General features: G+C 62.2%; 71 protein-coding genes and 1 riboswitch (1 of these 72 only partly in view). Of the genes, 44 read left to right on the top strand and 27 right to left on the bottom strand.

Annotated elements, in window-relative coordinates; genetic code table 11:
• Window positions 1–6 precede the first annotated feature (6 nt).
• From CHB97_RS25815 to CHB97_RS07320, 3 genes are all read left to right on the top strand, one after another.
• The gene (locus CHB97_RS25815) at window positions 7–99 is read left to right on the top strand and encodes a hypothetical protein (protein WP_371332968.1); all 93 of its coding nucleotides are present in this window, start codon (window positions 7–9) and stop codon (window positions 97–99) included.
• Window positions 100–386: 287 nt separating this feature from the next.
• The gene (locus CHB97_RS07325) at window positions 387–3,185 is read left to right on the top strand and encodes a TonB-dependent receptor (RefSeq protein WP_200819851.1); all 2,799 of its coding nucleotides are present in this window, start codon (window positions 387–389) and stop codon (window positions 3,183–3,185) included.
• 91 nt (window positions 3,186–3,276) lie between these two features.
• Window positions 3,277–4,629 carry a pectate lyase gene (locus tag CHB97_RS07320; RefSeq protein ID WP_089287288.1) on the top strand — a complete coding sequence of 451 codons (1,353 nt, stop codon included), beginning with the start codon at window positions 3,277–3,279 and terminating at the stop codon, window positions 4,627–4,629.
• A 42-nt stretch (window positions 4,630–4,671) separates the two neighbouring features.
• Here CHB97_RS07320 and CHB97_RS07315 read toward each other — a convergent pair whose 3' ends face one another.
• The gene (locus CHB97_RS07315) at window positions 4,672–6,075 is read right to left on the bottom strand and encodes a polysaccharide lyase family 1 protein (RefSeq protein ID WP_089287287.1); all 1,404 of its coding nucleotides are present in this window, start codon (window positions 6,073–6,075) and stop codon (window positions 4,672–4,674) included.
• 142 nt (window positions 6,076–6,217) lie between these two features.
• Between CHB97_RS07315 and CHB97_RS07310 the strand changes: the two genes are divergently transcribed.
• Together CHB97_RS07310 and CHB97_RS07305 are read left to right on the top strand one after the other, a co-directional pair.
• On the top strand, window positions 6,218–7,042 hold the full coding sequence (locus CHB97_RS07310; RefSeq protein WP_089287286.1) for a 2-keto-4-pentenoate hydratase: 825 nt from the start codon (window positions 6,218–6,220) through the stop codon (window positions 7,040–7,042).
• Window positions 7,043–7,171: 129 nt separating this feature from the next.
• The gene (locus tag CHB97_RS07305) at window positions 7,172–8,467 is read left to right on the top strand and encodes an MFS transporter (RefSeq protein ID WP_089287285.1); all 1,296 of its coding nucleotides are present in this window, start codon (window positions 7,172–7,174) and stop codon (window positions 8,465–8,467) included.
• A 59-nt stretch (window positions 8,468–8,526) separates the two neighbouring features.
• Here CHB97_RS07305 and CHB97_RS07300 read toward each other — a convergent pair whose 3' ends face one another.
• A complete protein-coding gene (locus CHB97_RS07300; RefSeq protein ID WP_089287284.1) occupies window positions 8,527–9,771 on the bottom strand; it encodes an MFS transporter in 1,245 nt (414 codons plus the stop codon).
• Window positions 9,772–9,886: 115 nt separating this feature from the next.
• Window positions 9,887–10,963 carry an NAD(P)-dependent alcohol dehydrogenase gene (locus CHB97_RS07295; RefSeq protein WP_089287283.1) on the bottom strand — a complete coding sequence of 359 codons (1,077 nt, stop codon included), beginning with the start codon at window positions 10,961–10,963 and terminating at the stop codon, window positions 9,887–9,889.
• Between the two features lie 181 nt (window positions 10,964–11,144).
• Between CHB97_RS07295 and CHB97_RS07290 the strand changes: the two genes are divergently transcribed.
• Window positions 11,145–11,582 carry a universal stress protein gene (locus CHB97_RS07290; RefSeq protein ID WP_089287282.1) on the top strand — a complete coding sequence of 146 codons (438 nt, stop codon included), beginning with the start codon at window positions 11,145–11,147 and terminating at the stop codon, window positions 11,580–11,582.
• A gap of 199 nt (window positions 11,583–11,781) precedes the next feature.
• Here CHB97_RS07290 and CHB97_RS07285 read toward each other — a convergent pair whose 3' ends face one another.
• The gene (locus CHB97_RS07285; RefSeq protein ID WP_089287281.1) at window positions 11,782–12,465 is read right to left on the bottom strand and encodes a DUF1826 domain-containing protein; all 684 of its coding nucleotides are present in this window, start codon (window positions 12,463–12,465) and stop codon (window positions 11,782–11,784) included.
• Window positions 12,462–13,673, bottom strand: a complete 1,212-nt coding sequence (gene zigA, locus CHB97_RS07280) for a zinc metallochaperone GTPase ZigA (RefSeq protein ID WP_089287280.1) — start codon at window positions 13,671–13,673, stop codon at window positions 12,462–12,464. Before zigA ends, CHB97_RS07285 begins: the two co-directional genes overlap by 4 nt.
• 88 nt (window positions 13,674–13,761) lie before the next feature.
• Here zigA and CHB97_RS07275 point away from each other — a divergent pair, with 88 nt between their 5' ends.
• Window positions 13,762–14,085 carry a hypothetical protein gene (locus CHB97_RS07275; RefSeq protein ID WP_089287279.1) on the top strand — a complete coding sequence of 108 codons (324 nt, stop codon included), beginning with the start codon at window positions 13,762–13,764 and terminating at the stop codon, window positions 14,083–14,085.
• A 6-nt stretch (window positions 14,086–14,091) separates the two neighbouring features.
• Here the strand turns inward: CHB97_RS07275 and CHB97_RS07270 are convergent, their stop codons facing one another.
• The 5 genes from CHB97_RS07270 to CHB97_RS07250 form a co-directional block, all read right to left on the bottom strand.
• On the bottom strand, window positions 14,092–14,574 hold the full coding sequence (locus tag CHB97_RS07270; protein ID WP_089287278.1) for a MarR family winged helix-turn-helix transcriptional regulator: 483 nt from the start codon (window positions 14,572–14,574) through the stop codon (window positions 14,092–14,094).
• 75 nt (window positions 14,575–14,649) lie between these two features.
• A complete protein-coding gene (locus tag CHB97_RS07265; protein WP_089287277.1) occupies window positions 14,650–16,191 on the bottom strand; it encodes an AMP-binding protein in 1,542 nt (513 codons plus the stop codon).
• Window positions 16,192–16,370: 179 nt separating this feature from the next.
• Window positions 16,371–17,240, bottom strand: coding sequence for a hypothetical protein (locus tag CHB97_RS25810; RefSeq protein WP_143270759.1), 870 nt, complete (start codon window positions 17,238–17,240; stop codon window positions 16,371–16,373).
• A 334-nt stretch (window positions 17,241–17,574) separates the two neighbouring features.
• Window positions 17,575–18,381, bottom strand: coding sequence for a p-hydroxycinnamoyl CoA hydratase/lyase (locus tag CHB97_RS07255; RefSeq protein ID WP_089287276.1), 807 nt, complete (start codon window positions 18,379–18,381; stop codon window positions 17,575–17,577).
• A gap of 27 nt (window positions 18,382–18,408) precedes the next feature.
• The gene (locus CHB97_RS07250) at window positions 18,409–19,869 is read right to left on the bottom strand and encodes an aldehyde dehydrogenase (RefSeq protein ID WP_089287275.1); all 1,461 of its coding nucleotides are present in this window, start codon (window positions 19,867–19,869) and stop codon (window positions 18,409–18,411) included.
• A 317-nt stretch (window positions 19,870–20,186) separates the two neighbouring features.
• On the opposite strand from CHB97_RS07250, the gene CHB97_RS07245 reads away from it, so the two are divergent.
• Complete coding sequence (locus tag CHB97_RS07245; protein WP_089287274.1) at window positions 20,187–21,383, top strand: MFS transporter; 1,197 nt, start codon at window positions 20,187–20,189, stop codon at window positions 21,381–21,383.
• 11 nt (window positions 21,384–21,394) lie between these two features.
• Here CHB97_RS07245 and CHB97_RS07240 read toward each other — a convergent pair whose 3' ends face one another.
• Window positions 21,395–22,435 carry a LacI family DNA-binding transcriptional regulator gene (locus tag CHB97_RS07240; RefSeq protein ID WP_089287273.1) on the bottom strand — a complete coding sequence of 347 codons (1,041 nt, stop codon included), beginning with the start codon at window positions 22,433–22,435 and terminating at the stop codon, window positions 21,395–21,397.
• A gap of 462 nt (window positions 22,436–22,897) precedes the next feature.
• Here CHB97_RS07240 and CHB97_RS07235 point away from each other — a divergent pair, with 462 nt between their 5' ends.
• The 5 genes from CHB97_RS07235 (at window position 22,898) to CHB97_RS07215 (ending at window position 32,505) form a co-directional block, all read left to right on the top strand.
• Window positions 22,898–25,078 carry a TonB-dependent receptor gene (locus CHB97_RS07235; RefSeq protein ID WP_089287272.1) on the top strand — a complete coding sequence of 727 codons (2,181 nt, stop codon included), beginning with the start codon at window positions 22,898–22,900 and terminating at the stop codon, window positions 25,076–25,078.
• Window positions 25,079–25,176: 98 nt separating this feature from the next.
• Window positions 25,177–27,384 (top strand): beta-glucosidase, encoded by a 2,208-nt coding sequence (locus CHB97_RS07230; protein WP_089287271.1) that lies wholly within the window; start codon window positions 25,177–25,179, stop codon window positions 27,382–27,384.
• 73 nt (window positions 27,385–27,457) lie between these two features.
• Window positions 27,458–28,966, top strand: coding sequence for a glycoside hydrolase family 30 beta sandwich domain-containing protein (locus CHB97_RS07225; RefSeq protein WP_200819850.1), 1,509 nt, complete (start codon window positions 27,458–27,460; stop codon window positions 28,964–28,966).
• Between the two features lie 21 nt (window positions 28,967–28,987).
• Complete coding sequence (locus CHB97_RS07220) at window positions 28,988–30,949, top strand: glycoside hydrolase family 3 N-terminal domain-containing protein (RefSeq protein WP_089287270.1); 1,962 nt, start codon at window positions 28,988–28,990, stop codon at window positions 30,947–30,949.
• Between the two features lie 17 nt (window positions 30,950–30,966).
• A complete protein-coding gene (locus CHB97_RS07215; protein WP_200819849.1) occupies window positions 30,967–32,505 on the top strand; it encodes a carboxylesterase/lipase family protein in 1,539 nt (512 codons plus the stop codon).
• Between the two features lie 211 nt (window positions 32,506–32,716).
• Here CHB97_RS07215 and CHB97_RS07210 read toward each other — a convergent pair whose 3' ends face one another.
• Together CHB97_RS07210 and CHB97_RS07205 are read right to left on the bottom strand one after the other, a co-directional pair.
• Window positions 32,717–35,971: a S41 family peptidase gene (locus CHB97_RS07210; protein ID WP_160105645.1), complete on the bottom strand. Its 3,255-nt coding sequence runs from the start codon at window positions 35,969–35,971 to the stop codon at window positions 32,717–32,719.
• Window positions 35,972–36,069: 98 nt separating this feature from the next.
• On the bottom strand, window positions 36,070–39,081 hold the full coding sequence (locus CHB97_RS07205) for a TonB-dependent siderophore receptor (protein ID WP_089287267.1): 3,012 nt from the start codon (window positions 39,079–39,081) through the stop codon (window positions 36,070–36,072).
• A 303-nt stretch (window positions 39,082–39,384) separates the two neighbouring features.
• Window positions 39,385–39,472: riboswitch (glycine riboswitch) on the bottom strand.
• A 557-nt stretch (window positions 39,473–40,029) separates the two neighbouring features.
• Between CHB97_RS07205 and CHB97_RS25805 the strand changes: the two genes are divergently transcribed.
• Complete coding sequence (locus CHB97_RS25805) at window positions 40,030–41,124, top strand: hypothetical protein (RefSeq protein ID WP_143270754.1); 1,095 nt, start codon at window positions 40,030–40,032, stop codon at window positions 41,122–41,124.
• A 57-nt stretch (window positions 41,125–41,181) separates the two neighbouring features.
• Here CHB97_RS25805 and CHB97_RS07195 read toward each other — a convergent pair whose 3' ends face one another.
• Together CHB97_RS07195 and CHB97_RS07190 are read right to left on the bottom strand one after the other, a co-directional pair.
• Window positions 41,182–43,260 carry a S46 family peptidase gene (locus CHB97_RS07195; RefSeq protein WP_200819848.1) on the bottom strand — a complete coding sequence of 693 codons (2,079 nt, stop codon included), beginning with the start codon at window positions 43,258–43,260 and terminating at the stop codon, window positions 41,182–41,184.
• Window positions 43,261–43,386: 126 nt separating this feature from the next.
• Complete coding sequence (locus CHB97_RS07190; protein ID WP_160105643.1) at window positions 43,387–44,046, bottom strand: glutathione S-transferase family protein; 660 nt, start codon at window positions 44,044–44,046, stop codon at window positions 43,387–43,389.
• A 200-nt stretch (window positions 44,047–44,246) separates the two neighbouring features.
• Between CHB97_RS07190 and CHB97_RS07185 the strand changes: the two genes are divergently transcribed.
• The 5 genes from CHB97_RS07185 to CHB97_RS07165 all read left to right on the top strand — a co-directional run bounded on the left by CHB97_RS07185 (window position 44,247) and on the right by CHB97_RS07165 (window position 49,968).
• On the top strand, window positions 44,247–45,155 hold the full coding sequence (locus CHB97_RS07185) for a transglutaminase family protein (protein WP_089287264.1): 909 nt from the start codon (window positions 44,247–44,249) through the stop codon (window positions 45,153–45,155).
• Between the two features lie 74 nt (window positions 45,156–45,229).
• A complete protein-coding gene (locus tag CHB97_RS07180) occupies window positions 45,230–45,829 on the top strand; it encodes a HupE/UreJ family protein (RefSeq protein WP_160105641.1) in 600 nt (199 codons plus the stop codon).
• Window positions 45,830–45,971: 142 nt separating this feature from the next.
• Window positions 45,972–47,117 carry a TAXI family TRAP transporter solute-binding subunit gene (locus CHB97_RS07175; RefSeq protein ID WP_244559443.1) on the top strand — a complete coding sequence of 382 codons (1,146 nt, stop codon included), beginning with the start codon at window positions 45,972–45,974 and terminating at the stop codon, window positions 47,115–47,117.
• Window positions 47,118–47,220: 103 nt separating this feature from the next.
• Window positions 47,221–47,685 carry a flagellar basal body-associated protein FliL gene (gene fliL, locus CHB97_RS07170; RefSeq protein WP_089287262.1) on the top strand — a complete coding sequence of 155 codons (465 nt, stop codon included), beginning with the start codon at window positions 47,221–47,223 and terminating at the stop codon, window positions 47,683–47,685.
• A gap of 156 nt (window positions 47,686–47,841) precedes the next feature.
• Window positions 47,842–49,968 (top strand): sodium-translocating pyrophosphatase, encoded by a 2,127-nt coding sequence (locus CHB97_RS07165; RefSeq protein ID WP_089287261.1) that lies wholly within the window; start codon window positions 47,842–47,844, stop codon window positions 49,966–49,968.
• A gap of 224 nt (window positions 49,969–50,192) precedes the next feature.
• On the opposite strand, the gene CHB97_RS07160 is transcribed toward CHB97_RS07165, so the two are convergent.
• Complete coding sequence (locus tag CHB97_RS07160; protein WP_089287260.1) at window positions 50,193–50,660, bottom strand: outer membrane protein assembly factor BamE; 468 nt, start codon at window positions 50,658–50,660, stop codon at window positions 50,193–50,195.
• 237 nt (window positions 50,661–50,897) lie between these two features.
• Here CHB97_RS07160 and CHB97_RS07155 point away from each other — a divergent pair, with 237 nt between their 5' ends.
• The 7 genes from CHB97_RS07155 (at window position 50,898) to CHB97_RS07125 (ending at window position 55,419) form a co-directional block, all read left to right on the top strand.
• On the top strand, window positions 50,898–51,425 hold the full coding sequence (locus tag CHB97_RS07155; protein ID WP_089287259.1) for a ubiquinol-cytochrome C chaperone family protein: 528 nt from the start codon (window positions 50,898–50,900) through the stop codon (window positions 51,423–51,425).
• A gap of 72 nt (window positions 51,426–51,497) precedes the next feature.
• Complete coding sequence (locus CHB97_RS07150; RefSeq protein WP_089287258.1) at window positions 51,498–52,088, top strand: DUF177 domain-containing protein; 591 nt, start codon at window positions 51,498–51,500, stop codon at window positions 52,086–52,088.
• 100 nt (window positions 52,089–52,188) lie between these two features.
• Window positions 52,189–52,377: a 50S ribosomal protein L32 gene (gene rpmF, locus CHB97_RS07145; RefSeq protein ID WP_089287257.1), complete on the top strand. Its 189-nt coding sequence runs from the start codon at window positions 52,189–52,191 to the stop codon at window positions 52,375–52,377.
• A gap of 45 nt (window positions 52,378–52,422) precedes the next feature.
• Window positions 52,423–53,505 (top strand): phosphate acyltransferase PlsX, encoded by a 1,083-nt coding sequence (gene plsX / locus CHB97_RS07140; RefSeq protein WP_089287256.1) that lies wholly within the window; start codon window positions 52,423–52,425, stop codon window positions 53,503–53,505.
• Complete coding sequence (locus CHB97_RS07135; RefSeq protein ID WP_089287255.1) at window positions 53,505–54,479, top strand: beta-ketoacyl-ACP synthase III; 975 nt, start codon at window positions 53,505–53,507, stop codon at window positions 54,477–54,479. Before plsX ends, CHB97_RS07135 begins: the two co-directional genes overlap by 1 nt.
• Before the next feature lie 105 nt (window positions 54,480–54,584).
• The gene (locus CHB97_RS07130) at window positions 54,585–54,890 is read left to right on the top strand and encodes an integration host factor subunit alpha (protein WP_089287254.1); all 306 of its coding nucleotides are present in this window, start codon (window positions 54,585–54,587) and stop codon (window positions 54,888–54,890) included.
• Window positions 54,891–54,897: 7 nt separating this feature from the next.
• The gene (locus CHB97_RS07125) at window positions 54,898–55,419 is read left to right on the top strand and encodes a MerR family transcriptional regulator (RefSeq protein ID WP_089287253.1); all 522 of its coding nucleotides are present in this window, start codon (window positions 54,898–54,900) and stop codon (window positions 55,417–55,419) included.
• A 17-nt stretch (window positions 55,420–55,436) separates the two neighbouring features.
• Here CHB97_RS07125 and CHB97_RS07120 read toward each other — a convergent pair whose 3' ends face one another.
• Together CHB97_RS07120 and CHB97_RS07115 are read right to left on the bottom strand one after the other, a co-directional pair.
• On the bottom strand, window positions 55,437–55,955 hold the full coding sequence (locus tag CHB97_RS07120) for a transglycosylase SLT domain-containing protein (RefSeq protein ID WP_160105639.1): 519 nt from the start codon (window positions 55,953–55,955) through the stop codon (window positions 55,437–55,439).
• 102 nt (window positions 55,956–56,057) lie between these two features.
• On the bottom strand, window positions 56,058–56,819 hold the full coding sequence (locus tag CHB97_RS07115) for a LuxR family transcriptional regulator (protein WP_256387118.1): 762 nt from the start codon (window positions 56,817–56,819) through the stop codon (window positions 56,058–56,060).
• A 120-nt stretch (window positions 56,820–56,939) separates the two neighbouring features.
• Here CHB97_RS07115 and CHB97_RS07110 point away from each other — a divergent pair, with 120 nt between their 5' ends.
• From CHB97_RS07110 to CHB97_RS07095, 4 genes are all read left to right on the top strand, one after another.
• Window positions 56,940–57,539, top strand: coding sequence for an acyl-homoserine-lactone synthase (locus tag CHB97_RS07110; protein ID WP_160105635.1), 600 nt, complete (start codon window positions 56,940–56,942; stop codon window positions 57,537–57,539).
• Window positions 57,540–57,548: 9 nt separating this feature from the next.
• Window positions 57,549–58,865, top strand: a complete 1,317-nt coding sequence (locus CHB97_RS07105) for a cytochrome P450 (protein WP_089287249.1) — start codon at window positions 57,549–57,551, stop codon at window positions 58,863–58,865.
• Window positions 58,865–59,203, top strand: coding sequence for a ribbon-helix-helix domain-containing protein (locus tag CHB97_RS07100; RefSeq protein WP_089287248.1), 339 nt, complete (start codon window positions 58,865–58,867; stop codon window positions 59,201–59,203). The genes CHB97_RS07105 and CHB97_RS07100 overlap by 1 nt, the downstream gene beginning before the upstream one ends.
• Before the next feature lie 143 nt (window positions 59,204–59,346).
• Window positions 59,347–60,474 (top strand): FAD-binding oxidoreductase, encoded by a 1,128-nt coding sequence (locus CHB97_RS07095; RefSeq protein ID WP_089287247.1) that lies wholly within the window; start codon window positions 59,347–59,349, stop codon window positions 60,472–60,474.
• A 211-nt stretch (window positions 60,475–60,685) separates the two neighbouring features.
• Here the strand turns inward: CHB97_RS07095 and CHB97_RS07090 are convergent, their stop codons facing one another.
• Window positions 60,686–64,249, bottom strand: coding sequence for a response regulator (locus CHB97_RS07090; RefSeq protein WP_089287246.1), 3,564 nt, complete (start codon window positions 64,247–64,249; stop codon window positions 60,686–60,688).
• 298 nt (window positions 64,250–64,547) lie between these two features.
• Between CHB97_RS07090 and CHB97_RS07085 the strand changes: the two genes are divergently transcribed.
• From CHB97_RS07085 to CHB97_RS07075, 3 genes are read left to right on the top strand one after another with little or no spacing between them, the layout of a single operon-like run.
• Window positions 64,548–65,912: an efflux RND transporter periplasmic adaptor subunit gene (locus CHB97_RS07085; RefSeq protein ID WP_089287245.1), complete on the top strand. Its 1,365-nt coding sequence runs from the start codon at window positions 64,548–64,550 to the stop codon at window positions 65,910–65,912.
• The gene (locus CHB97_RS07080) at window positions 65,909–67,888 is read left to right on the top strand and encodes a MacB family efflux pump subunit (protein ID WP_089287244.1); all 1,980 of its coding nucleotides are present in this window, start codon (window positions 65,909–65,911) and stop codon (window positions 67,886–67,888) included. Before CHB97_RS07085 ends, CHB97_RS07080 begins: the two co-directional genes overlap by 4 nt.
• 25 nt (window positions 67,889–67,913) lie before the next feature.
• A complete protein-coding gene (locus CHB97_RS07075) occupies window positions 67,914–69,356 on the top strand; it encodes an efflux transporter outer membrane subunit (RefSeq protein ID WP_089287243.1) in 1,443 nt (480 codons plus the stop codon).
• On the opposite strand, the gene CHB97_RS07070 is transcribed toward CHB97_RS07075, so the two are convergent.
• The 5 genes from CHB97_RS07070 to CHB97_RS07050 all read right to left on the bottom strand — a co-directional run bounded on the left by CHB97_RS07070 (window position 69,337) and on the right by CHB97_RS07050 (window position 77,320).
• A complete protein-coding gene (locus tag CHB97_RS07070; protein WP_089287242.1) occupies window positions 69,337–70,983 on the bottom strand; it encodes a YjbH domain-containing protein in 1,647 nt (548 codons plus the stop codon). The genes CHB97_RS07075 and CHB97_RS07070 overlap by 20 nt on opposite strands.
• A 147-nt stretch (window positions 70,984–71,130) precedes the next feature.
• A complete protein-coding gene (locus CHB97_RS07065; RefSeq protein ID WP_089287241.1) occupies window positions 71,131–72,522 on the bottom strand; it encodes a glutamine synthetase family protein in 1,392 nt (463 codons plus the stop codon).
• Complete coding sequence (locus tag CHB97_RS07060; protein ID WP_089287240.1) at window positions 72,519–73,898, bottom strand: aspartate aminotransferase family protein; 1,380 nt, start codon at window positions 73,896–73,898, stop codon at window positions 72,519–72,521. The genes CHB97_RS07065 and CHB97_RS07060 overlap by 4 nt, the downstream gene beginning before the upstream one ends.
• Window positions 73,899–74,141: 243 nt before the next feature.
• Entirely contained in the window at window positions 74,142–74,747 is a 606-nt protein-coding gene (locus tag CHB97_RS07055) for a helix-turn-helix domain-containing protein (RefSeq protein WP_160105633.1), read from the bottom strand.
• Between the two features lie 164 nt (window positions 74,748–74,911).
• Window positions 74,912–77,320, bottom strand: a complete 2,409-nt coding sequence (locus tag CHB97_RS07050; protein WP_089287238.1) for a hypothetical protein — start codon at window positions 77,318–77,320, stop codon at window positions 74,912–74,914.
• 204 nt (window positions 77,321–77,524) lie between these two features.
• Here CHB97_RS07050 and CHB97_RS07045 point away from each other — a divergent pair, with 204 nt between their 5' ends.
• From CHB97_RS07045 to CHB97_RS07015, 7 genes are all read left to right on the top strand, one after another.
• Window positions 77,525–79,024, top strand: a complete 1,500-nt coding sequence (locus tag CHB97_RS07045) for a CoA-acylating methylmalonate-semialdehyde dehydrogenase (protein WP_089287237.1) — start codon at window positions 77,525–77,527, stop codon at window positions 79,022–79,024.
• Between the two features lie 148 nt (window positions 79,025–79,172).
• Window positions 79,173–80,312 carry an isobutyryl-CoA dehydrogenase gene (locus CHB97_RS07040; RefSeq protein WP_089287236.1) on the top strand — a complete coding sequence of 380 codons (1,140 nt, stop codon included), beginning with the start codon at window positions 79,173–79,175 and terminating at the stop codon, window positions 80,310–80,312.
• A 29-nt stretch (window positions 80,313–80,341) separates the two neighbouring features.
• Complete coding sequence (locus tag CHB97_RS07035) at window positions 80,342–81,118, top strand: enoyl-CoA hydratase (protein WP_089287327.1); 777 nt, start codon at window positions 80,342–80,344, stop codon at window positions 81,116–81,118.
• A gap of 120 nt (window positions 81,119–81,238) precedes the next feature.
• A complete protein-coding gene (locus tag CHB97_RS07030; protein WP_200819847.1) occupies window positions 81,239–82,426 on the top strand; it encodes an acetyl-CoA C-acyltransferase family protein in 1,188 nt (395 codons plus the stop codon).
• A 466-nt stretch (window positions 82,427–82,892) separates the two neighbouring features.
• Window positions 82,893–84,530 (top strand): tannase/feruloyl esterase family alpha/beta hydrolase, encoded by a 1,638-nt coding sequence (locus tag CHB97_RS07025; protein WP_089367401.1) that lies wholly within the window; start codon window positions 82,893–82,895, stop codon window positions 84,528–84,530.
• Window positions 84,527–85,771 carry an SGNH/GDSL hydrolase family protein gene (locus tag CHB97_RS07020; protein WP_160105631.1) on the top strand — a complete coding sequence of 415 codons (1,245 nt, stop codon included), beginning with the start codon at window positions 84,527–84,529 and terminating at the stop codon, window positions 85,769–85,771. Before CHB97_RS07025 ends, CHB97_RS07020 begins: the two co-directional genes overlap by 4 nt.
• 127 nt (window positions 85,772–85,898) lie before the next feature.
• On the top strand, window positions 85,899–88,244 hold the full coding sequence (locus CHB97_RS07015; RefSeq protein ID WP_089287233.1) for a TonB-dependent receptor: 2,346 nt from the start codon (window positions 85,899–85,901) through the stop codon (window positions 88,242–88,244).
• A gap of 72 nt (window positions 88,245–88,316) precedes the next feature.
• Here the strand turns inward: CHB97_RS07015 and CHB97_RS07010 are convergent, their stop codons facing one another.
• Window positions 88,317–89,468: an iron-containing alcohol dehydrogenase gene (locus CHB97_RS07010; RefSeq protein ID WP_089287232.1), complete on the bottom strand. Its 1,152-nt coding sequence runs from the start codon at window positions 89,466–89,468 to the stop codon at window positions 88,317–88,319.
• A 127-nt stretch (window positions 89,469–89,595) separates the two neighbouring features.
• Entirely contained in the window at window positions 89,596–90,267 is a 672-nt protein-coding gene (locus tag CHB97_RS07005; protein WP_089287231.1) for a glutathione S-transferase family protein, read from the bottom strand.
• A 105-nt stretch (window positions 90,268–90,372) separates the two neighbouring features.
• On the opposite strand from CHB97_RS07005, the gene CHB97_RS07000 reads away from it, so the two are divergent.
• The 4 genes from CHB97_RS07000 to CHB97_RS06985 all read left to right on the top strand — a co-directional run bounded on the left by CHB97_RS07000 (window position 90,373) and on the right by CHB97_RS06985 (window position 94,475).
• Window positions 90,373–91,758, top strand: a complete 1,386-nt coding sequence (locus tag CHB97_RS07000; RefSeq protein WP_089287230.1) for a M17 family metallopeptidase — start codon at window positions 90,373–90,375, stop codon at window positions 91,756–91,758.
• A 117-nt stretch (window positions 91,759–91,875) separates the two neighbouring features.
• On the top strand, window positions 91,876–92,322 hold the full coding sequence (locus tag CHB97_RS06995; protein ID WP_089287229.1) for a MarR family transcriptional regulator: 447 nt from the start codon (window positions 91,876–91,878) through the stop codon (window positions 92,320–92,322).
• A complete protein-coding gene (locus CHB97_RS06990; protein WP_089287228.1) occupies window positions 92,319–93,170 on the top strand; it encodes an NlpC/P60 family protein in 852 nt (283 codons plus the stop codon). Before CHB97_RS06995 ends, CHB97_RS06990 begins: the two co-directional genes overlap by 4 nt.
• Window positions 93,171–93,482: 312 nt before the next feature.
• Window positions 93,483–94,475 (top strand): asparaginase, encoded by a 993-nt coding sequence (locus tag CHB97_RS06985; protein WP_089287227.1) that lies wholly within the window; start codon window positions 93,483–93,485, stop codon window positions 94,473–94,475.
• A gap of 19 nt (window positions 94,476–94,494) precedes the next feature.
• Here the strand turns inward: CHB97_RS06985 and CHB97_RS06980 are convergent, their stop codons facing one another.
• A protein-coding gene (locus tag CHB97_RS06980; RefSeq protein WP_160105629.1) for an ATP-binding protein crosses the window boundary here: on the bottom strand, window positions 94,495–95,661 show its 3' portion. It continues 855 nt past the right edge of the window; only the last 1,167 of its 2,022 coding nucleotides appear in the window; its start codon lies beyond the right edge, outside the window; its stop codon occupies window positions 94,495–94,497.

Raw genomic sequence — 95,661 nt, 5'->3', positions numbered from 1 at the left:
GACGATCTGGGCGGGGCCGCCGTGTTCCTGGCCAGCCGTGCCGCCGACTATGTCCAGGGCCATATCCTGGCTGTCGATGGCGGCTGGCTGGCGCGGTAACGGTTGCACAAAAACGACACTTGCACCGGATCAAGTTCCGGTGCGGTTTGACTGACTTCTACGCATTGACATCACTGTGTATCCGGATCATGATCCGTTTATGACACCGGTTACTTAAGACAAGCCGGAACATAAGAACAAGGTCATCCGGTTGGGTTGGATGACCGGCGGTGCTGGGGAGCGCGCCTTTTACCTCATAAAACGCGATCTTTGCATCTCTCATGCTCTTTTGCTCGCGGCAAATAAATCGGGCCGGCGTCAAAGCGGCCGAATTGGGAGGAATGGAAATGAAAAAGAACCAGGTGGGACGACAGGCTGTCTGGACGTGTGGCCGGCAGGTGCCGATGTGGCTAATGGCGGCATCCTGTGCCGCCGCCCTGGCCGCCCCCGCTTCGGCACAGGATGCCGGTGGCGACACGACGTTGGATGAAATCGTTGTTACCGGTTTCCGGGGTAGCCTTGCCAGCGCCATTGAAACCAAGAAGAACTCCAGCAATTTCGTCGATGCGGTGAATGCGGAGGATATTGCCAAGTTCCCCGATCTCAATCTGGCGGAATCGCTGCAGCGTATTCCTGGCATCGCCATTGATCGTGACGGCGGCGAAGGCCGTACCATTACGGTGCGTGGCCTTTCCTCTGATTTCACGCGCGTGCGCCTGAATGGGTTGGAAGCGCTGGCGACCACCGGCGGCACCGATGGTTCTGGCGGTGCCAACCGCGGCCGCGGCTTCGATTTCAACATCTTCGCTTCTGAATTGTTCAACAATATCAAAGTGAACAAGTCGCAATCGGCGGAGATTGAAGAAGGATCGCTGGGTGCCACGGTCGATTTGCAGACGGGGCAGCCCTTTGACTATAAGGATTTCACCTTCGCCGCTTCGGCCAAGGGGACCTATAACGACCTGTCAAAGAAATATAATCCGCGCGCAACCCTTTTGGTTGCTGATAAGTTCTTGGACGACAAGATTGGGGTGCTGGCGTCGGCTGCCTATTCCACACGCAATGTGTTTGAAGAGGGGGCGTCGACCACCCGCTGGGAGGTGCCGGTTCCCAGCCCGACCACGGCGCCCAATCCCAACACGAAATTCCGCAGTGTGCCGGCCAATCTGGCGGCACAACAGGCTTGGCATCCGCGTATTCCGCGCTATGGCCGACTGGATTATGACCAGGACCGCCTGGGCCTGACCGGGGCGATCCAGCTGCAGCCCTTCGATAACACCCGCATCGATTTGAATGTTCTTTACGCCAAGCTGAAGCAGAATCGCACGGAACAATATCTGGAGGCCATTTCCTTCAGCCGTACCGGTGCGGCCGGCATGGGCGGCACCGACGTGGTGAGCGGCGTCATTGATGATAAGAATGCCCTGGTCCAGGGGCGCTTCAACGGTGTCGATATGCGCACCGAATATCGCCGGGATGAGCTGAATGCCGACTTCCTGCAATATTCGGTAGGGCTGGATCAGGGAATTGGCGAGAGCGTTACTTTGAAGCTGTTGGCCGGTTGGTCCAGCAACACGCAGGATAACCCCGAACAGACCACCGTCTCGCTGGAGCGCTATAACTCCAACGGATACAGCTATGATTTCACCGGCGATAAGAAGCTGCCGGGTTTTGATTATGGCTTTGACGTCACCAACCCGGCCAATTGGGCCTGGAGCAGCTCTTCCGCCCAGGGTGATGCGTCCCTGATCCGGATGCGTCCTAACAAGACGAAGAACGAGTTTGTCAATTATCGCGCTGACCTGCTGTGGGATGCGACTGATAATGTGACCCTGAAGACCGGCTTTGCCTGGAAGAAGTATGATTTCAAGACGGAGGAATGGCGGCGCATCAATGAAAATGCCGTCGCTCTGCCGGCTGGCACCAGTGTGGCGCAGATTTCCAAGCTGTTCTCCGGCTTTGGCCGCCATATGGACATGCCGGCAGGTACACCCAGTAGCTGGATTGTGCCTGATCTGGATAAAATCGGCGAAATTCTGGGCATTTACTGCAACTGCACCAACCAGTTCGGTAATTTCACGCTGTCCAAGGATAATCAGCTTGGCCAGAACCGCGACGTGACGGAAAAGGATTTGGCCTTCTATGGTCAGGCCGATTTCAACTTTGAGGTGATGGGCAAGGCTGTTCGCGGCAATATCGGTCTGCGCCGGGTAAAAACCGAACAGAACGCCTTTGGTTATGTCGGCACCCGTCCGACGACCACGGATCGCAGCTACTGGGACACCTTGCCGTCGATGAACGTGTCCGTGGAAGCCACGGAAGACGTCTTTGTCCGCTTCGCCGCCGGCAAGGTGATGGCGCGGCCGCGCCTGCCGGATCTGACGCCGGGCGGCTCCATCAATTCCCAGTCTAAGACCCTGACCATCGGCAATCCGGATCTGGAACCCTACCGCGCCAATACGGTGGATATCGGCCTGGAATGGTATCCGGACCGCGAGACCCTGGTTTCCGTCGGTTACTTCTACAAGGATATCAAGACTTATATCCAGAACGTGGCCAGTACCCAGGTACTCCGCACGGTGGAATTGCCCCTGGAATCGCTGCCAGCCGCAGAGTTGGATAATCTTTATACCGTGACACGGGCACAAAATACCGAAGGTGGGCCGCTGAAAGGCTTTGAAATCAGCGTGCAGAAGCCCTTCACCTTCCTACCGGCACCGTTTGACAATCTGGGTGGTATCCTCAACTACACCCATGTGAAGTCAAACATTGTCTATAATCTGCCCAGCGGGGCCACCAATGTCCAACGGACGGAACCGCTGGTAAACCTGTCCCCGAACTCCCTGAACGCGACGCTTTATTACGAGACGGAGAAGTTCAGCGTCCGTGTGTCCGGTTCATTCCGCGATGCTTATTTGACCAATGTGGCGCCGGGTAACAATATCGATGTCCGTGGCAAGAATTCCACGTTCAACCTCGATCTGAATGCTTCATACAATATCAATGAGCACCTCACCGTCTCCTTCGAGGCGATCAACCTGACCGACCAGTATGATGATAAGTGGGTTGGTCGTGACCTGCAGGCCATGGACACCTATGTCCATAGCGGTCGGCAGTTCTTCCTGGGTGCCAGCTACAAGTACTGATTTCCGCCTTCCCGTTTCCTTTGCCTTCGGCCATCACTGCCTGTCAGTGATGGCCGTTTTTCTATGCCATCAATCGGCCTGGAGAGAGCCCATGCGGCGGATTTTGCTCAGCGCGCTTTTCTGGGGAATGGCCGGCGGTGTGGCCCCGGCAGCCGCGCCTTTCCCGCAGGTTCCGCCCGGTCCCATTCCGGCCTTTCCCGGTGCGGAAGGGGCGGGTGCCTATGCTGTAGGCGGCCGGGCAGGGGCCGTACATATCGTAAGCAACTTGGAGGATGCTGGCCCCGGCAGCCTGCGGGCAGCGGTGGAGGCAACCGGGCCCCGTATGGTGGTCTTTGCCATTTCCGGGACCATCCATCTGAAAAAGCCGCTGAAAATACATAATGATTTCATCACCATCGCTGGACAGAGCGCGCCGGGCGTTGGCATTACCCTTGCGGACCAGCCGCTGAACATTGAGGCCAACCATGTGGTGGTGCGTTATTTACGCGTCCGCCTGGGCGATCTCAGCCGGACAGAGGATGATGCTGTGTCCGTCACCGACGGCCAGCACATTATTCTGGACCATGTTTCCGCCAGCTGGTCGGTGGATGAAACCCTGTCGGTCTCCCAGAAATGGAAGCCGGGCATGAAGGGGTTGGACCATGTCACAGTACAATGGTGCCTGATCAGCGAAAGCTTGAACAAATCCGTTCATAGCAAGGGGGAGCATGGCTATGGCAGCCTAGTTCGTGGCTCCTATGGTGCGCGCTACAGCTTTCACCATAATTTGTGGGCCCATCACAAGTCACGGATGCCCCGCCCCGGCAACTTCATTGAGGCAGATGCCGACCCTGAGGGCGCCATCATGGATTTCCGCAACAATGTCTTTTATGACTGGCACGGAGACGCCGGCGGATACAATGTCGATAAGAACGCGATAACGACGTATAATTTCATCAATAACGCCTATCTTCCCGGTCCCGGCAGCCAGGGGCAGATGGCCTTCCGGGAATCGGCCCCGCTGGCCCGGGCCTTCTTTCAGGGCAATGCCATGGCGGGGGTGGTGCCGGCTGACCCCTGGTCCCTGGTGATGGGGAGTGAGCGCGATGGCTATCGTCTCAGCCAACCGGTGGAGGTGTCACCGGTTACCACACAGGATGCATTGACCGCCCAGGGCAAAGTATTGGCCTATGCAGGCGCGTCCCTGCGGCGTGACCCGGTGGATCAGCGGGTGCTGGCACAGGTGCGGGACGGCAAGGGGGAGGTGATCAACAGCCAGCAGGATGTCGGCGGCTGGCCGTCGCTGCCGGAAATACGCGGTCCCCTGGATAGTGATGGCGACGGCATTCCCGACGCTGTTGAACAGGAGCGCGGCCTTGATCCCCATGACGCGGCTGACAGCCGACGGCCGGGCCCGGACGGCTATACGGCGCTGGAGACATATCTGGCAGATATTGTTCGTTGAGACGGAAAGGGGAGGCACCATTCGGCGCCTCCCCAGTCACAATCACGTTCCCTTCGCCTTGGTGGCGCTGTCCAGTACGTCCGGCCGCTTCGGCGTCATATCATCCAGATTCCAATCATCGGGATTGAAGCTTTTGGCGCTGGGCACCTGTTGCGGATAGCCATGCAGGTCATTTTCGCTATCGATAATGTTGCCGCGCCCCTCGGCCACATCGGAAATCAACTGCACATCTTCCTTGTCGCGGTCCCAAGGGCGGGCCCCGACCTGCGACAGTACATGCTGCTGCACCGCCGTGGCCGGCATGGCGGTCAGCCCCTCCGGCCAAATCTCGGCCCGCTTCAGCTCAATCACCTTGGCCGGGGCTGTTGTATAGCGGCCGATTTGCTGAATCGGGTTGCCTGTCTGATCGACGGCAATATTATCCTTGCCGTAATATTCCAGATCGCCGTAACCGCCGATCATCAGGAAAGCCATATGCGCCGGCGTATCCGGACCTGCGCGGAACACGTTGCCCACGGCGGTCATCTTACCGACCTGATAAGGCATATTGCCCCATTCCTCGGCCATCAGATTGTAATGAATAGCCCGCTGTCCGGAATTATAGATCAGATTATTGACAATGGCGCCGTGAACACCGCCCTTGAAGAAGGGGTTGCGTTCGACATTATGGGCGTAGAGATTGCCATAGATCAGAATATCCGTGACATTGTCATGGATCAGCGACCCTTTGGAATGTTCAATCTTGGCGTGGGTTGAGTAACGCAAGCCATTGGCAATGATATTGTTGGAAAAGGTAATACGGTGGGAGGTGTTGCGCCGCCATTCTTCCGGCGTATTTCCCTTGAAGCGCGGGCCGGAGGCGGAAAGATTTTCATCCGTGGCCCAGGTCAGGCTGCAATGATCGACAATGACATTATAGGCACCGCCAATGGTGCTGATACTGTCATGATCATTACCGCTGCGCTTGGGCTGGCCCGCCTCACCCACGCGGATGCGGATATGCTGGATGATCACGTCATGGGCGGCGATATCCATGCCGCCCTTGATCAAGGTGATGCCAGGGGAGGGGGCGGTCTGGCCGGCAATGGTGACAAAGGGCTCCGTCAGCTTGACGGTCTTATTGCCCAGATCAATGACGCCCCCCACCTCGAAAACAATGGTGCGCGGGCCCTTGTGATTCAACGCTTCCAGCAGGGAGCCAGGGCCATCGGCGGCCAATGTCGTCACCTTGATGATTTCACCGCCCCGGCCGCCAGCCGTATCGGCAGCCCAGCCCAGCGCGCCGGGGAAGGCCAGCTTGCCGGTGGCGGTGGCCGCAACCTGGGTGGCGGGCTGCGCCGCCATGGCGGTGGAGAAAGGCAGCGCCACCAGGGCCAGCGCCGTCGCCAGCATCAGCCGCGCTGGTAAGGAGCGGGCAGCCGGTCGGCGGGTCTTTACAATGTTCATCTGAACGATCCTCCCTCTCGCCAGGTTCGGCGATAAATTCAATTTGGTGTCTTGTAAATGACACCGGTTTCCTATAGTCCTTTTTGGAACGAATGACAATCTCTTCAGCCCGGGCTGAAGACAATAAGCGGGGAGGGCGTGAATGCCTGACGATGGCGATGATCTGACAGCCGGCATCCGGCGCGCCTTTCGTGAAGCGCGCCGGGCAGGGCGTTCGTTGCCGGATTATCCGGGGCCGATTCCGGCAACGCTGGAAGCGGCCTATCTGATTCAGAATGCGGCCATCCAGGAGTGGCCGGATGCGGTTGCGGGTTGGAAGGTCGGCTTTATCGCTCCCGGCGTCCGGGACCTTTATCCGCAGGAGCGGTTGGCGGGCCCGATCTTCGCCCGTACCATCCGCACGGCAGAGCCGGGCGAGATTGTCGATATCCGCGCCATCGAGGGCGGCTTCACGGCGGTGGAGGCGGAACTTCTGTTGCACATCGCCTGTGACATTGCCCCTGGCAGTATTGCGGAAGATGCCCCTTTGGCCCCCCTGGTTACCGCTGCCCATCTGGGCATTGAACCGGCGGGCAGCCCGCTGTCGGCCATCAATGATCTGGGGCCGGCGGTGGTGGTGAGCGATTTTGGCAATAATGCCGGGGTGGTTATCGGGCAGCGGCTGGCGGGCGACCTGGAAACACTGCTGGGCCCGGAACCGCCGGGTTTGCAGGTGGAAACACTGGTGAATGGCGAACGGATCGGCGAGAAGCCGCTGACCGCCATTCCCGGCGGGCCGGGCCGCGCCCTGCGCTTCCTGCTGCGCAATCTGGGACAGCGCGGGATCATTTTGCAGCAGGGCGCCTGGGTTTCCACCGGCGCCATCACCGGTGTCCATCGGGTGGAACCGGGTGACGAGGCAATGGTGACAATGGAAGGGGTGGGGGAACTGAAGGTTCGCTTTGTCCCCGCCCAGCCACTGGAATAAGAAAAATTATCGCCGCTCAAAGATGGAGCGGCGTTGGAAGAGAATAAAGGGGGAGATCAACCCCCCTTTTGTGTCAGCCTGGGGCGGACATGCTTTCGCCCGTGACCATGTCATTCAGGGAGGAAACCCATGTCGGGCGTGAATGATGTCCCGCAACCGGCGGTGCCAATCGGCCGCTATCGTTGGGTTGTTGTAGCGCTGCTGTTCGCGGCGATGACCATCAACTATGTTGATCGTCAAATGATCGGGGTGTTGAAACCCACCCTGTCCAAAGAAATGGGCTGGTCGGAAACCGACTATGCTAACATCATCTTCTGGTTTCAGGCCAGCTATGCCATTGCCTATATCGTCTTTGGCAATATTGTGGATCGCCTGGGCGCGCGGTTGGGCTTCGCCTTGGCTTTCGTCATCTGGACCATTGGCCATTTCGCCCATGCGGCGGCCCGCGATTTGATGGGCTTTATCCTGGCCCGCGTCGTGTTGGGTGTGGGTGAAGGGGGTGGTTTTCCGGGTGGCATCAAGGCGGTGGCCGAATGGTTCCCCAAAAAGGAGCGGGCCTTCGCCACCGGCATTTTCAATGCCGGCACCAATATCGGTGCCATCGCCACTCCGCTGATCGTGCCGGCTGTCACCCTGGCCTGGGGCTGGGAGATGGCCTTCATTGTCACCGGCTTGTTCAGCCTGATCTGGTTGCCCCTTTGGCTGATCCTCTATCGCCACCCGTCCAAACATCCCAAGGTCACACAGTCAGAGTTGGCCTATATCAGCAGCGATCCGCCCGATCCGGGGCACCGGATTGGCTGGTTCCGGCTGTTGCGCGTCCGGGAAACCTGGGCCTATGCGCTGGGCAAGTTCCTGATTGACCCGATCTGGTGGATGTTTCTGTTCTGGCTGCCGGACTTCCTGGCCAAGCGGCATGGGCTGGACCTGAAGACTTTCGGCATTCCGCTGGTCGCCATCTATCTGCTGTCTGACGTGGGCAGCGTGGCGGGCGGCTGGCTGTCCTCGCGCCTGATGCATCGCGGCTACAGCCTTAACCGCGCCCGTAAGCTGGCCATGTTGATCTGCGCCCTGTTCGCCCTGCCGGTGGCCTTTGCCGCCAATGCCGATACGCTGTGGGTGGCAGTTTTGATCATCGGGCTGGCCACGGCGGCGCATCAGGGCTTTTCCGCCAATCTCTACACGCTGCCCAGCGATGTGTTCCCCCGCGCGGCGGTGGGATCGGTGGTTGGCATCGGCGGGATGCTGGGGGCCATCGGCGGCATGGCCATGGCCAAATATGCCGGCTGGGTGCTGGACAAGGTTGGTACTTACACGCCGATTTTCATCGTCGCCTCTACGGCCTATCTGCTGGCGTTGCTGGTGGTGCATCTGCTCACCCCCCGCATGGCACCGGTGGAAATCAGCGAGGAACCGAAGCACTGATCCTTCTTTTCGGTTCGTAAACGCAGCGCCGCCGGCTCGCCCCGGCGGCGCTTTGCTTTTCAGGCCGGCTGCGTGGCGATGGGGCCCGGTCGGTCCTTGATGGGGAAATGCAGGGCCGCAGCCATGGCGCCGGACAAGGCCGTTGCCGCCCAGATCAGGTCATAGGAACCGGTCAGGTCGAAGACGACACCCCCGGCCCAGGCCCCGATGAAGGAGCCGACCTGATGGCTCATGAAACAGATGCCGAACAGGGTGCCCAGATGGCGGACACCGAAGAAGCGGGCGATCAACCCGCTGGTCAGCGGCACCGTACCCAGCCAAGCCATGCCCATGACGGCAGCAAACAGCATCACCGACCATTCTGTCTTGGGTGCCAGCACGAACAGGGCGATGGCAGCCCCCCGCAGCAGGTACAGCCAGCCCAGCACATGATGCTGGCGGAAATGCCCGCCCAGCCAGCCACAGATCCAGCTTCCCGCCATATTGAACAGGCCGATCAGCGCCAGGGCCGTGGCGCTGAGGCCGGCCGGCATATGGCAGAGCTGCAGATAGCCGGGCAGGTGGGTGCCGATGAAGGCCAGTTGAAAGCCACAGGTGAAGAAACCCAGCGTCAACAGCCGGTATCCTGGATGGTTCCAGGCTGACAGCAGGGCCTGGCGCATCGGCAGCGCCGGCGGTTGCGTCGTCTGTGTGCTCTCCTCGGCCGGTTTTACCGCCCGGTGGCGACCATCCAGCAACAGGCCCAGCGGTGCCACCGCCAGCACCACAGCAACCAGGGCCAGCAACCCGGCCTGCATCCCCCAGCCGGCCTGGACCATCTGCGCCAGCGGCACCATCAAGACCTGCCCCACCGAACCGCCAGCGCTGACGATCCCCATGGCCATGCTGCGCTGTTCCGGCAGGGCACGCTTGCCCACCGCCGTCATCACCACACCAAAGCTGGTACAACTGATCCCCAGCCCGACCAGCAGCCCCATGCCCAGGATCAGGGGCAGGGCGCCGGAGAACAGGGCGGTCATGGCCAACCCCAGTCCCAAGGCCAGCGCGCCCACCGCAATCACCGGTGCGGCACCGAACCGGTCAGCCAAGGCGCCGGCAAAGGGCTGCGCAAAGCCCCATGTCAGATTATGCAATGCCACCGCAAGGGCGACCAGGGTGAGGGGGACCGCATGTTCCTGGGAGATCGGGGCCAAGAACAGGCCAAAGGTCTGGCGCGCGCCCAGGGCGGCGCTGATAACCAAGGCCCCCGCCAGGATAACCAGAAACAGTACCCTGTCCCGTTTCGCTTCTGTCTGCACCGCCACCCCTCCCTTTTCCGGAAGGGTTCAGCATAGGGCGGTGAGGGCAAGCCGACAAAGGCGAAGACCGGCCAACAAGGCTGAGGAAAACTCATCCTTGCTGGCTGGCCAGTTTGAAATATCAGGGCGTAATGGCGACCTTCAGCACCCCGTCGCGCTGGTGTGAGAACAGATCATAGGCCTTCTCGATATCATCCAGCTTGAAGCGATGGGTTACCAGGGCCGAAAGATCGGCCCGGCCCGAGGCGATCACCCCCATCAAGCGGCGCATCCGCTCCTTGCCGCCGGGGCAGAGGCTGGTGACAATGCGATTGTCGCCCAGACCGGCGGAAAAGGCGCTGAGCGGAATGCGCAGGTCGGTGGAATAGACGCCCAGGCTGGACAAGGTGCCGCCGGGGCGGATGACCCGCAAGCCCGCCTCAAAGGTACCCTGGGTGCCCAGCGCCTCGATGGCGGCATCCACCCCGCGCCTGTCTGTCAGGGCCATGATCTGTTCCACCGGGTCGCCCGTCCGGAAATCCACCACATCATCGGCACCCAGCTTGCGGGCAATGGCCAGTCGTTCCGGCACCGTATCCACCCCGATGATCCGGGTGGCACCCATCAGTTTGGCGCCGGCAACGGCACATAGCCCGATGGGGCCGAGGGCGAAAACGGCCACCGTATCGCCGATGCGGATACCGGCACTTTCAGCGCCGGAAAAGCCGGTCGACATGATGTCCGGGCACATCAGCACCTGTTCATCGCTGAGATGATCGGGAACAGGGCTGAGATTGACCATGGCATCGGGCACCAGCACATATTCCGCCTGGGTGCCATCAATCGTATTGCCAAAGCGCCAGCCGCCCATCGGCTTGAAGCCATGGCGTGTACCGGCGCCATCCTGGGAGGAGCACCCGCACAGGCAGGCATGGGAATGGCCGCTGGGCGTGATGGCGCCGGCCACGACGCGCTGCCCTTCCTGATATCCGGTAACGGCGGAACCCAGCTTCTCAATAATGCCCACCGGTTCATGCCCGATCGTCAAACCGCGCGCGACCGGATATTCGCCCTTCAGAATATGGACGTCGGTGCCGCAGATGGTGGTGGTGGTGATGCGGATCAAGGCATCCAACGGCCCCACATCGGGGATCGGCTTGTCCTCCAGCACGATGCGGCCGGGTTCAACAAAGATGGCTGCCTTCATTTTGGCTGGCATGGCACGCTTCCTCTCCGGTTGTGAGGTCTGGAGCTTCCCACGTCGGGAGGGGAAGGGCCTTGACCTTGATCAAGCGGGACGCCGAAATGGAAACCTGCATCAACTGACCTGGATCAAGGCATCTCTGACCGATAGGTCGTATCCTGAAGCCGTAATCAATAATCAGGGTTGGAGGAAGCCGATGTACAAGCGCATTCTCATTCCAGTGGACGGGTCGGAGCTTTCCTTGACCGCCTTGCATAAGGGTGTGGCCTTTGCCAAGGAAATCGGTGCCCAGGTCCATGTCCTGACCGTGATCGAACCGTTCCACGTTTTCTCGGTGGAGACCGAACAGCTGGCCCAGACGCGCGCCGAATATGAGGGCCACGCCGTGGGCCATGCGGAAAAGCTGCTCTCGGCAGCGGCTGAAGCGGCCAGCAAGGCTGGTGTCGTTGCCGAAACCTCGCTGGTGCAGGCCGATCATCCCTATGAAGCCATCATTGAAACGGCGGCAAAGGCAGGATGCGACCTGATCGCCATGGCCTCCCACGGGCGGCGCGGCTTGGCGGCCGTGGTGCTGGGCAGCCAAACGGTGAAGGTGCTGACCCATTCGACAACGCCGGTGCTGGTTTACCGCTGAGTAAATCGCCAGTCTACACGGCTGACTCACCCAGCCGTGTAGACTGGCATCATTCACGCAAGCCGCACTGACATTTTAATTTTGCGGGCATTGAAACGCGGCGATACCCATCTGAATGAATGTTTCCGATGAGAGGTCGTCATCCTGGTTGTCTGCCCGCAGACAACACAGGGCGTTCACCAGATGACCAGCAATATTATCAGCCGCCATGTTCCCACGGCACCGGTGATGCCGCTGACGGCAGGTTCAGGCAAAGCAGCAGCCGGGTGATCCCCATGCCGGCGATGGGGGGAGAGCGGTGGACGATGCCGCAATCATCCGCCGCACAAGCCCCCTTGAACAGGGCCACCGTGCCCGGTGCCAGCTCCTCCAGCGGCCCCCGATAGGCGCGCTGCGCCGTCATCGCCCAGGCGCTGTGGCACGGCGGTACGATCTGGGTCTGCGGGCCCCGATATGTCGCCAACAGGCGCAGCCGCACATGGTCGCGGTGGAATTTCCAGCAGGCGTTATGCGCCAGTTTGTCCAGCCGGATATCCACCCGGTCGGTTTGGGCGATGGCGGCAAATTGCTGCGTCAGGTCCAGCATGTCGGCCAGCAGGGCCTGGGCCAGCGGCGCATCACCCAACGGGCTTTCGCCCAGCAGTTGGGCCAGGGCGGCGGGCGCATCGTCCAGCCGCACCAGCACCCGCCCGCTGGGCAGGCGGCTGGCCGGCAGGGCGGCAAGGCAGCGCATCAGGTCCGGCATCTGCCGTTCCCACAGGGCCAGCGCCGTATCGGCATGGCCCACGCTGGCCAGCACGGAGGGATCGGTACCGCGCACCACGCCGCCGCCGTGGCTTGCCGCGCTGGCGGACAGGGGCAGGGGAAGCGACAATGCCATCATGCCTCCCCCGTCCGCTTCCAGCGCGGGAACGGGTCTGGCAGCTTGCGCCAGTTGGCCAGATCCAGTTCCGTTGCCCCTTCATCCCCGATCAGGCAGGCATCCAACTGGCGGCGGATATCCGCTTCATCCATGCCGGTGCCGATGAAGACAATCTCCTGCCGCCGGTCACCATAGACCGGGTGCCAGTTGCGGGTGATGGAACGGCGATAGTCCGGATCGTCCGGCCAGCGTTCCTTCGGCACGGCGGCCCACCAGAACCCCATCGCCTCATGCTGGACCAGGGCGCCGGCCTGGCCCAGTTCCCCCACCCAGTCCGGCCTTGTTGCCAACCAGAAATGACCCTTGGAGCGCAGCACGTTTGGCCATTCCCGCTGGATAAAGCGAAAGAATTTTTCCGGGTGGAAGGGGCGGCGGGCGCGATAGACGAAGCTGGAAATGCCATATTCCAGCGTTTCCGGCTGATGCTCCTTGAAGCCGTACAGTTCCTTGAACCAGAGCGGATGTTCCTGGGCCTTTTCGTAATCGAAACGACCGGTATTGAGGATATGGGGCAGGGGCACCCGCCCGCGGGAGGTTTCCAGCAAGGCCGCATCCGGGTTCAGGGCACGGATGATCTTGCGGGCAAGGTCCAATTGGTCGGTGGTGGCCGTGTCGATCTTGTTCAGCACGATCACGTCGGCAAACTCAATCTGATCAACCAGCAGGTTGACCAGGGCGCGGCCATCATCCTCCCCCAGCGATTGGCCCCGATCGCGCAGGAAGTCGGTGGAGGCGTAATCGCGCAGCAGGTTCACCGCATCGACCACCGTGACCATCGTATCCAGCCGCGCCACGTCGGCCAAGCTATCGCCAGCCTCATCACGGAAATCGAAGGTGGCGGCCACGGGCAGCGGTTCAGAAATGCCGGTGCTTTCAATCAGCAGATAATCGAACCGCCGTTCCGCCGCCAGCCGCCGCACCTCCAGCAACAGATCGTCGCGCAGGGTGCAGCAGATGCAGCCATTGCTCATCTCCACCAGCTTTTCCTGGGTGTGGGAGAGGTTGCCACCATCGCGCACCAGATCGGCGTCGATATTCACCTCGCCCATATCATTGACGATGACGGCGACGCGCAAACCCTCCCGGTTATTGAGAACATGGTTCAGCAGACTGGTTTTACCGGCGCCGAGAAAGCCGGAAAGCACGGTGACGGGCAGGCGCGTGTCCATAGGGGCATCCAGACCAAAGGAAAAAATCTTGCTTATGTTATAACGTAACGTATCTTGTCTATGCAATATCCCTCCAGCGGATCGACCGATGGCACCCAACGACAATATTCATGGCGCGCGCAGCTGGCGGGTGGCCCGCGTGGTGGCGGCCCACCGCGCCTTTCATGAGGGTTTTACTGAAGCGATGCGCGGTCTGCCGCTGGATTATCGCCGGCTGGATGCAATGACGGAGATGGACCAGCACCGCTATGAGAATGGGCGGGAGGTGGCGCTGGAATGGCTAAGCAGCCGCCGCACAGCGCTGCGCTGGTCCAGCCGCGACCGCATCCCCCGCGCCTTGCGGGATTTCATCGCCGGCCGCGCATTGCAGCGGGCCGCACAGCTGCCCCGGACGGACCCTTACAGGGGATAAGGGCTTTTACTCTTCCCCATCGCCATTGCTGTTGGCCACCAGCTGAATACCATCCAGCAGCGACAGCAAAGCACCCCGTCCGGCGGGGCCGAGCTGGGAGGAGAGTTCCGCCTCATAGGCATCATGGCAGGCCTGGAATTCCTTCATCCGCTCCTGCCCATCGGGCGTCAGATGCAGGCAATAGGAACGGCGGTCGGCCGGGGAGGGGGAGCGGACCAGCAGGCCGCGACCTTCCAGCGCATCCAGCAGCGGCACCAGATTGGCCCGTTTCAGCCCCAAAGCGTCGCTGATCTGCGACTGGCTGAGGCCGGGATTGTCACGCACCACGGTCAGAATGGCGAACTGGGTGGGGCGGATATCCACCTCCGCCATGAACTGGATGAACAGGTTGAACGCGGCAATCTGGGCCCGGCGCAACCGATACCCGACGGAAGAGTGCAGCGCCGACATATCGACCCCGTTCGAACGCCCCTGATCATCCATAACCATGCTTCTCTTTCCCGCACTCTTCACTGTCCTGCCGCCCAAGTTATAGGTATGGCGCGCGGATTTCGAGCGGTCACTTCACGCAGGCGGTAAAACCTGCTGTCGCAGCAGATGTTTTTGCACCTTGCCGGACCCGGTACGGGGCAGGGTTTCGCACAGTACCACCTTATGCGGTCGTTTATAACGGGCCAGACGGCCATCCAGATGGCCGGTTACCATGTCAGCCGTCAGGCTGTGACCGCTGCGGGGGACGATAAAGGCCCAGCCAACCTCCCCCCATTTTTCATCCGGAATGCCGACCACGGCGACTTCTGCCACGGCGTCCAGTTCCAGGATGGCGCCTTCAACTTCTGCCGGATAGACATTTTCGCCGCCGGAAATGTACATGTCCTTCTTGCGGTCGACGAGATAATAGAAGCCATCGGCATCCCGCCGCGCCGCATCACCGGTGCGCAGCCAGCCGCCCTGATCGGCCAGCGTCGGCAGTTCCGGGCGGTTCCAGTAACCGGGCGACAGGTTGGGGCCGTTGATCCACAGCTCCCCAACGGCCCCTTCGGGCACATCCTGCCCCGCATCATCCACCAGCCGCACCCGCAGGACCGGGGCCGGCAGGCCGGCGGAACCGGCCTTGGCGGCGATGCGGGCGCGGTCCCCCACTGGCATTCCCAGCACGGTTCCCGCCTCGCTCATCCCATACCCGTCGGCGACCGTAATGCCCTCATCGACAAAGCGCTGAATCAGGGAGGTTGGCATCGGCGCGCCACCGGTGCAGAAGGCGGTCAGCCGCGCCAGCACATCGGCCCGGTAATCCGGGTGCTGGCGCAGGGTCTGCGCCATCTGCGGTACGCACATGTAATGGGTGACCCCCAAGCCCGGATCGGCCAGCCGCGCCAGCGTCACCGCCGGTTCGAACCCGCGCGACATCAGTAGCGTGCCACCCTGGGTCAAAGGGGTGCGCGTCATGGTCAGCAGGCCAACGACGTGGAACAAAGGCATGTCGCACAGCACCACGGAATCGGCGGTGATCTTGTTCATCATGCCGAAATTGACGGCGGTGAAGAAGGCATTCGCCTCCGTTAGCAGCGCGCCCTTGGGCCGGCCGGAGGTGCCGGAGGTGTATAGAAGGGTGGAGGGCTGATCGGCCTGCGGAAAGCAGCTCGGTCGGACGGCCGGCTGGCTTTCCCATTCGGTCGCGACCTCGGCCAGACTTAACACACGCGTCTGCGGCTGGCCGGCGGCGGCCTGATCGGCCGCTGTGCGGAATTCGGCATCAGCCAGCACCAGCGACGGGGTGCAGTCGCCAATCTGATAGGCCAGTTCCGGTACGGTCAGCCGCCAGTTCAGGGGCACGAAAATGGCCCCCACCCGCGCGGCGGCCAGATGCAGGATAGGCATGGCCACATCATTGCGGCCCAGCACGGCGACGCGCTGCCCGTTGGCATCCCCCAACGTCGCCAACAGCCACTGGGCGCAGCGGTTGATGGCGCCATCAAGATCGGCATAGGTGAAACGCCGTCCGCTGACTAGATCGACCAGCGCCAAAGCTGCAGGCCGCATGGCGGCCTGAAAAGCAACCGGATCGGGGGCGGGCCAGCCGGCGGTGGGGGCGGGGGGAATCATGAGGTGTTTCTCCCTGGGGTATTTGCCATGACTGCTCTTAGTCGGGAGCAGGAAAATAATCGGCGGATTGTTTTTGGAAATTTCGAAGGGTGAACTGTAGAAAAATCAACCGTACGAGCTCAATTTTTGATGAATAATGACTAATGTAAATTTTATGAATTTATATTCATAAAGTATTTTCACCTTATGGGTGGGTAAAGATCTTCTGGAGAGATGAATTTCATCAAACCTCCGCACCCAGCAAAGTGCAAAAAGTACGAAATTGCGAACTCTTTACGCAGCATCGGCAGCATCTCGAGATATTTTTCTTTTGTAAATGGAGTGGACCAAAATTCTGGAAAATAAAGCAACATCATCAACATTGGCATCCAATTGAATCGTGTTGAAAATTCAGTTACTTTTCCAGATTTGCATATTTCATAGGAAAGCGCAGGCTGCTCGTAAAGCCTGCTTTCTGAATTGTAATTGTTATATGATCTTAGGAATATTTCCCTATGATATTTGGGGCTCACGACAAGCACTCCGGTACAAAACATGCAGAAACTGTCATCAAGATCTACGTTGATTGTATCTCTAAATATACTTCCATTTATTGCCCGGTGTGTGCCCGGCCATTCTTCAGGTAATATTTTAACATTGTATAATCTTTCATTCACTGCGTGCAGGATTGGCGACTCATGATCTCTACTTCCAACAGGAACACCCACATGCGTGTGGTCCGGTACAGAGCCAAGAATGTTCGGTGCTGTCGGATTGATCAAGATGTCGCTATCTAACCAGATGATCCGCTCATATTTTGCCGCCCAAGGTTGGTCCAGGATCAATAGCTTTTGCCATGCCGGTGAACGGCTTGCCGCATAGCCCGACTCATCCAATGGGCGGTTGATCATGATGATGTCGAAGCCATGTCTTTTGGCGTAATTGACCCACTCACCTTGGCATAACCCAACCCATTGCTTTATAAAATTATCGCCGATAACCATGCTGACGATGGCATTTCGGTTTGTTGGAACGTGAGAATCACCAATCTGGGAGGAAATAAACAACATGGCCCAAAATCTCCTGATTGAAGAATCTTTCTTTTGTAATTATACAAAAGAAAGAGCTTCTTTGTTTAATTAATTTTAATTTTAATTTTAACACAAGAAATTTTGTTACGCAATGGATTCGTGCCCTTCTCTCACCGGCGCCAACAAGCCAACCGCTTTAGTTTCATGCTGAAAGAGCCACACTGCGGCAGTCGCCGAAGTACCAAGTTACGATCAATTCCATTCATCGTAACTTGGTATCAATCATTGTTCGGGCGCGGGCAGTGACCTCATTCCAAAGTCGCGTCCTTCTCTCAGGAGAAAGGGGGGCAGCGCCCCGCTGCCCCGGTCCCTTTCAACGCTTGTAGGCACCCAGGCCCGGCTTGTAGCTCTTCTCGTCAATGAACTGGCGGATGCCTTCCTTGCGCCCGTCATTGTCGTAGGAATTGGCCGCTTCCTGCGCGCGGACCAGATAATCCTCGGCATTGTCGTAGGTCATTTCCTTGACCCGGCGGACGGCATCCTTGGTGGCCTTCAGGGCAACAGGGTTCTTTTCCAGCAGCACCTTGGCCAGGGCCGTCACCCGGTCCTTCAACTGGTCGGCCGGCACCGCTTCATTCACCAGACGCCATTCGGCGGCCTTGCGGCCATCGATCGCTTCCCCGGTCAGGGCATGGTACATGGCATCGCGCAGGGGGATGAGGTCGACCACCACCTTGGTCGCACCACCGCCCGGCAAGATGCCCCAGTTGATTTCCGACAGGCCGAACTTTGCCTCTTCCGAAGCAATGGCCAGATCGCAGGCGTAAAGCGGGCCGTAACCACCGCCAAAGCACCAGCCATTGACCATGGCGATGGTCGGCTTCTGGTACCAGCGCAGGCGTCGCCACCAGCCATAGGCCTCCCGCTGGGCCTGACGGGTGGCGCCCAGCCCCTTGGCTTCCGTCTCGCGGAAATATTCCTTCAGGTCCATGCCGGCAGACCAGGCAGTACCCTCACCCGACAGCACCAGAACACCGACATCCTGGCGGTATTCCAGCTCGTCCAGAACCTCCATCATGCGGCGGTTCAGGGTCGGGCTCATGCAATTGCGCTTGTCCGGGCGGTTGAAACGGACCCAGGCGATGCCGTCCACAACGTCGAAAGCAACCGTGTCGCTCATTTTTTTGTCCTTATCAGAATTGTGGTGTCAGATCGGGAAGTGGCCCGGCTTGGTTTCCAGGGTGATCCAACGCAGCTCAGTGAAACTGTCGATGCCGGCCTTGCCGCCGAACCGGCCATAGCCGCTATCCTTGACGCCGCCGAAGGGCATCTGCGCCTCATCATGCACGGTGGCGCCATTGACATGGCACATGCCGGACTGGATGCGGCGGGCCAGTCGCAGGCCGCGCGCCGCATCGCGGGTGAAAATGGCAGCCGACAGGCCATATTCAGTATCGTTGGCGGTGTTTACCGCCGCATCTTCCCCATCCACCCGCACGATGGTGGTGACAGGGCCGAAACTTTCCTCCCCGTAAATCCGCATTTCTGGGGTGACATGGTCCAGAATGGTGGCCGACATCAGCGTGCCCTGGGTGGCGTGCGGCTGATAGAGCTTGGCGCCCTTCGACACGGCATCATCGATCAGCGACTGAATGCTGGTCACCGCGTGTGGATCGACAACGGAACCCAGCGGCGTATTGCCCTGGCGCGGGTCGCCCGCCACCAGGGTGGCAGCCTTGGCGGCGAACTTGGCGACGAAATCATCCGCCACCTTGTTATCCACCACGATGCGCTCGGTGGACATGCAGATCTGACCGGAATTGAAGAAGGCGCCAAAGGCGGCGGCCTTCACCGCCTCGTCCAGATCGGCATCATCCAGCACCAGGAAGGGGGCCTTGCCGCCCAGCTCCAGTAGGGCCGGCTTCAGATTGCGGCCCGCCCGCTCGGCGATGATGCGGCCCACGCGGGTGGAGCCGGTGAAATTGATCCGCCGCACAGCCGGATGATCGATCAGTGCGCCAACGATGGCCCCGGCATCTTCCGGTGCGTTGGTCAGCACATTGACCACGCCGGCCGGGAAACCGGCATCGGCCAGGGAAGCCCCGATCAGCGCATGGGTGCGGGGGCAGAGTTCGGATGCCTTCAGGATCACCGTATTGCCGCAGGCCAGCGCGGTGGCGATGGCCCGCACGCCCAGGATCACCGGCGCATTCCACGGCGCGATGCCCAGGATGACGCCGACCGGTTGGCGCACCGCCATGGCGATGCAGCCGGGCTTGTCGGACGGGATCACCTCCCCGTTGATCTGGGTGGTCAGGGAGGCGGCCTCGCGCAGCATTGAGGCGGCCAGCGTGACGTTGAAGCCAGCCCAGCCGGCGGTGGCGCCGGTTTCATTGGCCATGGCAGCAACAAAATCCGGCATCCGGGCCGTCAGCGCATCCGCCGCCTTCAACAGCAGGGCGCGGCGCGCATTGGGGCCGGTTTCCGACCAGGCGGGGAAGGCGGCTGCTGCCGCTTCCGCTGCTGCCGCTGCATCGCTGAGACTAGCGGCGGCGGCCGTGCTGGCCACCTCCCCCGTCAGCGGGTTGCGGCGGGTAAAGCTGCGGCCATCGGCGGCCTGCAAGGATTGCCCGCCAATCAGCAGGGCGGCATCAAGATTGGGTGCCATTGCTCACATCCTCCCGTCCATGGGCCATTCGGCCTCAAGTGAATTATGTTATGAACTATAACTATTAACGCCGCAAGGGGATTGTTTGCCAGCCGCAGCTTATTTCGCCCGTAGCTGATCATGGTGCTCTGCGGCCTTGCGTACCTCGCCGAAGCGGCAGGTTTCCGCCATTCTAGACGTGATCCATCTTAAGAATGGCGTTGTTGGGTAAGGATGCAACAAATTAATGATTATAACCTGTAACGAAGTCTGTTAGGCTGCGTCTTAATGATCAAGCAACCCGTCGGCACAGACGGGACGGACCCGGGAGGTTCCCCATGCACGTGAAAGACACGGCGCCGCGTTTCAGCGCCGTCACCGTTTTCCTGTGTTTCCTGATCGCGCTGCTGGAAGGGTTCGATATCCAGGCCATTGGCGTGGCCGCCCCCTATCTGATTCCCGACCTGGGGCTGACACCCGGCCAGGCCGGTCTGGTGTTCGGCGCAGGCATGGTCGGGCTGGTGGCCGGGGCGCTGACGGGCGGCTGGCTGGCCGACCGCATGGGGCGCAAGCCGCTGCTGCTGGCCTGTGTCGCCATTTTCGGCCTGTTCACCCTGGCCACGCTGGTGGCCAACGGGCCGGTTGCCCTCAGCCTCTATCGGCTGTTCGCCGGGGCCGGCATGGGGGCGGCGATGCCCAGCCTGATCGCGGTGGCCATTGAAATGGCCCCGCCGGAGCGGCGCACCCGCACCATCACTATGATGTTCAGTGGGATGCCGGTGGGCGGCGCGCTGGCCGCCCTGTTTGCCGCCAGCCTGTTGAAGCAATATGGCTGGCACAGCATCTTTCTGGCCGGCGGCATTGCGCCCCTGCTGCTGATCCCGGCCATGATCTGGCTGATGCCGGCCAGCAATCCGGCGCCGAAGGCCGCGCAGAGTGCTGCCGGCCCGGTGGATTTGTTCCGCGAGGGTCGCGGGCTGATCACGGCGCTGGCCTGGTTCACCTTTGGTATGACGCTGCTGGTGCTGTATCTGCTGCTGAACTGGCTGCCCTCCTTGGTTTCCGCCAAGGGGCTGGGGGCAGGGGCCGGGGCGCAGGCGGCCTTTGCCTTCAATGTCGGTTCTGTTGCCGGATCGCTAATCATCGGCGCGCTTGTTGACCGCTATGGCGCCCGCATTCCGATCATCCTGGCCTATCCCTGTGTTGCGCTCTCCCTGTTCGGGCTGGCCCAGGCCAACGACATTGTGCCGGTGCTGGCCTATGCAGGACTGGCCGGTTTCTTCCTGCTGGGGGCGCAATATTCGCTCTATGGCATCATTCCGCTCTATTACCCGGCGGCGATCCGGGGACTGGCGACAGGGGCGGCCATTGCGGTGGGGCGGCTGGGTTCCATTGCCGGCCCGCTGGTCGCCGGCCACCTGCTGGGCCAGGGTTGGGGCCCTGCCGGGGTGGCGCTGTGCATGGTGCCGGTGGTGCTCTCGGCCGGCGGGGCGGCTGCCATCATGACCCTGCGCGGGCGGATGGCGACAGCCTGATCCCCTTCTGATTACCCTTGCGGTGGTGCGGTTGATTCCCGCACCACCAGTTCATGCTGGAAGGTGGCCGGCGGCGGCGTGTCATGCCGGCCCTGGGAACGGGCAATAATATACTGTGCCGCCGCCGCCCCCATGGCCATCAGCGGCTGCCGCACCGTGGTGAGCGAGGGCCAGACGGCCGCTGCCATGGGGATATCATCGATTCCCGCAACAGAAAGCTGATCCGGCACCCGGATACCCCGGCGATGCGCCACCGCCATCACGCCCATGGCCATGGCATCATTGGCGGCAAAGATGGCGGTCGGCGGTGTCGCCAGCGACAATAGCGATTCCCCCGCCTCCCGCCCGCTTTGCAGACTGTAGGCACCGGGGCGCAGCAAAGCTGGATCATGTCCGCCAACCTGCGCCATCGCATCGCGGAAAGCCTCGAACCGTAATTCCGCCGAGCCATAGCCGGGCAGGCCCTGCACAAAGGCGATGCGCCGGTGCCCCAGATCCAGCAGATGCCGGGTCATATCGAAGGCGGCCTGATAATCATTGATGCGCACGGTGGCCGGCAGGGATGGCACGTCCCGGCCCGGGCTGACCCGGACATAGGTGCCGGGCCGCTGGATCAGCAGTTCCAGCATATCCGGATTATCCGCCAGACCCGGCATGAAGATGAAGCCATCCACCGCCGGCATGGCGATCAGCCGCCGCGCCCGTTCCTTGAACCCCTCCACCGCCATGCCCAGCGGTTCCACCAGCAGGTGATAACCGGCCTCCCTGGCGGCTGTCACCGCCCCCACCTGCAAGGCAGCGATATATTCATTCTGCAAGGACAGGGACGGTTTCTGCGCCTCCCCGCCCAGCACGAAGGCCATCATGTAATTCCGCAAGCCAGAAAGGCTGCGCGCCGAAAGGTTTGGTGAGTAATTCAAGGCGCTGACCGCCTCCATCACCTTTTCCCGCGTGGCGGCGCTGGCCTTTGGTTCCCCGTTCAGCACACGGGAGACGGTTTTGATGGAGACGCCGGCAGCCCGCGCCACATCATGGATTGTTGGCTTGGTCACAGCCGCTCCCGTTGCGGATTGGTGGGGATTTTTATCATCATATTGCTCTGATAAATATGTTTAGGTAATTTAAGAACGGAAAATGGGGACAACGATGGACATTTTCGGTTGCTCCGTTTACTAAACAGTGCTAGGTAACAATTCCGGTCACCAGCCGGCAAACATATAGTGCGGGACAACGTTGTCATCAACCTGTCCCGGCGATGCATGAGACCCCGATAACGGGGCCAGGCAGGGGAGTTGAAACGTGTGTGAGAGCATTTTCGCCGTCCGAAGGGGCTGACCCTTCGCGGGCCGTCCCCCTATGCGCTGAGATAGAGATAAACCGGAAACCATCGCTTTTCCGGAAGGACTTGTCTGTCTCTGTTCAACCGTATGACCAGCAGGTGGTCAGCGAATGCGAGCGTGCGTCCACAACTCCCCCCGAACAAGGGTAAACAAATGAAAGGGAGTGAGACAGTGATGCGGAAGTCCCGTCTGATGGCCGGTGCGGCCATGGCCATTCTGGTGCCGGCCCTGCCGGCTCTGGCACAGCAGGCCGATGGCCTGCAACTTGAGGAGATTGTTGTGACCGCGCAGCGCCGGGCTGAAAATCTGCAGGAAACGCCGCTGGCGGTTTCCGCGATTACCGGCGAGGGGCTGGAAAGCCAGGGTATCAAAAGCGTTGTCGATCTTTCCGCCCAGGTGCCCAGCCTGCAGATCACCAACAGTGGCGGCGGCGCCTCGCAGATTTTCATGCGCGGCATCGGCAGTTCCAACGTGACGGAGGTGGGCGACCCGGCCGTTGCCTATCATATTGACGGTATTTATATTGCCCGCGCCACGGCCACTGGCGCCCTGTTCTATGATATCGACCGGGTGGAAGTGCTGCGCGGTCCGCAGGGGACGCTCTATGGCCGTAACGCCACGGCGGGCGCCATCAATGTCATTTCCAAACGGCCGACGCAGAAGCTGGAAGGGTCGGCTTCGGTGGAGTTCGGCAACTATAATGCGCTGACCACCTCTGGCGTGCTGAATGTGCCGCTGGATGAAACACTGGCCATACGCGGGGCCTTCCAGACCATCCGCCATGATGGCTATCAGAAGGTAATCAATACCGGCCCCACCGCCGGCAATGACAAATATGACAAGGATGACAAGTCCGCCCGCCTGCAGGCCCTGTGGACGCCGACAGACCGGCTGACCATCAATCTGCGGGGCGACTATCTCAGCAGCGGTGGGGCCGGCGGCGGCGATGTGGCCTATCCGGCCCGCACCAGCGACCCGTGGAAGACCATTTCCACCGTCAATACCTATCGCAACAACACCTACTGGAGCACGGGGGCAGAGGTTAATCTGGACCTGGACTGGGCCCAGTTGACCTATCTGTTCGGCTATAACTACGCCAATGATGATCGGGGTGGGGAGAATGTGGCCACCAATGCCCCGAATTATTTCTACGGCGTGGATAAAACCTGGTCCAATGAACTGCGCCTGGGTGGTGAGACCGGGCCGGTGAAATGGGTAGTCGGCGCTTATCGTTTCAAGGAAGATAATGACGTCGATTTCCGTATCTTCCTGGCCAACAATAATTACCTGTCCTTCATCCAGCCAGAGGTGACGGCGGAAACCACGGCCTTCTTTGGTCAGGCCACATGGTCGGTGACCGAGGCGCTGCGCCTGACCGGTGGTGTCCGCTATACCGAAGACAAGAAGGGCCGCAATGGCGGCACCTATTTCACCAACAATGTCGGTGCGATTACCGGTGTGGTGACACTGAACGTGTCTGACAATAAGTGGAACAAGGTGAACTGGCGCGCTGGCATCGACTATGATCTGGCCGAAGGCAGCATGGTCTATGCAAATTTTGCCACTGGCTATAAGGCGGGTGGTTATTATGACGGTCTGCCGCCAAATGATTACAAGCCGGAAAGCATCACCTCCTATGAAGTCGGGATGAAAAACCGCTTCATGGATAACCGGCTGCAATTGAACCTGTCCGGCTTCTATTATGACTATCGGGATTTCCAGATTTCTGCCGTCGGCACCATTGCCGGGCAGGATGCAACGGTGACGCTGAATGCAGAAAAGGCGGAAATCTATGGCGTGGAACTGGAAACCGACTTCCTGTTGACCGAGCAGGACCGCATCGATGCCAGCGTTTCCTGGCTCCATGCGCGCTATAAGGATTTCCTGCTGCCCAAGGGGGATGCCTTCTCCAACAATGTTGCCAATGCCAATATCGCGCGCTGCTATCGCGCCGATTACAGCAAGCCGGCACCGCGCGCCGCCGATTTCTCCGGCTGTGAAATGGCGCGCACACCGGAATGGTCGATCAATCTGGGCTATCAGCATCAGTTCGATCTGGCCAATGGTGCCAGCCTGACGGCGCGGGTGCAGACACATTTTGAAAGCGCCAAGTACCTGGAATATCATGGATTCTCTGAGAACAAACAAAAGTCCTTCACCAAGACGGACTTGACCATGACCTATGCCCCGGCAGAGGGAAGCTGGAACGTGATGGCCTATGTCCGCAATCTTGAGGACAAGGACGTGCTCACCAACTCCGGCCCCAATGCGACGACCGGTCTGGCCAGCAATGGCAGTGGCGACTTCTATGCGCCGCCCCGCACCTATGGCGTGCGGTTCGGTATCGAATTCTAACAGTCCCCTCTGGGCGCGGGGAGTAGGGCGGCCGGGGCTGTCCTTCCGACCGCTTTCCCCCGCGCCTCTTTTTTAAAGAATCACAGGAGAGATCAGCGATGAAGGTTCATCAAGCGTTCAAGGCGGCACTGGCGACCAGCCTGTGCCTGACGGCATTTGCCGGCGGGACGATGGCGCAGGTGAAGGGGGCCTGGCAGAATAATAAACTGTCACCCGATGAACGCGCCCGGCTGCTGGATGCCGAACTGACGCTGGATGAACGGATCGGCCTGCTGCATGGCCCGATGGCGCTGACCTTCCCCGGTGCGCCACCGATCCCGGAAGGGGCCGTCGCCGGTGCCGGCTATATCCCCGGCGTGCCGCGCCTGGGCATTCCCGCCCTGAAGGAAACCGACGCCAGCCTGGGTGTCACCAACCCTGGCAATGCCCGCCCCGGCGATACAGCCACGGCCCTGCCGTCCGGTCTGGCCCTGGCCTCCACCTTCAATCCCAAGCTTGCCTATGATGGCGGGGCGGCGATCGCCAAGGAAGCGGCGTCCAAGGGCTTCAACGTGCTGCTGGCTGGCGGCGTCAATCTGGCACGTGACCCGCGCAATGGCCGTAATTTCGAATATCTGGGGGAAGACCCGCTGCTGGCCGGCACGCTGGCCGGTGAAAGCATCCGGGGTATCGAAGCCCAGAATATCATCTCCACCGTCAAGCATTTCAGCCTGAATGGCCAGGAAACCAACCGCCATTGGGCCAATTCCATCATTGGCGAGGCGGCCCACCGCGAAAGCGACCTGCTGGCCTTCCAGATTGCCATCGAACGCGGCCAGCCCGGCTCCGTGATGTGCGCCTACAATCTGGTGAATGGTGATTATTCCTGTGGCAATGATCACTTGCTGAACAAGGTGCTGAAGGGTGATTGGGGCTATAAGGGCTGGGTGATGTCGGATTGGGGTGCTGTGCACGCCACCGATTTCGCCCTGAAGGGCCTGGACCAGCAGTCCGGCCAGCAGTTGGACCAGCAAATCTGGTTTGGCGAACCGCTGAAGCAGGCGGTCGCCGCCGGCACGGTACCGGCTGAACGCCTGTCCGACATGTCGCGCCGTATCCTGCGTTCCATGTTTGCCGCCGGCCTGTTCGACGGCAAGCCGGGCACCCCTTCGGTGGACCTGAATGCCCACGCGGCGATTGCCAAGCAGGTGTCCGATGAAGGCATCGTGCTGCTGACCAATCAGAAGGGGCTGCTGCCGCTGGCTGGCGGGGCCAAGAAGATCGCTGTCATCGGCGGCCATGCCGATGCCGGCGTGCTGTCGGGTGCCGGTTCGTCGCAGGTGACCAGCATTGGCGGCAATCCGGCGTCCATCCCCGTGGGTGGGGAAGGCATGATGGCCATGTGGATGCGCCAGGTGTTCCACAATTCCTCGCCCTTGAAGGCATTGAAGGAGCGGCTGCCGGACGCCACCGTCACCTTCAATGACGGGCGTTATCCGGCCGCCGCCGCCGCGCTGGCCAAGCAGTCTGACATCGTCATCGTCTTCGCCAACCAGTGGATGGCGGAAGGTGCCGATGCCTTCGATATCTCCCTGCCGCAGGGCCAGAATGAACTGATCGAGGCGGTGACCACCGCCAATCCCAACAATATTGTCGTGCTGCAAACCGGTGGCCCGGTTGCCATGCCCTGGCTGGACAAGACGGGCGCGGTGCTGGCGGCTTGGTACAGCGGCCAGAAGGGTGGTGAGTCCATTGCCGATGTCATCACCGGCAAGGTCAACCCCTCCGGCCGTCTGCCGGTGACCTTCCCCACTGGCCTGGACCAGTATCCGCGCCAGGATTTGCCCGGTTGGGGCTTGCCCAGCAAGCAGCAGTTCGACGTCGTTTACGAGGAGGGTTCCGACGTGGGCTATCGTCGTTTCGCGGCGAAGGGGATGAAGCCGCTGTTCCCGTTTGGCCACGGCCTGTCCTACACCACCTTTGCCTATGACAAGCTGAAGGTGAAGGGCGGGGAGACGCTGGAGGTCAGCTTCCAGGTCACCAATACCGGCAAGCTGCAGGGCAAGGACGCCCCGCAGATTTATTTGGCCGGCGCCAATGGTCAGAAGCTGCAGCGCCTGATCGGGTTCGAGAAGATCGACCTGAAGCCGGGTGAGCGCCGCACCGTCACCATCAAGGCCGATCCGCGCCTGCTGGCCCGTTTTGATGAAAAGGGCCGTCAGTGGCACATTGCCGGCGGTGACTATGATGTGGTGGTCGGCCCCTCGGCCAGCACCACGGTTCTGTCCGGCAAGGCCAAGGTGGCAGAACGCACGCTGAAGCCCTGATTTTTGCCTCGGTCCGGGCGGGCAATGTCCCGCCCGGATGACGGCCAAGAAGAATAATGCGGGAGGATGCGCCGTGACAGAAGAGAACAGCGACGGTGTTGACCGCCGCGCCATCCTGTGTGGCCTGGGGTTTGCCGCTTTAGCGGCGGCGACCACCACACCCAGCATGGCACAAGAACAGGCGCGCGCTGCGGATCACGGTCCCCCAGCCACAGGGCAAGTACCGGTGACCTGGGTTTCCACCACCAGGGATAAGCCCTGGCAGGCGATGCCGGGCCAGTTGCCGTTGATCAATCTCACCTCGGTTACCGATCTGCATGTCATGGTACAGGCGGATCAGATGTTCCAGACCATTGAGGGCTTTGGCGGCTGCATCCATGAACGTGGCTGGCAGGCCCTGTCGCTGCTATCGGCGACGGCGCGCGCTGAGGTGCTGGAGGAACTGTTCACCCCCGGCAAAGGGGCCAATCTGCGCATCTGCCGCATCCCCATCGGCGCCAATGATTATGCGCTGGACTGGTACTCCCATAACGAGACCGCCGGCGATTTCGGCATGGAGAAATTCTCCATCGCCCGCAATCATCGCCTGATCATTCCTTTCATCCGCGCGGCCCGTCAGCGCTGTCCCGACCTTTCATTGTGGGCGTCGCCCTGGTCGCCACCGACCTGGATGAAGACCAACGGCCATTACGCCACCGCCAAACCGCGCATGGGCCTGCCGGACAATGGCATCCGCGATGATCAGGTGCGGGAGGAGGGGCAGGATACCTTCATCCAGGAGGAGCGTTATTTCCGCGCCTATGGCCTGTATTTCCGCCGTTTCGTCGATGAATACCGCAAGCTGGGCCTGCCCATCGGCATGGTGATGCCGCAGAACGAGTTCAATTCTGCCCAGGTCTTCCCCAGTTGCACCTGGACGCCAGCCGGGCTGGCCCGTTTCATCCCGTATCTGGCAGAAGCCCTGCAGGGCAGCGGCACCGATATTTTCTTTGGTACGCTGGAACGCGCCGATGCCAGCATGTTTGAGAAGGTCTATGCCGATCCCAAGGTGCAGCCGCACATCAAGGGGGTGGGCGCGCAATGGGCGGGGCGGGGGGCTATCCCCTTCATCCACCACGCCCATCCGGAACTGAAGATTTACCAGTCCGAACAGGAATGCGGCAACGGCCTGAATGATTGGCGCTTCGCCCGCTTCACCTGGCAGATGATGAAGGATTTCCTGCGCGCCGGTGCCTCTGTCTATGATTACTGGAACATCGCCGCTGACCGGAATGGTCTCAGCAGCTGGGGCTGGGCGCAGAATTCCATGATCAGCGTGGATGATGCGGGCAACCACCGCTTCAACCCGGATTACCATGTTTTCAAACATCTGAGCCATTTCGTGCAGCCCGGGGCGAAGCGGATCGCTACCGTCTCCTATGCCGGTTATGAAAACCTGCTGGCCTTCCGCAACCCGGATGACCGGATTGTCATCGTTGCCCAGAACGATATGGCGGAACCGATGCCCTTGCACCTGACGCTGGGGGCGAAGACACTGCGTGCGCTGCTGCCGGCGGACAGTTTCAACAGTTTCGTGATTTAACCGGCAGCAGGGAGGAAACAAATGCATAAGCAATTCAAGCGCCTGCTGCTTCTGGGCGTTTTACCGTTCGCGGCCCTGACTGCCTTTGCCGCCCCGCAGCAGCCGGTTTTGCCGGCCGAAGGGGCGCAGGTGAACGTCGATGGTCTGCGTTTCCGCGACCTGGACCGTGACGGCAAACTCTCGCCTTTTGAAGATTGGCGCTTGTCAGCGCAGGCCCGCGCCGCCGATCTGGTGGCGCGGATGACGCTGGAGGAAAAGGCCGGGGCTGCTGTGCATGGTACGGCCCCGGTGCAGGGCGGGCCGCTGTCGCCCGGCCCGGCTTATGATACGCCCGCAGCGGAAGCGATCATCCGCGACCAGCATGTCAACAGCCTGATCACCCGCATGGCCATCGCACCCGCCGATTTCGCGGCGGAAAATAATCGCCTGCAGATGATCGCCGCCGGCACCCGCCTGGGCATCCCGCTGACCATCAGCACCGATCCGCGCAACCATTTCCAGGTGGTGGGTGGGGCGAGTGTAAAGGCCAGCGGTTTTTCCCAATGGCCGGAAACCTTGGGCTTTGGCGCGCTGGATGATCCAGCACTGACCCGGCATTTCGCTGATCGCATCCGGGCGGAATATCGCGCCGTCGGAATCCATATGGCGCTGTCGCCGCAGGCTGATCTGGCCACCGAACCGCGCTGGTCGCGCATCAACGGTACGTTCGGCGAAGACCCGGCCCGCGTGGCGGCACAGGTGAAAGCCTATGTGCAGGGGATGCAGGGGGGTGATAAGGGCCTGGCCCCCGGTGGTGTCACTACCGTGGTGAAACATTGGGTGGGCTATGGCGCCCAGATCGATGGGTTTGACGGGCATAATTATTATGGCCGCTTCACCGATTTCACCAGGGGCGGCTTTGACCGCCATGTCGCCGCCTTCCTGGGTGCGTTTGAGGCGGGTGTGACCGGCGTGATGCCGACTTACACCATCCAGAAGGGCCTGAGCCTGGATGGCAAGCCGGTGGAAGCCGTCAGCGGCGGTTATAACAAGCAGATGCTGACCGATCTGCTGCGCGGCACGCACAAATTCAAGGGCCTGATCCTGTCGGACTGGGCCATCACCAATGACTGTAATGAAAGTTGCCGCACCGGCAACCCGCCGCAGCAGCCCAAGGATATCGCCACCCCCTGGGGTGTGGAGGATCTGACCCAGCCGCAGCGCTATGCCAAGGGCATGTTGGCGGGGATTGACCAGTTCGGCGGTGTCAATGATGGCCTGCCGCTGCTGGCGGCGGTGAAACAGGGGCTGCTGCCGGAAAGCCGGCTGAATGCGGCGGTCGCCACCATCATGGAACTGAAGTTCGAACAGGGCCTGTTCGAAAACCCGTTCGTCGATCCGGCTGCGGCCCCTGGGATCATCGGCCGTGCCGATGTGCTGGCAGAGGGGCGGCAGGTGCAGGCCAAGGCGCTGGTGATGCTGGAAAACCGCCTGGGCCCGGCCCCTTTGCCGGCGGGCGGGGGCAAGCGCCTGTTCATCCATGGCGTGGATGAGGCTGCGGCCAAGGCCGCCGGTTTCACCATCGTGGCCAGCCCGGATCAGGCGGATATCGCCCTGATCCGTCTGAAAACCCCGTTCCAGACCCTGCATCCCAACCATTTCTTCGGGCGGATGCAGCATGAGGGCGACATTGATTTCAAGGAAGGTGATGCCGGGTTGGCCCTGGTGCGCCAGGCGGCGGCCAAGGTGCCGGTGATCGTCACAGTTTACATGGACCGTCCCGCCATCCTGACCAATATCAAGCCGCACGCAGCCACCTTGATTGCCGAGTTCGGGGCCACCGATGCGGCCCTGTTCGATGCGCTGACCGGCAAGGTGGCACCACAAGGCCGGTTGCCGTTCGAATTGCCGTCCAACATGCAGTCGGTGGCCAAACAGTCGCCGGCCCTGCCGGCTGACAGCGGCGATCCGCTTTACAAAATCGGTTTCCGTCACGGTTCCTGAAGCTTGGAGTTCTGCTGATGCTACGTCGATTGATTGCCGCCGCCATTGCCCTGCCCTTGCTGGCCAGCACGGCGCTGGCAGCGGCCCCGCAAGTGAAGGTGTCTTCCGGTACGCTGGAAGGGGTGGAGCAGGGCAAGGTGCTGGCCTTCAAGGGCGTCCCCTTCGCGGCCCCGCCGGTCGGCGATCTGCGTTGGCGGGCCCCGGCCCCGGTCGCCCCCTGGCAGGGGGTGCGACCGGCCAAGGATTACGGCAATGATTGCCAGCAGGTGCCGTTCCCCGGCGATGCCGCCCCGCTGGGCGGCCCGGTGGGGGAGGATTGCCTTTATCTGAATGTCTGGGCACCGGCCAATGCCAAGCCAGGGGCCAAGCTGCCTGTGATGTTCTGGATTTATGGCGGTGGCTTCGTCAATGGCGGCACCTCGCCCGGTGTCTATGATGGCAGCGCCTTTGCCGAAAGCGGCGTCATTCTGGTCAGCGCCAATTACCGGATCGGCCGTCTGGGCTTCTTCGCCCATCCGGCCCTGACGGCGGAGGCGGGGGGCAAGCCGACGGGAAATTTCGGCTATATGGATCAGGTGGCAGCCCTGGAATGGGTGAAGCGTAATATCGCCGCCTTTGGGGGCGATCCGGCCAATGTCACCATTTTCGGGGAATCGGCCGGCGGCCGGTCGGTGAATGTGCTGCAGGCGCTGGAGCCGGCCAAGGGCTTGTTCGCCAAGACCATCGCCATGTCCGGCGGCGGCCGCCCCGGCGGCCTGATGAGCATGTTGGATTTGGGTGCCGCGGAAAAGGTCGGGCTTGCCTTCGCCCAATCCGTCGGGGTGACGGATGAGGGACCGGCCGGCCTGAAGGCCCTGCGCGCCCTGCCGGCGGACAAGGTGGCCGATGCCAGCATGGCATCCCTCTTCACCGCCGGCCCGCGCACCATGACCGGCCCCATTGTTGATGGCAAGCTGGTGACGCGCGACCCGGCCCTGATCCTGGCCGAAGGTGGCGGGTCCACCAAGGTGCCGGTGATGGTGGGCGCCACCGGCATGGATGGCTTCCCGATGGGCAAGGATGTAGCACCGGTGCTGGCCAGCTTTGGCCCCCTGGCGGAGCAGGCCAAGAACCTGTATGCCGCCCCCAATGACACGATGGTGATCTGGAAGATCATGGGCGATCGCGGCTTTATTGAGCCGGCCCGCTATGTTGCCCGCGCCGCCGTGGCGCGGGGTGTGCCGACCTTTGCCTATCGCTTCTCCTATGTCGCGGATTCCATCCGGGCGAAGACGCCGGGTGCCATGCACGCCAGCGAAATCCCCTATTTCTTCCGCACCATCAATGTGCGCTATCCGGGGCAGGTGACGCCGGCGGACGAGGCGACGTCCAAGGCGGCGCATGAATATTTCGTTTCCTTCGCGCGCGATGGCGTGCCGTCGGCCAAGGGCGGCCCGGCCTGGGGGCCCTATGATCCCAAGGCTGACAAGATCCTGGACTTCACCCAGGAAGGCCCGCGCTTTGTCGATGATCCCTATCGTGCCCGTCTGGATCTGGTGGAAAAGACGGCACAATAAACACAGTGTGAAACTGCTGCGGCCGGCGCTTATACCAAGTTGCGATGATGTGAACTCATCGCAACTTGGTACGGCGGCGACCGCCGCCGCGCGGCACGTGCCGCGTGAAGCCAAGCCAACGGATGTTGGCGCCGGCGATTGAGGGCCTTGATCAGAACCTATAGGTTCTGATCAAGGCAACTGAGTATTACAACGCCGGCCGCAGTTCCGGTTACGGCTTCACCGGATAGGGCTGGGGGCCGCCCAGATCGCCGGGATGGCCCTTGATGCGCGACAGCACATTCTGCACGGCGGTAACCAGTTGCGCATCCGGTTCGCCCCGCATCGCCGGCTGGTCGAAATCCACCTCGATATCCGGGGTGACGCCTTCGCCTTCCACGATCCATTCGCCCTTGGGGCCTGCCAGGGCATATTGCGGCACCGTCACGCTGCCGCCATCCAGCAGCGGCCCCAGATCGCCGATGCCGATCACCCCGCCCCAGGTGCGCTTGCCGATTAGCGGCCCGCGTCCGGTCTGTTTGAAGGTCCAGGCCATGGTGTCGCCGTCGGACATGGTGGTCTCGCTGACCAGCATGGCCATTTCCCCGGTAAAGACCTGCGTATAACCGCCCCAGGGATAGGTTTGCGGCTGTTGCACGCCGCGCACGAAGCCGCGTGTGAAGGCTGGCCGCAACAGCCGCTCCAGAATCATGCGGGAGACATTGCCGCCGGTATTGCCCCGGATATCGATGATGATCCCATCCTTGCGCAACTGGCCATACCAGTCTTTGACGAATTCCGTCAGGCCGTTGCTGGTCATGTCGCTGATATGCACATAGCCGACGCGGCCGCCGGACAGTTTCTCCACCAGCCGCTGGGCCGCCAGCCGCTCCTCATGGCGCAGCAGGGGTGCTTCGCTGCGCAGGGTGCGGACCAGCAGGCGGCGTTCCACATTGCGTGACTGGCCCAGCGCCAGTTCAACCACCTGTCCCGCCTTGCCGGCCAGGGCCTGATAGGGATGGGTGCTGGCATCCAGGGGCACGCCATCAATGGCCAGCAGGAATTCCCCCAGCCGGACCTTGCTGCCCAGCGCGTTCAACGGCGAGCGGTAGAGCGGATCGGCCCTGTCCCCTTCAAAAACCTTGGTGATCCGCCACAGCCCAGCCGCCTTGTCGAAGGTGAAACGGGCGCCCAGCAGGCCGGTATCGGGTCGCTTGGGCAGTTCCTGGTCACCGCCATTGGCATAGGCGTGGCTGACATTCAGGTCGCCGATCATCTGGCCCAGGATGTAATTCAGGTCAGCCCGGTTGCCCAGGGCCGGCAGCATGGCCCGGTAATGATCGCCGATGGTCTTCCAGTCATGGCCATGCATTCCGGGATCATAGAAATAATCCCGATAGAGCCGCCAGGCCTCGTTAAACACGGCGGCCCATTCCTGCGGCGGGTCGATGCGCAGGTTGATGCGCTCCAGCTCCAGGCGCTTGGGCTCGCCTGCCAGCCCACCGGGGCTGATGCCGGCGACGCGCAGATCGGCCTTGCCCTGCCGCAGCAGGATGGTCTGCTGCCGGCGATCCAGCTCATAGCCCATCAGGTCGCCGGTGATCTTGTTGGGCTTCTCCTTGCCCAGCGACAGGGTGAACAGCGTGCTCTGGCCCGGCCCGTCCTGCCCGAAGCTGGCGGCATCGCTGATGCGGTACAACAGGCTGTTGCCGGGGCCGAAATTCAGATCGCTGTAATTATCCTTGCCGATCGGTACCGGGATCAGCCGGTCGGCCAGCCCGTCCATATCCACCGGCGGCGGGCTCTCCGGCGCCTTGTCCTTGCCCTTGTCCGGTTCGGTGCCAGCGGGGCTGCCATTGGGGAAGGGGTTGGGTGTGTCCTTTTGCAGGGCCAGCAGATAAAGCCGTGTCTGCCGGGTGGCGGCAAAGTTCCACTCGGTCTCACTGATCTGCAGGTTCACATCGCGCACGGACAGGAAGGCCAGATAGCGCCCATCCGGCGACCAGACCGGTTCCCCACTGTCATAGGCGGGATCGGTGGCGGTGACGGTCTGGCCATTGCGCGAATCCCAGATGCGCAGGGTGCGCATATCGTTGGGCTGTAACTCGGCATAGGCGAGATAGCGCCCATCAGGCGACCATTCATATTGGCGCAGATCCCAGGATTTGGTGCTGCCCACCTTCCGGCGTTCGCCATTGGTCATGTCTATGCTGAACAGGGTACCTTCGCGGTCCAGCACGGCCAGATGCGCGCCATCGGGCGACCAGACCGGGCGGTAATAGCGGGTCTGGCTGTTCTTCGTCACCTGCCGGGGGGTGCCGCCGCCGGCGGGCACCACCCAGATTTCCTCATCCCCGCTGGCATCGGAGAAATAGGCGATGCGCCCGCCATCGGGCGACCAAGCGGCATCACGGTCATGCGCGCCGGGGCTGTGGGTCAGGTTGACCACGGCCCCCTGCTGGTCGGACTGCATGATGAAAATATCGCCACGGCTGATGATCGCCACATGCTGCCCGTCAGGGGCCAGGGCGCTCCATTCCAGCGTTTCTGTCCCCCCGACCAGACGCGGCATCCGGTCGACATCGGTGGCCGGAACGTCAATATCCAGCGGCCGGACCTTGCCGGTTTTTGCTTCGTAAAGCCTGAGGCCGGCGCCGAACTGCATCACCACATCACCCGCCGCGTCGGCACTGGCGAAGTCGGCCCCATCCTCGGTGAAATCGGTCAGCTTACGGGGATTGGCCCCGTCTGCGCCGGCCTGATACAGGTTCATGTGCCCGTCCTGGTCGGACAGGTAATAGATGCCCTTGTCGGTCCACATCGGGTCACGCTCGGTACGCGGCGTGTTGGTGATGTTGGTCAGCGTCAGGTTCTGAAGATCGGCGATATAGAGATCAGGTGCCCAACCGCCCTGATAACGCTTCCAGGTGCGAAAATCGCGGAACAGCGGGGAGAAGAGCAGCTTCTTCCCATCAGGGGAGAAGGTACCGCTGCCGCTGCGGGCCATGGGCAGGGTTTCCACCGTGCCATTATCCACTGAAACGGTATAGAGCCGGGAATCGGTGGCCTGCGGTACATCCTGGAAGGACCGGAACAGCACGGCCGACCCGTCCGGCTTCCAGCCCGTCACCTGATTATCGCTGCCTGAGCGCGGGGCCATTGGCCCGCGCGCGGGGTACCAGGTCAGCTGGCGCGGCGCGCCGCCGCTGGCCGGGATGATGAAGACCTGTTCATCCCCGCCATATTGGCCGGTAAAGGCAATCCATTTGCCGTCAGGGGAGAATTTCGGGAACAGCTCCAGCCCCGGCCCATTGGTCAACTGGCGGGCCGCCCCGCCATCGGTTGCGGCGATCCATAAATCCCCAGCATAGGAGAAGACCACCTGATTGCCGTGGATATCCGGGTAGCGCAGCAGCCGGGGCTGCCCCGCCTGGACGATGCTGGCCAAGCCCAGCACAGCGCATCCGGCCAGCAACCAACCCTTCATGCGAATGTTCAACAGGCGCAAAACCCTCTCCCTGATCTTCTTTATCGCGCGAAACATACCGGCGGCCAAGGCGGTGGCCGCCGGCTTTATAGCCGACCTCAGAAGGTCTTGCCCAAGCGGAAGGTGATGGTACGGCCCCGCAGATCATACAGGTTGCTGGGGACCGACCCGGTGCGATAGGTGAAACTGTCGGACCCCATCACCGGCGGCTTCTTGTCGAACATGTTGGTGACGCCGAGCTGAGCGAACATATCTTCGACCAGTTGATATTTCACACTGACATAATGGGTCATATAGCTGCCGACTTTCAGCTTCTCCGTCACCTTCAGACAGTCATTGCGGTTGCCGGGCTGGGTCCGCCCGGCATAGGCACCACAATAGGTGAACAGATTGCCATTGTCGTAATATTTGGCATCGTTGGTGGGGCCGATGAAGTTGAAGCCGTAAAAGCCCGTCCATTTCCCAATGTTCAGGCTGGCTTCCACCCAACCTGTGGTCTTGGGGTTGCCGGACAGGCCGTTGCGATCCTCGTAAGAGGTTTCATCCCGGCGCAGCGTATTTTCCAGCACCCAGTTCCATTGCACATCAATGCCAAAGCTGCCGAAATCGGTGGGCTGGCGGAAGTTCAGGGAGAGATCGATGCCACGCTGAGTCTGCCGGGCCAGATTAACCAGCCGGTCATCGACCACTGTAATGGCGCGGGTGGTCGGGTCGCGGATGATCTTGGCGCAAAAGCTGTTACCGGGGAAGGTGGGGTTATTGTAACAGCGGTTGATGATGCTGCCGACACCATAGGACGCCACCTCATTATTCACGGCGATGCTGTAATAATCCACCGCGACATTCAGGTTGGCAAAGGCGGGCGTCAGCACAATGCCGACACTCTTGTTGCGGGAGGTCTCCGCCTCCAACTGTCCCTTGCCACCGCCGGTAACGGCGGTGATGCCGCTATTGGCCGGATCGAAATCGGGCGCGAAACCTTGAGCGGTGCAGTTCGCGGTGACGGTGGCGGTGGCACTGTCGCCATAACGCCGGCAGGGATCAATATAGGAATAGAAGCTGAGCTGGTTGGCCAGATAAAGTTCATAGAGCGAGGGTGCGCGAAAGGACGTGCCGGTGCTGGCGCGCAGGGCGATCCAGGGGGCGACCGTCCAGCCCAGCCCGGCCTTATAGGTCTCATCCGACCCGAAGCTGCGATATTTCGTGTAACGGCCGGAACCGGTGAAACTCAGTTTCTCCACCAGCGGCAGATCGGCCAGCAGCGGCACACCGATTTCCCCGAACAATTCCTGCACCGTATCGGAACCCTTGGTGATCCCGGCGGTGGAGGAGGCGAAGTAATTGCCGTTGCGGGCATTGTACCCCGGCGTGTCGTTCAGGTGCTGATAGCGGATGGCAAAGCCCGTGGCCACATCCAGCGGCCCCGCCGGCAGATCGAACAGTGAACCGGAAATGGAACCGTCAATGCCGGCCTGATCAAATTTGGTCCGCCCCGTCTCCCGCCCCATCAGGAAGTCGCGTTCTTCCTGGGTCCAGTTCTGATCTACCAGGAAGCGCTTGGACAGCCAGGGGATGGAAACGCAAGTGGCGGGGCCGGAAATGGTGATGCGGGATGGGTCGCAGGCCACGCCCGGCGCCGTGGCGGCGTCCAGCCGGTCATTATAGAAAAAATCGCTGCTGTAGCGGCCATCGGACCGGCCGGCATGGCCGGAGACATCCCAGGACCATTTGCGGTTCAGCAGCGGCATGTCCAGCGTGCCGCGCAGGCCGCCGGTGGCCTGACCATAATTCACCGTCTGGCGCTGATACTGCCCCATATTCATCTGCGGCTGCACCAGCCCGGTCGATGACCCGTTGCTCGCCTGGATCAGCCCCTTTGCCACCGTATTATTGGGGTTGGTCGGGGACAGCAGCGGATAGAGGAACTGCCAAGTGTCGGAGGAGGAGACGCGCCGGTTCAGCAGCAGATTGCCATAGGCCTCCACTTCATTGCTGATATCATAGGCACCGGAGACATAGAGGCTGCCGGTTTCCAGGGGGGCGATACTGTCGGCATTCTGATAGGCGGGGCTGTCGCTGGTGCCGTAGGTATAGGTCTCTGGATAGCCACCACGGGCCGCCCGCACCCAATCCGGCAGGCTGGCCCGCAGACCCAGTGCTGTGGCCGGATAGGCGGGGTTGCCCGGTGTCGGGTCATACTGGAACCAGCCGCCATAGAAGCTGTAATCAAAAAAGATGCCGGTCGGGTTCAGGTTGCGGCACTTGATATTGCCACTGGCATCCAGCAAATCGGCACGCTGGCCGGTGGCGGCATCAAAAACATAATCCTGCGCGCAGGATGTGCGGGACCGCTGACGGTTCTTCAGGGATTCCTGGCGGCGATATTCCGCACCGATATTGATGTAACCGTCGCCATAATTCTGACCCCAGAACATGGAGCCTTGAAAGTAATTGCCCCCGCCATGTTGGGAGACATTGCCGTCCAGATTCATTTCCAGCCCGGCCGAGGTGCGGCGGGGGATGATATTGACCACGCCGGCAATGGCGTCCGACCCGTAGATGGAGGAGGCGCCGCCCGTCAGCACCTCCACCCGGTCGATAATGGAAGAAGGGATAGTGTTCAGGTCCACCTGACCCACCCGGCTGCCCGTACCCGCGGGCGTCAAGCGGTGACCGTTCAGCATCACCAGGGTGCGCCCGGCTCCCAGGTTGCGCAGGCCGATGGTCTGGGCATTATTGCCGCCATCCACCACCATGCCGCCGGCCCCCGTGGCGGACAGGCGGTTATTGACCTGCTGCGTGCCCATGGCCGCCACGGCGCGGTTGATGATGCTGGCCGTATCGAAGGCGCCGGCATTGCGGGCCATCTCCGCCTTGATCACCTGCACCTGATTGGGGCTGTTATATTCCGAACTGAGCCGCGATCCGGTGACGACGATTTCGTCCAGCTCATCCGTGTCGGTGAGGGCTGGGGCGGCCGCGGCGGTGGCCGCGGTGGCCGGGGATGCCAGCAGGTTGGGATCGGCCGGCTGTGCCAGGCTGCTGGTGTACCATAGAAGAGTAATCGCGGAACCGCTGCCCAGCAGCGCCGCCTTGAGGATTCTGTTCATTTTGCTTCCCTGCTCGGGCAAGCCCGCCGATCATTATGCAGAGGGCACAGCTCTTCCTTGGCCGCCCGCTGTTGGGCGACATGGAAATAGCGGTCCCCGCCGTCGGCAGGTCATGCTGATATGATGGTCGATGCGGAGAGTGCGCCCGCAATCCGGGCGTCAGGGATCAACTGGTGATGGACATGGCTGCGCCCCCAAAGCGGTTTCCGTGCTTTTCGGCGCCCCATCTGTTTTTGTGCCTGAGAGTATTACCCCGTCGGCGGACGGCCAGCCGCAGCTTCCGTCACTTTCCAGATTGTAATCCCGAGCCGCATGGTCCGTTTGCCTGAGAGTTTCCGGGGCGGTTGCTCCTTCGGCGCCGGCCAAGGCCGGTCTCTCCCATGTGCTCCTGCTAACGGGTGTTAGGGTGGCTTACCGAAGAATGCGCTGTCAAGCTGTGCTGTGTAATGAAGCAAGGTAAATTGCTACCAACTCGTAATAAGAAGAAATTCGCATTATGTGCGCCGCAACATAGGCGGGCTGCGGGTTTTGCCAGCCATACCGTTGTCTGTTAGTACCGCCGGAAGGGAAGGTGCGGCGTATTGTCGCATTTAAATTGGAATAAGAAGTCAGAATTGATCGCATCTTTCTCAAAAAACTACAGTAAGATGTAGTAAAATTTCAACATCCAAAGGGGCAACCCTGAGCGCAGGAACAAGTTTACCCTGATCGTTGGCGCTTCCGTCAGCGCCTCATGTGCGGACATGGAAAGTGAGGGCGTCGCCTCTCCCAGGTGGATGGGGGGGCGGGGTGCTCACTTAACCTCCAGTTACCTGACCAGTCTGTCAGCGTTATAGATGTTGCGTATGATTTCTGGCATATGGCTTCCATATATTTTTATTTCTTGATTGTTTTTTTAAATGTATGAAATAATATATTATTATTTTGGTAAATTTTGCAGAGTGGAAAATGAAAAAGATAAATTTTTCTATAATTTTTTTATTGATTATTTTATTTTTTCCTTCTATTTCATACGCTTTTATATGGTCCCCAGACCTTGCTTGTGATGGCAATTCTGATCCGAATGATAACTCATCTGGGTACGAATTCCGTGGTGGGTACTACGACTTAAATCATTATGAAAAGGTGATAAAGTGGCTTAGTCGTGATAGATCACGCGACAGGCCTGAACCTTGGTTGAATGATCCAAGAAAACTTGAAAACCTGGGAGAGTTGTCACTTTTCTACAAAAATACAATCCATCATGATCTATCAAATAAAGATGATGTGAAAGATATTGAATATATTTTTTTTAAAAATATATTCAATGACGCAATAATAAACAGCAAAAAAGAGTATTGGACGATCAGAGATGAAGGAATGTTTAGGTACTTATTCGGATATTCATCTACCAAATACGGCATCCAAATCAATGACATTAACATCGTTAAGGAGGGGGTGAGCGAGTTGCGAGCCGCTGCTACGCTTGTGGATCAAATCCCGGAGGATATTTTCTCCAGTGATGCTTTCTGGCAGCGGATCGAATATCGCCTTTCTCTTCTGAATGCCCTGTCCTGGCTGTCGTATCGGGGGGCGGCAAAGCCGGAGGAAATCGAAGAGTTGATCGCGGACATCCGGAAAACCGAAAACCGACAGACAAGAGCGATTGACGGCCCGAATGCCGAAAAAATACCCCGTGATGAATTTTACCGGCGACAGGTTCTGCGGTTCAATACCAACTATCTGTTGGAGGTTTTCATCATCCATTCCCTGCCGGAAAGGGCCAATGCCGGTTCCATCCAAAAATTGGATAGTATGATGCAGACAATGTACAGCCAGAACGAAACGCTGAATATCTGCCGCAGAGCCTATCTGTATTGGGGATATGTTGCCAAGGCGGCCTTCTATAATCGGATGAAGGACCAGAAATCCCGGAAAATGATGCTGGATTTCTTGATCCAGTCGCGGGATTTGGCAGATGTCAACCAGCAACCCGGCCCCCGGCAACGGGTTGAGCGCTTCATCGCGGAAAAACGGATGCCCGATGACAGGGTTTTCCGCTGATAATGATGCCCCGCTGGCATCCCGATACGGGGACGCCAGCGGGTTGATGGGGAGCGATTACTTCACCCCCAGTTCCTTGATCAACTGGTCGGCGCCATAGACGTTGCGCAAGGCCTCCGTCATGCCGCGCACATCCACCATCACCGTGCGGTTGCGCTTGGGCTCATAGCCATAGTCGCCCGACAGGCTGTGAATATTGCCGTCGAACACCAGACCGATCACCTCAGCCTTGCTGTTCAGCGCCGGGGAGCCGGAATTGCCGCCAATGATGTCATTGGTGGTCACGGCATTGAACGGCGTGGACATGTTGACCTTGCCCTTGGCTTGATCCCAGCGGGTCGGCAGGTCGAACGGGGCGGCACCAGTATCGCGCTCAAACGCACCGGCGAAGGTGGTGTAGGGTTCCACCTGATGGCCGTCCAGCTCTTCCCAGCCCTGCACCTTGCCGTAGGACAGGCGCAGCGAGAAGGTGGCGTCGGGATAGACGCTGTCGCCATAGATGGCGAAGCGGGCCTTGGCGATGCGGGCCTGGGCCTGCTCCACCGGGGCTTCCACTTCCTCTTCCACGGCCTTGCGGGCAGCGCGGGCGGCCGGATCGATGGCCTTCATCAGCTTGATCAGCGGATCGTCGGACGCATCGATGGCGGCCTTGCCGCCTTCGAACAGGCGCAGACGTTCCGCCGGGTCAGACAGCTTGCTGGCAGTGATGGCGGCATTGGCTACCTGATCGGGCGACTGCTTGCCCAGCACCGCCTTGACGATGGCATCGTCCGGGCCGAACGCCTCCCGCAGCTTGGTCAGGGAGAAGGACAGCATGGCGATTTCCAGGTCCTTATGGACCGGGGCCGGGTTGGACAGGCGCTGCTTCAAGGCCGGCAGGCGGGCATCGCTGAATTCCCGCAGACGGTCATTATTGGCCAGCTTGCTTTCATCGGCGGCACGCAGCAGCGAACGGGCAAAGCCCGCCAGATCGCTGTCAAAGGCGCGCATCCGTTCCAGCATAATGTAACGTGGGAACAGCTGGGCATAGCGGTCCTGGGCCTTGGCGATCACCTCGAACGCATCGCCCACCTCGGCCGACAGCTTGGGATCGGCGGCGATCTTGGCCCGCAGTTCCTGTTCGGCCTTCACCTTGGCGCCGAAGAACTCCTTGTCGGCCAGGGCCTGCTGGCGACCATGCCAGACCTTGATGCCATTTTCGGTATGGGCCAGCGGCTCAAACGCCTCACGGCGGCGATCGGCATTCTCCCGGCCGAATTCGATCAGGCGGCCACGCCGCTCCTGCGCATGGAACAGGTAGGAGGTGGCCACCTCATCCCGCACGAATTCCAGCTCTGCGATGGTGCGCTGGCGGGAGGTGGAGCCGGGATGGCCGGACACGAAGGTGGCTTCACCCGGCTTGGTGCCCTGCTTGGACCATTTGAAATGGTTGGGGCTCTTCAGCGGCTTGCCGTCGGCGCCATAGACGCGCAGCAGCGACATGTCCAGGCAATAGCGCGGGAAGTTGAAATTGTCCGGGTCGCCGCCAAAGGCGGCGATGCCGGCTTCCGGCGCGAAGGCCAGCCGCACATCCTGATAGCGCTGATACTTATAGAGATTATAGCGGCCGCCCTGATAGAGGGTCACCACGTCGCAACGCAGCGACGCATCGTTGCCGGCGCATTCCTTTTCGATCTGGGTCAGCGCGGCGCGGCGGGCATTGGCGAAATCCTGCCCATTCTTGCCGGCGGTCGCCTTGTTCACCTTGTCGGTTACATCGATGATGTCGGTCAACTGGTTGACCTCGATCCCGGCGCACTTGCGCTCATCGGCGCGGTCCTTGGCCAGGAAGCCGTTGGCCTGCACGTCATCATTGGCGCTGGACAGTTCGGCCACACAGTCGGCGACGCAGTGATGATTGGTCATCACCAGCCCTTCGCCGGACACGAAGCTGCCGGAGCAGCCGCCGGCCAGACGCACCGAGGAAAGCTGCACCTTCTTCAGCCAGGCCGGGTCCGGCGTGAAGCCGGTCGCCTTGGCGATTGCCGCTGTCGGCACATTGTCCAGCGTCCACATGCCTTCATCGGCATGGGCGACACCCACCATCAAGGCGATCGTCGCGGCGGTCGTTGCCGCGAGGCGCATCGGCTTCACCATGGATTTGGTTCCTGTTCTTTTTCGCGTTGGATTGCACTGCCCGCACCCGTGCCGGCGCGTGACGGGCGCAACCATGCGCCCGCCTGTTGCGGCGGTCAACCGGCTGTGCCAAATGGTCCTATCGGGTTAACTGTTTGCGGCCCGACGGCGCATGAAATCATCCAGGGCGCCGGTCATCTCGGCGATCAGCTTGGCCCCCATCGGGTCACCATTGGCATGGTCCCAGACCGCGCCCAGCTTGGGATGGTTTTCGAACACATCCATCGCTCCAAAGGCCGGCAGGAACTTCTGCAAAAAGAAACAGGCGGGCACGACAGCGCAATCAGCCAGGGTGAAAGCGTCGCCGATGCACCAGGGGGCAGCTTCGATGAAGGTTTCCAGCCCATCCATGCCGCGCCGCAGCTCCGCCCGCTTTTCCGCCACCAGGGCGGCGTCACGGTTGATCGGGTTCATCTGGCCCAGCAGCCCCAGCAAGGCCGGCAGCACATAAAGATCAATGGCGCGGCTGATGATGCGGGCGCGGGCACGCGCCACATCATTGCCGGGCAGAATTTTCTTTTCCGGGAATCGTTCATCCAGGAATTCGCAGATGACTTCCGATTCGATGATGCTCGCGTCGCCAGCCACCAGGGCCGGCATCTTGCCATAGGGGTTGATGGCCAGATATTCGGGCGATTTCAACCCCGCACCCGGCGGTGGCACCAGGGGAATGTCCAGTCCCTTGAAGCGGATGGCCAACACCACGCGGGTGACATAGGGGCTGAGCAACACGCCATAGAGCTTCATCACACCAAATCTCCGGGCTGGGCCCGGCAGATGAGCGGGCGGCCGAATTGTATTCCTGACGCCTACATAGCGCGGTCCTGGCTTTGACGGTAGCGCCCAACTGCGCCCCTGCCAATGCTGCATCCGCGTCATCAGCCGAAAGGGGAACCAAGGGGATGCCGACACTGTTATCAAGGGTGGGAAAAAGGGGGCAGAACACCATGGGCATTCTCACCGTCACGCACAAAACCACCTATGATTATGCCAATCCGGTGGTGCTGGGGCCGCATCGGATGATGTTCCGTCCGCGCGACAGCCACGATCTGCGCCTGCTGGAAACCGGGCTGGTGATCGATCCGCGGCCCAGCGACCTGCGCTGGATGCATGATGTGTTCGGCAACTCAGTGGCGCTGGCCCGGTTCGATGGCATCAGCACCCGCCGGCTGAGCATCGAAAGCCGGATTGTGCTGGAACAATTCCCGACCGGGCCGGGTGATTTCTCGCTTGAGGATCATGCAAGCCATTACCCGTTCAGTTATGACGCGGCGGAGGTCCCGGATCTGGGCCGCACCATGGAACGCCATTATCCTGACCCGGAGCATCAGGTTGATGAATGGGCGCGCCGGTTTGTCCGGTCGGGGGCGGGCGGGCTGGTGGAAACCCTGCCCATGTTGCTGGCCATGACGGCCGCCATCCGCAACGGCTTCACCTATCAGCCGCGTGATGCGGAAGGTACGCAAAGCCCGGTGGAGACGCTGGCGCGCGGCAGCGGTTCCTGCCGGGATTTCGCCTTGTTGATGATGGAGGCGGTACGGAGCCTGGGGCTGGCTGCCCGGTTCGTCAGCGGCTATCTCTATGACCCGACAGTGGATGGCGGACCGGGCGGCACCATCGGCGCCGGTGCCACCCATGCCTGGATGCAGACCTATCTGCCCGGTGCCGGCTGGGTGGAGTTTGATCCCACCAATGGGATTGCCGGCGGGCGCAACCTGATCCGCGTGGCGGTGACACGCGATGCCAGCCAGGCCGTGCCGCTGACCGGACAATGGACGGGCGCGCCGGCCGACTATCTGGGCATGAGGGTGGCCGTCAGCGTGACGGCGGGGCAGTCGGCCGATGCCGATGGCTGACAGTGGCCTTGACCTCTGCTTATCCGGTGGGCGATCAAGGGGGGCATTCCCACCGTCACGCGGAGTTTTTTCTGATGCGATGCGGCACTGGTGCTGCCTCCCGCCGCCTGATCATTTCCGCCCTGTCGTTGGCCGTGCTGGCGGGCGATGTGGCCGCCGCCACAGCGCTGCCGCCCAGCTTTTCCGCCGGTCTGGCGGGGCCGGTGCTGACCTATCTGCATCTGCTGGGCCTGCTGGGGCTGGGCCTGTGGCTGGATATGCAGGGCCAGGGCAGCCCTGGCACCGGTGCCGCCCTGGCTCTGGTGGCGGGGCTGTTGTTCGGCGTGCTGACACGCTCGGGCATTCACATCCCCTATGCCGCTTATGCGCTGGAGGCGTCACTGGTGCTGTTCGGCGGTTTGCTGGCCTTCACCGTCTCCCTGCCCAGGGTGCTTGGCTTGGTGCTGGCGGCCATTGCCGGGGCGCTGCACGGTATCGCCCTGTCACAATGGGATGGCGCGCCCAGCAGCCAGTGGCTGTTCTGGCCGGGGCTGGTGGCCGGATGCCTGCTGGCGTTGAGTGCTGGAGTCGGCCTGTCGGCGACGCTTTACCAGTTTGGCGGTGCAATGGCTTCCCGGCTTGCGGGGGCCGCCATTGCGTTGGTCGGTGTGCTGTTGCTGCTCGACGTCATGTGATGGTCTCGGCTTGGCGATATTTTCGCCACAGCCGGGTGAAATCCTTTGCTCACTTCTTCAATGCACCGCTTTCTGCCGGTTGTTGCGCAGGCGTTCCAGTTGCGCCAGTGGCTGGCGGGGCGCACCATAGGGCAATTGAACCATGAGCGATCGGATGCACCGCGCCATGCAGTTCCGCGCCGGACCCGCAGACACCCTTTCCGACCCGTTGCACCCCGCTGCCCCGTCAAGAAGACGGCTGCTGCTGCTGGCAGGGGGCGGCCTTCTGGGGCTGGGTCTGGTGCCTGGGGCCCAGGGCCAGCAGCCAGGCGATCAGGTGCGCTTTTTCCAGATTGGTACGGCGACCACCGGCGGTACCTATTTCCTGATCGGCGGGTTGCTGGCCAATGCAGTCTCCAACCCGCCGGGTACGCGCCCTTGTGACCGGGGGGGCAGCTGCGGCGTGCCGGGCCTGATTGTGGTGGCGCAATCCACGTCGGGTGCGGTGGAGAATGTCAATCTGCTGCGCCAGCGTCGGTTGGAATCGGCCCTGGTCCAGGCCGACATTGCCCATGCGGCGATTGAGGGCAAGGCGCCCTTTGAAAAGACGGCCTATGCCGATCTGCGCGCCATCGCCAATCTTTATACCGAAACCATCCATCTGGTTGTGCGCGCTGACAGTGGCCTGAAAAGACCGGGTGATTTGAAGGGCAAGCGGGTGGCGCTGGGGGAACAGGGCTCCGGCACGCTGGTGACGTCGCGCGCTATCCTGGCCAGCTATGGCCTGTCGGAAAAGGCGGTCAATCCCTTCTATCTCAGCCCGGCGGCGGCCGGTGACCGGCTGGTGGCGGGCGAACTGGATGCCTTTGTCATTGTCGGCGGCTATCCGTTGCCGGCGGTGTCGGAACTGGCGCGGCGCCTGCCGATCAACCTGTTGCCCTTTGATGATCCCAAAGGGGAACAGTTGAAGAAGCGGTTGCCCTTCTTCACCGAAAGCCGCATTGAGGCTGGTACTTATGAGAATGTGCCGGCCACCAGCAGCCTGGGGGTGGGCGCGCAATGGCTGGTGCGTGGTGATATCAAACCCCAATTGGTGCATGACATCACCGCCGCCCTGTGGAACGACCAGACCCGGCTGTTGCTGGATGCCGGGCATCCCCGCGGCAAATCCATCCAACTGCGCACGGCACTGGATGGTTTGGCCGTACCCCTGCATCCGGGGGCCGAGCAATATTACCGGGAGGTGGGGTTGACGGCGGAAACGGCAGCCGCCCCGCAAGCAGGCGAGGGCGGCAAGAGCCCGCATTGAGCGTCGGCCAAAAAGGGGTTGTGATATTTTAGGGCGATTGGCCCTCGTGCCCGGCGCGGTGGCGGCCTATACTGGCCGCAACCCTGCTGATGGCTGACCGTACATGAAGAAAATCATCATCCTTGTTCTGGCCCTGCTGGTGCTGATCGGCGCCGGTGCCGGTGCCTATTTCATGTTCCTGGCCAAACCGGCCGACGCTGAACATGCCGAAGCCAAGGAACCGGTGAAGAAGGTCCGCACTGGCCCGCCCTCCTATGCCACCATCGGACCGATGATCGTGCCGGTAATGGGCCAGACCAAGGCGACGCAGAACATCATCATCACGGTCAGCCTGGAAGTGGATGATGATACGGTCCGCGATGAGGTGAGGGCGAAGGGACCGCGCCTGATCGATGCCTATGTGCAGGCGCTTTATGGCTCCCTGGATAAGGGGCAGGTGATTGATGGCCAGATCCTGAATATCCCTGCCATCAAGGATGAATTGAAGCAGGTAACCGACAAGGTGGTCGGTCCCGATATCGTGCGCGATGTGCTGATCCAGTCGGTCAGCCAGCGTCCGGCCTATTGATCAAGGCTGGGAAATATCGGATCAAGCTATATCAAATCGATAGCATCGGATTGATGTCGTTTCCTGTGCGTGTCATGCTGACCCTTGCCAGAGTGCCGCCGGCCGTCCGGCCCGTTCGCTCAAGAAGCGGCACCATCCATAGGGTAAGGAAACGACATGATCACGCACGTACTCTATTTCGTGCTGGCCTGCGGCGTGCTTGCCATTCTGTACGGATTGGCGACGGCGCGTTCGGTTCTGGCGGCCAGCCCCGGCAATGCCCGGATGCAGGAAATTGCGCAGGCAATCCAGATCGGGGCCGGCGCCTATCTCAACCGGCAATATACGACCATCGCTTTGGTGGGCGTGGTGATTGCCATTCTGGTGGGTGTGCTGCTGGGTGTGCATGTCGCCATCGGCTTTGTGCTGGGGGCGGTGCTGTCGGCGGCGGCTGGCTATATCGGCATGAATATTTCCGTCCGTGCCAATGTGCGCACGGCAGAGGCCGCGCGCCACGGGCTGGCGCAGGGGTTGTCGTTGGCCTTTCGCGCCGGCGCGGTGACCGGGATGCTGGTGGCCGGCCTCGCCCTGCTGGGGGTGGCCGGCTATTTTCTGGTGCTGACCAGCATGGGCTATACCGGCCGACCGCTGGTGGATGCGCTGGTGGCCCTTGGCTTCGGTGCCTCCCTGATCTCCATCTTCGCCCGGCTGGGCGGCGGCATCTTCACCAAGGGCGCCGATGTCGGCGCCGATCTGGTGGGCAAGGTGGAAGCCGGCATTCCGGAGGATGATCCGCGCAATCCCGCCGTCATTGCCGATAATGTGGGCGATAATGTCGGCGATTGCGCCGGCATGGCGGCCGACCTGTTTGAAACCTATGCCGTCACCGTGGTGGCAACCATGGTGCTGGCCGGCATCTTCTTTGCCGGCCAGGGGGCCTATCTGGACGCGATGCTGATCTATCCGCTGGCCATCGGCGGGGCCTGTATCATCACCTCCATCATCGGCACCTTCTTCGTTCGGCTGGGCAGTTCCGGCAACATCATGGGGGCGCTTTACAAGGGTCTCATCGCCTGCGGGGTGCTGTCGCTGGGGGCGATTGCCGCTGTGACGGCGTGGGTGCTGCCCGAAGGGTTCGCCACCATACTGGCCACCGGGGCCGGTGTTCGTTTCACCGGGACAGACCTTTATTATTGCGCTGTCATCGGGCAATTGGTGACGGCGCTGATTGTCTGGATCACCGAATATTACACCGGTACCGGCTATCGCCCGGTGAGGTCGGTGGCGCAGAGCAGCACCACCGGCCATGGCACCAATGTCATCCAGGGCTTGGCCATTTCCATGGAATCCACAGCTCTGCCAGCGCTGGTGATCTGTGCCGCCATCATTGGCTGTTATCTGCTGGCGGGCCTGTTCGGCATCGCCATTGCGGTCACCAGCATGTTGGCGGTGGCGGGTATGGTGGTGGCGCTGGATGCCTATGGCCCCGTCACCGATAATGGCGGCGGCATCGCCGAGATGGCCGACCTGCCCAAGGAGGTGCGCGTCACCACCGATGCGCTGGATGCCGTGGGCAATACAACCAAGGCCGTGACCAAGGGCTATGCCATCGGTTCGGCCGGACTGGGCGCGCTGGTGCTGTTCGCGGCCTATCATGAGGATCTGAAATATTTCATGGCCGATCCTGCGACCTATCCCTATTTCGCGGGGGTGGCGATCGATTTCAGCCTTTCCAACCCCTATGTCGTGGTCGGGCTGATTCTGGGTGGGCTGCTGCCCTATCTGTTCGGGGCCATGGGCATGACGGCGGTGGGCCGTGCCGCCGGCTCGGTGGTGGAGGAGGTGCGCCGTCAGTTCCGGGAGAATCCGGGCATCATGGCCGGCACCTCAAAACCCGATTATGGCCGCGCCGTTGACATGCTGACCCGTTCCGCCATCCGGGAAATGATCGTGCCTTCCCTGTTGCCGGTGCTGGCCCCCTTGGTGCTTTACGCCCTGGTGGCGGCGATTGCCGGCAAGGGGGCGGCTTTTTCCGCCGTGGGCGCCATGTTGCTGGGCGTTATCGTCACCGGCCTGTTCGTCGCCATCTCCATGACCTCGGGCGGCGGGGCCTGGGACAATGCCAAGAAATATATCGAGGAAGGCCACCATGGCGGCAAAGGTTCGGACGCGCATAAGGCGGCAGTGACCGGCGATACGGTGGGCGATCCCTATAAGGACACGGCCGGCCCGGCCGTGAACCCGATGATCAAGATCACCAATATCGTGGCCCTGTTGTTGCTGGCCATTCTGGCCCATCAATAGGAACTGCGGCCAAAAACAAAACAGGCGGCCCGTGATGGCCGCCTGTTTTCGTTTCAGACCGCGCGCCGCGCGAACTTATACCAGTGGCATGAAATCTTGACCGTTGGTCAATCTTTCCTGCCCCTCAGTTGCCGGCGCCAGCATCCGCTGGCTTGGCTACGCCGCACGAGCGGCGCGGCGGCGGTCGCCGCCGTACCAACGGTCATGAATTATGACCGTTGGTATTACTTCTTCTTCTTGCCGTCATCCTTCTTCTTGCGCGACGGCTTGGACAGGTTGCTCAGCATCTGTTCGAAGAAGCCCATATCATGGCCTTCGGTCGGGGTGACGCGGGCAACCGGCGCCACATAGGCGGCCTCGCTGCCATCAATCTCCTTGATCTCCTGCACCGTGCCCTGATCATTAAAGCGGATGCGCACGATGCGCTGGGCCGTCACTTCCGGATCGAAGAAGGCCTCCTGCGCGGTGTGGCGGCCGATATAATACCAGGTGGCGCCATCCACCGTGCCGGTGGATGTGGGCGAGCCCAGCACATATTGCACCTGATCGCGGGTGGTGGTGCCCTGCTGGATCTGGGCCAGGCGGCTATCTTCGACAAGATTGCCCCTGACCGCAGTGATCGGGCTGCACCCTGCCAGGGCCAGGCCGGCGAAGCCGGCGGTCAACAGCAGCGAAGCGTGGGTCTTGCGCATGAACGGAGCATCTCTTGTCAAAATCATCACCAGGAACCGGTGCACCGGCTGCCTATGCACGAACCAGACAGCACGACACAAGCGGTCGTACAATCGGCCATGCTTGACGCCGGGGGCACCGCCCCCTATCTGGCCGGTGACATTGGCACCGGCTTTGGCGCAATGTCAATCACTGCCCCTGCCATATTATGGCGGCGGCCATTCCGTTGCCCTCAACCGCCGCTTTGGAAGCTTTCCATGTTGAACCGCCTGTTCAGGAAAAAGATCTCGGAACGCACCGTGGCAGAACTCTATGGCGCGATTGTGGAGCAGGCGCGCCAGCCGGTATTTTTTCGCGATCTGGGCGTGCCAGACACGCTGGAGGGGCGGTTTGAGACGATTTCCCTTCATGCTTGGCTGGTGATGCGCCGGCTGGCCATGGGCGGCCCCGCGGTGGCTGATTTTAATCAGGCCCTGTTTGATTTCATGTTCGCCGATCTGGATTTCAATCTGCGCGAACTGGGGGCCAGCGACATGAAGGTGGGCGAGCGGGTGAAGGAACTGGCCAGTCATTATTATGGGCGTGTTCAGGCCTATGATACCGGATTGGCCGGTACCGATGGTGCCACGCTGGAAGCCGCACTCGATCGCAATCTTTATGGCTCCACCCTGCCAGAGCCGGAGCATGTGGCCGCCATGGCGGCCTATGCCCGCCGCCAGCTCGCCCATCTGGAAGCCTTCCCTGTCGAGCGGCTGCTGGCCGGGGACATCACCTTTATATCCTGAGCGGTCGGTTACCGTCCGCTATCCGCCCGCTTTCGCGGGCCGCATCCTTGTCGTTTCAGTGGAGTTGCCATCATGAACAGCCCATCCCAGGCCCCCGAACTGTCCCGCATCGTCATCGCCGACAAGGTGACCACGGCCGGTGGGCACGAGGTGGTGACGGCGACCGAGGCGGAATGCGCCGCACTGGCGCAGCGATTCGATCTGATCTCCCTATCCGGTCTCACGGCCAGAATGCGCCTGCGCCGGGTGCGGGGGGAGTTCATCAAGGTCACCGGTGAGTTGACGGCCGATGTGGTGCAGCGCTGTGTGGTGACCCTGGAACCGGTGCCTGCCCATGTGCAGGAGGATTTCTCCGCCCTGTTCGCCCCCGATCATCTGATCCCCAAGGAGGAGGATGAGGCGGAGAGCGATCATTTTCAATATCTGGGCGGGGATGAGGATTTCCCCGAGCCGATGCCGGGCGGGCGGATCGATATTGGCGAACTGGTGGCCCAGAATCTTTCGCTGTCGCTGGAACCTTATCCGCGCGTGCCAGGGGTGGAATTTACCCCGATTCTGGAGGATTATGATCCGACAACCCAGGATAATGGGGGTGATCTGCCGCCCGAGCCACCCCGTCAGAACCCTTTTGCGGCCCTGTCCCGCTTAAAGAAGTCGTCATAATCGGGTTTCTCGCTTGCCCTGACACACCATATCCAGTATTCAAGCGCCTCTGTCCAAGGCGGCCCCTTGTTGGCCGCCTAAAACATTGTGAGTTACGATCATGGCCGTTCCGAAGAAAAAGACCTCCAAGTCCAAGCGTAACATGCGCCGTTCGCATGACGGGCTGACCGCTTCCGCGTACAATGAATGCAGCAACTGCGGCGAGCTGAAGCGCCCGCACCATGTCTGCGGCTCCTGCGGCCAGTATGACGGCCGTGAAGTGACGCAGACCGCTGCTGCCGCCGCGTAATCATTGCCGTTCCGGCTTCTCGCGGTATAGGGACCACGTACGCTCGTGACTGCGCGCTTGCGGATCGCCTTGGACGCCATGGGTGGCGACCATGCACCTGACATGGTCGTCGCCGGCGCCGACTTGGCGCGTGAGCGCTGTTCGAATGTCGAGTTCCTGTTTGTCGGCGATGAAGCGCGTATCAACGCGCTTCTCGACCGCCATCCGGCACTGAAATCCATTTCCACCGTCCGGCATACGCCTGATTTTGTGGCCATGGATGCCAAACCCTCTGTTGCTTTGCGTGCTGGACGCAATTCCAGTATGCGGCTGGCCATCGATGCGGTGGCGGCGGGGGAGGCGGCTTGCGTTGTCTCCGCCGGGAATACCGGCGCGTTGATGGCGATTGCCAAATTCGTGCTGAAAACGCTGCCCGGTATCGACCGTCCGGCCATCGCCTCCATCTTCCCGACCTTGCGGGGGGAGAGCGTGATGCTGGATATGGGGGCCAATCTGGAATGCGACGCGGATAATCTTGTCCAGTTCGCTGTGATGGGCACCGTATTCAGCCGGACCGTGCTGGGATTGCTGGAACCTTCCATCGGCCTGCTGAATGTCGGGTCGGAGGAGCAGAAGGGCCACGAGTCGATCCGTGAGGCTGCTGCGGCCCTGCGTGACACGCCACTGGCCCGGAACTTCCACGGTTTTGTGGAAGGCAACGATATTGCTGCCGGTACTGTCGATGTCATCGTTACCGACGGTTTCACCGGCAATGTCGCGCTTAAGGCGGCGGAAGGCACGGCCAAGCTTTACAGCGAGTTCCTGAAGCGCACCTTTGCTTCTTCTCTGCTGGCCAAGCTGGGCTATCTGCTGGCCCGTGGCGCCTTTGGCAAGCTGCGCCTGCGCATGGACCCGCGCCGTTATAATGGCGCGATGTTCCTGGGGCTGCGTGGCATCTGTGTGAAAAGCCATGGCGGCACCGATGCCATCGGCTTCAGCAACGCCATCGCCGTGGCGGCCGACATGGCCAATCACGGTTTCAACGATAAGATCCGTGACCAATTGGCGGTATTGCAGGCGGCCCTGGCCGCCAGTGCCGCCGCCAAGGCCGAGGCGGATGGTCAGGGTAGCGAGGCGGCGGTTCAATAATGGCGATCCGATCGATCATCCTGGGCTGCGGCTCCTATCTGCCCGCGCGCGTCATGACCAATGACGATCTCACCAAGATCGTCGATACGTCGGATGAATGGATCAGCGAACGTACCGGCATCAAATCCCGCCATATTGCTGCTGATGGTGAGACCACCAGCGATCTGGCTTATCACGCTGCCATCGCCGCCCTGGATCATGCCGGCGTGACGGTGGATGAGCTGGATTTGATCGTGCTGGCCACGGCCACGCCCGATAATACCTTTCCCGCCACCGCCACCAAGGTGCAGGCGCGCCTGGGCATGAAGCGCGGTGCTGCCTTTGATGTGCAGGCGGTCTGTTCCGGCTTCATCTATGCCCTGTCGGTGGCGGATAATTTCATCAAGGCCGGGCAGGCGCGCACGGTGCTGGTGATCGGGGCGGAAACCTTCTCCCGCATCCTTGACTGGACCGACCGCACCACCTGTGTGCTGTTCGGGGACGGTGCCGGGGCGGTGGTGCTGCGGGCACAGGAAGGGCAGGGCACGGCGGCCGACCAGGGTATCCTCTCCACCCATCTGCATTCCGATGGCTGCCACCACGATCTGCTTTATGTCGATGGTGGCCCTTCCAGCACGCAGACCGTGGGCCATCTGCGGATGCGCGGGCAGGAAGTATTCAAGCACGCCGTGGTCAATCTGGCCGATGTGGTGCGCGAAGCCCTGGCCGCCAATGACATGCAGCCGTCGGATATCGACTGGCTGGTGCCGCATCAGGCTAACCGGCGCATTATTGAAGGGACTGGCCGTAAGTTGAAGCTGGACCCGGCACGCGTTGTGGTGACGGTCGATCACCATGGCAATACCTCTGCCGCCTCCATTCCGCTGGCGTTGGTGGAGGCGGTGCATGATGGCCGCATCAAGCGGGGTGATGTGCTGTTGCTGGAGGCGATGGGCGGCGGCTTCACCTGGGGCGGCGCCCTGGTTCGCTACTGATTTCCGCCTTTTGGCGATGCATCAAGAACCGCGCCCAACTATCTGGAATTGACGCGCTTTCATCATGCAAGTACCGTCTAGGCTTTACTGCCTGGGGGAAACGTCATGAGCAATACCGTTACCCGTGCCCAGTTGAGCGAGGCCGTCTATCAGCATGTCGGCCTGTCGCGCAATGAATCCGCCGATCTGGTGGAAAGCGTGCTGGATGAGATTGTGGACGCGTTGGCCGGCGGCGACATGGTCAAAATCTCCTCTTTCGGCAGTTTTGCCGTGCGGTCCAAGGGCCAGCGCGTCGGCCGCAACCCCAAGACCGGGGAAGAGGTGCCGATTCTGCCGCGCCGGGTGCTGGTCTTCCGCGCCTCCCATGTGCTGAAGTCACGCATCAACGACCGTTTCGCCGGCCAGGGCTGAACGCGCGATGCGGGATGCGGCGACGACTGATACCGATGCGGAAGAGGCACGGACCAAGCCTGTGGCAAAATCCGCCACAGCTTTCCGTACTATCAGCGAGGTATCGGCCGACCTTGAAGTGCCACAGCATGTTCTGCGCTTCTGGGAAACCAAGTTCCCGCAGATCAAACCGCTGAAACGCGGTGGCGGCCGGCGCTATTATCGCCCGGACGATGTGGAACTGTTGCGCCGTATCCAGGCCCTGCTGTACCGCGAGGGCTATACGATCCGGGGTGTCCAGCGCCTGCTGAAGGAAACCCGCGGCAGCGGTGGTCTGCCACCGGTCGGGCAAGCGCCCGCCGCCAGCCTGTTCAATCTGGATGAGGGGGAGGTGGCAGGCGGGGCGGACCAGACAGCCGACGATTCCCCTGCTTTGCCAGAATTGGGCGAGGGGGAGGCCGTCGAATCGGACCCGCTTTCCCCCCGCATCCGGGAGCGGTTGTCTGACATCCTGATCGATATGCTGGCGGCCCGCCGGTTGCTGGACTGAAGAGCGCTCTCCGTGGATCAGGCTTGGCGCAGCTGGGCACGCAGGGCCAGAACCCGCCGACCATATTCCCGCGCACGCGGTTCATCCATCCAGGTGTGATAGCGACCGACCGCCAGTTCCAGGTCACGCGGCAGGCTGTCAATGGCCTCCCGCAGGATGCCGGCCCCTATCCGCATATTGATATCCGGGTTCAGCAGGTGGCTGACATCCGGCACCCTGTGTCCGTGCCAGCGCACATTCACCTGCATCCAACCCAGATCGGCATCAGCTAGCTCTGCTGCCGGCATGGTCATGACCAGCTGCATGGCGCTGGACTGGTCTGGCGGATAATAGGATTCCTTGGCAGTTCGCACCGCATAAGGCCAGGGGCCGTTACTGCCCTTCCGGTTCAGCCGGCTTTCCACAAAGCTGACAGCATAAAGCAGATAAGGGTCCAGCCGGGCAAGCTGGCCGGTTACGGCAAAGGGGGTGTTCCGCAGGTCCAGCGCCTTGGCAGGCGCTGCCAGCCCGGCTGCCATGATGGCAGCCCCCGCCATGAAACCGCGTCTTGAAATGCCCAATTCTCTCTGCGCCCCTTCATGCATGGAAGGGCCATATCATGGGGTGGCTTGCGTTGCCAAGAGCGCTGGCGCGGCAGGTCACGGCGCAATCAGGCGGGATTGCACGGCCACAGCGATGGCGTGGAACTTGTTATGCACGCCCAGTTTCCGCATGGCATTGTCAAAATGATATTCCACCGTGCGCTCGGTGATGTTGAGGATATCCGCCGTCTCTGACCGGGTCTTGCCACGGCAGGCCCAGACGAGGATTTCCCGCTCCCGGTCGGTCAGTGTGGGTGGCGCTTCGGCCGGTGTCTGCGGCAGGCCCCGAAAATGCAGCAGCCTTTCATGATAGGTGGCGGCCGCCAGTTTCAGCCAGAAGGGGACAGCGTGATCCATCTCCTCCGGTGCTTCGGTCCAATAAAGGCTGAGCAGGGCGGAGGCCGGATGGCCGCGATGATCCACGGCATGCAGGGGCATGGCAAAGCCCTGCGTATATCCGTGGTCCTTGGCCAGCCCCATCACCTGCCAGGCCCGCCCCTTCGGGCCGGCCCGCCGGCGTATACGCGGGTCAAATTCCAGACAGTCGGCCCATGTGAAGGCGACATTGCTGCTGGCCGCCCGTGTCACCACCGGATCATAGCCCAGCAGCCCCATGGATACATATGTCTCCACAAAGTCACTGCGGACAGATGTCTGGTAAAAGGGCAATGCTTCGTCATGCAATGGCAGCTGGCGTACGTCCACATAGGAGAAGCACTTAAACCCAAGGCCATGGACGATTTGTGTCATGCATAGCCACAACGCATCCTGATCAGGGGCGTCGGAAAGTCGATTTAAGATTTCTTCCGCTACGTGCATCGCTGTCCTCACAATACAACGCGCTGTCACTCTATCGTTTAAATACCTGGGTAAATGCCCAGCTATCATAACCCATGTCTCAAATGGCGTACTCCTCAAAACAACGTAGCGGAGTATGTCATGCAGGAATTGAAGATCTTCCGCTTCCGTGCCGGTGAAGCGCCGGAATACATGGCCCAGGCCTGGCGGTTACGCCATCAGGTGTTCCGTGAAACGCTGGGCTGGTCGGTCAGGTCCCTCAATCAGCTGGAAATCGATCATTTTGACAAGATGGCGCTGCATTGCGTCGCTGTCGAGCAGGATGTTGTGGTCGGTTACTGGCGTTCGCTGCGCACGACGGAACCCTATCTGCTGGAACAATATTTCCCCGATCTGCTGGAAGGGCGGCCGCTGCCCAAGCGGCCGGATATATGGGAGATCAGCCGTTTCGCGGTGGCCCCCAGCCATCCGCGCCGGCGCGATGTCGGCAAATCTCTGGCGCTGGAAATTGGCCGTTTCGGCTTTGACCAGGGGGCCAGCCGACTGATTGCCGTGGTGGAACCGCCCTTTGGCCGTTTCATCCGCGCCTGTGGCCTGCCCGTGACCCAGGATGTCACGCCGGTGGTGGTGGGCACGGGCAGCCAGGGCGATGTGGTCGCCACCATCATCACCCTGGATATGCAGATCTATGCTCAACGGCTGGGGGCTGCTGCCGGTCAGGCCCAGATTGCTGCTGCGTGAGGTGTTCCCATGCTCGCCAAGATCAAGGAAGCGCTGATGGGCGATCTTCCGGCCTTCGCCGCCGATCCGATCGGTTTTGTTGAAACCCGCACCCTGGGCCAGCCCGCCCCGGTGCCGGTACAGTTGGGGCCGAAAAAGGCGATACTGGTGGCCACACCTTCTGCCTTCCGGCATGTGCTGGTGGATGGCCGCGACCGCTATGGCAAAGGGTCGGAACAGGCGCGTCTGCGCCCGTTGCTGGGGGATGGCTTGATCACGGCCAGCGGTGACCGCTGGAAGGCGGCGCGCGATGCGGTGAAGTCCAGCTTCGGCGGGGCCTCGCTTCAGCAGGGCATCGGCATGGCCATGGGCGTGCTCTGCCAGGAAGCCGCCATGCTGGCCGCCCGCGAGGGGGCGTTGCTGGACCTGCACGCCCTGATGGGTGAATTGACCATGAAGATGGTGGTCGCCGCCCTGTTTCACGCCCGCATGGATGCACAGCAAAGTGCGGCGGTCTATGGCGCTGGCGTGGTGGCCCATGAGCGGCTGACGGAAACCATGTGGCGGGCCATCGACCTGGACATGTTGCTGCCGACACGCAAGAATCGGCGGTTCAAGGGCGCCATCCGCACGCTGGAAAGCCATGTTGCCGGCTTCCTGTCCAATCCCTGCGGTCCGCTGGCGGCGCTGGCCCCCTTGCAGCAACAGTTTGGCCCGGCGGTCTTGCGGGACGAGGCCATGACCATGCTGGTCGCCGGCTTTGAGACGACGGCCATGGCCGCCGCCTGGCTGGTCTATATTCTGGCAACGCGCCCCGATCTGGTGGATTGGCTGCGGCCGGAAGCCGAAGGTGCCAGCAATGGCGGCTGGGGTCTTGATCCCGCCCGCCTGCGCGACCTACCGCGTTGCAAGGCCATGGTGCAGGAGGTGCTGCGCCTTTACCCTTCCACCTGGTGGGTGGCGCGCCAAGCGCTGGCCGACGATGTCATTGATGGTACGCCGGTGCCGAAGGGGGCGACCATTCTGCTGTCGCCTTGGGCCCTACATCGCCAGCCGGCGCAGTGGGTTGATCCGTCGGTCTTCAATCCGCAGCGCTTCATCGACACTGCGCCGGACAAGTTCGCCTTTGTCCCGTTCGGGATGGGGCCGCGCACCTGCGTCGGCGCTCAACTGGCCATGGCGGAACTGACCGCCCTGGCAGTGATGATGGTTTCCGCCTTCGACCTGATCCCGGAATCCGGACAGGTGGAGCGGCTGCGTCCCGTCGGGGGCGTCACCCTGGGGCCGCCCGCGCGCGGCCTGAAAATAAGAATATCAACCCGCAAGGCAGCAAGGATCGCCGCGTAATGCCATACCTGACGAAGATCGCCCCTGACCAGGATAATGACCCCGTGGTCAGCCACCTGATGCGCCGCGCCTTGGATGAGGTCAAAGAGATTGACCACACAGTGACCCGTAACCTGATTGTCTGTGGCCACCGCACCTCCATCCGGATTGATTCCATGACCTGGAAAGCCTTGGGCAATATTGCCCGTGGTGAGGGGATGACCATCAATGAGGTTGCGAGCCACATCGCGGCCAAGCGACAGGGCGATATTTCCCTGACAGCGGCCATTCGCATGTTCGTCGTCGGCTACCTCAACTGGCGGTCGCCCGCCCGCCCGCGCAGCATCCCCGCCGCTTGACAGAGTGAGGGCACAGGGGGCGCCAAAATTTCCCGCAGCGTCCCCTGTCGTCCACCCATGCCGGTTTCCTTAATCTCTGATAAGCTGTCGTTGATCGGCTGGTTCCGCCGGAACCAGAGCCGGCGAATGGCCGCGAGGTGGGCATGGAACGGATCGATATCCTGATTGTCGGTGGTGGCATTGCCGGCGCGGCGCTGGCCTATGCCCTGTCGGTCGACCATCGGGTGGCCCTGCTGGAGCGGGAGACTCATTGCGGCTATCACGCCACCGGCCGCTCGGTCGCGGTATATTCGGAAACCTATGGTAGCCGGGCCATCCGGGCCCTGACTGTGGCATCCGGGCCGTTCCTGCGCCATCCGCCGGACGGGTTCAGCCCCGGCCCGATTTTGCACCCGCGTGGCGCCCTGCATATCGCCCGCGGCGATCAGCTGGAGAAGCTGACCGCCGCCCTGATCGAGATGCAGCCCCTGGCCCCGGCCATCAACCCGTTGACCGCGCCTGAATGTTTGACCCTGGTGCCATTCCTGCGCCCCGATCAGGTGGGGGCGGGCATTCTGGAATCGGGGGCCTGCGATATTGATGTCGATCTGCTGCATCAGGCCTATCTGCGGGCGGCCCGTGCCCAGGGGGCGATCATCCGGACCGAAATGCCGGTGATCGGCATTCGTCCCGATGGGGATGGTTGGCGGGTTGATACACCGGCTGGTTCCTGGCAGACCTGGACCCTGGTCAATGCCGCCGGGGCCTGGGCTGATCAGGTGGCCCAGTTGGCGGGGGTGGCCCCTGTTGGTCTGGAACCACGCCGCCGCACGGTGACCCTGGTGGAACCACCGGCCGGGCTGGACATTGCCCGGCTGCCCTTTGTTGTCGATATCGACGAAAGCTTCTATTTCAAGCCCTCAGCCGGCATGTTGGCGGTGTCGCCAGCGGATGAAACCCTGGTGGAACCAGCCGATGTACAGCCGGAGGAGCTGGATATCGCCTCGGCCATGGATCGGCTGCAAACAGCCTGCAACATCCAGGTGACCCGAAAGGGGCGCAGCTGGGCGGGGCTGCGCAGCTTCGTCGCTGATCGCAATCCGGTCATCGGGTTCGAACCACGGATACCCGGCTTCTTCTGGCTGGCGGCCTTGGGGGGCTATGGCATACAGACTGCCCCGGCCGTGGCCGGGCTGGCGGCCAGCCTGATCCGGGACCAAGGTGTACCGGATCGCCTGACGAGCCTGCATTTCGATCTGGCGACGGTCAGCCCCGACCGTTTGCGACGGTGATTGTCCGACCTGTTTGTCACAGGCGCCAAGGCACGGCACCTCCGCAGGAGGGCCGTGCCGGCCGTCGCTCTCTCCTTCACGCTACCGGTGGGTAACGTCGCCCCGAAGGCAAGGTGAACAGACACTCAGATTTACATCCACTGCTTAAGAGTGGGTAAACAAAGCGAAGCGGCCCCATTAATGTCACAGACACCCCCGTCCCATCCTGGGGTCAGGAGGCCGCAGGGGCGTGCAGTTCGGCCAGGAAAGCTTCCAGCGCCAGCCAGCCAGCCGGGGCGTGGCGGATGAAGCGGCTGACAAGCTCCCCCGCATCGCCATAGCGTTCCTCAATGATCGCCATTTCGATCCGCTGCGCCAGCACGCGCAACCGGGGTGTGCCCAGGTTGCCGGCCAGCGAGATCATGGAATGGGCTTCGCGGCGGAGGTCCGGCCAGTTGCTGTCCGCCTGATGTTTCTGCATCCGTTCGACGCGCTGCCGCCCGGTTTTGATGAAAGTCCAGACCAGATCGCTGAATTCCTCCACCGTGGCGAAGGAGAGCAACCCTTCCAGCACGCTGCGGTCCAGCACCGGTTCGCCTGAAACATCATCTTCCTGTGTATTCGTCTCCACCATTTCAGGCGTAATCTCCAATATTCTTGTTGTATCGGACGCACCCGACCAGCGGGCGGCGGTTTCCAGCAGGGTGACGGGCACATAGGGCTTGGACACGTAATCATCCATCCCGGCTTCCAGATAGGTTTCCCGCATCCCCACCATGGCATTTGCTGTCATGGCAATGATTGGGGTGCGGGGGCGGCCCGCCTGCTGTTCCTGGGTACGGATCAGGCGGGTCGCCTCTATCCCGTCCATTCCCGGCATCTGCACATCCATCAGGATCAGATCATAGCGGTTGGCCGCTGCCGCAGCGGTGGCCTCCATCCCGTCGCCCACCAGGGTGACGCCATAGCCCTCGCGCATGAGGATCAGGCGGGCCACGTCGCGGTTGATCTGGTTATCATCCACCACCAGAACCTGCCTTCCGACGCCGCGAGCCAGCGGCTGGCCGATCTCAGGCGTCTCCGGGACCGCCGGCACCGGTTCCCCGAACAGCCGGCCCAATGTCTCCAGCAGTGCCTGCGGCCGCACCGGCTTCACCAGCACCGCATCGAAGACTTCCGCCGCCGGATCGCCCGGTTCCAACCCGCCGGCCGAGGTGACCAGCACCAGCTTGACCTGGGCAAAGCTGGGATGGTGACGCAGCCAGGCGCCCAAACTGTCGCCGGCCATGCCGGGCATGGAATGGTCGATCAGGATGACATCCGGCGGTCGTTTTTCCCGCGCGGCACGATCCAGTTCGGTCAGCGCGCCTTGCCCCCCATTGACCAGCACATGCCGTATGCCAAGCCGGTCCAGATGGCCGCCCATGATGCGGCGGTTGGTTTCCAGATCATCCACCACCAGCGCCGTCAGCCGGCGCAGCCGTTCCGGCAGTTCCAGCCGGTTGGGCAGGCGGGCGCTGGCGGCTGGCAGATTGATATCGAACCAGAAGCGGCTGCCGGCGCCGGGCGTGCTGTCCACCTTGATTTCCGATCCCATCAACCGGGCCAGCTGCTGGCTGATGGTCAGCCCCAGACCGGTGCCGCCGAAACGGCGGCTGATGGAATTATCCGCCTGATTGAATTTCTGGAACAGACGGTCGATCTGTTCCGGCGCCATGCCGATGCCGGTATCCTTCACCGTGAAGCGCAGGTTCCGGCCCTCGCTGCCATCGGTTGATGGCAGCAGCTGCACCTTGATGGTGACGCGCCCATCCTCGGTGAATTTCACCGCGTTGCCGGCCAGGTTCAGCAAAATCTGGCGCAACCTTGTGGGGTCACCGCGATAGGCACCGGTGGCTGCCGTGTCCAGATTGGCGGTCAGGGCGATCGCCTTCTGCTGGGCCCGCGGCGCCAGGATGGCCAGCACGCCATCCACCACCTCTTCCAGGGAGAAGTCGATCTGCTCCAGCTCCAGCTTGCCCGCTTCCAGCTTGGAGACATCCAGAATATCGTTGATGACATATAGCAGCGCGTCGGCGCTTTCCCGGATCGTGTCGGCAAAGCCGCGCTGTTCGGGGTCCAGGGTGGTATCCAGCAACAGAGCCGTCATGCCGATGATGCCATTCATCGGCGTGCGGACCTCGTGGCTCATATTGGCCAGAAACTCGGATTTCGCCTGATTGGCGCGTTCAGCCTCCCGCCGGGCCTGTTCAGCCGCCTCCCGCGCAGCTTCGGCGGCCAGACGCGAGCGGTCCAGGTCATCGGCCAGCCGGCGCAGATTTTCTGCCTGATCGCCCAGACGGTCACGCGCGGTGCGCAGCTCCTGCTCCTGTGCCACCCGCTCGCCGACATCGCGGGTCGCGGATACAATGCGTTGGCCGGCCTGCCGGTCGGCCGCCAGGGCGAAAGCGGTTTCCACCCAGATGAAATGTCCGTCACCATGGCGCAGCCGATAGGTGACGGGCGGGCAGGGCATACCGGCGGTCAGCACGGACAGGGCCCGTTCCAGACGTTCGGCATCCTCCTCATGCACCAGATCCAGCGGGCTGCCGCCGGTCAGCTGTTCCGGTTTGTGACCCAGCATCCAATCGGCTGAGGGGGAGACATAGAGATAGGCACCGTCCAGGGCGTGGAGGGCCACCACATCGCTACCCTGTTCAGAAAGAAGCCGGTATTGCGCATCCCGGGTTGCCAGTTCCTGGGCCTGATGCTGCAATCCTTCCGCCATTTCATTGATCGCAGCCCCCAGCACGCCGATTTCCCCCGGCCCTGCCGGTGCGCGCAGGCCCAGTTCCCCCCGGCCCAATCGTTCCACCACGCTGGAAAGCCGGGTCAGCGGCGTCAGCACCGTGCGGGACAGGCCGACATAGAGGATGGCGACGGCCAGGATGGCGACGATGCCGGTAAAGGCCAGGTGCCGGCTGAATTCCAGTTCAGCGCGGGCCACCGCCTGATCCTTGGGGAAGGAGACAATGATCTTCACCCCGGTATCGCCCAGCGAGGCAAAGCCCATCAGCCGTTCCACCCGGTCCACCCCGGTGCCCTGCAGGGTGCCGCTCTCCCGCTGCAGGGCCATCTGCACGAAGGGAAGGTCGCGCAGCGACACGCCTTCCATCCCCGGTATATGCGGCTTGCGGATCAGCGCATTGCCTTGGGCATCAACGGCCAGCAGGTTCATTTCGGTGGCGGTATCGGCGGTCAGCCGGTCGGCCGACTGTTCCAGCCAGGCCAGCAGCAGGCCCGCCAGGACCACGCCGCCCGGCTTGCCATCCTTCCCCATGATCGGGTGGGCATAGACCAGGATGGAGCGACCATCGCTCAGCGCGCGCAAGTAACCGCTGGTGACCGGCTGACCGGTCATCATAGCCTGCCGGAAATAATCCCGGCTGGCAACGCTTTGCACGGCACCGGCTGCTGCGGTGCTGCACAACACTTTGCCTTCGGCGTCGGTCACCAGCAGGTTCGACAGCCAGGGCTGGGTTTCCTTCAATGGTGAAAGTCTGGCCAGACATTCCGCCTCCCCCGGCGGTTGCCGGGCCACCACAGTGACCACGCGCTGTACATTCATCAGCAATTCGCCATGCTGGTTGGCAATGGCCTGGGCAATATCCAGCGCGCGGGTCTGGGCCTGGACAATAGCGTCATTACGCCGTGCACTGTTTTCCAGCACCAGCACAATGGCCATGGCGGCGATAACTGTCGCCACCAGAAATATCAGCCGCCCGCGCAGCGTCAGGAATGCGGAATAAAGCGCCATGGCCAATCCGGAATACAGGCGAAAGCCGCCGCCACGGCGGGCAATCCGCCGTAAAGCTCATCCCCTATTCTATAACGGAAATGATGCCGGTGCAGCAGCCTGGGATTTTCGTTCATTGGGATAGCGGGATTATCGGGTCGGGCGGAGGAAAGCAGCTTTGACCGGCGGGACCGCTTCCCGACGCAGGGAGAAATAAACCTGTCATGAAACTTCCCGATCTTTCTGTGCAGGGCTTTCCCGGATGCGGCGTATAAGGGCGGACCGCCTTGATTTTCCACGAACTGACTGAAGATCGCTGATGCAGCCCTCCAGCCCTGTCGTTGCTACCGGTTCCCCTAAACCCGCGACACCGCGTCGCGGTAAAGGCAAGTCCCGCCGGCTGTTGCCCGTCGGCCTTGCGGCACTGGTGCTGCTGGGGGGCGGGGCCTGGTGGTGGTTCGGCGTCCGCTCCACCGGACCCGACAATGCCCATCTGCTGACCGCTGCGGTGGAGCGGGGCGATATTGAGGATACGGTGTCGGCGGTGGGCAACCTGCAGCCGCGCGACTATGTGGATGTCGGCACCCAGGTTTCCGGGCAGTTGCGCAAGCTGCATGTGGAAATCGGCCAGACAGTGGAGCAGGGCACCCTGCTGGCGGAAATCGACCCCACCGTCTATCAGACCAGGGTGGAGGCCGATAAGGCGCAGCTGGAAAATTACAGCGCCCAGCTGGCTCAGCGGGAGGCGGAACTGGCCTTGGCCCGCCAGCAATATCAGCGCCAGAAGAACCTGCTGAAGGACAATGCCACCAGCCAGGATGCCTATCAGAGTGCTGAGACCAGCCTGCGCGCGGCCGAGGCATCGGTACGGGTGATGAATGCCCAGATCCGTCAGACGACATCCACCCTACGGGGGGACGAGGCGAACCTGGGCTATACCAAGATTTACGCGCCGATGACCGGCACCGTGGTGTCGCAGAATGCCAAGCAGGGCCAGACCCTGAATGCCAACCAGTCGGCCCCCATCGTGCTGCGCATCGCCGATCTGTCGGCGATGACGGTGACGACGGAGGTGTCGGAGGCCGATGTCTCCCGCCTGAAGGTGGGGATGCCGGCCTATTTCACCACGCTGGGCCGGCCAGATCGCCGCTGGCAGGGCACATTGCGGCAGGTGGAGCCGACGCCGACGGTGGAAAATAACGTCGTTCTCTACAACGCCCTGTTCGATGTCGGGAACGAGGGGGGCGAGTTGATGACCCAGATGACGGCCCAGGTCTTCTTCATCGTTGCCTCGGCCAAGGATGTGGTGCGCGTGCCGGTGGCAGCGCTGCAGGCGCCGCAGCGCCCCGCCGGCCCCCGCCAACCCGGCCAGCGCCCGCCCGGTGCCGAAACGGCCGGCGGGCCCAGCGCGCGGCCCGGTCCGCCGGCTGCCGGTGGCGAACGCCCGGCGGGCGGCGCACGCGGCAAATTGCGGATGGTCACTGTGCTGAAACCGGATGGCACGACGGAGGAGCGCCGCGTCACCATCGGCGTCAGCGACCGCATCCATGTGGAAATCACCGATGGCCTGAAGGAGGGTGAGCAGGTGGTGATCGGCCGCGCCCCCAGCGCCGGCCAGATGCAGGCCCAGCGGCAGCAGAACCAGCAGAATGCACAGCGGATGCGCCCGCCGGGGGTGCTATGAGCGCGCCGCAGCCGCCGCAGCCGGTGACCCCGCTGATTGAGCTGCGGGAGATCACCAAGACCTATGCCACCGGGGAACTGGCGGTACAGGTGCTGAAAGGCATCTCGCTGAAGATTTACCCTGGCGAGTTTATCGCCATCATGGGGGCGTCAGGGTCGGGCAAATCTACCCTGATGAATATCCTGGGCTGCCTGGACCGGCCGACGACGGGCGAATATCTGTTTGACGGGCGGGATGTTTCCACCTTTGACCGCGACATGCTGGCGCTGTTGCGACGGGAGGCGTTTGGCTTCGTCTTTCAAAGCTATAACCTGATCCCGATGATCTCGGCGGCGGAGAATGTTGCCGTTCCCGCCATCTATGCTGGCATGTCGCTGGACGCGCGGCGGGAGCGGGCGGAACATCTGCTGACGTCGCTGGGCCTGGGCGAACGGCTGGATCACCGGCCCAGCCAATTGTCCGGCGGTCAGCAGCAACGTGTTTCCATCGCCCGCGCCCTGGTCAATGGCGGTCAGGTCATTCTGGCGGATGAGCCGACCGGTGCGCTGGACAGCCGCAGCGGGGAAGAGGTGATGCGCCTGCTGGGCCAGTTGGCCGACCAGGGGCACACCATCATCCTGATCACCCATGACCGCGATGTGGCTCAGAATGCACGGCGGTTAGTGGAGATCAAGGACGGCCAGATCATCGCTGACCATCCGGTGGAACATCCGGGTGTGGCCCCGGCCCCGCCGGTTCCGGCCCATACCCTGCACGTTCCGGAACCGGGCCAGGACAGCAGCTGGACGATGCGGGAACTGGTGGAAGCGTTCCGCATGGCCATGGGCGCGCTGACGGCCAATCTTTATCGCACCATCCTGACCCTGCTGGGCATTGTCATCGGGGTTGCCTCTGTGGTGGCGATGCTGGCGGTGGGCAATGGGTCCAAACAGGCGGTGATGGACCAGATCAGCGCCATGGGCACCAACCTACTGTTGGTGCGCCCCGGCGCGCCCGGCCAGCGCAATGCCAATGGCGTGGCAACCCTGATGCCCAGCGATGCCGATGCCATTGCCACCCTGCGTAATGTGGTGGCGGCGGTGCCGGAATATACCGGCGGCGTGACCGCACGCGCCGGCACCCAGGATTACCAGACCCAGGTGAATGCCACGACATCCAACATGGTGACGGCCAAGAACTGGCCGGTGGCTGAAGGCGTATTCTTTAGCCCGGAGGATGAGGTCCGGTATGCTCCGGTGGCCGTTATCGGCCAGACGGTCGCCAACAATGTCTTTCCCGGCACCAACCCCATCGGCAAATACATGCTGTTGAAGAATGTGCCGTTCCAGGTCATCGGGGTGATGTCGGCCAAGGGGGCGACGGCCTTTGGCCAGGATCAGGATGATGTCGTCTTCGTGCCACTGACCACGGGTCAGTTGCGCCTGTTCGGCCAGCGTAACCTGCGCACCATCACCGTACTGGTGGAGGATCTGGAGCAGATCGACGCCACCCAGGCGGAGGTGACAGCCCTGCTGACCGCCCGCCATTCGATGGAGGATTTCCAGATCCGCAACACCGCCTCCATCATTGAAACGCAGATGGCGATGCGGGACACGATGACGGTGCTCTTGGGCTCCATCGCTGCCATCTCCCTGCTGGTGGGCGGGATCGGCGTGATGAATATCATGCTGGTGAATGTGACGGAGCGGACGCGGGAAATCGGCATACGCATGGCCACCGGTGCCCGCGCCCGGCATGTGATGCAGCAATTCATGCTGGAGGCGCTGCTGGTATCAGCGCTGGGCGGGGTGATCGGCGTGGTGCTGGGCCTGTCGGTGGCGGGGGGCCTAAGTCTTGTCGGCACCCCCATCCAATTGTCGCTGATGCCGGTGCTGCTGGCCTTTGGCTGTGCCTTTGCCACCGGCCTGATCTTCGGCTTCACCCCGGCGCGCCGCGCCGCCCATCTTGATCCCGTCGTCGCGCTTGCGTCGGACTGACCCTAAGAACCCGGATTTGCCCCGCATGATCACCCGACGCCCGCTTCGGTCCCTGACCATCGCCCTTCTTGCCAGCGCGGCCCTGCTGGGCGGCTGTTCCAGCCATCCGGAAGATATGGCATTGGTGCGGCCGGTGACGCCACAGGCCGCATGGTCGGCAGGCAATGACAGTGCCGCCGCCTGGCCCAGCGCCGACTGGTGGCAGGGTTTCAACGCACCGGAACTGCTGGCCCTGCTGGCCGAAGCCAGACAGGCCAATACCGATCTGGCCCGCGCCGCTCTGCGGCTGCGTCAGGCGCAGTTGCGGGAGGTGCAGGCCGGTGCCGCCCTGCTGCCCTCTCTGGGGGCGTCGGCCAATGTCAGCCGGCAGCAGAGCGGTGGCTGGGGCGACAGCACCGCTGCTTCCCAGGGGCGCACCAGCACCGGGCTGGGCCTGTCGGCTTCTTACGAGCTGGATTTCTGGGGCCGGAACCGGGCGGCTGCCACGGCGGCACAGGTGAATACGGAAATCAGCCGGCTGGACCAGGAAACCGTCGCCCTGACGGTAACGGCGGATGTCGCCAATACCTATTTCCAGGTGCTGGCCTTGCGGGACCGCGCCCGCAATGCGGAGGAAAATCTGGCCCTGGCGCAACGGGTGCTGGCGGTGGTGGAATCCCGTTTCCGCAACGGAGCCGCCACGGCCCTGGATTTGGCACAGCAGCAGGCGTCGCTGGTGTCCCAGCGGGCGGCCATTCCGTCGCTGCGGCAGCAGGAACTGGATGCCACCTTGAATCTGGCCGTGCTGCTGGGCCGCCAGCCGCAGGATATGGCTGTGGCCACCGGGGGGCTTGGCGGGCTGGGCCTGCCATCCACCGGCGTCGGCGTGCCGGCGGACCTGCTGGAGCGCCGGCCCGACCTGAAGGGCGCCGCCCTGGCATTGGTCAGCGCCGGGGCGGATATCGTGGCGGCGCGGGCCGCTCTGTACCCGTCGGCCAATATCAGCCTGTCGGGCAACCTGTCCGGCAGCGGCCTGGACAGTCTGGTCAATGCGCCGACGGCGGCGGCCAATCTGGGCCTGTCGCTGGCGCAGTCAATCTTCGATGGCGGCAGCCGCCGTGCCGCCGTGCAGATTGCCGAGGCGCAGAAGCTGCAACTGATCGAGACCTACCGCGCCAATATCCTAACCGCCTTTTCGGATGTAGAGACGGCGCGCGGTGCTGCCCGCAATGCCGAAACCCAGCGCAAACTCCAGGAGGAATCGGTTCGGCTGGCACGCGAAGTCTTCCGGCTGGCGGAAACCCGCTATCGGGAGGGGCAGGTTGATCTGCTGACATTGCTGGATGCCCAGCGCTCCCTGCTGTCGGCCCAGGACAGCCTGACCCAGACCCGGCTGGCGGAATTGCAGGCAGCGGTGGCGCTGTATCGCGCGCTGGGCGGCGGCTGGGGGCCGGCATCGGGGGGTGTTGTTACTCAACCGGCCGGGTGAAGGCGCGATCCCAGTCCCGCAGCAGACGGCCATAGCCGGCGGCGTGGCGCAGATCGCCCAGCGTGAAGGCCCGGTCCAGCCGTTCGCGGCGGGACCGGGCCAGCGGGTGGATTTTCCCCTTCGTGTTGATCTCAACCCGGTTCCACAGATTGCCCAGCGGCAGGGTCACGGAAAGGCCCAGCGTGCTGCCGCCATCACGATCCACCGTCAGTTCGGTTGCCAGCAGCGCCCCGGTGCCGAACCGGCGGGACAGGCTGGCTGTACCGCCCCAGTCACCGGCCAGATAGCGGCCGACCGCCAGTTCCAGCCTTGTGTCGGCCTCCGCCTCTTCCCAGCCCAGGGTCAGGTGACCGCTGGTCTTGTCTGATCCGCGCAATAAGGCGATGCCACCGGGTAGCCTTTGCCACAGATGATGCGCGGTGAGGCCGACCGACCAGCGGTCCAGCGGGCGCTGCCAGCGCAGCTCCCCACCCGCCCCGCTATACATTTCCTCCAGATGGCCGGCCTCCAGCATCACGTCCAGCGCTGGGGACAGGGCGGCGACGATATTCCCTTGTGCGCGTTCCAGTGTCAGCGGTTCCGCCATATAGGCGGCCAGCCCGCCACGGCCGCGCGTATCCTCCGCCAGTGCCGGGCGATAGGCGGGTTCCGGCATGGTGAACCGGCCGCCGCCATGCAGGATCAGCCCGGCCAGCGGCACCAGGGTCAGCGCCGCGCCTGCGCTGCTGCGCTGGGCCCAGTTTGTGCCATCCGGCCCTGGCCCGGCCTCCACCATGGCATCCAGCCCGATTTCCCAATGCTGGGCGAGAAGGGAGGGATAGGGGGCGCGGCTGAACCGGGCGCTGCGGCGTATTTCCGCCCCGCTGCCATCCCAGCGGCGGGCGCGTTCCAGCGATCCGGGTGTCATCTGCATTGCGATGCCGGGCAGGCCCAGCCGGTGGGTGGCGATGCTGGTGGGGGGATTGTCAACCAGGGCAGCGGCGGCAACGGTGTCGGCGGCCGGCATGGTGGCGGTGATTTCGGTGATGGTTTGCCCATCCGGTCGGCGTGCGGGCAGCGGCCAGGGTTGGTCCCGCTCCGTGAGGTCCAGACGCAAGGCCAGCCCCAGCAGCAGACCCCGCCGCCGCTGCCAGCCACCGGATAATTCCAAGCCCTGCAGCGGTCGCAGGCTGGCGGTCAGGCGCGGTTGCCAGGCGGCCCCGCCCGTGCCACCGCTGGCCGTCAGCCACATTGTTTTGATCAGGGGCAGGCGGACGCGAACACGCAGGTTGACCAGCCCGATCGGGGCGCCGGGGTGATTGGCGAGACCACCGCGCCAGCCAAGGCCGGTGGAAAGCTGCACCCCCGCCACTTCCACCCCCAGCATGGCGTTGTCCAGCCTTTCAGCGCTTTCGCCCAGACCGCGCATTCCCAGGGTCAGGGCGGGATGATAGCGGCCCTGCGGCCAGAGCCGCAGATCGAGATCACCCACCGCATCGGCGGTTTCCGCTGGCTGGCGCAGGGTGACGGCCAGCGGTGTGACCGGTTGCAGGCCGATCCGGGCTTCCCCACCGCCCCGCCACAGCATCTCATCCAGCCAAGCGGAACCGGCGGCCGGCAGGAAGGCGGAGGGGTGAACCCCCGGCAAGGGCCCCTCCGCCGCCTGTGCCCCGGCTGCTAGCAGAATGGATAGCAATGGCAGCAGCAGGCGGCGCAAGATGGGGAACGCAGTTGCGAAAGCGAAGCCGGATTATGTGTGTATCAGTCGGATTACACAACTATTCACGATCAGCTTTTACACCTGATGCAGATAAAGCTGGTAATCCAGCTCCGTCACCGCCGCCATCACCCGCCCCAGCTCCGCCCGTTTGATGGAGCAGAAGGAACGGTGCAGTGCCGGCCCCAGCGCTGCTTTCAAAAAGGCTGACTGCTCGGCCTGGATAATGGCGCTGTGCCAGTCACGCGGCATGGTGCTGTCGAACGGCCCTTGGCGGCTATATCCTTCGCGCTCTGCCGGCGGGCCTGGATCAATCTGCTGCTCGATGCCGTGGCGGATGCCGGCCAGCACCGTGGCCGCCACTAGATAGGGATTGGCATCCACCCCGGCCGGGCGATGTTCCACCCGCCGCGCCGCCACGTCGCCCGCCGGCACCCGCAGCGCCACCGACCGGTCGTTGCAGCCCCAACTGGGTGAAACCGGGGCATAGAGATTGGCGACATAGCGCCGCCAGCTATTGGCATGGGGGGCGAAGACCAGCATCCCGTCGCCCATGGTGGCTGCCAGCCCGCCAATGGCATGGCGCAGCAAGGGGCAGGGGGGCGGTTGCCCGACTGGCTCCGCAAACAGGTTGTTGCCGGCCCCATCGGCGAGCGACACATGCAGATGCATCCCTGAACCCGCCATGCCCTGGAACGGCTTGGCCATGAAGCAGGCCACCATGCCATGCCTGCGGGCCAACGCCCTTACCAGCCGTTTCAACATCACCAGATCGTCGGCGGCGCGCAGCAGATCGCGGCGGTAATGCAATGTCAGTTCATATTGCCCCGGCGCATATTCAGCGATCAGCGTTTCCAGCGGCAGGCCCTGGGCCTCTGCCGCCGCATAGACCTGGGCGAAGAAGGGCTGCATCCCATCCAGATCATCCAGCCCGTAAACCTGGGTCTGGCCGTGGCGGCGCCCATCCAGCGCCATGGCGGCGGGACGCGGGCGGCCATCGGCGCCGGGCTGGGCATCCAGCAGATAGAATTCCAGTTCAAACGCACCGGCCGGATATTGCCCCTCTGCGGCCATGCCGGCCACTTGTCGCGCCAGGGCGTGGCGCGGATCGGCGGCAAAGGGGGTGCCATCCAGCTCATGCAGACTCACCAGTACCTGGGCGCGTGGCGGGCTGGTGAAGGGCAGGGGCACCAGCGTGCCCGGCACCGGCCAGGCCCGCAGGTCGGCATCGCCCGTGGCCCAGACCAGCCCGGTTTCCTCCACATCCTCCCCGGTTACATCCAGCCCCAGGATGGAGGAGGGCAGATGCCGCCCCTGGCGATAGAGCCCCTCCAGCTCATGCCGACGGATAATCTTGCCCCGGCCGATGCCGTTGGGATCGACCAGCACGATGTCGATGGCCTCGATCTCCGGATGGTTGGCCAGGAAATGCCGTGCCTCATCCCAGGGGGCGGCGGTGGCGGGGATCATGCCCGTTCCCCTTTTGCGGTCAGAAGGCGGGTAACGTCGCTGAAGGCACTGATCAGCCGCGCCACTTGGCCCGCCTCCGTCACCGGGGAGAGCAGCATCATGTTATGGAAGGGCGCGATCAGACAGCCCCGGTTCAGCAGGGCCAGATGGATGGCCTGTTCCAGCGGGCCGGCATGGGCGGCGTCGGCCTCCGTGCCATTGCGCAAGGGGCCGGGGGCGCAGATGAACTCCACCCGCGCGCCGACCCGCACCACATGCCAGGGCAGGCGGGCGGCCTGGATGGCGGCCGTCAGCCCCTGCGCCAGTTGTTCGGCCAGCGACTCCATATGGGCGTATGCGTCGGGCGTCATCACCTGTTCCAGGCAGGCCCGCATGGCCGCCAGTGACAGGGCATTAGCAGAAAGCGTGGTGCCCATGCCGGAATGGCCGGGGGGCAGTGCCGCCCGCGCCCGGTCCAGATCGGCCGCCACCTGATCGGTAAAGCCCCAGACCGCCGCCGGTACCCCGCCGGCCACCGGCTTGCCCAGCACGAAAATATCAGGCTCCAGCCCGTACCGCCCGCAATAGCCGGCAGGCCCTGTGGAGATGGTGTGCGTCTCATCAATCAGCAGCAGGGTGCCGGTCTGCCGCGTCAGCCGGCGCAGAGCCGTATGGAAATCCGGGTCCGGCAGCACCATGCAGCAATTGGTCAGCACCGGTTCGGTGATGACACAGGCAACGTCACGCTCGGCCAGGGCGGCTTCCAGCGCCGGCAGATCGTTGAATTCCACCACCTTCGTCTGGGCGGTCAGGTCGGTTACCTGCCCCAGCAGGCCGGGCCGGTTGACGGGCTTTCCATCGACCAGCCGGACGAAGGTTTCATCGACAGTGCCGTGATAGCAGCCATTGAAGACCAGGATCTTCGGCCGCCCCGTGGCGGCACGGGCCACGCGCAGGACAAAGCGGTTTGCATCAGTGGCGCTGCCCGCGACCTGCCAGTGCGGCAGTCCGAATCGCTGTTGCAGCAGCCGGCCCACCGCCGCCGCATCTTCCGTCGGCAGCATATAGGTAAGGCCCCGGCTGGCCTGTCGGGTGATGGCCGCCGCCACGGCGGGCGGGGAATGGCCGAACATGGAACCGGTATCGCCCAGGCAGAAATCGGCCAGGATATGACCATCAATATCGGTCAGGCTGGCGCCGCTGGCGCTTTCCACCAGCAGCGGGAAGGGCATGGGCCAATCGCGCATCCAGTGCATCGGCACGCCCTGGTAGAAGCCTTCCAGCCCCTGGCCCGTCTTTGCCGCCGAACGCGGATGTGCATCAATGAAAACGGCGCGCTCGACCGCCATCAGGGCTTCGATGCGCGCCGTCTCAATCCCACCCAATTCCGCCGCCATTTGGCATTCTCTCCCGGACCGCTCCGCCCGGAAGTGTGGCTGGGTGGTTAGTGCGCCGTCAAGCGGTTGCCTGACAGCGAAAGAAAGTTACCAAGCTGTGATGAGTTCTACTCATCACAGCTTGGTACGGCGGCGACCGCCGCCGCGCGGCCCATGCCGCGTGAAGCCAAGCCAACGGATGTTGGCGCCGGCGATTGAGGGCCTTGATCAGAACTGATCAGTTCTGATCAAGGCAACTGACGATCAATCACCCAGCCAGATGCCGACGACGCGGTGCAGTTTTTCCGCATCATCCAAGGCCAGTTCCACCCGCTTGCGGGAGAGCGTCAGGCCATAAAGCCCGCCATCATCATCCTGGCGCAGATAGAAGGCCAGCGGCGACCAGGAAACCCGGTTCACCACCAGATCGCCCACCTTGGCGGTGGCTTCCGGATTGACCAACAGCACCGCACCGGGCGCGAAGGCCGGGGCGTTGTTCAGGTCGGCCACCGTTACCGCATAGGCACCAGCGACGCTGCGCAGGGCCGCCGGGCGGGCGGTCTTGCTGCGGGCGGTGGCGTTGCTGCCTTCGCGGGCAAGATCGCGCCCGTCATAAAGCGGCAGCTCGGTTTCCGCCTTGCTGTCGCCCAACATGCTGCGCAGCGGGCTGGAGGGGGACAGCATGTCGCTCGGCCCCACCCCGAAAATCTTCGCCAGCCGGATGACATGGTCAGGCCGGAACGGGCGAACCCCGTTTTCCAGCTTTGAAATCTCGCTTTTCGACAGCCCGGCGGAATTGGCGAGCGTCGCCAGACTCATCCCCCGCGATGTCCGCATGGTGCGGAGATGCACCCCATCATGATGTTGCACTTGCTGCGTCTCCCCTGCGTGCCTCTGCTGGAAACATACAGCAATGGTGGTGGGCGGGAAGGGCCAGGGCATAGTCCAAAGGGTTAGGTGGTCTTTAAGCAAAATGCCGCCGACCGCCTCTTTCGATCAAATGATCGCATAGCCCCCAGGCTCCGCATACCTCCTCAGAGGGCGGGTGGCCAGGGTTGCCGTGACACTGACAGAGCTTCTTCCCATTCCCGTATCTTGGGCTCAAGGCTGTCTAAGTCAAATGTACGGAACAGGGAAAGAAACCTGAAAGGCTTATCTGGAATTGACCGGTACATGCCATTGTTTATATCATACTCATTCTCAAAGTATCCAAAATTAATTGGAATTTCATTGATTTGTGCGTGATTGACAATCATTAAAAGTGCGATTTGATCTATCCATCGAGATACCTCTTGTTTCTTGAGTGCTCTGTACAAATAGTCACGTAAAAATCCAGCGTACATTTTTCCGTATTGCGTTGGGTTCATTAAAAGAAGATTCGCGGTAAGTACATCTCCCACCTGTTTTCCAATATCATTGTAGTTGAAAACAATATCATTTTGTTTTGTTTTTTGTAAAAGATCGTGGACTCCCATCAGCAAGATGCAATCAATATCTGATATGAAAATGGGTAATTCTAAGCTAGAAAGAAGGTAATCGGCTTGCGCAAAGCGCACGCTTTGGAAATGAGCCAGAGGAACGGCCGCAATATTGTCTGGTGGTGCATCGACACAGATCGTGGTAACCGCTGCCGGATCAAAATCATCTGCCGTCAGTATCAGCCGATCATCAACTATTCCCAAAGAGTTGGCCAGTTGAACCAACCTTCCATGACCACCAATTACATGGATGATAATGAGGCAGGGAACATCAGAATTTTTTAGAGCCGAAAGAGCGAAAATACGGGCATAAAGACGGAAATATTTCTCGTCAGCGGCGACAAGAAACACCGCTTTGGCGCCTATCTTTTGGGCGATCATTGTAATGTCAAATGTGCTCATTACCGAACCTGTGCTTGACACACAGCTGGTAGGGGCGGTCGCCTGCCCCACGGGATTCTCACCCAGTTCCTGCTCCATCATTACCGCTTGGATGATCAGATGGAAGAAGCGAAACCAATTTTTTGCGGTTTCATCGTCCTGGATTTCAGCGTCAGTAAGCTTTTCCGCTCTGCTGGCAATATGCCGGGCCAATTGGATGTCGCCGGGGGCGGCCTTCATTGGCGCCAACAGCAGGTTCAGCAAACCCAAAAACAGTTGGAGACGGACGTGGGGGGGATTATCCGATTGCTTGATTTCGGCGAGTCGCAGGAGGTACTGGCGTTGTGCTGTCTTATCGCCGGCTTGACGAGCGTCCCAAAAGAGTAGTTGATTAGCCATCTCATTTTCTGGCTCTAGCTTAAGAAGCTGACGGGCGTACCTGGTTGCTTCTTCTGTCCTGCCCAATGAGGACATCAACCTGGTAGCATTGGCCACCATTGGAGCCCAGCCCGGTGTCAGTGCCACCAGATTTTCAGCAATATCCGCAGCCTCGTCAAACCGGTTTTCCCTTTGCAATTGATGAATCGCTACGTTGGATTTGTTGAATATGTCGACAGTAAGGTTTTCAAGACCACTTAAAGAGCCTGTAAGATCACGAAAACGACGCAAGTCTGCGGCGGCGTCCAGCATGCGGTTCTGGTCATTATGGCATCTTGCACGCAGCAGCAGGGAGCCGGGGATCGTCTGTCCCGCCAAGCTTGCCAAGTGATCTGACAGGGTGAAGGCATCTGTCAGCCGACCTTCGTTAAATAGTCGGTTGCCCAAGTCCAAAATTGCGGTGGCAGCTTCACGATTGATCGGGGCAACGCCTGGTCGCAGGATAGCCAAAGTATCATATAGCTGTTCGATTATATTATAGCCATGGCGGGTCATCAGATCGAGAGCGGCCCGACGATCTGATGGGCTCAAATGCTGATGACCGTAATAAACAATTGCAGGGCGCCAACGGTTGAAATCGAATAAATTTATAAGAGAAAAATTGTGAATTTCTGCTTCCAGTCGCAGGATATCAATCCGCGACACGCCCGCCATTTTGAAGAGACTTCCAAAGCGAAAGCCGTTAATTTCCACGGCTTCAATCAGTTTTCTTAATAATTCACGGGTTTCTTCCTTCAGAGCTGTCGGCCCAGTAACACGAGGATCGATCAGTATTGCATCGACCGTGGCAGCGGAGATCCTGGCAAAATGATGGGGTAGCAGGCCCTGTCTAATGGCTTCTGGCTTGAAACGATATACAGTTCGCGGCCCGTCATTGGCAGTAATCATACATTTGATGGGTTTTATCTTGGTGGAGCCGTTATATAGGATATTTAATTTTTCGAACTGCGTTTGGGCATGTTCAACAATCACCCCCGAAAGATGATGCTCTCCAATGAGGGAAGGCAAGGGGTCGAATCGGAAGCCGTCACAACTGCCGATCTGCACGAAGAAAGGTGCGGGTTGACAGACGGATAAGCCCGCAATGGCATTGGTGAAGGGGTTGGGGCTTCTTTCAGGCTTAGCCGTCACGAAAATCTCCTTCATTGCCAGCGACTTTCACCGCGCGATCAGGTGCAGGATCTGTATCAAGCGATATCCCAGCTTTTCTCCAGTTACAATGGCGGCAACTTGGTGGGCTGTCGGTGGTAGTGCAATATTGGCATTTTCGCACATCCAGCTAGGATGTTCTCGCCTTGCCGTGCATCCCATCCCGTGCCACCTTCCCCTTAATAAGCGAGGGAGGAACCTGTGGTCGATAAGCTGTATCACTTTGTCGGTGGCGCGCGCGTCGAAGGAAAATCCGGCCGTTTCGCGCCGGTCTTCACCCCCATGACAGGTGAAATTTCTGCCGAGGTGCCGCTGGCCAGCGCCTTGGAACTGGCCGAAGCCGTGGCCAATGCCAAGGCGGCGCAGCCGGCCTGGGCCGCCACCAACCCGCAGAAACGCGCCCGCGTGCTGATGAAATTCCTGGAACTGCTGAACCGGGATTTCGACAAGCTGGCCCTGAAACTGGCCCTGGAACATGGCAAGACTATCCCCGATGCCAAGGGCGATATCCAGCGCGGGCTGGAGGTGGTGGAATTTGCCATCGGCATTCCACACCTGTTGAAGGGGGAATTCACCGAAGGGGCCGGCCCCGGCATCGACATGTATTCGATGCGCCAGCCGCTAGGCGTGGTGGCCGGCATCACGCCGTTCAATTTCCCCGCCATGATCCCGATGTGGAAATTCGCGCCCGCCATTGCCTGCGGCAACGCCTTCATCCTGAAGCCGTCGGAGCGTGACCCGTCCGTGCCGCTGTTGCTGGCGGAATTGATGGCCGAGGCCGGGCTGCCCAAGGGCATTTTGAATGTGGTGAATGGCGATAAGGAAGTGGTGGACGCCATCCTTGACCACCCGGATATCAAGGCGGTGGGCTTTGTCGGTTCCACCCCGATTGGGGAGTATATCTATGCCCGCGGCACGGCCAATGGCAAGCGGGTGCAGGCGTTCGGCGGGGCCAAGAACCATGCGCTGATCATGCCCGATGCCGATATGGATCAGGTGGTTGATGCGCTGATCGGGGCCGGCTATGGCTCGGCTGGTGAACGCTGCATGGCCATTTCCGTGGCGGTACCGGTGGGCCAGAAGACGGCGGACATTCTGGTCGACCGGCTGGCCAGCCGGGTGCGCACGCTGCGCGTCGGCCCCTCCACCGATCCGACGGCGGATTTCGGCCCCGTCGTCACCCGCCAGCATCTGGACAAGATCAAGGCCTATGTCGATATCGGCATCAAGGAAGGGGCCGAACTGGTCGTGGATGGCCGCGAACTGACCCTGCAGGGCTATGAAAATGGCTTCTACATGGGCGGTGTGCTGTTTGACCGGGTAACGCCGGACATGCGGATTTATAAGGAAGAAATCTTCGGTCCCGTGCTGTCCGTGGTGCGCGCCGACGATTACGAGGCAGCCTTGGCCCTGCCGAACGATCATGAATATGGCAATGGCGTCGCTATCTTCACCCGCGACGGTGACACGGCGCGTGATTTCGCCGCCCGGGTGGATGTTGGCATGGTCGGCATCAATGTGCCGATCCCGGTGCCGCTGGCCTATTACACGTTCGGCGGCTGGAAGCGGTCCAGCTTTGGTGACCTTAACCAGCATGGGCCGGACAGCGTGCGTTTTTACACCAAGACGAAGACGGTAACGTCGCGCTGGCCATCGGGCATCCGCGACGGGGCCAGCTTCGTCATCCCCACCATGGGATAAGGGGCCAACCGCCCCGGCTTTTCTCAGAAATCGCGGCCTTATTACGCTCTCCCAGGGCGGGCCGCAGACTGGGGCGGTGCTTGCGGCTTTGGCCCGAACAGGGCTGAAGACAGCACCGCCCGTTTTCTTTTACCAAGGATCGACCGAGATGGAATTCGATCTGACCGAGGACCAGCGCGCCATTCAGGATCTGGCGCGTGGATTCGCCGCCGAGCATATGGCCCCCTTTGCCGGCGGCTGGGATGAAAACCAGATTTTCCCGGTTGAGACCCTGCGCAAGGCAGCGGAACTGGGCTTTGCCGGGCTTTATTGCCGCGACCAGTTCGGCGGTACCGGGCTTAGCCGCCTGGATGCGGCGATTCTGTTTGAGGAACTGTCCGCCGCCTGTCCTTCCACCGCTGCCTATCTGTCCATCCACAATATGGCGGCCTGGATGATCGACACGTTCGGCAATGAGGAGCAGCGGGCGAAATGGCTGCCTGACCTGTTCAGCATGGCCCATTTCGCCAGCTATTGCCTCACCGAACCGGGGGCGGGGTCGGATGCCGCCTCATTGCGCACCCGTGCTGAACGCGATGGCGATCATTATGTGCTGAACGGGTCCAAGGCCTTCATCTCCGGCGGTGGCGCATCTGACATCTATGTGGTGATGGTGCGCACCGGTGGGCCGGGGCCGAAGGGGATTTCCTGCCTGGTGGTGGAAAAGGGTACGCCGGGCCTTTCCTTCGGCAAGAAGGAACGCAAAATGGGCTGGAACAGCCAGCCCACCGCCCAGGTGATGTTTGAAGACGCCCGTGTGCCTGTGGCCAACCGGCTGTGGGCCGAAGGCGATGGCTTCAAGATCGCCATGAAGGGGCTGGATGGCGGGCGGCTCAACATCGCCTCCTGCTCCCTGGGTGGCGCGCGAGCCTGCCTGGAGGCGGCAAAGGCGCATATGGACGTGCGCCAGCAGTTTGGCAAAAAACTGAATGAGTTCCAGGCCTTGCAGTTCAAGCTGGCCGATATGGCCACCGAACTGGATGCCGCACGGCTGATGGTACATCGTGGTGCCGTGGCGCTGGATGCGGGCCATGCGGAGGCGACGACCTGGTGCGCCATGGCCAAGCGATTTGCCACCGATGCTGGATTCCAGATCGCCAATGATGCGCTGCAGCTTCATGGCGGCTATGGTTACATCCGCGACTATCCGGTGGAACGCATCCTGCGGGATTTGCGCGTCCACCAGATCCTGGAAGGCACCAACGAGATCATGCGGGTGATCATCGCGCGCCGGCTGCTGCAGCCCTGATCACCCGTCCAAGAAATGGGGAAATGACCGTGAGCTACGAGAATATCCTGGTTGAAACCAAGGGTGCCGTCGGCATCGTCACGCTGAACCGTCCCAAGGCGCTGAACGCGCTGTGCGATGCGCTGGTGACGGAGATGGAACAGGCGCTGAACGGGCTGGAGGCAGACCCCGCCATCGGCGTCATCGTCGTCACCGGGTCGCAAAAGGCGTTTGCCGCCGGGGCCGACATCAAGGAGATGGCGGGCTTCAGCCATATGGATGCCTATCTGAACGATTTCATCACCAAGAAATGGGGTCGGCTGGCCACCTGCCGCAAGCCCACCATTGCTGCCGTGGCCGGCTATGCCCTGGGCGGCGGCTGTGAGCTGGCGATGATGGCGGATTTCATCATTGCAGCGGACAATGCCAAGTTCGGCCAGCCGGAAATCACCATCGGCACCATCCCCGGTGCCGGCGGCACCCAGCGCCTGACCCGCGCCATCGGCAAGGCCAAGGCGATGGAAATGTGCCTGACCGGCCGGATGATGGATGCGGCAGAGGCGGAGCGGTCGGGCCTTGTCGCCCGCGTGGTGCCGCTGGCCGACCTGATGGCGGAGGTGCTGAAGGTGGCGGAAAAGATCGCGTCCATGTCCCGCCCGGTGGCCATGATGGCCAAGGAAAGCGTCAATCGCGCCTTTGAAAGCAGCCTGGCGGAAGGGCTGCTGTTTGAACGCCGGGTATTCCACAGCACCTTTGGCCTGGAAGACCAGAAGGAAGGCATGGGTGCCTTCGCGGAGAAACGCCCGCCGGCCTTCAAGGGCCGCTGACGGCGAAGGGGCCGGCCTTTGGGTCGGCCCTTTTTTGCATCCGCGAAAGTTTCTTGCGTGCGGTGCGATAAAAACCTAACTTAGCAACATAGAAAAAATCAAATCCGGGAGGAAATGCTGATGGGTGCGTTGAACGAGGTGGTGATCGTTTCCGGCACCCGAACCGCCATTGGCGGTTTCGGTGGCAGCCTGAAGGATATTGCGCCGGCTGAACTGGGCAGTCTGGTGATTGCCGAGGCGGTGCGCCGCGCCGGGCTGACCCCGGCGGATGTGCAGCATGTGGTGATGGGGCAGGTGATCCCGTCTGGCCCGCAGGATGCCTATCTGGCGCGCGTGGCAGCGGTGAATGCCGGCATCCCCACAGCCTCCCCGGCGCTGACGCTGAACCGGCTTTGCGGGTCCGGCGTGCAGGCCATCATTTCGGCGGCACAGATGATCCGGCTGGGGGAATGTGAGGTGGCCGTGGCCGGTGGGGCAGAAAGCATGAGCCGGTCGCCCCATGTCATCCCCTCTGTGCGCTGGGGCCAGCGCATGGGCGATGCTGCCCTGCTGGATGCCATGGTGACGGTGCTGACCGACCCGTTCCACAAGATCCATATGGGCATCACGGCAGAAAATGTCGCCGAACGCCACGAGATCGACCGCGCCGCCCAGGATGCGCTGGCGCTGGAAAGCCACAGCCGTGCCGCCCGCGCCATTGCCGAAGGTCGCTTCAAGGACCAAATCCTGCCGGTGGAGGTGAAGGCACGCGGGGGTACCCGCCTGTTCGACACCGATGAACATGTGCGGCCCGATGCCAAACCCGATGATTTCGCCAAGCTGAAACCCGCCTTCAAGAAGGATGGCACGGTGACAGCGGGCAATGCCTCGGGCGTGAATGACGGGGCGGCGGCGGTGACGCTGATGGCTGTCGATGCCGCCGCCGCCCGTGGCATCAAGCCGATGGCCCGCATCCTGGGCTGGGGCCATGCCGGGGTGGAGCCGGAGGTGATGGGGCTGGGCCCCGTCCATGCCGTGCCTATCGCCCTGCAGCGCGCCGGCCTGTCGCTGGCGGATATCGATGTGATTGAAAGCAACGAAGCGTTCGCTTCCCAAGCCTGTGCGGTCTCTAAGCTGCTGGGCTTCGACCCGGCCAAGGTGAACCCCAATGGCAGTGGTGTTTCGCTGGGCCATCCGGTGGGGGCGACAGGCGCCATCATTACCGTGAAGGCAATCTATGAATTGGCCCGCACCGGCGGGCGCTATGGCTTGGTCACCATGTGCATCGGCGGCGGCCAGGGCATTGCCATGGTGGTGGAACGGGTCTGATCCGCGCAGCTTCTTAATAACCCTATGCAAGGGCGGCCCCGGAACCATCCGGGTGCCGCCCTTTCTTTTTGTCCATGGTGTGGTTGATTATACCAACCCGCCTAAAGGTTTACCTTTAGGCGGGTTGGAGACCGGCGACCGCCGGCCCGCGCCACGTGGCGCGTAAGCCAAGGGCGCGGATGCGCCCGCCCGGCACCTGAGGGAGATTGGTATTATGTCATCATGACTGGAATTTTCTGATTCTGTCAAAAACGCCGTTGCAATCGTTTGTAATGTGGGAGTATGGTTATATTTAAGAACAAAATGAATAGTCCGGGAGGTACAGGTGGCCAGGCTCTCCAGAACCAGGCTGTTGGCAGGATGCGCTGCATCGCTGTCACTTTCTACGGCAATTGTGGGGTGGGCGGCACCGGCCGGCGCGGCTGAGCCTGCCTTTGCGGGGCGCTGTGCGGCCGTTGCCGCCCTGATGCTGGGCCAATGGCCTGATGCATCCACCCAGGTGCAGGCCGCCCGCTATCTGCCGGACGGCGCGACCGTGCCGCCGGAGCCGTTTGAACGGCCCGCCGGTCCGCCGCCGGCCCTGAAGTCGCATTGCGTTATCGATGCGACCATGGCACCGCGCACGGGCATTGACGGTCAGCATTACGCAATCCGCTTCCGCTTGCGCCTGCCGGAAAACTGGAATGGCCGCTTCCTGTTCCAGGGCGGCGGCGGCACCAATGGCAATATCGGCAATGCGCTGGGGCTGGTTCCCGGTGCCGGCCTGACGGAACCGGCGATCAACCAGGGCTATGCCGTGGTCAGCCAGGATTCCGGCCATGACAATGCCAGTAACAGCGACCCCGCCCGTGGTGGCCCTGTCGCCTTCGGCTGGGACCCGGAGGCGCGGCGAAACTACGCCTATGCCTCCCTGCAAACGGTTGCGGGCAGTGCCAAGGCCCTGATCAGTCGCTTTTATGGTCGCATGGCCGACCATTCCTATTTCGCCGGCTGTTCCAAGGGCGGGCAGGAAGGGCTGATGGCCGCCCACCGCTTCCCCGATCTGTTTGACGGCATTGTTGCCGGTGCCCCCGGCATGTCGCTGCCGCGTGCCGCCCTGGCGCAGAATTGGGATGTGCAGGTCTTTGGCGCCCTGCTGCCGCCGGATGAAAAGGGCAAGCGGTCGGTTTCTGCCCTGTCGCGGCTGTTCAGTGCCGATGATTTTGTGCTGATCCGCCGGGCGGTGCTGGATGCCTGCGATGGCGATGATGGGCTTGCCGATGGCATTATCAGCCGTTATGGCCAATGCAGTGGCCCGAAACTACAAAAAGCGCTGGAAAGTGTGCAATGCGCCGCCGGCGCCAAGGATGTCTGTGTTGATCCCGGCAAGCTGGCCGCGCTGAAAAAATCGCTGGCCGGGCCGAAAGGGAAGGGCGGTGCCGCCCTTTATACTGAATGGCCCTGGGATGCCGGGATCGGATCGCCGGATTGGGCGGTGTGGAAACTGGGCCTTGCCCAGCCGCCGGTCCCGCCGCTGAATGTGGTAATCGGCGGGGCCGCCCTGCATGGGCTGTTTTCGCCCGCTCCCCGGTCCTTGGGCATGGACCCGCAGCAGATATTTGAACAGCAGCTGAGTTTTGATTTTCAAAAGGATGGTGACCTGATCCACCGGGTGGCGGCACCCTTCAAGATATCCGCCTGGGAGGAAATGTCGGCACGGTCCCCCGATATCGATGCCTTCCGCGCCCGTGGCGGCAAGCTGATCGTGCCGCATGGTGTCTCCGATCCGGTCTTCTCCATCAATGATACGCTCAACTGGTATCAGGAGATGGATGAACGCTATGGCGGACAGGCCGCCGGCTTCGTGCGGGTCTTCCCGGTGCCGGGTATGGGCCATTGCAGCGATGGCCCCGCGACAGACCGTTTTGCCGCCTTCCAGGCCATGGTCGACTGGGTGGAACGGGGCCAGGCCCCCGACAGCCTGACCGCTACGGCCGGGCCGCAAAGCCCATGGCCCGGCCGGACGCGGCCGCTCTGTCCCTATCCAACCTATGCCCGCTATGACGGCACGGGAAACAAGGAAGCCGCTGAAAGCTTCCAATGTGTGGGAGGAAAGAAGTCGTGAGGAATTCTTTGTTCAAGCGGCTGTTATCGGTGTCGGCCCTGGCCCTGATCTGTGTGCCAGCCGCCCTGGCGGCACCGGACGGGCGCTGGGTGCAAAGCTGGGCCTCCAGCCCCTCCTTAAATCTGGAGAAGCTGCCCTTCGATTTCTGGCGTCCGCCGGCGGAAGTGCAGGGCACGCTGCGCTATAAGATGCGCATCACCGCTGCGGGGGATGAGGTTCGCGTTCGCCTGTCTGCCGAAACCCTGCCCACGGATGTGCTTGTATCGGCGGCGACCATTGCCCTGGCGGATGCGGCCGGCAATCTGGACAGCAAGAGCGTGGCACCGCTGCGCTTTTCCGGTGACAGCTCGGCCCGCATTGCCGCCGGCGCCCCGTTGGTGAGCGATCCGCTGCCCCTGCAGGTGGCGGCCGGTGCTATCGTTTATGTGACCCTGCACCTGCCGGCAGCGGTGACCATTCCCCAGGCCGACCCGCTGCATGTGGTGGAGGTGGCGGCCGGTGCCGATCAGACGCGGGCGGCCAAGCTGACCGACGCGCGGGTTGAAACCGGGCGGGAGATTGTTTCCGCCATCCTGGTACGCGCCACCAAGACGGCGCGTACCATCGTCACCTTTGGTGATTCCATCACCGATGGGACCGGGGCCAAGGATGCGATGATGCGCGGCTGGCCCGACCAGCTGGCGGCCCTGTTGCGCCAGAAGGGGCAGAATGATGTCGCCATCGCCAATGCCGGCATCGCCGGTAACCGCGTGCTGCGCGACGAGATGGGGCCGGCGGCCCTGGCCCGCTTCGACCGCGATGCCCTGTCGGTGCCCGGCGTCACCGATATCGTGCTGTTGGAAGGCATCAATGATCTGGGCTTGAGCGGGCTGGAAAATCCGCGTGGTCCGGGCCATCACCCGGTTGTCACGGCGGCCGACCTGATTGCCGGTTATCGCCAGCTGATCGCCAGGGCCAAGGCGCGGGGGGTGAAAATCCACGGTGCCACCCTGACCCCCTTCCTGGGCTCCCCTTTCCCTGGCTATGCGACGCCGGAAAAGGAAGTGGTGCGGCAGGAGTTGAACCGCTGGATTCGCACCAGCGGGGAATTTGACAGCGTCATCGATTTTGATGCTGCCGTGCGTGACAGCGCCGATCCGCAGCGGATCAAGCCGGCCTATGACAGTGGCGACAAGCTGCACCCGTCGGATGCCGGTTACCGCGCCATGGCGGAGACAGCACTGGGTGTTCTGCTGAAGTAAAGCGAGCCGGTCCCCGGAAGGACAGAGACAACCCGCGCCCCTGGGCGCGGGGACGGGGCCTTGCTGCCTGCTTTCCGGTGATGTCCGGGCCAAAGACCATAACCAACAAACATAGAGGGGAAGGAAAATGACACGTCCATGGAAGGCTATGCGTACCGCCTTGTTGCTGTCGGCCAGCACCATGCTTGTTTCGGCAGCGGCCCTGGCGGCTGAAACCGACGCATCGGACGATGTGCTGGCGGAAATCGTGGTGACGGCACAGAAGGTGAAGGAGACGCTGGGCAAGGCGCCCATCGCCGTTTCCGTGCTGAACCCGGATATCCTGGACCGCCAGAATATTACGGTGGCGAGTGATCTGGTCACCACGGTGCCGAACCTGCAGTTCAGCCAGAACGGCTTTGCCATGCGTGGCATCGGCAGCAATAACGGCTTCAGCGGTTATTCCACGGTGGCGACGCAGGTGGATGGCATCTATGCCCCCTTTGCCACCACGCTGACGCTGGGCATGTTTGATATCGGCGCCATTGAGGTGCTGCGCGGGCCGCAGGGCACCGTGCATGGCCGCAACGCCACGGCGGGCGTGGTGAACATCAATACGGCTGATCCGGGCAACGATTATGCCGTCAGCGGTGACGTGCAATATGGATCGCATCAGGATGTGCAGGTCCGCCTGCACACGGACCTGCCGGTGGCCGATAATTTCGCCCTGCGTGTCTCTGCCTTCCGGCATGTCAATGACGGGCTGTCGCCGCGATATTCGGCCCAGGACCGGTTCGACAAGACGGACCAGACCGGGGTGCGCCTCACCAGCCGCTGGAACATTGCCGATAATCTGACCTGGCGCCTATCGCTGAATTATGGCCAGGATGAGGGTACATCCCCGCTGATCTATCTGGCCAATTATAATTATTATCCCAATGCTGATCTGAAGTCGGGCCGCTTCGGCCCGGCAGAGATCATAAACACCCATGAACCCAATCCTGGCATCCAGAAGGTGCGCGACAATGGCAAGGATGTACAGGAATACACCGCCCGTTCCCGGCTGACCTGGGAGATTTCCGACGCGGTGACGGCAACCTATCTGGCCGGCTATTCCGTGTTGAAAAATGATGGTGTGGTGGTCAGCACCGGCGTCTTCTCGCAAGAATATCTGGACCAGCGCCAGAAGGCCAGTTCCCACGAACTGGATATCAATTACGAGGCGGAGCGGATTTCACTGGTCGGCGGCGGTTATTATTATTGGGACGACACACCGTCTGGCCAGCGCCTGCTGCACGCCGGCAATACGGCACCGGCCCCGTTCGCCAGCGTGTTCAACGCCTTCGGCCCCATCTCGGCCGGTACCGGCAAGCAGATTTCCACCATTGCTGCTGTGGATGTGGTGAACAGCTATACAGATTGGGGCAGTGAATCCGCAGCCGTGTTTGCCCAGGGCACCTTCCGCGTGACGGACCGGTTCCGTCTGCTGGCCGGTCTGCGCTCCACCTGGGACACGGTGCATGGTGGCCAGCAGGAACTGGTCTGCCTCGGCGGCACCGTCACCCGGCAAAATATCAACAGCACCACCTGCCCGGCCGGCGGCCTGGGCCTGACGGACGACCGGGCGCGCGCGTCGGAGAAATTCAGCAAGGTCAGTTGGAAGGCGGGGTTGGACTATGATTTCACCGATGAGATCATGGGCTATGCCACGGTCAGCACCGGCTATCGTGCCGGTGGATTGCAATCCAGCACCAACCCGGCCCCCTATAGAAGCTATCGGCCGGAAACGGTGACGAACTATGAAGCCGGGTTGCGCGGTAACCTGCTGGATCGCAAGCTGTTCCTGTCGGCGACCCTGTTCAACATGGATTACCAGGATTTGCAGGTTTCCAGCGTGATCAGCACCGCCACCGGCCCGGTGGCGGTCACCACCAATGCTGCCAAGGCGCGTATCCGGGGTGTGGAACTGGAAAGCCTGTTCCGCCCCACGCGCAACGACCGCATCTCGGCCTATCTCTCCTATCTGGATGGGAAATATAAGCGTTTCCCCAATGCATCGGACAATCTGCACAGCGCCGATGTGATGTATAATATCTTCGCCCCCATCATGGGCTATGCGCCCATTCCTGGTGCGGTGGCGGATTTCTCCGGCAACCGGCTGGCCAATGCCCCACGCTGGAGCGCGCGGCTGGGCTATGAGCATATTTTCGATCTGCCGGGCGGCAGCACGCTTAGCCCTGCAATCGATTTCTATGTGCAGTCAAAGACGTTCAGCGACAGTGCCAATTATGTGCAGGGTCGCAATGGCGGTTATAGCAAGACGGACCTGAACCTGCGCTGGGACAGCGCCGATCAGCGCTATTTCGCCAATGCCTTCGTCAATAATGTGGAAGACAAGCGCGTGGCCAATCAGACCACCGTGGCCTGGAGTTCCACGACCTCCAGCTATAACCCCGGGCGCACGGTTGGCCTGCGCGTGGGGGCGAGCTTCTAGGATGCCTTTGGCTTAACCTTCCTCCCACGGCCCCGCTATCCTGTGCAACAGGGTGCGGGGCCGCTTTTTTTCTCACCAGGCGGCCTGATAGATGGCCAGCGCGTCGGCTTCCAGAATGGGGCGCGGGTTGTTGACCAGCAGGCGCTGTTGCAGCATCGCGTCCTTGGCCATCTGCGGCAGGTCGGCTTCCGTCACGCCCACGGCGCGCATCTGCTGCGGCAGGCCGCTTTCGCGCGACAGGGTGACCATGGCTGCCACCAGCCCTTCCGCCTGTGCGCTTGGGGACAGGCCGGCCAGCGAAGGGTCGACCAGCGGGGCCAGTTCGGCATAAAGCGGGGCCGTCACCGGCATGTTGAAGGCCATCACATGCGGCAGCACCAGCGCGTTGGACAGGCCGTGCGGTACATGGAACAGCCCGCCCAGCGGATAGGCCAGGGCATGGACGCCCGCCACCGGCGCATTGGCGAAGGCAACACCCGCCAGATGGGCACCCAGCAGCATGGCGCTGCGCGCTTCCACATCGCCGGGCGTGCGGCAGGCCTTCAGCAGGTTGGCCGACAGCAGGCGCAGCGCTTCGCGTGCCAGCATGTCCGACATCGGGTTTTTCAGCCGGGCACTGGTATAGGATTCGATGGCGTGAACCATGGCATCAATGCCGGTGGCCGCCGTCACGTGCGGCGGCAGGCCCAGGGTCAGCAGCGGGTCCAGCACGCTGACATTGGGCAGCAGAACCCCGGCGCTGACACCGCGCTTTTCGCCATTGCCGACGGAGATGACGGTGACGGGCGTGGCCTCAGACCCCGTGCCGGCCGTGGTGGGGACCAGCAACAGGGGCAGGCGCTTGCCCTTGGCCTGTTCCACACCCCAGATCGTTTCCAGATCATCGCCGGAGGCCAGCAGATAGGCTGCCAGTTTGGCCACATCCATTGGGCTGCCACCGCCCACGCCCAGCACGGAAACAGCGCCCGCCGCCCGGCCGGCGGCCACGGTGGCCAGCACGGTCTCGCGCGAGGGATCGGGCTCCACCGCATCGAAAATGCTGACGGGGATGCCGGCCTTTTCCAATGCCTCCAGCACTGGGGCCAGCAGGCCCAGGCTGCGCACGCCCTTGTCCGTCACCAGCAGGCAGGGCCCCGCCGGCAGATGGTCTGCCACCTGTCCGGCCGTGCCGGGGCCGCTCAACACGCGGGGACCATAGCGGAAGCGGAAGGACGGGGCGGACATGGGCGGGCTCCCTGATGGCGGTTTGCGGGCGGTGGTTGCCTTATCGGATGCAGCGGTAATGCCGGGACCACGGGCCGCCCATGGAAATATTCCGGGGTGGCCACATGGCGGATAAAGGGCGGCTGGATCAGATGTTCAGGTAATCAATCACCCAGGGTTCCTGCGCTGCGGCCGCCACCCATTCCCGCATGGCGGGCAGGGCGAAGATGGCCTCGATATAGGCGTCGGCCTCTGGCGTCAGCACAACACCCTTCCAGCCGCGCAGCCGCACGCAGACCGGGGCATACATGGCATCCGCGATGGTGAAATGGCCGAACAGGAAGGGGCCACCGGCCCCGAATCGGGCGCGGCAGTCGGCCCACAGCGCCTGGATACGGGCGATATCGCCGGCAGCGGACGCCACCCGCTCCGGCACATCATGCACCTGATGCAGATCGAAGAACAGATTGCGGCGCAAATCCATGAAACCGGAATGCATTTCCGCCGCCACCGAGCGGGCCACGGCGCGGGCCTTGGCATCGGCGGGCCACAGCTGCGCCTGGGGGAATAGTTCCGCCACATAGTCGCAGATGGCCAGGCTATCCCAGACGGTCAGATCGCCCTGCTTCAGCACCGGGGCCTTGCCGGTGGGACCATGGGCCAGCAGCGCCTGCCTTGTCTCCGGCGTGCGCAGCGGCACCAGCACCTCCTGAAATGTTGCACCGGCGGCGCGCAGCGCCAGCCAGGGGCGCAGCGACCAGGAGGAATAACGCTTATTGGCGATCACCAGGGTCAGGTCGGTGGGGGGCGTCGTCGTCATCTCAGCTTCACCATTGCGATGGGGGCCGGGGGAGAGTAGGGCTGGAAGAAAGGGCGACCAAGCCCGAAAATCCATACCCGTCTCTGCAAAAGGACCAAGCCCCAAGTGCTGACCTGTCTGCTGACCGCCCCCGCCGCCGATACCGTTCCCCTGACGCTGCTGACCAAGGATGCGCTGGATGGCTGGCTGAACGCCGCACCGGCGGCAGAGGCCGCCTGGGTGCGCCGCCTGGGCTTCAAGGCCACCCCCGGCAGCACCGCCCTGATCGGCGGTGCCGATGGCGCGCTGGTCCGTGTGCTGGTCGGCGTGGCAGAGAAGCTGGATATCTGGTCGCTGGCCGGTCTGCCGGGCAGCCTGCCCGCCGGCAGCTATGTCCTTGACACGGCGCTGGAGCCGGCGAAGGCCACCGCCGTTGCCACCGGCTGGGCCCTGGCCTGCTATCAGTTCACCCGCTACAAGAAATCCACTAAGAGCTTTGCCAGTTTGGTGCTGCCGGCCAATGCCGATGTGGCGGCGGTGGAGCGCTTTGCCCGCTCTGCCACGCTGGTGCGCGATCTGGTGAACACCCCGTGCGAGGATATGGGGCCGCCGGAACTGGCCGCCGCTGCCGAGGCGCTGGCAACGGAATTCGGTGCCAGCTTCAGCGTGATCGTGGGTGATGATCTGCTGGCGCAGAATTACCCGATGATCCATGCCGTCGGCCGTGCCGCCGAGAAGGCCCCGCGCCTGATTGATATCCGCTGGGGTGATGCCGCCCATCCGCTGGTCACGCTGGTCGGCAAGGGGGTCTGCTTCGACACCGGCGGGCTGGACATCAAGCCGGCTTCTTCCATGCTGATGATGAAGAAGGATATGGGCGGCGGGGCGCACGCCCTGGCGCTGGCCCGCATGGTGATGGATGCCGGGCTGCCGGTGCGGCTGCGCGTGCTGGTGCCGGCGGTGGAAAATGCCGTGGCCGGCAATGCCTTCCGCCCGATGGATATCATCCCCACCCGCAAGGGGCTGACGGTGGAAATCGGCAATACCGATGCCGAGGGCCGGTTGATTCTCTGCGACGCCTTGGCAGAGGCGGACAGCGAAAAGCCGGCCCTGCTGCTGGATTTCGCCACCCTGACCGGTGCCGCGCGGGTGGCGCTGGGGGCCGACCTGCCGGCTCTGTTCAGCAATGATGATGCGCTGGCGGCGGAGATTGCGGCGGAAGCAGCGGCAACGGATGATCCGCTGTGGCGCCTGCCGCTGTGGCAGGGCTATCGCCCGCAGCTCGACAGCAAAATCGCTGACCTGAACAATGCGCCGGGCGGCGGCATGGCCGGGGCCATCACGGCGGCCCTGTTCCTGGAACAGTTCGTCTCCAAGGACACGGTCTGGGCCCATGTCGACCTTTATTCCTGGAATGCCAGCAGCCGCCCCGGCCGCCCGGAAGGCGGGGAGGCGATGACCCTGCGCGCCTTTTTCAACGTGATCGCGAAGCGGTTTCCGCCGACGGCGTAAACCCGCTGCGGGCTGATTCGTTCCCGACTTGCCGAAAAACGCTTTATTCGGCAAACTCCGTTTCGCGTCCGGTTGCGATTTTCCGCAAAACCCGGCGCGAAGCGGTCGGGGGCGGGCATGTCACGGAACCTTGAGGCGCTGCAACTCTGGCGTGGGGCGCTGGTCGCCTCTGTCCGCAAGGACGGGCCGGACCTGTCGGCACGGCAACTGGCCCTGATGCTGACGGTCTATCTAACCCCGCCGCCCCACACGGTGCGCGGGCTGGCGCAGACATTGAACGTCTCCAAGCCCGCCATCACCCGCGCGCTGGACCGGTTGGGCCGACTGGGCTACATCAAGCGCAAGCGCGACCAGGATGATCGGCGCAACGTGTTGGTACAGCGGACCGTGAAAGGGTCTGTACATCTGGCGGAATTCGGCCAGATGGTGATCGATGCGGGGCGCACGGCCGTACCGGTTGGCGAAGATGGCGGGGCGTTTGATGCCCCGCTGGATATGAATGGCGCCGTCGCCGCTCTGGCGGTGGAAGGCGCCCGACCGGAAGCCCTGGCCCCTTCGGCATGACCGACCAAGAAATTCTCGACAAGCGCGTTCACCCGTATCGGGATGACCTCGCCGCCTCCTATCTGCGTGGCAAGGTCACGGCTGCCCGCTTCATTGACGGCGTGCCCTGCCAGATTGGGGCCGGCTTCGCCACCCTGAAGGAAGAGCCGGGCTATGAGGCACGGCAGGCATCGGAGCTGCTGCATGGTGAAGCCTTCACCGTGCTGGAAGAACATGATGGCTGGGCCTGGGGCCAGAACGGCACCGATGGTTATGTCGGCTGGCTGCGGGTGGAGGCGTTGGACGCCGACCCGGTGCCGCCGACGCACAAGGTGACGGCACTGCGCACCCTGCTCTATCCCGGTCCGGACCTGAAGCTGCCCTTCGTCGATATCCTGCCCATGGGCGCCCTGGTGGCCGTGGCGGGGGAAGAGGGGGATTGGCGTCAGTTGGCCGGTGGTGGCTGGCTGCATATCCGCCACATCGCCCCCATCGCGGAAAAGGCTGCCGACCCGGTGGCGGTGGCTGAACGCTTTGTCGGCACGCCGTACTTGTGGGGCGGGCGCACCAGTATCGGCATTGATTGTTCAGGTCTGGTGCAGGTGGCCCTGCTGGCGGCCGGCATTGCCTGCCCGCGGGACAGCGACCAGCAGCAGGCGGCCCTGGGCACGCTGGTTTCCAGCGATGGGGCGGGTTTCGCCTTCCAGCGCAGCGATCTGGTGTTCTTCCCCGGCCATGTCGGCATCATGCTGGATGGGGAAAGGCTGCTGCACGCCAACGCCTTCCATATGGAAGTGGTGGCTGAGCCGCTGGCCCACGTGATTGCCCGTGCCGGCACCAAGGGCATCAGCGCCGTCAAGCGCCTGTAATCTGGTCAGTGCCGCCGCTGCCGTGATGGCGGCGGCACTTCGCCCCATGCGGGTTTTCGGATCCCCTTTGGCTTGATTGGTGATCGGGGAATCAAGGGCTATGGCAGGGGTGATCGACAACTATTCCCCAGAGATGTCGATGGTGGCGTATGGGCGGCTCGCCCCCGGCGGGCGGGGCGTGATCGGCGTGCCGCTTCTGCCAGCTTTGTTCACCGCTGCAGCGGGGCACCATCGCTCTCTGGGCACTGGTAGTGTTCAGCTGCCAGGCATATCTGCGCATTCATCTGTTATTGGCATGGGCAGAAGTTTCACATGAGCGGCATTTCCCTGTTCATTCTCGGCGGGACCATTCTGTCGATCGCCGGCAAGGCATCCCCTGCCGATAGTGCATCCCTGCTGCGCCAGGCCGGTATCGATCCGGTCGGCCCGATCAGCGTCAACCGCTGGCGCAATGTCGGCAGTCAGAACCTGCGTATCACCGATCTCGTCGCCCTGGCGACGGAGATTGAGCGGCAGGCGGCCGCCGGTACCCAGGGCTTCATCGTCGTCCAGGGGACCGATACGATGGAGGAAACAGGTTTCCTGCTGTCGCTGCTGTTGCCGGCTGACATCCCGCTGGTACTGACCGGCGCGATGCGGACGGCCGACGCGCCGGGGGCAGACGGGCCCGGCAATCTCAATGATGCCATTCTTACGGTGCGGGCCCTGTGCGGCCTTGCCCTTGGCCCCATCATCTGCATGAATGGGGAACTGCATGGCGTCCGCCATGTGCGCAAGGTTGATGCCGGGCGTATTGGGGCCTTCGCGTCCCCCGGCATTGGCCCCTTGGGCACAGTGGTAACGGGGCGGGTGCGGCTGTTACAGCGACCCTTGCCCCAGCCCGGCCCCTATCCCTTGCCGGAGCCGGCTGACCTGCCCCGTGTCGCCCTGGTCAGCGTAGGGCTGGATAGCGATCCGCTCTTGATTGAGGCCTTTGCCGACCGGCAATGGCAGGGGCTGGTGGTGGAAGGTGTTGGATCCGGCCATGTGCCGCAGCCCCTGGCCGCCCCGCTGATTCGGCTGGCCGGAGAACGCCCGGTGATCCTGGTCAGCCGTTGCGGCGGCGGCGATACCGACGCCGAGGGCACCTATCAGGGGAAGGGGACAGCCTCCCATCTGATCGCCAACGGCCTGATTGATGGCGGCCCGCTCCAGGGCCGCAAGGCAAGGCTTTTATTGACCATCCTGCTGGCCCAGGCGGCCGACCCGGCCTCTGTTCGCGCCGCCCTGGCCCCTTGGGCCGCGCTGGGCCTGTTGGCGGGCTGAGGGGCCGGCCTTTAGCCGGTCAGGGCGCTGCGGTCAACGGTTGCTGCACCCGCGCTGCCGGGAGGCGCACGGTGACGGTAGTCCCCCGGCCGGGGCTGCTTTGCAGGGTTAGGCTGCCGCCATGGGCCTCCGTATAGCCCTTGGCCAGCGGCAGCCCCAGGCCTGCCCCGGCCTGACGCCTTGCCAGCCCCGTATCGACCTGGGCAAAAGGTTCCACGGCAAGGCGCATTGCTTCCACCGACATGCCGATCCCCTTATCAGCCACCTTGAAGATGACGTCGCCCGACCCCGGTTCCAACCCGGCGCTCACCTGCACCTCCCCCGGTCCTTCCGTGAAGGTGACGGCATTGCCGATCAGGTTGACCAGGGTCTGCTTCAACCGCACCTCATCGCCCAACACACGCAGGCCGCTTTGCGTCGCCCTTATCATCAAACGAACACCCCGATCTGCCGCTTTTTGGGCCGTTAACCGTTCCACGCGGTCCAGCAAGCTGCCAACATCCACCCAGCCTTCCCGCAGCTCAAGCTCCCCAGCATCCAGCCGTGCAATATCCAGCAGATCATTGACCAGACGCAGCAGATAAACGCCGCCATCATGAATATCGACCGCATAGTCACGATATTGCGGCGCCCCCAGATGACCCAGCAACTCATCCCGCAGGATGGCAGAAAAGCCGATAATAGCATTTAAGGGGGTGCGCAATTCGTGGCTGATATTGGCCAGAAAATGCACTTTCGCCCGATCGGCAACGACGGCCCTGGCTTCGGCCGCATGAACCTGTGCCCGCCGCGCCAGTTCCACCCGGCGGTCCCGGGCGAAGAGAATCATCTCGTCATCGCCCATCTTGGTGATGGGATGCAGGCACAGCTCAACAGGAATGGTTGCTCCCTGTTGATTGAGCAGTTCCAGCTGGTGCCATTGCGCGCCGTCGCCCGGCGATGTCGCCTCTGGATGCAAAAGCCGTTGAAAGGCCACCCGGCCAACCGGTGCCACAAGATCGACAAAGCTGCGCCCTTGCAGCTCTGCCGCAGAGGCAACGGCGAACAAGGCGCAACCCGCCGGGTTGATCAGTTCCACCCGGCCGTTGCGCAGCAGGCAGAGCAGATCAGGCACGCTGTCAGCCATAACCTGTGCGCGGGTGCGCAGGCGTTGCAGCGACGACACCTCAACCATGTCCTGAAGCAC

Origin of the sequence: Azospirillum sp. RU38E, from assembly GCF_900188385.1 — a bacterium.
Classification (GTDB): domain Bacteria; phylum Pseudomonadota; class Alphaproteobacteria; order Azospirillales; family Azospirillaceae; genus Niveispirillum.
The sequence above is the reverse complement of the archived record's forward strand: the minus strand, read 5'-3'. Positions and strand labels throughout refer to the sequence as shown.

Coding starts and splice junctions, on each gene's coding strand:
- CHB97_RS07325 (WP_200819851.1), top strand. CDS start 387: ATGAAAAAGAACCAGGTGGGACGACAGGCTGTCTGGACGTGTGGCCGG.
- CHB97_RS07320 (WP_089287288.1), top strand. CDS start 3,277: ATGCGGCGGATTTTGCTCAGCGCGCTTTTCTGGGGAATGGCCGGCGGT.
- CHB97_RS07315 (WP_089287287.1), bottom strand. CDS start 6,075: ATGAACATTGTAAAGACCCGCCGACCGGCTGCCCGCTCCTTACCAGCG.
- CHB97_RS07310 (WP_089287286.1), top strand. CDS start 6,218: ATGCCTGACGATGGCGATGATCTGACAGCCGGCATCCGGCGCGCCTTT.
- CHB97_RS07305 (WP_089287285.1), top strand. CDS start 7,172: ATGTCGGGCGTGAATGATGTCCCGCAACCGGCGGTGCCAATCGGCCGC.
- CHB97_RS07295 (WP_089287283.1), bottom strand. CDS start 10,963: ATGCCAGCCAAAATGAAGGCAGCCATCTTTGTTGAACCCGGCCGCATC.
- CHB97_RS07290 (WP_089287282.1), top strand. CDS start 11,145: ATGTACAAGCGCATTCTCATTCCAGTGGACGGGTCGGAGCTTTCCTTG.
- CHB97_RS07285 (WP_089287281.1), bottom strand. CDS start 12,465: ATGATGGCATTGTCGCTTCCCCTGCCCCTGTCCGCCAGCGCGGCAAGC.
- zigA (WP_089287280.1), bottom strand. CDS start 13,673: ATGGACACGCGCCTGCCCGTCACCGTGCTTTCCGGCTTTCTCGGCGCC.
- CHB97_RS07275 (WP_089287279.1), top strand. CDS start 13,762: ATGGCACCCAACGACAATATTCATGGCGCGCGCAGCTGGCGGGTGGCC.
- CHB97_RS07270 (WP_089287278.1), bottom strand. CDS start 14,574: ATGGTTATGGATGATCAGGGGCGTTCGAACGGGGTCGATATGTCGGCG.
- CHB97_RS07265 (WP_089287277.1), bottom strand. CDS start 16,191: ATGATTCCCCCCGCCCCCACCGCCGGCTGGCCCGCCCCCGATCCGGTT.
- CHB97_RS25810 (WP_143270759.1), bottom strand. CDS start 17,240: ATGTTGTTTATTTCCTCCCAGATTGGTGATTCTCACGTTCCAACAAAC.
- CHB97_RS07255 (WP_089287276.1), bottom strand. CDS start 18,381: ATGAGCGACACGGTTGCTTTCGACGTTGTGGACGGCATCGCCTGGGTC.
- CHB97_RS07250 (WP_089287275.1), bottom strand. CDS start 19,869: ATGGCACCCAATCTTGATGCCGCCCTGCTGATTGGCGGGCAATCCTTG.
- CHB97_RS07245 (WP_089287274.1), top strand. CDS start 20,187: ATGCACGTGAAAGACACGGCGCCGCGTTTCAGCGCCGTCACCGTTTTC.
- CHB97_RS07235 (WP_089287272.1), top strand. CDS start 22,898: ATGCGGAAGTCCCGTCTGATGGCCGGTGCGGCCATGGCCATTCTGGTG.
- CHB97_RS07230 (WP_089287271.1), top strand. CDS start 25,177: ATGAAGGTTCATCAAGCGTTCAAGGCGGCACTGGCGACCAGCCTGTGC.
- CHB97_RS07220 (WP_089287270.1), top strand. CDS start 28,988: ATGCATAAGCAATTCAAGCGCCTGCTGCTTCTGGGCGTTTTACCGTTC.
- CHB97_RS07215 (WP_200819849.1), top strand. CDS start 30,967: ATGCTACGTCGATTGATTGCCGCCGCCATTGCCCTGCCCTTGCTGGCC.
- CHB97_RS07210 (WP_160105645.1), bottom strand. CDS start 35,971: ATGAAGGGTTGGTTGCTGGCCGGATGCGCTGTGCTGGGCTTGGCCAGC.
- CHB97_RS07205 (WP_089287267.1), bottom strand. CDS start 39,081: ATGAACAGAATCCTCAAGGCGGCGCTGCTGGGCAGCGGTTCCGCGATT.
- CHB97_RS25805 (WP_143270754.1), top strand. CDS start 40,030: ATGAAAAAGATAAATTTTTCTATAATTTTTTTATTGATTATTTTATTT.
- CHB97_RS07195 (WP_200819848.1), bottom strand. CDS start 43,260: ATGGTGAAGCCGATGCGCCTCGCGGCAACGACCGCCGCGACGATCGCC.
- CHB97_RS07190 (WP_160105643.1), bottom strand. CDS start 44,046: ATGAAGCTCTATGGCGTGTTGCTCAGCCCCTATGTCACCCGCGTGGTG.
- CHB97_RS07185 (WP_089287264.1), top strand. CDS start 44,247: ATGGGCATTCTCACCGTCACGCACAAAACCACCTATGATTATGCCAAT.
- CHB97_RS07180 (WP_160105641.1), top strand. CDS start 45,230: ATGCGATGCGGCACTGGTGCTGCCTCCCGCCGCCTGATCATTTCCGCC.
- CHB97_RS07175 (WP_244559443.1), top strand. CDS start 45,972: ATGAGCGATCGGATGCACCGCGCCATGCAGTTCCGCGCCGGACCCGCA.
- fliL (WP_089287262.1), top strand. CDS start 47,221: ATGAAGAAAATCATCATCCTTGTTCTGGCCCTGCTGGTGCTGATCGGC.
- CHB97_RS07165 (WP_089287261.1), top strand. CDS start 47,842: ATGATCACGCACGTACTCTATTTCGTGCTGGCCTGCGGCGTGCTTGCC.
- CHB97_RS07160 (WP_089287260.1), bottom strand. CDS start 50,660: ATGCGCAAGACCCACGCTTCGCTGCTGTTGACCGCCGGCTTCGCCGGC.
- CHB97_RS07155 (WP_089287259.1), top strand. CDS start 50,898: ATGTTGAACCGCCTGTTCAGGAAAAAGATCTCGGAACGCACCGTGGCA.
- CHB97_RS07150 (WP_089287258.1), top strand. CDS start 51,498: ATGAACAGCCCATCCCAGGCCCCCGAACTGTCCCGCATCGTCATCGCC.
- rpmF (WP_089287257.1), top strand. CDS start 52,189: ATGGCCGTTCCGAAGAAAAAGACCTCCAAGTCCAAGCGTAACATGCGC.
- CHB97_RS07135 (WP_089287255.1), top strand. CDS start 53,505: ATGGCGATCCGATCGATCATCCTGGGCTGCGGCTCCTATCTGCCCGCG.
- CHB97_RS07130 (WP_089287254.1), top strand. CDS start 54,585: ATGAGCAATACCGTTACCCGTGCCCAGTTGAGCGAGGCCGTCTATCAG.
- CHB97_RS07125 (WP_089287253.1), top strand. CDS start 54,898: ATGCGGGATGCGGCGACGACTGATACCGATGCGGAAGAGGCACGGACC.
- CHB97_RS07120 (WP_160105639.1), bottom strand. CDS start 55,955: ATGGCGGGGGCTGCCATCATGGCAGCCGGGCTGGCAGCGCCTGCCAAG.
- CHB97_RS07115 (WP_256387118.1), bottom strand. CDS start 56,819: ATGCACGTAGCGGAAGAAATCTTAAATCGACTTTCCGACGCCCCTGAT.
- CHB97_RS07110 (WP_160105635.1), top strand. CDS start 56,940: ATGCAGGAATTGAAGATCTTCCGCTTCCGTGCCGGTGAAGCGCCGGAA.
- CHB97_RS07105 (WP_089287249.1), top strand. CDS start 57,549: ATGCTCGCCAAGATCAAGGAAGCGCTGATGGGCGATCTTCCGGCCTTC.
- CHB97_RS07100 (WP_089287248.1), top strand. CDS start 58,865: ATGCCATACCTGACGAAGATCGCCCCTGACCAGGATAATGACCCCGTG.
- CHB97_RS07095 (WP_089287247.1), top strand. CDS start 59,347: ATGGAACGGATCGATATCCTGATTGTCGGTGGTGGCATTGCCGGCGCG.
- CHB97_RS07090 (WP_089287246.1), bottom strand. CDS start 64,249: ATGGCGCTTTATTCCGCATTCCTGACGCTGCGCGGGCGGCTGATATTT.
- CHB97_RS07085 (WP_089287245.1), top strand. CDS start 64,548: ATGCAGCCCTCCAGCCCTGTCGTTGCTACCGGTTCCCCTAAACCCGCG.
- CHB97_RS07080 (WP_089287244.1), top strand. CDS start 65,909: ATGAGCGCGCCGCAGCCGCCGCAGCCGGTGACCCCGCTGATTGAGCTG.
- CHB97_RS07075 (WP_089287243.1), top strand. CDS start 67,914: ATGATCACCCGACGCCCGCTTCGGTCCCTGACCATCGCCCTTCTTGCC.
- CHB97_RS07065 (WP_089287241.1), bottom strand. CDS start 72,522: ATGATCCCCGCCACCGCCGCCCCCTGGGATGAGGCACGGCATTTCCTG.
- CHB97_RS07060 (WP_089287240.1), bottom strand. CDS start 73,898: ATGGCGGCGGAATTGGGTGGGATTGAGACGGCGCGCATCGAAGCCCTG.
- CHB97_RS07050 (WP_089287238.1), bottom strand. CDS start 77,320: ATGAAGGAGATTTTCGTGACGGCTAAGCCTGAAAGAAGCCCCAACCCC.
- CHB97_RS07040 (WP_089287236.1), top strand. CDS start 79,173: ATGGAATTCGATCTGACCGAGGACCAGCGCGCCATTCAGGATCTGGCG.
- CHB97_RS07030 (WP_200819847.1), top strand. CDS start 81,239: ATGGGTGCGTTGAACGAGGTGGTGATCGTTTCCGGCACCCGAACCGCC.
- CHB97_RS07025 (WP_089367401.1), top strand. CDS start 82,893: ATGCTGGGCCAATGGCCTGATGCATCCACCCAGGTGCAGGCCGCCCGC.
- CHB97_RS07015 (WP_089287233.1), top strand. CDS start 85,899: ATGACACGTCCATGGAAGGCTATGCGTACCGCCTTGTTGCTGTCGGCC.
- CHB97_RS07010 (WP_089287232.1), bottom strand. CDS start 89,468: ATGTCCGCCCCGTCCTTCCGCTTCCGCTATGGTCCCCGCGTGTTGAGC.
- CHB97_RS07005 (WP_089287231.1), bottom strand. CDS start 90,267: ATGACGACGACGCCCCCCACCGACCTGACCCTGGTGATCGCCAATAAG.
- CHB97_RS06995 (WP_089287229.1), top strand. CDS start 91,876: ATGTCACGGAACCTTGAGGCGCTGCAACTCTGGCGTGGGGCGCTGGTC.
- CHB97_RS06990 (WP_089287228.1), top strand. CDS start 92,319: ATGACCGACCAAGAAATTCTCGACAAGCGCGTTCACCCGTATCGGGAT.
- CHB97_RS06985 (WP_089287227.1), top strand. CDS start 93,483: ATGAGCGGCATTTCCCTGTTCATTCTCGGCGGGACCATTCTGTCGATC.